Origin of the sequence: Pseudomonas sp. LAIL14HWK12:I10, assembly GCF_900184205.1 — a bacterium.
GTDB lineage: Bacteria > Pseudomonadota > Gammaproteobacteria > Pseudomonadales > Pseudomonadaceae > Aquipseudomonas > Aquipseudomonas kermanshahensis.
Genome location: NZ_FXWU01000006.1, coordinates 344,432 through 432,430, shown reverse-complemented (window position 1 = coordinate 432,430; position 87,999 = coordinate 344,432). Strand labels below are relative to the sequence as shown.

The window sequence follows — 87,999 nt, the reverse complement described above, 5'->3', positions numbered from 1 at the left end:
AACCGAAAGTTCGTAACCACAAAATCGCATATCCGAATTCGCTGGGCTGTCCATCTGGGCATTCTGGCTACAGAATTTCTTGACGACCATAGAGCATTGGAACCACCTGATCCCATCCCGAACTCAGTAGTGAAACGATGCATCGCCGATGGTAGTGTGGGGTTTCCCCATGTGAGAGTAGGTCATCGTCAAGATTCATTTCGCAAAACCCCTATCTGCGCGAGCAGGTAGGGGTTTTGTCTTTTCCGGCCGTCAACACTGGCCGTGATGATGAAACATGCGTCATCCATGCCTGATAAAACCAGAGGTAATGCTACCCTCGCGGAAATACTCAGCATGGATACCCATCATGGAAATGAACTGGCACCAGGCCTTGCAAGAGAGCCTGAGCTGGCTGGCAATCGCCTCGTTCATCACCCTGGTCTGCTTCATTGCAGCGGCGACACTGGCAGTGCGTTTTACACGCTGGGGCAGCCAATTCTGGCAGCTCGCCGGGTCGTATTTCAGCTTCAGGCGCAGCTGGCGGCCGCTGTTGGTGTTTGCCCTGTTATTGGTGATGACGCTGTTCTCGGTGCGCCTGAACGTGCTGTTTTCGTTCTGGTACAACGGTTTCTACAGCGCCCTGCAAGGCCTGGATCAGAGCGCCTTCTGGTACCTGCTAGGCGTATTTGCGGTGCTTGCCACCATCCACGTGCTGCGCTCGCTGTTCACGTTCTACGTGACCCAGGCCTTCAGCATTCACTGGCGCGTCTGGCTCACCAAGCGCCTGACGCGCGACTGGATGCACGGCGATGCTTACTACCGCGGCCAGTTCCTCGCCGAGCCCGTAGACAACCCCGACCAGCGTATCGAGCTGGACGTCAATGCTTTCGTCACCAACTCCGTGTCGCTTGCCCTCGGCGCAGTCAGTGCGCTGGTGTCGTTGGTGGCATTCACGGGCATCCTCTGGGGTTTGTCGGCACCGCTGGCAGTGGCGGGGGTCGAGATCCCACGGGCGATGGTCTTTGCCGTGTACCTGTACGTGATCGTTGCCACTTGGATTGCCTTTCGCCTTGGGCGCCCGTTGATTCGTCTGAACTTCCTCAACGAGAAACTCACCGCTAACTTCCGTTACGCGCTGATGCGCCTGCGTGAAAATGCTGAGAACATCGCCTTCTATCAAGGTGCACAGGTAGAGCGGGGCACACTGTTGGGCCGCTTTGGCGCATTGATTGTCAACGCTTGGGCATTGGTCTTCCGAAACTTGAAGTTCAGCGGCTTCAACCTGGGTATCAGCCAGGTTGCCGTGGTGTTCCCCTTCATCCTTCAGGCGCCGCGTTTCTTCAGTGGCGCTATCAAGCTTGGCGACGTAATGCAGACCTCCCAGGCCTTTGGCCAGGTGCAGGATTCGTTGTCGTTCTTCCGCGAATCCTACGACGCATTCGCCCAGTACCGCGCCACCCTCGATCGTTTGACGGGCTTTCTCGATGCCAATGAACAGGCCAGTTCGCTGCCGCGCGTCACTACCGAGGAACAGGCGCATGCCCTGGATATTGCCGGTTTGCAGGTATTGCGCCCCGATGGCCATGCCCTTATTGCCGACCTCAATCTGAGTCTGCGCGCTGGCCAGGCGCTGTTGATCAAAGGGCCTTCAGGGAGTGGTAAAACCACCTTGTTGCGTGCACTGGCTGGGCTCTGGCCTTACGCTGAGGGTGAGGTCAGGCGCCCCTTGGGGCACCAGGCGCTGTTCCTGTCTCAGCGCCCGTACCTGCCGTTAGGCGACCTGCGCACCGTTATCGCCTACCCATCGGCCAGCGCAGCCGAGCATGAAGTGCGCATGCAGCAAGCCCTGCGCCAGGTCAACCTGGCCCACCTTGTCGAACGCCTGGACGTCAGTTGCGACTGGTCGCACATCCTCTCGGTGGGTGAGCAACAGCGCTTGGCGTTTGCCCGGGTGCTGTTCAACCAGCCCCAAGTAGTGTTTCTCGACGAGTCCACCTCGGCCATGGACGAAGGGCTGGAGCATACGTTGTATGGGCTACTGCGCAGCGAGATGCCGCAGGCCCTGTTGGTGAGTGTTGGCCACCGCAGTACGTTGGCGGCGTTTCACACGCATCGGCTCGAGGTGGATGGGCATGGGGGCTGGTCGGTCATGGAGCAACAACCGGCGCACGTTCCAGTTTAGTGAGTGGGGTGGGAGGGTAATGACAGCGCAGCGTCAGGGTTGATGCTCGGCATCCTGCATCACGATCAACTCGGCCCCGTCGTTGCGCACATTTCCGACAGCCTTGCTCACCGGGAACCACTCGAACGCCTCGACCGGCAGGCACCGCTCTCGTGCCAGGCGCTCGGCTTCCTCGGCGGGTACGTCAGCGTCAATCCATATGCGCGCATCCGCCGGCTCAAGCACCAGAGGCCGGCGGTCATGGATGTCGACCATGCCCTCGTCACTGGCGGCGGTGATGATCACGAAGCCATCGCCTTCGTTAGGCGTCATCCCCGTGTGCACTTCGGCCAACGCGGCCATGAACATCGGTGCCTGGGTTTTCAGGCGGATGTAGTACGGCTGCTTGCGTTTGGCGTCATGCGGGTCGGCCACCCATTCGTACCAACCATCCGCCATCACCAACGCCCGCCCCTGCGGCCACAGGGCTTTGAAAAACTTGCCGGTGGTAACCGTCTCTACCCGGGCGTTGATTGGGGCGGGGCGTTTGCCGGTGGCCCAGAACGGTGCCCAGCCCCAGTGGCAGGGGTCGACGCGCAGCCCGTCATCGACACGGTGCAGGATCAGCACCCGGCTGCCGGGGGCGACGTTGTAGCGACCGATCGGCAGGTTGTCATAGCCGCTGATCACGTCCTGTTCGGCGTTCAGTTCACGCAGGTAATCGGCCAAGCCTTGATACTGGGCGAAGCGTCCACACATGGCATGTACCCCCACTTGTCGAAATGTCCTACGCCGAAATTGACCTGATGCTCGGTAGATCGATACTGTATCTATATACAGTTAAATTCAAGGCCGTGCCATGACTTCCATCCTGGGTCCCATCACCTGCGGTAGCGGTGCTGTTTCGCGTTATCTGTTCCGCATCCCCGCTGGCTTTCCGTCGCCGGCGGCGGACCACATGGAGCAGCCCATCTCGCTCGATGAACTGTTCAACCTGCGTGCCCCGCATATGTATCTGGTCAGGATAGACGGCGACAGCATGCAGGGCGCCGGGATCTTCGACGGCGACCTGGTGCTGGTCGACCGCTCTCTCGAAGCGCGGCATGGCCAGATCGTGATCGCAGCGGTCAATGGCGAACCGCTGTGCAAGCGGCTGCATAAGGTGGGTGGGCAGGTGGTGCTGCGCTCGGAGAATCCACGTTACCCCCCACGTTACATCCTTGAAGGCGATGAGTTGACGATCTGGGGTGTAGTGACCTTCAGCGTGCGCAGCCACGATCCGAAATAGCGGCCGTTCAGCGCAGCAAGCCAACCCCAGTCAGGGTAATCCCAGCGAACACTGCGCCCAGCAGAAAGGTGGCCTGGAACCCGACCCCATCCCACATCAGCCCGGCCACCACGCTGGCGACCAGCAACGCAACGCCGGTCAGCAGGTGGAACAGGCCGAACGCGGTACCGCGCAGGTTGGCCGGGGCGCTGTCGGCGATCAGCGCAGCAAAGACGCCTTGGGTGAAACCCAGGTGCAGCCCCCAGGCCACCACCCCCAGCGCCAGCCCGGCCCAGCCGGGCCACAACGCCAGCATCACGTCAGCCAGCAGCAGCAGCCCCAGCCCTGCCATCAGTACACCACGGCGGCCAAGCCTGTCCGACAGCACTCCGGCGGGGTAGGCCGACAGCGAATAGGCCAAGGCCATTACCACCAGAACCGCCGGTGCCCATAACGCGGCCAGGCCCATGTCCTGGGCGCGCAGCAACAAAAAGGCCTCACTGAAGCGTGCCAAGGTAAACACCATGGCCAATGCGATCAGTCGCCAGTAGCCGGCGCCAAGCCGCCTCAGTTGGTGCAGGGCCAGTGGCGAACGCACCGGTCGCGACGTGGCCGTGGCCTCGGGCTCGTGCACGAACGCCACAAGCGTGCCGACCGCCACAAGCGCAGGGATCACCGCCACCCAGAACACCGTCTGGAAATGACTGGCCGTGAGCCACATCAGCAAGATCGCCAGCAACGGCCCAAGGAAGGCGCCGACAGTGTCCAGTGCCTGGCGCAGGCCGAAGGCGGCGCCGCGCAATTCGGGCGGCGTTACGTCGGCCACCAATGCATCCCGCGGCGCCCCGCGGATGCCCTTGCCGATACGGTCGACAAAGCGTGCCGCGATCAACCAGTCCAGGCCCGAGGCCAAGGGGAACACGGGCTTGGTCAGCGCGCCCAGGCTGTAGCCCACGACCGTGAGTAGCTTGCGCTTGCCCAGCCGGTCGCTCAGTGCGCCGGAAAACACCTTGGTGATCGATGCGGTCGCCTCGGCGATGCCTTCGATGAAGCCGACCGCCACCACCGAGGTGCCGAGCACGGTCACCATGTAAAGCGGCAGCAGGGCGTGGATCATCTCCGAGGAAATGTCCATGAACATCGACACGAAGCCCAGCGCCCAAACACTGCGCGGGATCTTTGGCAGGCCATTGGCGGCAATCGTATGGCCGGTTTTTTCGGTGGTGCGCATTGGCCGTCTCGCGGGGGTTGCTACGTTCAGAACTGTAGGAGCCAGCGCGCAGGATGCAAATCGGATGAATGGAGGAGGCGATAGCGCGCTTATAAGGTGTACTGTATAAATACACAGCAAGTGTAAGCCTTCGAAATGAACCCACAGCCCGTTTATGCCCTGATCGACTGCAACAGTTTCTACGCCAGCTGCGAGCGCGTGTTCCGCCCCGATCTGCTGCGCACGCCCATCGTCGTGCTCAGCAACAACGATGGGTGCATCATCGCCCGCAGTGCTGAGGCCAAGCAGTGGGTGAAGATGGGCCAGCCGTATTACCAGGTGAAGGACCTGTTGCGCCGCCATGGCGTGGTGGCGTTTTCATCCAACTATGCGTTGTACGGTGACATGAGCCAGCGGGTGATGGCGGTAATCGAAGGCATGGTCCCGGCACTGGAGGTGTATTCCATCGACGAAGCCTTCGCCGACCTGACCGGCGTACCCGGAGACCTCGACTACCTGGGCCGCTGCATACGCGAGCGGGTGCTCAAGCACACCGGCATCCCCGTCGGCGTCGGCATCGCGGGTACCAAGACCCTGGCCAAGCTGGCCAACCACGCGGCCAAACGCTGGGCCGTTCACAGCGGTGGGGTGGTCGACCTGCGCATCGCGTCGCAGTGTGAGTGGGTGTTGAAGAAGTGCGACGTGTCCGAGGTCTGGGGCATCGGCAAACGCCTCACCGCGCACCTGCAGGGCATGGGAATCCGCTCCGCCTGGGACTTATCACGCGCCGATCCAGGCCTGCTGCGCAAGACCTTCAGCGTGGTGGTGGAAAAGACCGCCCGCGAATTGGCGGGCACGCCGTGCCTGCAACTGCAGGACATCGACCCGCCACGCCAGGAAATCTGTTGCAGCCGCATGTTCGGCAAGCGCCTGACCGAGCTGGCACCCATCAAGGAAGCCGTGGCCACCTACGTGATGCGCGCCTCGGAGAAGTTGCGTAGCCAGCGCTCCCTGGCGAGCAAGATGCGCGTCAGCATCCGTACCGGTATGTTCAACCCGGACGAGGCCAAGTACGCCAACGGCGTGGTGGTGCAGTTGCCGTATCCGACAGATGACGTGCGGCTGCTCACACGCATGGCCCTGGAGGCGGTGGGGCGTATCTATCGGCAGGGCTTTCGCTACAGCAAGGCAGAAGTGTTGTTGCTGGAGCTGTGCCAGCGTGGGCAATTCACCGGCGACTTGTTTGCCCCGTCGCAGACGGTACAGGCGGAGCGGGTAATGGGTGTGATTGACGGTGTCAACGCACGTTGGGGCAGGGGCACGCTACGCAGTGCAGCGGTGCCGGCGGCAGCGGAATGGGCAATGCGGCGCGAGTTGATGAGCGCAGGCTTCACGACGCAGATGGCCGGGTTATGGCGGGTTAATCGCTGAGCACGGATTACAACGTACCTCCTGTAGGAGCGGGTTCACCCGCGAACCAGGGCGTAGCCCTGGCCAGGCACCCTGTCCAAATTATCGCAGGTCAACCCCACAGGCCTGGGCGCCTAGATACTCAACCGCACCGCCAAAGCCGCCAATGTCACCAGCAACACCGGCACCGTCAGCAACACCCCGACCTTGAAGTAATACCCCCAACCGATGCTGACCCCTTTGCGCGCCAGCACATGCAGCCACAGCAGCGTGGCCAGGCTGCCAATCGGGGTGATCTTCGGCCCCAGGTCACAGCCAATGACGTTGGCGTAGATCATCGCTTCGCGCACCACGCCTTGGGCCTCGCTGGCATGGATCGACAGCGCACCGATCAGCACGCTGGGCAGGTTGTTCATCACCGACGACAACAGCGCGGCAATCAGCCCGGTACCGAGCGAAGCCGCCCATACCCCATGGCCGGCCAGCCAGTTCAGCACGCTGCCCAGCGAGTCGGTCAGGCCGGCATTGCGCAACCCGTAGACCACCAGGTACATCCCCAGCGAAAACACCACGATCTGCCACGGTGCTTCGCGCAGTACGCGGCGTGTGGAAATCACGTGACCACGGGCAGCGACGGCGAACAGTACGGCCGCGCAGGCCGCGGCCACGGCACTGACCGGAATGCCCAACGGCTCAAGCACGAACAGGCTGGCCAGCAGCGCCAGCAGCACCACCCAACCGACACGAAACGTCGCGCGGTCGCGGATGGCCATGGCTGGCAGCTTGAGCTCATCGGTGGCATAGCGCAGCGGGATATCGCGGCCGAAGTACACCCTTAGCACCAACAAGGTGGCTGCCACGGCCACCAGGTTCACCGGCACCATGACCGAGGCATAGGCGTTGAAACCCAGGCCGAAGTAGTCCGCCGAGACAATGTTCACCAGGTTCGACACCACCAGTGGCAGGCTCGCAGTGTCGGCGATAAAGCCCGCACCCATGACGAAGGCCAGGGTGGCGGCTGGCGAGAAGCGCAGCGCCAGCAGCATCGACATGACGATGGGGGTAAGGATCAACGCCGCGCCGTCATTGGCGAACAGCGCCGAAACAGCGGCGCCCAGCAGCACCATGAAGGCGAACAGGCGGCGCCCGTCACCTCCCGCCCAGCGCGCCACGTGCAGCGCCGCCCATTCGAAGAAGCCAGCTTCGTCCAGCAGCAAGCTGATGATGATGAGGGCGATGAACGTCGCCGTGGCGTTCCAGATGATGGCCCAGACCGTGGGGATGTCGTGCAGCGACACCACCCCGCACACCAGCGCGAGCACGGCGCCCAAGGTGGCGCTCCAGCCGACGCCCAGGCCTTTGGGCTGCCAGATGACCAGGGTCAGGGTGAACAGGAAAATCAATGCGGCTGGGAGCATGAACACAAGGTCTCGAAGGGCCAAAGAAGCCGCCACAGAGTAGGGCAAGCACGGGCGTTTCAGCAAAGTTCCGTTACAAACATGTAAGTTTCGTAAATAAGATTTAAACTCATTTGAGAATCACTATATTTACCACCCCTGTTGGCCTCCACTTTGTCGTTGCGAGGCCGGTGGGCGAGGGCTCGCCGGCTTCCTGGTAGGGATGTGCCTTTTCGCTCATGAATCGCAGGAGATGTACCGATGCAATCCAGACCTTCACCCAACAGCCTGGCCTTGGCGTTCGTTGCGTTGGCCTCGCCGGCCATGGTCGCGACTGCCGCCCAGGCCGACGAGCAGCGCGCCGGTGAAGTGCTGGAGGTGCCTGCTGCGCAAAGCGCGCTGGTCATTCAGGACACCCTGGTCACCGCCGAACGCGAAGCGCGGCAGGCACTGGGTTCGTCGATCATCACCGAAGAGGACATCAAGCGTCATCCCCCGGCCAATGACCTGTCCGAACTGATCCGCCGCGAACCGGGGGTCAACCTGACCGGCAACAGTGCCAGCGGTGCGCGCGGCAACAACCGGCAGATCGACCTGCGCGGCATGGGGCCGGAAAACACCTTGATCCTCATCGACGGCAAGCCTTCGAGCGCTCGCAATGCAGTGCGCTATGGCTGGAACGGCGACCGCGATACCCGTGGCGAAACCAACTGGGTGCCGGCCGAAGCGGTCGAGCGCATCGAGATCCTGCGCGGCCCGGCGGCGGCGCGTTACGGCTCTGGCGCCATGGGCGGGGTGGTCAACATCATCACCAAACGCCCGACCGATGAGCTCAAAGGCAGCGTCAGCCTGTACACGCAGATGCCCGAAGACAGCGCCGAGGGGGCCAGCCGCCGTACCAACTTCAACCTGGGGGGCGGCCTCACCGAAAACTTGGGTTTCCGCCTGTACGGTGGCCTGGCCAAGACCGACGCCGACGACCTGGACATCAACGCCAGCCATGCCAACAGTGCGCTGTCGGCCGGCCGCGAAGGCGTGCGCAACAAAGACATCAACGGGATGCTGAGCTGGAAACTCAACGACGAGCACCGCTTTGAAACCAGCGCCGGCTACAGCCGGCAAGGCAACATTTATGCTGGCGACACCATGAACAGCAACGGCGGCAGCAATGTCGATCTGATCTCCAGCCTGTATGGCCACGAGACCAACGTGATGCAGCGCAACACCTACGACCTGACCCACCTGGGCGATTTCGCCTGGGGCACCAGCAAGACCACGCTGGCCTACGAGTACGTGCGCAACTGGCGCCTCAACGAAGGCTTGGCCGGGGGCCCGGAAGGCGCGATCAACGACAGCGGCGCCGCCATGTCGCGGCTGCGCAATACGCGTCTGAGCAGCGAAGTTAACCTGCCATTCGCCATGGGCAGCACCGAGCATGTACTGACCCTGGGTGGCGAATACCTGTACGAGTCGCTCAACGATCAGGGCTCGTTCCGCCCGCAGAGTTTTGACCCCAGTGGCGGTGGCAACGACGCGATCAGCGGCTTCGACCGCAGCAACTCGAAGATGACCGCCAAGAGCTACGCGCTGTTCGTCGAAGACAACATCATTGTCGGCGACACCACCGTCACCCCAGGCCTGCGCTTTGACCACCACGAGACCTTCGGCGACAACTTCAGCCCCAGCCTTAACCTGTCGCACAAGCTGACCGAGGCGCTGTCGGTCAAGGGCGGAATCGCCCGCGCCTACAAGGTGCCGAACCTGTATCAGTCCAACCCCAACTACCTGCTCTACAGCCGTGGTAACGGTTGCAGCGTGCAGCAGACCAACTCGGGTGGTTGCTACCTACAGGGCAACGCCGACCTCAAGCCAGAAATCAGCGTCAACAAAGAGATCGGCCTGCTGTACGACCGTGGCACCTGGCGCACCAGCGCGACCTACTTCCGCAACGATTACAAGAACAAGATCATCGGCGACACCGATGTGCTCTACACCATCAACAGCGGCCGCCGCGTGACGCAGTGGGAGAACGCCGGCGAAGCACGCGTGGAAGGGATCGAGGGCAACTTCTTCATCGCGCTGAGCCCGACCCTGGACTGGAACACCAACCTGACCTGGATGCTCGACAATGACAACCGCGAGACGGGCGAGCCGCTGTCGGTGATCCCAGAGTACACGGTCAATACCACCCTCGACTGGCGCGCCACCGACAAACTGTCGTTCCAGGTGGCAGGCACTTACTTCGGCAAGCAGAAGTCGCCGACCTACAACTACCGCACCCAGGAAAGCTACGACCAGGAGGCGCAGCAGGATGTCGAAGCCTACGGCCTGGTGGACGTGAGCACAGGGTACAAGTTCAACGCCAACTATGACGTGCGGGTGGGGGTGAACAACGTGTTCGATAAGCAGATCCTGCGCGGTGGCAATGCCAGCAGCTCGGGTGCCAACACTTACAACCAGCCGGGTCGGGCGGTGTTTGCTTCGTTGAATATCACCTTCTGATCCCGGGGCCGCAGTGCGGCCCAATCCCCCTGTAGGAGCAGCCTTGTGCTGCGAAGCGGTCGATGAAAGCCTCGCGAATCTTCGCAGCTATCACCGGCCTCTTCGCAGCACAAGGCTGCTCCTACAAGGCGATCGGCATGCGCAGCAGCCCACCCAAGACCCTCGAGGAGCTTCCGATGATCCAAGCCCCCGCCTGGCTGCAGATCTTCTCCCGCAGCACCGCGGCGTTGCTGGGCGGTTACGCGTTCAGCTACGCCGCCAGTGCCTGCCTGGCCCGGTTGCTGCCGCTGTCGTCCGCCGACGCGGTCATTGTCGCGACCCTGCCAGCCTTCATCTTCTACACCGGCGCAATCCTCTGGGCCTTTGCCAGCCGTGATGCCGTGCGTGCCTGGGCGCCGCTGGTGCTTGCTGCACCGCTGGCACTGATCGGCTTCTGGCCGCAGGCACTGAGGTGGCTGGCATGAAGAATACCTTCACCCAATCGATGGCCTGGTTGCACACCTGGGCCGGGCTGATTTTCGGCTGGCTGCTGTTTGCCATCTTCGTCACCGGCACCCTGGCGGTGTTCGACAAGGAGCTCAATCACTGGATGAAGCCGGAGGTCCCGGCAACCGAGGTGTCCCAGGCCGACGCCGCGCGGCGGGCCGTTGCCTATCTGCAAGCCCACGAACCGAAGGCCGGCAACTGGGGCATCAGCCTGCCCACCGAGCGTTCGCCCGGGTTGCGGGTGTCCACCGGCGAACGTCGCCATGGCGGTGGCGTGCAGCTCGACCCGCGTACCGGCGAGGCCATCGAGGTGCGTGACAGTGTCGGCGGCAACTTCTTTTTCCGCTTCCATTTCACCCTCGACTTGCCGCGCAACTGGGGCATCTTCGTGGTCGGTGTGCTGGCGTTGGTGATGCTGGCGGCACTGGTCACGGGCATCGTGATCCACAAAAAGATCTTCAAGGAGTTCTTCACCTTCCGGCCCAACAAGGGCCAGCGCTCATGGCTGGACTTTCACAATGCCAGCGCCGTGTTGTTGCTGCCGTTCCACCTGATGATCACCTACACCGGGTTGGTGATCTTCATGCTCATCTACATCCCGGCAGGGGTCGATGCATTGTTCGAAGGCGACAGCCGCGCGTACTTCCAGGCGCAGGGCAATGCCCGCCTGGAGCAGCCACGGCAACTGGCCAGGCAGCCGGGCGAACTGGTTGATGTGGCGCCGTTGCTGGCTCAGGCCGAGGCGCGGCTGGGGCCGATTGGCGGCTTGAACATCCGCAACCCCAACACCGCAGGCGCGCGTATTGAAATCCGCCCCGAGCTGGGCAACCGGATCGCCCTCGCCAAAGGCCAGGCGATGGTCTTCGATGGCGTCAGCGGCGAGCTGCTTAGCGATGTGCCTGAGTGGCGTGCGGCCCCGCTGACCCAGCGGGTGATGGTCGGTTTGCACTTTGCCCAGTTCGGCGGCTACCCGATGCGTTGGCTGTACTTCATTTGCGGGGTGGTCAGTTGCGTGATGATCGCCAGTGGGCTGGTGCTGTTTTGCGTCAAGCGTGGGCGCAAATATGCCAGCGCCACGGCGCAGCCTTCGGCGCGGCGCTGGTACCGGGTAGCCGAAGTGTGCAATGTCGGCTTCGTCAGCGGGTTGTTACTGGCCTGCGTGGCCCTGCTGTGGGCCAGCCGCTTGTTGCCGGTTGAACTCGTGCAACGGGAAAACTGGGAGGTGCGCGTGTTCTTTGGCACGTGGCTGCTGGCGCTGCTGCACGCGGGGGTGCGGCCGGCACGGCGCGCCTGGGTCGAGCAATTGCTGTTGGTGGCGCTGCTGTGCATCGGCTTGGCCGCGTTGGGTAGCATGGCTGACGCGATGCGCCAGGGTGTGGTGGCGTGTGCGATGGTGTTGGGCGTGTTGCTGGGGCTGGTGGCTTGGCGGGTACGTCAGGCTGCGTCGGCGCCGCAGAAGACCAGGGCAGGGCGAAGCGTGGAGGCGGGCGCATGATGATGTGGGTTACAGGCGGTATGTTGTTCGCCTACGTCGGGATGCTCGCGTTGTGCCAGGGCTTGGAGCGGCATTACAAGCATGTCTGGAATCGGCCCTGCCCACGTGGCCTACGCCTGGGGTTGCGAGGGGCAGGGTGGCTGGCGCTGCTGGTCAGCCTGCTGCTGTGCGCCCAGGCCTGGGGTTGGGCCATGGGGCCGGTGGCGTGGTTCGGGGCGCTGTCGCTGGCAGGGATGCTGCTGGTGATGCTATTGCCCTACTGGCCGCGGCTGGCCGTCGGCTTGTCGGCGGCAGTGCCGGTGTGGGGTGTGATGTTGCTGCTGGCTTGATCCGCACAGGCCAGGCGCATTTCGTCGCGCAAAAAAAGTGGCGGCATGCTAAACCATCCGCTCCCGCCTGCCATGAAGAGAGCACCGGTGAAAGCCGTTCGCCTGACCCTCGTTTGCCATGCCCTGACCCACGCGCAGAAGACCGGCTGCCTGCCCCGGCCGGAGGACGGCATCCTGGCGCTTGAGCAACCGCCCGTGTCAGCTGGACCTGCCGTGCAGGTGCTGAGTGCGCCGGAGCGGCGGGCCTGCGAGACGGCGGCATTTTTATCGGCGCAAGCACGGGTCGAACCGGCATTGGCGGATTGCGACCTGGGGTGTTGGCAAGGCTTGTCGCTCAAGCAGTTGCAGGCAGCTCATCCACAGGCGTTGTCCGAATGGCTGGAAAACCCCGACAGCACACCACATGGCGGCGAATCGTTCGCCCAGCTGTGCCAGCGCGTGGCGGTTTGGCTGGCGGCGTTCGACACGCCGGGTGAATGGCTGGCAGTGACTCACCCCATGGTCATCCGCGCCGTACTGGTCCAGCTATTGGGGTGTCCGATGAGCGCCCATCAGCGCATTGATGTGCTACCGCTATCGCGCCTTGAACTCAGCTTCGCCGGGCAGTGGCGTCTGCGTCTGGGTTGATAGCGGTGGCGGTCAGAAGGCCAGTTTGTAGCCGATCAGCAACAGCATCGCGGCCAGGCACGGGCGCAGCACGCGGTCGGAAATCCGCCCGGTAAGGTGGCTGCCCATGTAGATACCCGGCAGCGAACCGAGCAGCAGGTAGCCCAACAGCGACCAGTCCATGTTGCCCATGCCGGCGTGGCCCAGGCCCGCGACCAACGTCAGCGGTACCGCGTGGGCGATTTCGGTGCCGACCAGGCGGCGGGTCACCAGGAAGGGATAAAGCAGGAACAAGGCCACGGTGCCCAATGCGCCAGCGCCGATGGAGGTCAGGGTGACCATGACCCCCAGCACGACGCCGGTGAGCACGGTCAGCGTGTTCAGGCTGCGGTCGCTGAGGTGATAGTGGTCACCGGCATGACGGCTGGCGAATGCCTGCAGGCGCGATTTGAACAGAATGGCCAGTGCGGTGAGGATCAACACCACGGCCAGGCCTTGTTTGATGATGGCGTTGAGCGCCGAGGTGTCGGTATGCAGGGTGCTGAGGAACCACAGGGTGAGTGCGGCGGCGGGCACGCTGCCCAGGCTCAGCAGGCCGGTGATTTTCCAGTCGATGTTCTTGTTGCGGGCATGCACCCAGACGCCACTGGCCTTGGTGATGGCGGCATAGAGCAGGTCGGTGCCGACAGCAGTGGCCGGGTTGATGCCAAACCACAAAAGAATAGGGGTCATCAGCGAGCCGCCACCTACGCCGGTCATACCGACGATGAAACCCACGACCAGCCCGGCAAGGGTGAAACCGAAAGAACCTACATCCATACGCTACTCGACTGCCCAACTTTGCCCGTTATCGGATGGAAGCCAGCATATAGAATTTTTAATAGCCAAATAGACTAGTTCGTTATTAGGTTATAACTGCGTGTTGCCTGTACGGCACCGCTCAGCGGTCCGTCATGACCACCATCACCTGCGCATCAGCGCCGTCTTCGCTTTCCGACAGGTAGATATGCCCCACCTGGCTATTGAAGTAGGCCGTCTCTTGCGGGCCGATGCTGACGGCTTCACCCGTCTCGAACTCGATGCGCACACGCCCGCTGAGCACCAGTGCGAACTCTTGGCCTGGGTGGCGGATAAAGTCGTCGAACTGCCCGCGCTCGCGGGCGATGATGCGGGCATAGGCGGGTGTCATGCGCCGCTCGGGGAATGCACCGGCGATCGGGTGGTAGTCGTAGGTACCCGTCGCGTAGCCTGCCACCGCGGCCAGTGAGTCCACCACCACGGTGACCGGCACCGGCGTATCGGCCGTGCCGCTGGCACGGAACAGCTGCGCGATATCGACATTCAGCGCGCGGGCAGCGGCGGCCAGTTTTTCGTAACTCACCGAGACCTGGGCAAGCTCCATTTTCGACAAGGTCGACACCGGCACGCCGCTGGCTTCGGACAATTGCTTGAGGGTCAATTGGCGCGCCTTGCGCACTTGGCGCAGGCGCCTGCCGACGGCGGCGCGGTCTAGCAAGGGCAGTGCATCGGGACGGTCATCGGGCATTCGGGGCACTCGGCATACGGCGTTGGTCGGGCATATTACCTTGGACACTTGCGCAGTTCTAAATTCTCATATATTAGAATTCTCATAAATGATAATTATCGAAGCAGGAGCGTGCATGACCCCGATCTACGACACCCTGATCATCGGCGCAGGCATTGCCGGCGCCTCCTTGGGTTATCGCCTGGCTGGCCAGCAACGGGTGCTGCTGCTCGAGCGCGAGTCACAGCCGGGCTATCACTCGACCGGGCGCTCGGCGGCCATGTTCATGGAGGCCTACGGCACGCCGCAGATTCAGGCGCTGACCCGTGCCAGCCGAGCGTTTTACGAAGCGCCGCCCGCAGGCTTCTGCGAACACCCTTTGCTTGAGCCGCGCGGCTGCCTCTATGTCGCCAGCCATGAACAACAGCAACTGCTCGAACAGACCCATGCGCAGAACCTGGCCAATGGCACCGAAGTCAGCCTGCTCGACCGCGACGCGGCGCTGGCGCTGGTGCCGAGCCTGCGGCCCGAGGTCGTGGCCGGCGCGGTGCTGGAGCCAGGCGCCATGGACTTGGACGTACACGCGCTGCACCAAGGGTTTTTGCGCGGCTATCGGGCTGCCGGGGGTGAACTGCGCTGCAACGCGGAATTGGCCAAGGCCCGCTTGCTCGATGGCGTGTGGCAGGTGGAATTGAGCGATGGCAGCTGTGTCCAGGCTCATCAACTGGTCAATGCGGCAGGTGCCTGGGCCGACCGCGTCGCCGAGCAATGCGGCGTGGCCCCCATCGGCCTGCAGCCGTGCCGCCGCAGCGCGTTTACTTTCCCCGGCCCCGCCGAGCAGGACTTCGCCCGCTGGCCAGCGGTGATTGGCGTCGACGAGAGCTTCTATTTCAAGCCCGACGCCGGGCAACTGCTCGGCTCGCCCGCCAACGCCGACCCGGTCGAACCTCAGGATGCCGCGCCCGAAGAGCTCGATGTGGCGTTGGGTATCTACAACATCGAAGCCATGACCACGCTGACTATCCGCCGCCCAAGCCACAGTTGGGCCGGTTTGCGTTCGTTTGTTGCCGATGGCGACCTGGTGATTGGTTTTGATGCACGCATGCCTGCGTTTTTCTGGCTGGCGGCGCAAGGTGGCTATGGCATCCAGTCGGCAGCAGGTGCTTCGCGCCTGGCAGCTGACCTGCTGCTTGGCCAGCCGCTGTGCCCTAGCCTTGTCAGCCAGGGGGTGGCGCCTGAACGCCTGTCCCCGGCACGTTTCCAGCAACCGTGAAAGGAGCTTTTTATGAGCAATGATATCCAGCGTTTTCCCAGCAGCCTGCCATTTCCGTTTTCCCGTGGCGTAAAAGCCGGCGGCTTCCTGTTTCTGTCTGGCCAAGTACCGATGAGTGCCGGCGGCGAAGTGGTGCGGGGTGATATCCAGACCCAGACCCGCGCGGCCTGCGAACGCATCGCCGAGAGCCTGGAGGCGTGCGGGGCACGCTTCGATCAAGTGGTGAAAGCCACGGTGTGGCTGTCGGACATGAACCACTTCGCCGGCTTCAACGAGGTTTACAAGGAATTCTTCGGCGCCGCCTTGCCGGTTCGTTCGACGGTGGCCTCGGCGTTGGCGCTGGGGGTGGATGTGGAGATCGAGGTGCAGGCGTTTATCGGCCAAGCGTAACCGTTCACTGATCCAGCAGGAAATTGTAGGCGCAGCCTTGTGCTGCGTAAGAGGATTGCCCATGGCATTGCTGTGGTGCTGCTGGCCTCTTCGCAGCACAAGGCTGCTCCTACAGGGGTTCTTTGCCGCAGTGACACACAACAACAATAAAACCAGAGGTTCACATGCAAGAGCAGCTGAAAATCGCCGGGGCCTTCGTTGGCGTGATCGTGGGGGCGGGCTTTGCTTCGGGGCGGGAACTGTTGTTGTTCTTTGTCGATTTCGGGGTGTGGGGGCTGGTCGGCGCGCTGGTCAGCGCCGCCTTGTTCACCTTCCTCGGCATGGCCCTGGCGGGCTTGGGCAACCGGCTGCGGGCCACATCGCACAAGGATGTGATACAGGCCATCTGTGGCCGTCACCTGGGCCTGTTCGTCGACTGGCTGATCACCTTCTTCATGTTCGCCGTCACCGTGGTCATGCTGGCCGGTGGGGGTGCACTGCTGGAGCAGCAGTTCGGCATCCCGGCGTTGACCGGCAGCGTGCTGATGACGGTCGTGGTGGTGGGCATCGTGTGCCTGGACGTGCGCAAGGTGATCCTGGCCATCGGCGCGATCACCCCGTTGTTGATCCTGGTGGCGTCGGCGATTGCACTGTACGCAGTGCTTACCCGCGAGCAGAGCTTTGCCGATCTCGATCACCTGGCGAGCCAGCAGCAGGCCGGCACCCGTCATTGGCTGTTGGGCGCGTTCTTGTATGTGTCCTACAACATCGTTGCCGGTGCGCCGATCCTGGCCATTCTGGGGGGCTCGGCCAAGGGCGAGAAGACTGCGGTGTGGGGCGGGTTGCTGGGCGGTGCAGCGCTCGGTGGCTTGATGTTGGTGATGAGCGCCGGGCTGTTGTCGCGCCTGGACAGTGTTGCCGATCTGCCGATGCCGATGCTGTCGATTGCCAATGAGGTGTCGCCGCTGTTGGGGCTGGTGATGTGCCTGATCATTTTCGGCATGATCGTGAACACGGCGGTGGGCACTATGTTCTCGTTCCTTTCGCGGCTGTTGCCGGCGGGCACGGCGACGTTTCGCTGGGGCTCGGTGGTGACCGGGGTGGTGGCGTTTGGCTGTAGCCTGGTGGGGTTCATCAGCCTGGTGGGCGAGGTATATCCGCTGTTTGGCTACCTGGGTTTTGTGCTGATGGCAGCGGTGTTGCTGGCCTGGGTGCGGCGGGGTAAGGCGGTAAAAGCGGTGGTGGTGTAGCGGGGTTGCTGCGCAGCTCATTCGCGGGCAAGCCCGCTCCCACAGGGGTGTGGAGAGGGCTTGCTGGCGAACGTGACACTTAGATTCTGAAGCTGCCCACCAGCTGCTTCAATCGGCCAGCCTGTTGGGCCAGCTGATCGCAGTGCAGCAGTGTCTCGTTCAGGTTCTCGACGCCTTGCTGGTTGAGGGCGTTGATCTGGGTGATGTCCAGGTTGAGGCTCTCGACCACGGCAGTCTGCTCTTCAGTGGCAGTGGCCACCGACTGGTTCATGCCATCGATCTCGCCAATGCGCTGGGTCACGCTGGCCAGGCGCACACCGGCCTGGTTGGCCACTTGCACGGTCTGTTCGCTGGAGACCTGGCTGGTGTTCATGGTGTGCACCGCCTCGCGCGAGCCCACTTGCAGGCTGGTGATCATGCGATGGATCTCTTCGGCCGACTCCTGGGTGCGGTGCGCCAGGTTGCGCACCTCGTCGGCGACCACGGCGAAGCCACGGCCGGCTTCACCGGCACGCGCGGCTTCGATGGCGGCGTTGAGCGCCAGCAGGTTGGTCTGCTGGGAAATGCCTTTGATCACATCGAGAATCTTGCCGATTTCGTCGGTGCTGGCGTTGAGCGTTTCAATCTGCGCGCACGATTCGCTGATGCGCTGCGACAGGGCGGTCATGGCACTGATCGCTTCCTCGACCACTTCGCGGCCACCGTGGGCCTGCTCGCTGGCGCCGCTGGCATGCTGCGAGGCGTCGGCGGCGTTGCGCGCGATCTCTTGGGTAGCAGCGCCCAGCTCGTTGATGGCTGCCGCCACACTGTTGGTGCGCATGCTCTGTTCTTCGGAGCCGGTGATCGAAGCGTTGGAGGCGTTGACCACCTTTTCCGACAGGTCATGCACCAGTCGCGTGGCCGACGACACTTCACTGATCGAGGCATGGATGCGTTCAACGAACCGGTTGAACGACATCGCCAGTTCGCCGAACTCGTCCTTGTTCTGCACAGCCAGGCGGCGGGTGAGGTCACCTTCACCTTCAGCGATGTCGCGCATGGCACGGCCCATGGTGGTCAGCGGTTGCATCAGCACCGGGATCAACAATCCCAGCAGGCCGGCGATGGCGGCCACGGCGATGAGCATGGCGATGATCGCCGAGGTGCGGAATTGGCTAAGGGCGGCGTAGGCCTTGTCCTTGTCGATCGACAGGCCGATGTACCACTGGGCCGACGGCAGGCCGTTGACCGGGGCAAAGGAGATCAGGCGGTCCTGGCCATTGAGGGTGACATCCTGCATGCCCGAGGCGACGCGCAGGCCACTGCCGGGGTAGATGTCCTTGAGGTTTTTCATCACCTGGTCTTTGTCCGGGCTGACAATGACCTGGCCATTGCTGTCAGCAAGGAAGGCATGGCCGATACCGCCGAAATCGACCGAGTTGATGATCTCGACCAAGGTGTCGAGGGTCACGTCGCCGCCGACCACACCGATCAGTTCACCGTTGCCTTTGCCCTTCACGGGGGTGGCAATGGTGACCATCAAGCCGCCGACGGCGCCTTGGTAAGGTGCGGTCAAAACGGTCTGCCCGGCGCTTGCCGCGGTGCTGTACCACGGGCGTTGGCGGGGGTCGTAACCGGCGGGCATCTGCGCGTCTGGGCGCTGGGTGAATGCACCGTTGGCCTGGCCCAGGTAGGTGAACAGGAAATTGCGCGTATAGGACGGCTGCTCGACCAGGCCGTTCAGGGTGTCACCGGCGCCTTGCTGGCCGATGTCCTGGGCCAGGTTTTCCAGCACCAGGATGCGCCCGCTCATCCAGTTCTGCACGCTGCTGGCGGTCAGTGCGCCGGATTGCTGCACCGAAGACTCGATATTCTGGCGAATGGTGTTGCGTTGCAGGTAGTCGTTGTAGAGGGTGAACAGGGCAAAAGCCAGGACCACGACGCCGCACGCGCTGAGCAGGATCTTGTGGCGAAATTTCAGGTTCATGTTTCGAGACCTTGAGCCAATCAGGGGGGAGGGCACAGCGCACTCATGACGCGCTGCGCCCTGTCGTCTGGCTATCGGCTTGAGGGGTAAAAAATTGAAACACTTAGCGAAATTTCTTCAGGCCGTTTCGACGAACGGCATTCAGCGTTTACACAGCTGCTCGATCAACAGCCGCGCTGCCTGGCGCAGCGGGTGCTGCTTGCGCCACAGGATGTGCACGGGCAACTGCAGTTCATTACGGGTATTGCGAAACTCTAGCTGCACCAGCCGCCCGGCCGCCAACAGCGGTGCGATGCGCGAAAGCGGCAGGTCACCCCAGCCCAGGCCGGCCTCGACCATCTGCAGGGCGACGTCGAAGCTGTCGGTGGACCAGTGCGTGGCCCCGATCAGGGCGCGCGGGTCGGTCAGCGGCAGGTCGCGGCTGCGCACCAGGATCTGGCGCACATTGATCAGGTCTTCAAGGTAGTGAATGCATGCGTCGAGCAGCGCCGGATGGGTGGGTGACAGGGTAGCCACCAGCGACTCCATGCCGATGTACTGGAAGCCGCGACGGGCATCGACCTGCAGGCCGGCGAAGGCCACGCAGAGGTCGGCGCGGCCACTGTCGAGCAAGTGCAGGGCTTCTTCCTGGGGGGCGCTGAGCAGCGCGATGTCCAGCAGCGGGTAGCGCTCACCGAGCTGGGCGATGGCGCCTAACAGCGGGCGATGGTCGACGTCGGGGACCACCGCGATGGTCAGGCTGCTCTCAAGCCCCTGGGACAACTCCAGGGCATGCACCTGCAGCAGCCCGAGTTGTTCGGCGATCAACCTGGCGTGGGGTTCCAGGGCCAAGGCCTGGGCCGTCGCCCGCACTTCGCGCGGGCCACGTTCGAACAGGCTGTACCCAAGCTCTGCCTCAAGGTTGCCGATGGCCATGCTCACGGCCGACGGCACCCGGTGCAGGGCGCGTGCGGCAGCGGAGAACGAACCGCGGTCGAGCACGGCGAGAAACAGCTGAATATTGTCGCTGGAAAAGTTCATGGCAGCCTCCTGTCAGTTGATCTGACAGCTGCTGACTTTTACTGTCAAGAAGATTGAAGCATTCTCCCCCCATCGTTTTTTTGACTTTGGAGGTAAACCCAGGTGCAGGGGCTCAAACGCAAACTGGTCTATGTGACTTTCTATGAACTGATCGGGTTGTGCATGTCCACCCTCGGGCTGGCGTATCTGTCAGACACCCAGGCTTCCCACACCGGGCCATTGGCCGTGATGATCACCACCATCGCGATGCTCTGGAACTTGATTTACAACACCCTGTTCGAGCGCTGGGAGGCCCGCCAGGCCAAACGCGGGCGCAGCGTGGCCCGGCGCGTGGCGCATGCCATCGGTTTTCAACTGACGTTGGTGGTGTACCTGATTCCGCTGATTGCCTGGTGGCTGGACATGAGCCTGGTCGAGGCGTTTCTGGTGGACCTGGCGTTCATCATCCTGGTGCCGTGCTACACCTTTGCCTACAACTGGGCATTCGACAGGCTCTTCGGCTTGCCCACCTCGGCGCTGGCCACTGCCTGACAGGTTGCTGAAACGCCCCTTGTGAGCAGCCTTGTGCTGCGAAGAGGCCCGCACAAGCAACCCCTAAGGCGGCAGGCGTATCAACAAAGGCGCCTGCCGCTGTTCCGCCTGCGGCGCTATCGGCTGCTCCACCGGCCGCGGCGCACTGGCCAGCAAACTGTCCTCGACCTGCCCCGACAGGTAATACACCCCCGCCATCGCCCCGCTCTGGCGGTTCTCCATCAACTCCTGCCATTCCTGGTTCAGCGCCACGTTGAGGATCACCCGCAACTGTTCGACCATCTGCGGTTGTTCACGGCCGTGGGTGATCATGCCGTACCCGGTTGCCGCCACCGAGATCATCGCCCCAGCCACCTTGCCCACCGCAGAGGCCACGGCACTGGCGATGCCGCGTGGGGCCAGGGTGGCGCCGAGCTTCTCGCTGGCGCGGGTGGCCACCGACGACAGGCCCACGTCGGTCTGCCCCGGGCCTTTGCTGGCTTGTTGGTGCAAATGCTCACGCATGGCTTGCCAGGCCGGTTGTTGGTCCAGCGACTTGGCCCGCAGCAGTTGGTAGAGGCTGGCGTTGCGTGCAGCGGGCGGGCCCAGAGCGATGGCAGGTATCCGGTTGAGGCGCTGGCTGAATTGCTCAGCCGGTGCGTTGTAGCGGGCGATGATGCCAGGCAGTTGCTGGCCGAACAGTTGCACGTACAATTCACAGGCCCGGTCGCGAATGCCCTCGGGGTTGATCTGCTCGGCCACGGGCTCGATCACCCGTTCGTGGTACTGCTCCTGCAGGTATAGCGCCAGGCGTTTTTCTGCAGGCTCACGGCCCTCGCCACTGTCGATCTTGTACCAGGCGACCTTGAGGGTCAGCCATTGTTGGGTCCAGTAGCCGGTGAACCAGGGGATGAAGTCGCTCTCGGTGCGTTGCTGCACCTGCTCCTTCCACACCCGCATCGAGCGGCGGGCGTAGTCGTTGGCCGACCCGGCGGCACCGACCGAGGCCTCGATCAGGTCCAGGTCGATGCGCTGCCAGGCAGCGGGGGTGAGCACGGCGGGCGGTGGCGGGGCGGGCGGGCGCTTGCTCGCACAGCCGCCGAGGGCCAGCAACAGGCACAGTAGCAGTAAGGGGATACGCGAGCTCACGCGGCCGCCTCCCTGGGTAGAGGCTGGGGTGGTTTCTCGAGTATAGAGAGAAGGCTGCCAGTAGGAGCGGCCTTGCGTCGCGAAAGGGCTGCGAAGCAGCCCCAGGATTTCAGCCTCACCGAAACATTGCAGGGGGCCGCTTTGCAGCCCATTCGCGACGCAAGGCCGCTCCTACAACGACAAAAAACTCAGCCCAGGTCGAGCTTGTCTTGCAGCCGGTCCAGGTGCTCGTGCATCAACGCCAGCGCTGCGGGGGCATCACCTGCCTCGACCGCATCGATGATCGCCGCATGTTCTTCCCAGGCACAGTGGTCGCAGCAGGGCGACTCATAGCGGGCGATGATCAGCGAGGTCATCGGCACCAGGCCGTTGAGAAACCGCGCCAGCGGCGCGTTGGCGGCGACCTGCGCGAGCTTCAGGTGAAACTCGCCGCCCAGGCGGATGGCCGCGCAGCGCTCACCGTTTTCGTGGTGTTGGCGCTCCCGCTCGACCAGCAGGCGCAGCTGGCGGATCTGCGCCGGCCGGGCGCGTTGCGCGGCGAGGGTGATCAAGGTGGTTTCGGCCAGGCGCCTGGCACTGAGCACCTGGCGCGCCTGGTCTGGGTCGGGTGCGGCCAGGTGCGCGGTGTGGCTGGGGCGCTGAACCACCACCTGTTGGTCCGACAGGCGGCCAAGCACCCGGCGTATCACCGTGCGGCTGACACCAAAGGCATGGCCTAAGGCCTGCTCGGGCAGCAGCGCACCTGGCGGCAAGCGCTGTTCAAGGATTGCGTCGAACAGCCGTGGGTAGATCTGGTCGGCCGACAGGCGAGTTTCGCCGGCGGCGAGCAAGGCAGGCAGGCGGGGGGCGGCGTGGGCGCAGGCGGTCATGGTCGCTCTCCTGGGTCAAGGGCGGGGGTGTTCGTCCGGGATGTTCAGTTGGATGCCCATGCGCTGGCCTTCGGCAAGGATGTGCTGGCGCATCTGGGCGCTGGCCTCGGCGCTGTTGCGTTCGCGGATGGCGCGCACCACGGCATCGTTTTCCTTCAGCCGTGCGGCCAGGTGTTCGGGCGAGTTGCGCAGCATGTCGGCGCTCTGCTTGAGGGCGTTGCTGGTCTGCTGCACCACGCTCTGGAAGATCGGATTGGTGGTCAGGGCGAACAGCGCCTCATGCAAGGCGATGTAGGCTTTGACCCCGGCTTCGCTGTCATCGGCCTCCAGCGCTTCGCGCATGTCCATCAGCGTCAGGCGCAATTGGCCGATGTCGTGGCTGTTGGCCGATTGCGCGACCAGGCCGACGATGAAGGGCTCGAGGGTGTAGCGCAGCTCCAGTACATCGGCCAGGCTGGCCGACGCGCTGGTGTCGATGCTCGGCTCCTGCAGGGCAGCATCGGCATCCAGCACCAGCACGCCTTTACCGGGCAGCGCGCGCACCAGGCCCAGGGTTTCCAGCACGGTGACGGCTTCGCGCAGGCTGGGGCGGCTGATGCCCAGTTGTTCGGCCAGTTCGCGCTGGCCAGGCAGCATGTCGCCGGAGCGCCACTGGCCTCGGGCCAGGGCTTGGCGGAGTTTTTCCACCACTGAGTTGACGACGGTCGATGAGCTGATCACGGTTCGCTCCTGGAAGGGCCGGCGTCATCGCCGGCCGCGTTCGATCAGAATTCCTGTTGATGAATGTTGGGCTGCTTGCGGGGCGTGTGGGCAAAACCTGGTTTGCCAGCGAGTACGTTCTGCGCACGCTCCAGGTCGATGTCCTTCTCCCAGCGCGCGATGGCCACGGTGGCTACGCAGTTGCCGATCAGGTTGGTCAGTGCCCGGCCGATACCCATGAACCAGTCCACTGCCAGCACCAGCACCAGGCCCACCACCGGGATGGCCGGCACGGCGGTCAGGGTGGCGGCGAGGATCACCAGCGCCGAGCCTGGGATGCCATGAGCGCCCTTGGAAGTCACCAGCGAGACCAGCAGGATGGTCAGCAGGTCGGTCATCTCCAGTGGCGTGCCGGTGGCGTTGGCGATGAACACGATGGCCAGCGTCAGGTAGATGGAGAAACCGTCGAGGTTGAACGAGTAGCCAGTCGGGATCACCAGGCCGACGGTAGAGGTACCGATGCCCAGGTGTTCGAGCTTGCGCATGATCTGCGGCAGCACGGCGTCGGAAGAGGCGGTGCCGAGGACGATGGTCAGCTCCTCACGCAGGTATTTGATCAGGGGCAGCAGTTTCAGGCCCGACAGGCGCATGACGGTACCCAGGACAATCAGCACGAAGCCGGCGCAGGTCAGGTAGAACAGCGCCACCAGGCCACCCAGGTGCTGCAGCGACTCGAGGCCATATTTGCTGGTGGTGAAGGCGATTGCGCCGAACACACCAATGGGCGCCAGGCGCACGATCATGCCCATGATGCGGAAGATCACGTGGCTAAGCTCGTTGATCAGCCGCGAAATACCTGCCGCCGAGTCACCCACCAGGTTCAGTGCACTGCCGAACAGCACCGAGAACAGCAGCACCTGCAGGATGTTGTTGTCAGCAAAGGCGCCGATCACCGACGTCGGGATCAGGTCCATGAAGAAGGCGGTGGCACCATGGATGTGCTGGCCGCGCTCGGCCAGGCTGCTGGCGTCGGCGCTGGACAACTGGTCCAGGTGGATGTTGGCACCGCTGCCAATGCCGCTGGTGAAGGCGAACACCAGGCCGATCACCAAGGCGATGGTGGTCAGTACTTCGAAGTAGATGACTGATTTCAGGCCGATCCGCCCAACCTTTTTCAAGTCGCCAGCACCGGAGATACCGCTGACCACCACACAGAAGACGATCAAGCCGATGAGCATCTTGATCAGCTTGATAAAGCCGTCACCGAGGGGTTTGAGTTGCAGGGAGACTTCGGGGAAGCTGAGGCCGCAGGCAATGCCGAGGGCAAGGCCCAGCACGACTTGCAGGAAGATCGAACGCGAGCACCATTTGAGCATGGGAGTGATCTCTGGTCGGTGTCCTTGCTTCGATGCCGCGAGGGTCAAAGAGCGCAGGACTTAATTATTGTGGTCTTACCGGTTTGTTCAGCGCGAGGCCATAAAAGCGCGAAAAATCCTACATTGCAAGTGATTTTGGCCTTACCGGTCTGACCAGTTGTGGGGCAATTGGCCCTGCCAGGCTCTAATTCGGTGCATGCCATTTATCGGGGCTGAACAGCGCCCCCAGGTAAACCGATGAATCAGGTCAGGGCTTGGCCAACGCCTGGTCAACTGCTGCAATCAGCTTGCCAAGATCTTTGGGCGGGGCGTTGTGGATGACACCGAACAGGTAGGCGCGCTGCTCCTCTTCGTCGTCCGGTTCGGCGAAGAAGTCCTTAGGTTTGACACCCAGTACGCCTGCGAACGCCATGAGCGCGTCGACGCTGGGGGTATAGGCGCCGGTCTCGAAACGGCTGATGGTCTTAGGGTCGAAGCCGGTTCGCTCGGCGAATTGTGCCTGGGTCAGACCCGCCAGCTTGCGGTAGCGGCGCAGGGCAAAACCCAGAGCTGATCTCGTCATCACTTAATTCCCATTTAGAATCAAGAACTTAACGATATCTATCCGCATGGCGCAACGCCATGATCGATCACCTTTATTTGATTTATGTGATGAATTTCGTAGAATTCGCGGCTTGACCGGACAGTCATCGTCGAGTTTCCAGTGTCATTCGGCCTCATGCCGGTATGGCTGGAAGCGCATGTGCACATTGGAGCGGATCGCTGCGTATCGGTTCCGATGGTCGTCGATGGGCAGGGTGCCGGTTCGTCAGTGAATGGAGTCTCATCGTGCGTCTCAATCTCCCGGTAACCCCGGTCGAGCAACGTTTCCCCTCGGGTCAGCGGCTGATTTCCGCCACCGACACCGCCAGCCACATTACCTACTGCAACCCCGAATTTGCCGCCATCAGCGGTTACAGCGAGGCCGAGTTGATCGGCAGCCCGCACAACCTGGTGCGCCACCCCGACATGCCGCCAGCGGTGTACGCATTGATGTGGCGCTACCTCAAAGCCGGCAAAAGCTGGATGGGCATCGTCAAGAACCGCTGCCGCAATGGCGACTTCTACTGGGTCAATGCCTACGTCACGCCGATCCTTGAAGACGGCCGGGTGATCGGCTACGAATCGGTACGGGTCTGCCCGACTCGCGAACAAGTCAGCCGTGCCGAGGCCCTGTATGCGCGACTGCGTCAGGGCCAGGCGCCGCTGTCGTACGGCCGCCGCCTGGCGTTGCTGGGCCAGGCCATAGCCTTGCCGCTGCTGGGTGGGGTGTTGGCGGTGAGCGCCAACCAGTTCTGGCCAGGCTGGCCCGGGCAGGGCCTAACCCTTGCGTTGTTCGCGGCCTATGGCCTGTGGATGCGCAACGACTTGGGCCGCCAGTTGCGGCGGGTCATCCAGGGCGCCGAAGGCACCTTCGCCGACCCCACCGCGGCGTTGACCTACAGCGACCTGCCGGGCGCCGCCGGGCAACTGCAGCTGATTTTGATCGGTGAAGAGGCGCGCCTGAAAACCGCGTTGACCCGGCTCAGCGACCTGGCCACGCAGATGGCAGTAGCCGCGCACGATGCCGGGCGTCTGTCGCGCGGTACCGAAACGGCCCTGCTGGAGCAGCGCGCTGAAACCGACCTGAGCGCAACCGCGATGGCCGAGATGACCGCCTCGATCGGCGAGGTGGTCAACCATGTGCAACTCACCGCCGCCGAGGCGCATACCGCGCACCTGCTGGCCGAGCAGGGCAGCCGCGTGGCCGATGCCAGCGGCACGGCGATCCGCGCCCTGGCCGGCACCGTGGACCAGATCAACCAGGCGGTCACCCACCTGGCTGGTCAGACCGGCGCCATCGCCGAGGCGACGGGGATGATCCGGGGCATTGCCGAGCAAACCAACCTGCTGGCGCTCAATGCCGCTATCGAGGCCGCCCGTGCCGGTGAGCAGGGCCGTGGCTTTGCCGTGGTGGCCGACGAGGTGCGGGCGTTGGCCGACAAGACCCGGCAGTCGACGTTGCATATCCAGGCCATTATCGATGGCCTGCGCAGCGGTGCCGAAGAAGCCGTGGCCATTGCCAGCCAAGGCATTCAGGGCGCCGAGCAGGGCGTTGCCCAGGTGCAGGAGGCCCAACAGGCACTGCACGGTATTCGTGAAGCGGTGCAACGCATCAGCGGCATGAGCCAGCAGATGGCCACAGCCTCGCAGCAGCAGTCTGCCGTGGCTGAAGAGGTGTCGCGGCAGATCAACGGTGTGGCGGGCATTGCCCAGCACAGCGCCCATAGCGCCAACGCTGCCGCCTCGCGCGGTGCCGAGCTGGAAGAGGTGTGCGCCGGATTGCGCGCCCTCGTGGAGCGCTTCAACCGTTAGGGCAGGATGCTTATGGACGATAACTATCGCGCGGCCGTGGACGCGGCCGCGATCTTTTCCGAAACCGACCTGCGTGGCTGCATCACTTACGTCAACCAGCAGTTTTGCAGCATCTCCGGTTACAGCCGCGACGAACTGCTGGGCGCCAACCACCGCATTCTGAATTCCGGCCTGCACGAGCCGGAATTCTTCCTCGGCATGTGGCGGGCGCTGACGGCGGGCAAGGTGTGGAAGGGCGAGATCTGCAACCGCGCCAAGGACGGTTCGCTGTACTGGGTCGACAGCACCATGGTGCCACTGGTCGACCCGCTGACCGGCAAGGTGCGCAAGTATGTGTCGATCCGCTTCGACGTCACCGAGAAGCGCCAATTGCTGCACACCTTGCAATGGCGGGTGGGGCACGATGTGCTGACCGGGCTGCCCAACCGCGCCTACCTGTCCGACCTGCTCAACCAGGCACTGGCGTTCTCGCGCCGTGAAGACATCCCGCTGGCGGTGTGCATGCTCGACCTTGATGGCTTCAAGGCGGTCAACGATGGCTACGGGCATGCCACTGGCGACCTGTTGCTGGTCGAAGTGGCGCAGCGCCTGAAGGGCATCTTGCGCGGGGGGGATGCCGTGGCCCGGTTGTCGGGTGACGAGTTTGTGCTGATCCTGCGCAATGTCAGCGACGACCGCCAGTTGCATGCGGCCCTGTGCCGGGTGCTGCGGGCGCTGGCGGCCACTTATGTGGTGCGCGAGCACACCCTCTCGTTGAGCGCCAGTATTGGCGTCACGCTGTACCCGCTCGACGATGAGGACGCCGATACCCTGGTGCGTCACGCCGACCAGGCCATGTATGTGGCCAAGCAGCGTGGGCGCAACCGTTACCACGTGTTCGATGTGTCCCAGGAGCAGGAACTCAAGGCCACCCACCAGACCGTGACACGGGTGCGTCGGGCACTGCGCAATCGCGAGCTGTGCCTGTACTACCAGCCCAAGGTCAACCTGCGCAGCGGCGAGGTGCTGGGTTTCGAGGCGTTGCTGCGCTGGCAACGGCCGGGCCGTGGCCTGGTGCCGCCGGGCGAGTTCCTGCCGTTGGTGGAACAGACCGACCTGATCATCGAAATTGGCGAATGGGTGATCCACCAGGCGCTGAGCCAGTTGCAGACCTGGCAAGGGCAGGGGCAGCCGTGGTCGGTGAGTGTCAACATTGCTGCGCGGCATTTGCAGCGCAGTGATTTCGTCGAACGCCTGGAACAGTTGCTGGCGGAGCACCCCGGGGTTGACCCGGCCCGGCTGGACTTGGAAATCGTCGAGTCGGTGGCCATCGACAACCTGCAGCATGTCAGTCGGTGCCTGGATGCCTGCCGGGCCTTGGGCGTGCGCTTTTCGCTGGACGATTTCGGCACCGGCTATTCGTCGCTGAGCTACCTCAAGCGCTTGCCGACCCAGACCATCAAGATCGACAAGTCGTTCGTGCGTGACATCCTCCATGACCAGGATGACCTGGCCCTGACCGGGGCGGTGATCGGGCTGGCGCGTGCGTTTGGCCGCGAGGTGGTTGCCGAAGGCCTGGAGAGTGTCGAGCATGGGCGGGTGCTGATGGCACTGGGTTGCGAGCTGGCGCAGGGGTATTTCATCGCCAGGCCGATGCCGGCGAGTGAAGTGCTGGCTTGGGCGCAAGGGTATCGGCAGCCTGAGCAATGGCGCAGCGGTAAAGGCTGAAGTCGAAGCGCTTGCAGCCGAATCGGCTGCGGGCGACACGCCCTGCAGGGGGCCTGCCACCCGCTGTACGTCAGCCGGCCTGGAACAGAGCCTGGGTCAACTGCCGGTAGAGCTGGTCTCGCGCCTGCTGGCGGGTGCTGAGCAGCAGGCGGCCAGCCAGCGCGTAAAGCTCGTCTTCGCCTCTGTAGCGCCCCGACACCAGGTCGATGCGCTGCAAGGTGCCCTCCACCCGCCATGCCAGCCCCGGTACGGTGTGGGTCTCGCGCTCCAGCGCGGTGATGAACGCCAACGGAACAGCGGGCCCGCGGTAGGCACCGGGCGCGGTGGTGGGTTCACTCAACTCGGTGTAGTACTCCGAGGCGGCCTCCCAGTCACGTGCGAGCGTTTCGAATGGCTCAGGCCGTAGCCGCCGAACCCAGGCGCGCCAGAAGCGTTGCTCGCTCGCCCAGCGTGCCAGGAAGGCAGCATCCGCCTCAGTTTCGACTGCCAGGGCCAGGCGTTGCAGGGTGGCCTCGCTCAGTTGCGCCAGGTAGCCGAAGGCGATCTGCCCAGGTTGTTCGGGCAGGCCCAGGCGTTCGCGCAGGGCGATGCGTGCGACCAGGGCGATTTCAATTTCGTCGGGCGGGGTTTGCGGGTCGCTCAGGTGCGCATCGCTCAAGTCGTCTTCCGCCACCAGGGCTGGTGCGGCCTGGCGTTCGCTGTCGTTTTGCGCATCGCTCAAGGCCTGCCGGCGTGCCCGGCGAGCGTTGTACAGGGCGCCTATGCGTTCATCCAGGCGGCCCTGGCGGGCCAGGCCAGTGGCGACGGACACAGCGACCGCTTCGTCGGTGGCGCCGGGGTGCGCGGCAGCCACGCTACGCCATACCGACACCTGCGTTTCGACCCGCTGGAACAGCAGGCTGGCCTGGTCCACGCAGGCCTCGGCTGCGTCGTTGATCTCGATGAGTACTTGCTCACGCAGCTCGGCGAGGCCCCAGCCCGCGTCACCGACGTCTTCGCGGGTGAGCGTGCGCAGTACATGCACGATGCGCTCACGCGTGCGCACCGGGTTAGCCAGGTACTCCGGCGTTTGCGCCATGCGTTCGGTCAGGCGGTACACGGGCGCCCACTCAGCGTCTTCGGCATTGGCCTCGCGGTGTGACTCAAGCGCGGGGGGCAATTCGATCACCCAGGCTTCGCCCTCCAGGGCTTCCATGTCTGGGATGGCCGTCAGCCCTGCGCCGAACAGGCTGCGTTGGGCCTGCTCACTGAAAGGGTTGTCGTCGAAGTCGTAATAGGTGCCTTCATCCCCGTTGCGTATCGCTTCAGCGAACGCCGTGTCGTGCAATTCGGGTGCATCGACCAACCGGTTGCCACTGAGGTCGAGCGAGCGCAGCACGAGTGGGCGTTGGTTCATCAAGCCTGGCAGGCCTTCGGGCCATTGGGTGATACCGACGCGGTCGAGGTCGAGGGTATGCAAGTGCTGCCAGCCGGTCACGTCGGGTGTCAATTGCAGTGGGTTATCCCCTAAGCGCAGCGAGTGCAGCTGGTTGAGGCGGCCCAGCGCCGCGCGGCTTTCTGCGGTGAGGGTGATCTCGCACGAGCCCAGGCTCAATTCGGTCAGCGCGGGCCAGCCTTGCAACGCTTCGAAGTGTTCGGCTTGCAGCGCGAGCCTGTTCAAGTCGGCCCTCAGCGCGTACAGGTGCTGCAACTGGCCGAGCCGCTGCAGAGCGGCGACAGGCAGGCTCTCCAGGCCGCCAGAGAGGTTGAGCCGCTGCAGGCGGGGCAGGCGCGTCAGTAGATCGATATTGCGTGCCTCCTGCAAAGCCACGATGTTGCACTGCAGGTCCAGGGTTTCCAGTTCGGTCATCTGGGCCAGGGCGCCAGGCAGTAACCGCAGCCTGTTGTTGGCCAGGTCCAAGTTGCGCACGCCAGGGAAGGCCTGCAGGAAGCCATCGAGGTTGATCGCTTCGCCATGGGGTGAGTCGACGACCGTCAGCCACCGGACGTGCTCCAGGCGCGTAGGTAAGGTCGGCAATGCGCCCAGGTCCTGGGCTTCCAGTACCAAGTCCAGCTGATCGGCCTCCACGCCCTCCCTGCGCCAGGCCTGGCGTATGCGCCGTGCGGCCTCCGTCCGCGCAGCGGTGCGCTGTTCGAGGGTGTCCACCGCCAGGCCTTCTGTGTCATTTACCCAGCCATCCAGCGTGGTGTTCAGGCGCTGGTACGCTTCGCGCAACTGTTCGAGCAACCGGGTAAAGGCGCCTGGGCTATCACCGGCCTCTTGGCGCAAGCGCTGGCGCAGCCACTCGCGGTCACCGGAGTGGCGGCTGGGGTACAGCGTGTCGAACAGCTCGTCGTCATTCAGCCAGCCCCGGCCACGGCCGCTGAGGGGGTAACCGACACGGCCGCCCGGCGCGAGCCGTGTGGGCCGCCGATACAGGGTGCGCACAGGCGCCATACCTAATTGCTTGGCGGCGTACGTGCGGTTGCCGGCGGCCTGTTCGAACAGGGCGTCACGCAAGGGCAGAGGGTCATGTATCTGCAAGCCAAGGGCGATGCGCTCGCTGTCAGGCAGGGCGTTGAGAATGGCCTGGTAGAGCGTCGTGTGGCCGGCCAGCGGTTGGCCGTGTTCGTCGTAGGGTTGGTAGCCCCGATCATCGCGCACCACGGTTTTGCCGGCTCGTCCCCGGGCGTTAGTGCCCTGCAGTCGTGGGCCTTGCAGGTTGCCCTCTCGCAATTCGAGGTGCACCTCGCCCGTCCAACCCGGTAGCCGTCGCAGAAAACCCACGGCCAGGGCATCACGGTCCTGCACCGGGCCGCTGTGCTGATAAAAGCGCAGCAGCGCGCGGTCCAGACGGGCTTCGTGCTGGTAGGCGCGGGCTGTTTCGGCTACCGAGAGCGGCAATCGGCCCTTTCGTTGGCCAAGGGCCAGGTCCTTGGTACGGGTATTGGCAAGGATCTCGGCCTTGGCTCTGCGGCTAAGGGACGGGAAGTCCCGGCCAAGCAGCAGCGTGATGGCGTCGGTGCTGGCCGCTGTGGGGGTATCGGTGGCGCCCAGTGCTTGCAAACAGTCGACAAGCAGGGCGGGGGTGGCTTCCTGATCGACCACCACGCGGCGCACGGCTGCTTCGCTGAAACCACTGCAGCGCAGTGCGCGCAGCAGGGTTTCATCACTCACCGCCGGGCCGCTGTTGGCGATGCGCCGCAGCAGTTTGGCCGCGTCCCACGCCAAGGGCTGTTTCGTGCTCCAGCAACCACGGCACCTGGCCATTGCCGAGCAGGCGAGGGGCGCGTTGATGGCCTTTCGCGTGTGCCAGCTGCCAGCGACTGTCGGGGGCTTTTTCCAGCGGCATGGCCTTGCCCTCCAAGTTGATCCACGGTTGGCCCTGCCAGTGGTGCAAGCCATCCGCTCCAGGGGTGCCTGGCGGCCAGGGCGCCTCGCGGGTGAAGGGGCGCAGGTCGCCGTGCCACAGGCGCTGGCCTGTTCTGCCGGGGAGGCGTGTCCAGTTTTCAAGGGGGCCTGCCAGCTGGACCGCGCTGTGCACGGCACCCAGTGCCGCAACCTGCAGCAGGCTGTTGAGCACACCGAACAGATGGCTGATGGCGGCCTCGGTTTCGCCTTCGTTCAGCGCATGGACGCCTTCGAGGAACTCGCCCACGATTTGCGCCCCGCCGACCACCAGCATCACCTCGCCCAAGGCGGGCACGAAAAAGCTGGCCACATTCAGTACAGTCAGCCCCACACCCAGCCAACCGAGCAGCCGGGCAGTTTGCGCCGCCGCGTCGAACTGCGCCGTGGGCACAGCCAGTGTCACGGCATCTGCCAAGGTGGTTTGCACCTGGTTGCTGGCCCTGGCGGTGAAGCATTCGCTGGGCCACGGCGTGAAGTCCAGTGGCAGGCGGGCGTTCTTGTCCAGGGTTTCTTGCCACAGGTCGTGGGGCGAGGGGAACAGCCGGTTGATCCAGTTGAATGACTCACCTTTCTCCAGTGTAGGCGGGGTCGGGTACAGCGCTGCGTAGGGGTAGCGCGGGTAGAGTGTGTGCCGCAAACGCGCAGCGAAGGCGGGTTGCTGCGCGTGGCTGACAAAGCGTTTGAAATACACACGAAAAGGCTCCTCCCATAGCCGCTTCGTGAGTGCTATGCCGACGGCCTGCAAGGACGAGTACTGGTGCAGGGCGCCTTGGGTGTCCCCAGGCAGGTAAAGCAGGCACGGCTCGGTCTGCCCGTGTGGCTCGAGTCGCAGCAGCAGGGCGCCACTCAGCGGGAAACCGAGCAGGCTCAGGTAGCCACATTGCAGGCGCATCGCCCCACTGAGCGTCTGTACCTCGCGCGCGCCGGCAAGCGCGGCCTCGCCCAAGGCTTCGCCGCGGCTGTCGATGTGCCCTTGCAGCCGCGCTGATAACAATTCGGCCGCGAAGGCGGCACGGTCCTGCTCACCCAGCAACGCGCGAAAATCAGCAGTGTCGACGTGCTCGCGCAGGTGGTCCAGGTAGCGCTGGCCGAGGTCGAGGCGCCGTACGCCTTTCACGAATCGCACGGTGTCGAGCTGTTCCAGTTCAGGCGCATCCTGGTTGGCATAGAGGCGTACCGGCGTGTCCGCTTGCAGATTCTGCAGGGCAGCTTCCAGCCAGGACCGACTGCGCAGGTGGCCCGTGGTGCGCTCGGTCAACACGGTGGTATCGAGTGGGGGCAGCGACACGCCGGGGTACCAGTGAGCGAGTGCGTCCTTCAACAACGGTCGGCAGAACGCCTCTACCGATTGCAGCGGGGCAAGGGCCTTCTGCAGTGCGCGTGTGGCGCGGTGGCTGTGCAGCAAGTGGGTTTTCAGGGCCTCGCGCTGATGCGGGGAAGTCTGGCGAAGCCAGCCGGGCAGGCGCTGTTGAATCAGGGCTACGTGATGGGGGTGCAAATGGCTCATGGGCTGCTCCTGACAGGTTGGAGCAGCGAGGGTAATGACCCGCATTAGCCCGGCTTCAGTATGCTGATAGCACCTTCAACGCCCACCCTGCAGGTGGGCGGGTTCGAGCCCCTGTTCACGCAAGCGTTTGTACAGGGTGGTGCGGCTGATGCCGAGCAGGCGTGCCAGCGATGAGATGTTGCCGCCGCAGCTGTGTAGCAGGTTGGCCAGGTCCGTGGCAGGGGCGGGTGGCGAGCATGCGCGAGGTGTGCCGGCCTGGGCAAGGAAACACGCTGAAAAGTGTTCGGTGCCGATGGGCTGGCTGCCAGCGAGGGCCAGCGCCACCTGCACTACGCTGTTGAGCTGGCGCAGGTTACCTGGCCAGGGGTGGTGCAACAGCAGGTCGAGTATGTGCGGGAGCAGTTGCCGGGGTTGCCCGGGGGCGAGGTGCCGGGCGTGCACCTGCTCAATCAGCGCGCGTCGATCACTGCGTTCGCGCAAGGCGGGCAACACCAGGGTCAACCCGGCCACGCGGTAGTAGAGGTCCTCGCGAAACTGCCCGTTGCGCACGGCTTCGGCCAGGTCGCGGTTGCTGGCCGAAACCACGCGGATGTCCACGGTCACCGGCTCGCCGCTGCCCAATGGCTGGATGCTGCGCGATTGCAACACGCGCAGCAGCCGGGCTTGGGTCGGCAGCGGCATGTCGCCGATTTCGTCGAGAAACAAGATGCCGTGGTCGGCCTTGCGGATCAGCCCGGGGTTGCCCTTGTGGTGGGCGCCGGTAAAGGCCCCTTTGTCATAGCCGAACAGCTCCGACTCGACCAGCTCGGCGGGGATCGCCGCGCAGTTGACTGCAATCAGCGGCTGCCCGGCGCGGCGGCTGGCGCGGTGCAGGGCCTCGACGAAGACTTCCTTGCCAACCCCGGTTTCGCCTTGGATCAACACCGGGATGTCTTTTTCCAGTAACAGGCTGGCCTGGGCCAAGGCGTTGTCCAGGCGTGGGTCGACAGGGCCAGGGGCCGGGCGTTTGGGGCCGTGGCGCGGCGCTTGCCACTGGCAGTGGAAGCGGTGGCGCCCGGCGGCCTGCAAGGCGAAGGGCTGTTGCGGCGGGAGGGCTAGCAACTGCTGCAACGGGACTTGAAACAGTTGCTCGAGGTTTTGCCGCAGCGGGTTGTCACCGAGCAGGCTGTCGGCTCGGTGATTGGCCGCAATGACCTGGCCGCGCTCATCGAACACCAGCAAGCCCGCCCAGGGGCTGTCGAGGTTGTCGGAGGCGCTGTTGAACAGCAGTTGGGCGTGGTGGTCGGCATGCTGCGCCAGTATCAAACGGTTCTCCAGGCTCTGGCCCATCATCCGTACCAGGCCGAGCGTCTGGCTGGCAGGCAAGTACCCGTCGCTGGCCACATCGAGCGCGCCGACCAGCTGCCGTTCGCCATCGAACACCGGCGCCGCAGCGCTGCACAGGTAGCGGTTCTGGCGCAGGAAGTGTTCATCCTGGCCCACATGAATTGCCTCGGCGCAGACCAGCGCCGTGCCGAGTGCGTTGGTGCCGACGCCGCGCTCGTGCCAGTGTGCGCCGGCACTGAAGCCGTGGCGCTGGCGCGGGTCGACGAAGCGCCGCGAACCCCAGCTGTCGAGCAGGCAGCCACCGGCGTCGGCCAGCATCACCAGGTAGCTGGCGTTGCCCAGCAGGTGTGCGTATTGCGGCAGCACCTCATCGCGTGTCAGGCGCAGCAGGGCCTGGCGGCGCTCCAGCAGGGCGCTCAGTTCGGCCGGCGGCAGGCAATCGAAATCGGGTGGGCTTTGCGGTTGCAGGCCGTGGTCGCGACAACGCGCCCAGGATGCCTGGATCAGTTGGGCATGCGGCGAAGCGGATGCGGCCATGGGCCTGTCCTGTGTGATTGTTGTTATCAGCCGACCGCTGTTCAGTGTCGTCCACCGTTGTTCATTGTCAAACCTTGGCGTGTTCAGTTGTCCAGCGAATGTGTTCAGCTGTGAACAGGCCATGGCTGACCTTGCGCGGTGAGGGCGTGCGGCAGAGCGTTCAGGCCGGGCTGGCACGAAACTCGCTCTGCCCAGCGGACAACAATCCTAAAAAGGCCACGCCATGTCCTTGGTGCTGGAGCAGGTCAGCCGCAGTGTCGATAACCAGGCCTGCATCGTCGATGCGTCCCTGCGTTTCGAGCCGGGTTCGTTCAACGTTTTGCTCGGCCGCACCCTGGCCGGCAAGACCAGCCTGATGCGCTTAATGGCCGGGCTCGACCGCCCGGACTTGGGCCGTGTGCTGCTGGACGGCAACGATGTCACCGGGGTGCCGGTGCGCCTGCGTAACGTATCGATGGTGTATCAGCAGTTCATCAACTACCCGACCTTGAGCGTGTACGAAAACATCGCCTCGCCCCTGCGCCAGGCGCGCCTGGCCGAATCGGAAATTCGCCGGCGGGTGCAGGAAACCGCCGAGATGCTGCGCATCGAAGCCTACCTGCAGCGGTTGCCGCTGGAGCTGTCCGGCGGCCAGCAGCAACGCACGGCGATGGCCCGGGCGCTGGTCAAGGACGCCTCGCTGATCCTCTTCGATGAGCCCTTGGTCAACCTCGATTACAAGCTGCGTGAAGGCCTGCGCCAGGAGCTACGGGCGTTGTTTGCGGCGCGTAATTGCATTGCCGTGTACGCCACCACCGAACCCAACGAAGCGCTGGCGCTGGGCGGCACCACGACGATCCTGCATGAGGGGCGCATCGTGCAGAGCGGCCCGACCGCTGCGGTCTATCAGCAGCCCAGCAGCGTGCTGGCCGCCGAGCTGTTTTCCGAGCCGCCAATCAACCTGGTGCCTGGGCGCATCGCCGGCAACGAGGTGAGCCTGGCGCAGGCGGTGCACTTTGCCCGCAATGCCGACCTGCAGCGCCTGGGCGAGGGGGACTACCGCTTTGGCGTGCGCCCCAGCCACATCACCCTGGTGCCGACCCATGATGATGACCTGGAGCTGGCGGTGCTGGTGGAGCTGGCCGAGATCAGTGGCTCGGAAACCTTCCTTCACGTGCGCAATGAACACTGGCGGATGACCCTGCACCTGCCGGGTGTGCACGAGTACCAGGTGGACACCCCGATCCGCGTGTTCATCCCCACGCACAAGCTGTTTGTCTTCGACGCTGCCGGGGCCTTGGTGCAGGCTCCAGGCGTGCGTCAGGCGAGGAGTCGCTGATGGCCGAGATCCGCCTGCGCCAGCTGGCGCACAGTTACAGCCGTCAACCGACCTCGGAGGCGGACTACGCCCTACACGCGCTGGAGCATGTGTGGGAGCAAGGCGGCGCCTATGCCTTACTCGGGCCTTCGGGGTGCGGTAAGTCGACCTTGCTCAATATCATTTCGGGGCTGCTTACGCCCTCCCATGGCGACGTGCTGTTCGACGGCAAGCCCGTGAACGCGCTGTCGCCGCAGGCGCGCAACATCGCCCAGGTGTTTCAGTTTCCGGTGGTGTACGACACCATGACGGTGTTCGACAACCTGGCCTTCCCCCTGCGAAACCAGGGCGTGGACGAGGGCAGGGTACGTGCCCGGGTCGAAGAGATCGCCGAGGTACTCGACCTGTCCGCTGTGCTGAAAAAGAAGGCGCGAAACCTCAGCGCCGACGAGAAGCAGAAGGTTTCGATGGGCCGTGGCCTGGTGCGCGATGACGTCTCGGCGATCCTCTTCGACGAGCCGTTGACGGTGATCGACCCGCACCTGAAGTGGAAGCTGCGGCGCAAGCTCAAGCAGATCCATGAGCAGTTCAACATCACCATGATCTACGTCACCCACGACCAGTTGGAAGCTTCGACCTTCGCTGACAAGATCGCGGTGATGCACGGCGGGCGCATCGTCCAGTTCGGCACCCCGCGCGAGTTGTTCGAGCGCCCGCGGCACACCTTTGTCGGCTACTTCATTGGCAGCCCCGGCATGAACTTCATCGACGTGCGTGCCGAAGCCGATGGCGTCAGCTTTGACGGCTTGCACTTGACGCTGCCCGAAGGCCTGCGCGAACGCTTGGCAGCAACCACCGGCGGGCGCCTGCAAGTGGGCATCCGGCCGGAGTTCGTGCAGCTTTGGGACAGCCCGCTCGACAACGCGTTTGCCGTGCAGGTGCTGGATATCGAAGACCTGGGCACCTACCGCATCGTCACCTTCCAGCTCGGCAGCGCCACGCTCAAGGCGCGCCTGGGCGAGGATCGCCCGCTGCCGGCGGGGCAGGCCTGGGTCACCCTGCCGAGCCAGTGGCTGATGCTGTATGTCGACGATGTACTGCTGGAGGCCGGACCATGAACAAGGTGCGCAACAACAAGGCGTGGTGGTTGGTACTGCCGGTGTTCGTGCTGGTGGCGTTCAGCGCCGTGGTGCCGATGATGACCGTGGTCAACTATTCGGTGCAGGACATCTTCGACCAGTCCAACCGCTATTTCGTCGGTGCCGACTGGTACCGCCAGGTGTTGCGCGACCCGGCCTTGCACGATGCCTTGCTGCGCCAGTTCATCTATTCCGGCTGCGTGCTGCTGATCGAAATTCCATTGGGCATCGCCATCGCCTTGACGATGCCGACCAAGGGGCGCATGGCCTCGATCTGCCTGATCGTGATGGCTATTCCACTGCTCATTCCCTGGAACGTGGTCGGCACCATCTGGCAGATCTTCGGCCGCGCCGACATCGGCCTGCTCGGTGCCACGCTGGCCAAGCTTGGGGTCAACTACAACTATGCCGGCGACCCGTTCGATGCTTGGCTCACGGTGCTGGTGATGGACGTCTGGCACTGGACGTCGCTGGTGGCGCTGCTGTGTTATTCGGGCCTGCGCGCCATCCCGGATGTCTATTACCAGGCTGCCCGCATCGACCGGGCTTCGGCCTGGGCAGTGTTCCGTCATATTCAGCTGCCAAAGCTGAAGAACGTGCTGCTGATTGCGGTGATGTTGCGTTTCATGGACAGCTTCATGATCTACACCGAGCCGTTCGTGCTGACCGGTGGTGGGCCCGGCAACGCCACCACCTTCCTCAGCCAGACCCTCACGCGCATGGCGGTAGGGCAGTTCGACCTGGGGCCGGCCGCGGCGTTTTCGCTGGTGTACTTCCTGATCATCCTGCTGGTGTCGTGGCTGTTCTATACCGCCATGACGCACGCCGACAAGGACTAGGCCATGAGCGCGCGCAAAGCAGTGCCCCTGTTGCTGTACTTCTTCTTCCTGCTGGTGCCGATCTACTGGCTGCTGAACATGTCGTTCAAGAGCAACACCGAAATCCTTGGCGGCCTGACCCTGTGGCCGCAGGCATTCACGCTGGACAACTACCGGGTGATCTTTACCGATGCGAGCTGGTACAGCGGCTATATCAACTCGCTGTACTACGTGTGCCTGAACACAGTCATTTCGTTGGCGGTGGCGTTGCCGGCGGCCTATGCCTTCTCGCGCTATCGCTTCCTCGGCGACCGTCATCTGTTTTTCTGGTTGTTGACCAACCGCATGGCACCGCCGGCGGTGTTCTTGCTGCCGTTTTTCCAGCTGTATTCCTCGATTGGCCTGTTCGACACGCACATTGCCGTGGCGCTGGCCCACTGCCTGTTCAACGTGCCGCTGGCGGTGTGGATTCTTGAAGGCTTCATGTCGGGGGTGCCGAAAGAGATCGACGAAACGGCCTACATCGACGGGTACAGCTTCCCGCGCTTCTTCGTGAAGATCTTCATTCCGCTGATCGGCTCCGGCATCGGTGTGACGGCGTTTTTCTGCTTCATGTTTTCCTGGGTCGAACTGCTGCTGGCGCGCACCCTGACTTCGGTGAACGCCAAACCTATCGCAGCGGTGATGACCCGAACCGTGTCCGCTTCGGGGATTGACTGGGGCGTGCTGGCGGCGGCCGGGGTGTTGACCATCCTGCCCGGCATGCTGGTGATCTGGTTTGTCCGCAACCATGTCGCCAAGGGCTTTGCCCTCGGCCGAGTGTGAGGAGGGGAGCACATGGAATGGATGGCCTGGACCTTGCCCACGGCGCTGTTCTTCGCGGCCGTCGGCATGCTGCTGTTGTGCATGACCCTGCTTGAACTGCGCCGCCCCTGCGTGGAGCGGCGCGGCTTCCTGCCGATCGTCACCAGCCGTGGCGACCGGTTGTTCATCGGCCTGCTGGCCAGCGCCTACCTGCACTTGCTGGTAGTCGGGGTCAGCGACTGGCCTTTGTGGGTGGCCTCGCTGCTGTCGCTGGGCTGGCTCGTGGTGGTGTTGCGCTGGGGCTGAGCGACGGCTCCGGGAATAACTCAATCGGGAGATCACAATGTTCCACAACAATCATAAACGGCGACATTTGACCCTGGCCGCGTTGCTGGTGCTGGCCAGCGTGCACGGGATGGCGTGGGCCGACCAGTACGAAGACGCGGCGAACAAGTGGATCGGCAGTGAGTTCAAACCGTCGACCCTGACCCCAGAGCAGCAGTTGGCCGAACTCAAGTGGTTCATCAAGGCCGCCGAACCGTTTCGTGGGATGAAGATCAACGTGGTGTCGGAAACCATCACCACCCATGAATACGAGTCCAAGGTGCTGGCCAAGGCATTCAGCGAGATCACCGGCATCCAGCTGACCCACGACCTGCTGCAGGAAGGCGACGTGGTGGAGAAGCTGCAGACACAGATGCAGTCGGACAAGAACATCTATGACGGCTGGGTCAACGATTCGGACCTGATCGGCACGCACTTTCGTTACGGCAAGGTCGAGTCGATCACTGACCTGATGGCCAACGAGGGCAAGGCCTACACCTCGCCGACGCTGGACTTGAAAGATTTCATCGGCATCTCCTTTACCACCGCGCCGGATGGCAAGGTCTACCAACTGCCTGACCAGCAGTTCGCCAACCTTTACTGGTTCCGTGCCGACTGGTTCGAGCGGCCTGAGCTGAAAGCCAAGTTCAAGGAGAAGTACGGCTATGAACTGGGCGTGCCGGTGAACTGGTCGGCCTACGAGGACATCGCCCAATTCTTCACCGAAGACGTCAAGGAAATCGACGGTAAGCGCGTGTACGGCCACATGGACTACGGCAAGAAAGACCCCTCGCTGGGCTGGCGCTTCACCGATGCCTGGTTCTCGATGGCCGGTGGTGGCGACAAAGGCCTGCCCAATGGTTTGCCAGTGGACGAGTGGGGGATTCGCGTCGAGGACTGCCACCCGGTGGGCTCGAGCGTTACCCGAGGCGGTGACACAAACGGCCCCGCGGCGGTCTATGCGACACAGAAGTACGTGGACTGGATGCGTGCCTACGCGCCCAAGGAAGCCCAGGGCATGACTTTCTCTGAAGCGGGCCCGGTGCCGGCCCAAGGCAACATTGCCCAGCAGATCTTCTGGTACACGGCTTTTACCGCCGACATGACAAAACCCGGCTTGCCGGTGGTCAATGCCGATGGCACGCCGAAGTGGCGCATGGCGCCGTCGCCCAAGGGGCCGTATTGGGAGGAGGGGATGAAGCTGGGCTATCAGGACACGGGGTCGTGGACCTTCTTCAAATCCACCCCGGAGAAGCAACGCCTGGCCGCCTGGTTGTATGCGCAGTTCGTAACCTCCAAGACCGTGTCGCTGAAAAAGACCATCGTCGGCCTGACGCCGATTCGTGAGTCGGACATCAACTCCCAGGCCATGACGGACCTTGCGCCCAAGCTGGGTGGGTTGGTGGAGTTCTACCGCAGCCCGGCGCGGGTGCAATGGACGCCCACCGGCACCAACGTGCCTGACTACCCGCGGCTAGCGCAGTTGTGGTGGAGCCATATCGCCGAAGTGGCCAGTGGCGAAAAGACCCCGCAGGAGGCGCTGGATGGCCTGGCCCGCGATCAGGACCGCATGATGGAACGGCTGCAGCGTTCCAACGCACAGGCGACCTGTGCACCGAAGCTCAATCCGGAAAAGGATGCCCAGTATTGGTATGACCAGCCGGGTGCGCCAAAGCCGAAGCTGGCTAACGAGAAGCCCAAGGGCGAGACGGTGAGCTACACCGAGTTGCTGAAGTCGTGGGAGGCAGCGCGCAAGTAATCGGCTGATGACCGCGTTGGCCTCTTCACGGGGCAAGCCCGCTCCCACAGGTTCATCGCTGTCTTGAAGACAGGTGCCGAACTTGTGGGAGCGGGTTTACCCGCGAAGAGGCCGGTGCAGCGAGCCTAAAACCTTCAGGCAAAAAAAACGGCACCTGCAGCAGGTGCCGTTTTCATGTCACGCCTTGTTACTTATGCAGCTCTTCCGCTGCATACAGCGTGTTTTCCAGCAAGCACGCCCGGGTCATCGGCCCGACACCACCCGGCACCGGGGTGATCCAGCCCGCGCGCGGCAAGGCGGTCTCGTAGACCACATCGCCGACCAGCTTGCCGTCTTCCTGGCGGTTGATGCCCACGTCGATGACGATGGCGCCTTCCTTGACCCACTCACCCTTGACCAGCCCCGGCTTGCCGGCGGCCACGACCACCAGGTCGGCACGGCCGACGTGGCCGGCCAGGTCCTTGGTGAAGCGGTGGCAGACAGTGACGGTGCAGCCGGCCAGCAGCAGTTCCATGGCCATGGGGCGGCCGACGATGTTGGACGCGCCGACGATCACTGCGTTCATGCCGTACAGGTCCTGACCGGTGCTTTCGAGCAGGGTCATGATGCCTTTGGGCGTGCACGGGCGCAGCAGCGGGATGCGTTGGGCCAGGCGACCGATGTTGTAAGGGTGGAAGCCATCGACATCCTTGTCCGGACGAATACGCTCGAGCAACAGCGAGGCGTCCAGGTGCGCGGGCAGCGGCAGCTGCAGCAGGATACCGTCGACAGCCGGGTCATCATTGAGGCGGTCGATCAGGTCGGTCAGGGTTTGCTGCGTGGTTTCGCTGGGCAGGTCGAACGCCTGGGAAATGAAGCCGACCTCTTCACAGTCCTTGCGCTTGTGCGAGACATAGACTTGGGAGGCGGGGTCGGTGCCGACCAGGATCACAGCCAGGCCTGGGGTGCGCAGGCCTTGCTGGCGACGCTCCACGACACGTTGAGCGATCTGCTGGCGCAGGCTGGCGGCGATCGCCTTGCCATCGATTAGGTGTGCAGTCATAGACGCGTGATTAACCATCGAGAAGGAAACAATAAAGAGGGCGCATTCTCGCACGACACGGCCCGAGGGCAAAGGCGGGTGGTCGGGCAAATCCCCTAACCCCTTAAATAATTTAAATTTTTTTGAGAAAGATGTTGACGACCCTGCGCCTCGACTATAACATTCGCCGCACTTGTCGGGCACTGCCTAGCACTGGTTGGCAAAGTCGGGCAGAATGAATGGTTTAGCGGTTCTCTGCTAAAGCATCGTTCGGTTAGGCTGATCGCTTATGCGCCCGTAGCTCAGCTGGATAGAGCATCCGCCTTCTAAGCGGATGGTCGCAGGTTCGAGTCCTGCCGGGTGCGCCATCAGGCAGCTTAGGCAAGCAAGTAGATGTACCGCAATATGGTGGGCGTAGCTCAGTTGGTAGAGCGCCGGATTGTGATTCCGGTTGTCGTGGGTTCGATTCCCATCGTCCACCCCATATTTTACAGAGGCGCCTTGATAGTATCTGGCGCCTTTGTTTTAAGCGTTACGCGGACGTGGTGAAATTGGTAGACACACTGGATTTAGGTTCCAGCGGCGCAAGCTGTAAGAGTTCGAGTCTCTTCGTCCGCACCATGCTTCTGTAAGGTTGTACCGCAACACCGCAATATGGTGGGCGTAGCTCAGTTGGTAGAGCGCCGGATTGTGATTCCGGTTGTCGTGGGTTCGATTCCCATCGTCCACCCCATATTTTTCGAAGGCGCCTTGATCGTAAGATCGGGCGCCTTTGTTTTTTGCGTTTCATGTTGGCGGGTGGGGCGTCTTTTTGTGAAGGGGCTGCCTGCAGCGGCCTCTTCGTGTTTTTTGCCTGGCAGGTCAGGGGCAGGTCGTGCTCATGCCGGGGTGTGTTCCTTGTCTGGCACCAGTCGCACCTCCACACGCTGCCCAAGTGCTCTGGCTGCACTGGCCAGGGTGGCCAGTGTCATACCTGGGTCGTTCTGGTCCAATGCTCTGTCAATCGCTGTTCTGCTGGTGTGCATGCGTTCAGCCAGCGCCTTCTTGCTCATCTTTTTGGCTTTCATGGCCTCGGCTATCTGCCAGGCAATGACGCGTTTGAGTGCGGTTGCGGAAACCTCTTCTGCGAGGTCCTGCTCTGCCAGGAAGTCTTCGAAGTTGGAGCCGATGTGTGGGTTCATCTGTTATCCCTCTTTAGTGCAGCTATACGCTGCCTGGCAGTTTCCAGGTCGATCGTGGGTATTTTTCGGCTTTTTTTGATGAAGCCGTGAGCAGGATCATCGTCTTTCCTGTTGTGGTGAAAAGCACGCGGGCAATGGTGTCGACGAGATTCACCCTGATCTCCCAGAGGTCTTTCTCAAGCTTTCTTACGAGTGGCATGCCGATTGGCCATCCGATTTGGACTGTTTTGATCTCGGTGCCGATCAAGTGCTTGTAAGTGCGGGGCAATGAGGTCAGCCAATCGCGTACCGGCTCGTTACCTGCTTCGGTGCGATAGAAGTGAGCCTCCAGTGGCATGATTTTCTTGTTCATGGAATAGTACCAAAAAAGGTACTCCATTCAACCTGCAGGAGCCCTCTCGCGGTATAGGCGTATTCCTACGGCCTGGTAGGCGCAGTCTCTGACGTGGGGGTTTTTGGGTGGGATCTACATGCACCCCCTTGTAATCCTCTGGTGACACCCCAATAAAAGCTGATAGATTTCAGCCGGTTGAAACACCGGCCCCGCGGTCGGCAGAGGATAACCCCATGATTGCAAAAGAAGCCCGTCAGGCCCTGGCGCTGCAGCGCTTCGCCGAAGCCAATCCGCAACTGCTCGAAGAAATCCGCGAGTTGGATGCGCGTGAGCAAGCTCAGCAGCTCGAGTGGGCGTTCGAAGATGCGGCGCAGGAGCAGGGCATCGAGCCTTGGGAGCTGGCGCTGCAACTGATCGCCGAAAGCCCCGAGCAACTGCAGGCCATGCGCCTGGAGACCCATCGCGAGGTCGCTGAGGCGTTGGGCATGGCGTGGGAAGAGTACTGCCAGTTCAACGAGATCGACCCTCAATAAAGGAAGCGATTTCGTAGGCAGCAGTTGTTTGACAAGTTATTACGGCTGCGCGTCGCCAAAGGCGTTGCGCAGCCTCAATTGAAAGGGGCTCGGCGGTAAGCCGTGCGGGCCTTGCAAGTTAATCGACCGGCGTGGTTTCCCGTCGTCCCGAGTGGGGTGACTTCTGCTGCGCGACTCACTAGAATGCTTGCCCTTGATTCTGGAGTCGGGCTAACGCCGGCTAACGTCTGTGCAACGAGGAATATCCATGCAAGTTTCTGTTGAAAACACTTCCGCTCTCGAGCGCCGCATGACCATCGCCGTCCCGGCCGAGCGCGTCGAGACCGAAGTCAACAAGCGTCTGCAACAGACTGCCCGTCGTGCCAAGGTTGCAGGCTTCCGTCCTGGCAAGGTACCGATGAGCGTGATCCGTCAGCGTTTCGAAGCTGACGCCCGTCAGGAAGTGTTCGGTGATCTGGTCCAGTCTTCGTTCTACGAAGCCGTGGTCGAGCAGAAGCTGAACCCGGCCGGCGCTCCAGCCGTCGAGCCGAAGTCCTTCGAAAAGGGCAAGGACCTGGAATTCGTCGCAATCTTCGAAGTGTTCCCAGAGTTCACCGTTGCTGGCCTGGAGTCGATCAACGTCGAGCGCCTGAGCGCCGAAGTGGCTGATGCCGACCTGGACAACATGCTGGAAGTCCTGCGCAAGCAGAACACCCGCTTCGAAGAAGTTGATCGCGCCGCGCAGAACGACGACCAGGTCAACATCGACTTCGTCGGCAAGGTCGACGGTGAAGTGTTCGCTGGCGGTTCGGCCAAGGGCACCCAACTGGTTCTGGGCTCCGGCCGCATGATCCCAGGCTTCGAAGAAGGCCTGGTTGGCGCCAAGGCTGGCGAAGAGCGCGTTGTCAACGTGACCTTCCCAGAGGACTATCAGAACCTGGACCTGGCCGGCAAGGCCGCCGAGTTCACCATCACCGTCAACAGCGTTTCGGCCCCTGCGCTGCCTGAGCTGAACGAAGCCTTCTTCGCTCAGTTCGGCATCAAGGAATCGACCCTGGAAGGCTTCCGCGCCGAAGTTCGCAAGAACATGGAGCGTGAACTGCGTCAGGCAATCAAGGCCAAGGTCAAGAACCAGGTCATGGACGGTCTGCTGGCCGCCAACCCGATCGAAGTGCCAAAAGCCCTGCTGGAAAACGAAGTCAACCGTCTGCGCGTGCAGGCTGTTCAGCAGTTCGGTGGCAACATCAAGCCTGAGCAACTGCCAGCTGAGCTGTTCGAAGAGCAAGCCAAGCGCCGTGTGGTCCTGGGCCTGATCGTCGCTGAAGTGGTCAAGCAGTTCGAACTGAAGCCAGACGAAGGCAAGGTTCGCGAAATGATCGAAGAAATGGCTTCGGCTTACCAAGAGCCTGAGCAGGTCATCTCCTGGTACTACAAGAACGACCAGCAACTGAACGAAGTCCGTTCGGTTGTGCTGGAAGAACAAGTTGTAGATACTGTTCTGCAGAAAGCGACTGTGACCGACAAGTCGGTCTCGTACGAAGAAGCCGTAAAACCAGCCCAGGCACCTGCCGAAGCCGAGTAATACGCTACTCTCGTAGGAAACCCCCACAAGCCAGCCTTCGCGCTGGCTTGTGCGTATTCAAGCCATGACTATTTGGGAGTGAGCGCAGGACATGTCCCGCAATTCTTATATTCAGCAGAGCTCTGACATCCAGGCCGCAGGCGGCCTGGTCCCGATGGTTATCGAGCAGTCCGCCCGTGGCGAACGCGCTTACGACATCTACTCGCGCCTGTTGAAGGAGCGTGTGATTTTCCTGGTTGGCCCGGTAGAGGATTACATGGCCAACCTCGTCGTTGCGCAGATGCTGTTCCTCGAAGCGGAAAACCCGGACAAGGATATCCATCTGTACATCAACTCGCCGGGTGGCTCGGTCACCGCTGGCATGTCGATCTACGACACCATGCAGTTCATCAAGCCGGATGTTTCGACCATCTGCATCGGCCAGGCCTGCAGCATGGGCGCGTTCCTGCTGACTGCCGGTGCCAAAGGCAAGCGTCACTGCCTGCCGAACTCGCGCGTGATGATTCACCAGCCGCTGGGCGGCTTCCAGGGCCAGGCTACCGATATCGAGATCCATGCCCAGGAAATCCTCAATATCAAGGCGCGTCTGAACGAGCTGCTGGCCTACCACACTGGCCAGGATCTGGAGACCATCAAGCGCGACACCGAGCGTGACAACTTCATGAGCGCCTCGCGCGCGGCCGAGTACGGCCTGATCGACTCGGTATACGACAAGCGGCAACTGGCCTCCTGATCCCAGGGGCCAGAGCAGGTGGGTGCCGAAAGCGCCTACCTGCGGACTTGAAAAAGCCCGCAATTGCCTTCATCTTGTGTTGCAAGCCTACCGGATTGGATCGATCGAATGACTGACACCCGTAACGGCGAGGACAGCGGCAAATTGCTCTATTGCTCCTTCTGCGGCAAAAGCCAGCACGAAGTGCGCAAATTGATTGCCGGGCCCTCGGTATTTATCTGCGACGAGTGCGTCGACCTGTGCAACGACATCATCCGTGAGGAGGTGCAGGAAGCCCAGGCCGAGAGCAGCGCGCACAAATTGCCTTCGCCGAAAGAAATCAGCGGCATCCTGGACCAGTACGTGATTGGTCAGGAGCGCGCCAAGAAGGTGCTGGCCGTAGCGGTATACAACCACTACAAGCGCCTTAACCAGCGTGACAAGAAGGGCGACGAAGTCGAACTCGGCAAGAGTAACATCCTGCTCATCGGGCCTACTGGCTCGGGCAAGACCCTGCTCGCCGAAACCCTTGCACGCCTGTTGAACGTACCGTTCACCATTGCCGATGCCACCACCCTGACCGAAGCCGGTTATGTGGGTGAGGACGTCGAGAACATCATTCAGAAACTGCTGCAGAAGTGCGACTACGACGTGGAAAAGGCCCAGATGGGCATTGTCTACATCGACGAAATCGACAAGATTTCGCGCAAGTCGGACAACCCGTCCATCACCCGTGACGTCTCGGGCGAAGGCGTGCAGCAGGCGCTGTTGAAGCTGATCGAAGGCACCGTTGCTTCGGTTCCACCGCAAGGTGGGCGCAAGCACCCGCAACAGGAATTCCTGCAGGTTGATACCCGCAACATCCTGTTCATTTGCGGTGGCGCGTTCTCTGGCCTGGAAAAGGTCATCCAGAACCGCTCCACCAAGGGTGGCATCGGCTTCAGTGCAGAAGTACGTAGCAAGGAAGAAGGCAAGAAAGTTGGCGAGTCCTTGCGTGAAGTCGAGCCGGACGATCTGGTCAAGTTTGGCCTGATCCCAGAGTTCGTCGGCCGTTTGCCAGTACTGGCGACGCTCGATGAGCTGGACGAGGCTGCGTTGATGCAGATCCTCACCGAGCCGAAAAACGCACTGACCAAGCAGTATGCCAAGCTGTTCGAGATGGAAAGCGTCGACCTCGAGTTCCGCAGCGATGCGCTCAAGGCCGTTGCTCGCAAGGCTCTGGAGCGCAAGACTGGCGCCCGTGGCCTGCGTTCCATCCTCGAAGGCGTGCTGCTCGACACCATGTACGAGATTCCTTCGCAGAAGGATGTCAGCAAGGTGGTGATCGATGAGAGCGTCATCGAAGGGACTTCGCAGCCGCTGATGATCTACGAGAACAGCGAGCCGCAAGCCAAGGCCGCACCCGACGCCTGATTCAGGTGATGCTTGGGTGATGGTTGCAAGCAAGAAAGGGGCCTACGGGCCCCTTTCTGCTTTTCCTGCGCAAGCGCTTGTAATTTCCCAAGCGTGCCCCCACATTAGGTCCAAGCATCATTTCCACCGGTTTCCGGCCATCAAGGCCGCTGTTAGAGGCGAAATCATGAAGACCACCCTCGACTTGCCTCTTTTGCCATTGCGCGATGTCGTTGTTTACCCGCACATGGTCATCCCGCTGTTTGTGGGGCGCGAAAAATCCATTGAAGCCCTAGAGGCCGCGATGACGGGCGAGAAGCAGATTCTGCTGCTGGCCCAGAAAAACCCAGCCGATGACGATCCAGGCGAAGATGCCTTGTACCGCGTCGGCACCGTTGCCACCGTACTGCAATTGCTGAAGCTGCCTGATGGCACCGTCAAGGTGCTGGTAGAGGGCGAGCAGCGTGGCGCGGTAGAGCGCTTCACGGAAGTGGAAGGGCACATCCGTGCCGAAGTCTCCCTGATCGATGAAGTCGACGCCGCCGAGCGCGAGTCGGAGGTCTTCGTGCGCACGTTGCTGTCGCAGTTCGAACAGTACGTGCAGTTGGGCAAAAAAGTCCCTGCCGAAGTACTGTCCTCGTTGAACAGCATCGAAGAGCCTGGGCGCCTGGTCGATACCATGGCCGCGCACATGGCGCTGAAAATCGAGCAGAAGCAGGAAATCCTCGAGATTGTCGACCTGGCGACCCGCGTCGAGCACGTGTTGGCGTTGCTGGATGCCGAAATCGACCTGTTGCAGGTCGAGAAGCGCATCCGTGGTCGGGTCAAGAAGCAGATGGAGCGCAGCCAGCGCGAGTACTACCTGAATGAGCAGATGAAGGCCATTCAGAAAGAGCTCGGCGATGGCGACGAAGGCCACAACGAAGTCGAAGAGCTGAAAAAGCGCATCGAAGCCGCTGGCCTGCCCAAAGATGCCCTGACCAAGGCCCAGGCCGAGCTGAACAAGCTCAAGCAGATGTCGCCGATGTCGGCCGAGGCTACGGTGGTTCGCTCCTACCTCGACTGGCTCGTGCAGGTGCCGTGGAAGGCCCAGAGCAAGGTGCGCCTGGACCTGACCAAGGCCGAGGAAATCCTCGATGCCGACCACTATGGCCTGGAAGAGGTCAAGGAACGCATTCTCGAATACCTTGCCGTGCAAAAGCGCGTCAAGAAAATCCGTGGCCCAGTGTTGTGCCTGGTCGGCCCGCCTGGCGTCGGTAAAACCTCGCTGGCCGAGTCGATTGCCGCTGCCACCAACCGCAAGTTCGTGCGCATGGCCCTCGGCGGTGTGCGTGACGAGGCCGAGATTCGTGGCCACCGCCGCACCTACATTGGCTCCATGCCAGGCCGTCTGATCCAGAAGATGACCAAGGTCGGCGTGCGTAACCCGCTGTTCCTGCTCGATGAAATCGACAAGATGGGCAGTGACATGCGTGGCGACCCTGCCTCGGCACTGCTCGAAGTGCTCGACCCTGAGCAGAACCACAACTTCAACGACCACTACCTGGAAGTCGACTACGACCTCTCGGACGTGATGTTCCTGTGCACCTCCAACTCGATGAACATCCCGCCAGCGCTGCTGGACCGGATGGAGGTCATCCGTCTGCCGGGCTACACCGAAGACGAGAAGATCAACATCGCAGTCAAGTACCTGGTGCCCAAGCAGGTCAAAGCCAACGGCTTGAAGAAGGAAGAGCTCGAGGTCGATATCTCGGCGATCCGCGACATTATCCGCTACTACACCCGCGAAGCCGGTGTGCGGGGCCTGGAGCGGCAAATTGCCAAGGTCTGCCGCAAGGTGGTCAAGGAACATACCGGCCAGAAGCAGGTCAAGGTCAAGGTGTCCAGCGAGCAGCTCGAGCACCTGCTGGGCGTGCGCAAGTTCCGCTACGGCCTCGCCGAGCAGCAGGACCAGATCGGCCAGGTGACCGGCCTGGCATGGACCCAAGTGGGCGGCGAGTTGCTGACCATCGAGGCCGTGGTCATTCCTGGCAAGGGCCAGCTGATCAAGACCGGTTCCCTGGGCGATGTCATGGTCGAGTCGATCACTGCCGCGCAGACCGTGGTACGCAGCCGCGCCCGCAGCCTGGGCATCGCAGCCGACTTCCACGAGAAGCACGATGTGCACATCCACATGCCTGAAGGCGCTACGCCGAAGGATGGCCCGAGTGCCGGTGTTGGCATGTGCACCGCGCTGGTGTCGGCACTGACGCAGATTCCGGTGCGTGCCGATGTGGCCATGACCGGCGAGATCACCCTGCGTGGCCAGGTGCTGGCCATTGGCGGGTTGAAGGAAAAACTGCTGGCGGCACACCGTGGTGGCATCAAGACGGTGATCATTCCCGAGGAGAATGTTCGCGATCTGAAGGAGATTCCGGAAAATATCAAACAGGATCTTCAGATCAAACCGGTCAAATGGATTGACGAAGTCCTGCAAATTGCGCTGCAATACGCCCCGGAGCCCTTGCCAGATGTGGCTCCGGAGATTGTCGCGAAGGAAGAGAAGCGCGACAGCGACGCGAAGGAAAGAATCAGCACGCATTAGTAGTTTTTGGCTGGGGGGCTTTCCTTGACAGTTTTTTCGGGGCCTTGCTATAAAGCGGCACGCTATTGTTATCAGGCCACCCAGCACTCGTTTGATACGCTTTTCATTACATACTTAGAAACAAACTCAATAGAGAAATAAGGGGACTTAGAGTGAACAAGTCGGAACTGATTGACGCTATCGCTGCATCGGCTGACATTTCCAAAGCTACCGCAGGTAAGGCTCTGGACGCTGTGATCGACTCCGTAACGGGTGCCCTGAAAGCAGGCGACGACGTCGTTCTGGTTGGCTTCGGCACCTTCTCGGTCAAGGAGCGCGCCGAGCGCACCGGCCGCAACCCGCAAACCGGCAACGCCATCAAAATCGCTGCTGCCAAGGTTCCAGGTTTCAAGGCTGGCAAAGGCCTGAAAGACGCCGTCAACTAAGTCGTCTCTTTCAGCCGGGCCCGGCTTCGCCAGGTCCGAGCACGTTAAGGCGGGTCGCAAACGTTCCCGCCTGACACGTTTGCTAAGAAAAGGCGCATCCTCGGATGCGCCTTTCTTTTATCAGGATTCTACCCACGCTCCGCGGTTGTCGACGCAGTGGTACAGCCGTTTCTGGGGGACGCATGCTGCAAAATATCAGGGACAATTCACAAGGTTGGATTGCCAAGACCATCATCGGCCTAATCGTCGTGTTGATGGCGTTGACCGGCTTCGAGGCCATTTTCCAGGCTGCCAGCCATAGCCAGGACGCCGCCAAGGTGAACGGCCAGACCATCAGCCAGAACGAGCTGAGCCAAGCGGCCGACATGCAGCGCCGCCAGCTGATGCAACAGCTGGGCAAGGATTTCGACCCTGCACTGCTGGATGACAAGCTGCTGCGTGATGAGGCGCTCAAAGGCCTGATCACCCGCAAGCTGTTGTTGCAAGGTGCTGAAGATGCCAAGTTCGCCTTCTCCGAGGCCGCGCTGGATCAAGTGATCCTGCAAACCCCGGAATTCCAGGTTGACGGCAAGTTCAACGCCGATCGTTTCGACCAGGTCATTCGCCAGATGGGCTACGGCCGCCTGCAATTCCGCGACATGCTCGCCGAAGAAATGCTCATTGGCCAATTGCGTACCGGCCTTGCCGGCAGCAGCTTCGTCACTGACAAGCAGGTCGAGGCGTTTGCACGCCTTGAGAAGCAGACCCGTGATTTCGCCTCCCTGACCTTCAAGGCCGATCCGGCCGCGGTCAAGGTCAGTGAAGAAGAGGTCAAGGCGCACTACGAGAAGCACGCCAAGGAATTCATGTCGCCCGACCAGGTGGTCATCGATTACATCGAGCTGAAAAAGTCGGTGTTCTTCGACCAGGTCAAGGTCAGCGACGACGAACTCAAGGCCCAGTACGAGAAAGAAATCGCCAACCTCGCCGAGCAGCGCCATGCGGCGCACATTCTCATCGAGGTCAACGACAAGGTCACCGACGCCCAGGCCAAGGCCCGTGCCGAAGAGATCGAGCAGCGCCTGGCCAAGGGTGAAAACTTCGCCGCACTGGCCAAGGAGTTCTCCCAGGACCCAGGTTCGGCCAACAGCGGTGGTGACCTTGGCTTCGCCGGCCCGGGCGTGTACGACCCAGCCTTCGAAGATGCCTTGTACAAGCTGAAGGATGGCCAGGTGTCGGCCCCGGTTCGCACCGAGTTCGGTTACCACCTGATCAAGCTGCTGGGTGTCGAGGCGCCGGAAGTACCGAGCTTTGCCAGCCTGAAAGACAAGCTCACCCGTGACCTGAAGATCCCGCTGGTGGAACAGCGCTACGTCGACGCCAGCAAGCAGTTGCAGGATGCCGCGTACGAGGCGTCTGACCTGGCTCAGCCGGCACAGGACCTGAACCTGAAGGTGCACACCTCCGCAGCCTTCGGCCGTGAGGGTGGCGAAGGTATCACCGCCAACCGTGCGGTAGTCCAGGCGGCGTTCTCGGAAGAAGTGCTGGAAGAGGGTGCCAACAGCACCGCCATCGAGCTCGATCCGGAAACCACCGTGGTGCTGCGCGTCAAGGAGCACCGCAAGCCAGAACAACTGCCGCTGGAAGCCGTGGCCAAGAACATCAGCGAACACCTGGCCAAGGAGAAGGCGACTGCCGAGCTCAAGACCAAGGCGGACAAGCTGATTGCCGGCCTGCGTGATGGTTCTGTTGCCGCTGGCAGCGTCCATGAAGGGCAGGGCTGGAAAGCCTACGAGGCGGTGACCCGCGGTGAGGAGGGTATCGACCCGGCCGAACTGCAGGCCGTGTTCCGCCTGGGCAAGCCGCAAGCCAAGGACAAGCCGGTATACGGCAGCGTGGTCCTGGGCGATGGCAGCCTGGTTGTCTTGCAGCTCAAAGGTGTCAACGAAGGCGCCGCCGCCACCGACGAAGAGAAGCAGCAGATTCGCCGCTACCTCGCGTCGCGTGCCGGCCAGCAAGACTTTGCGGCTTACCGCAAGCAGCTCGAAGCCAATGCTGATATCACCCGTTACTGAGTGATCACTGCATGACAAGACAGGCCGCATAATGCGGCCTGTCTTGTTTCCGGCCTTTTGTAGGAGCGGCCTCCTAGCGCTTCACCCCTTCGTAGTTGTCCAGCGTGTCCCGCGCAATCTCCCGCCCCAGGGCGATCAGCTCGGGGGCCTTGTAGAACTCGAAGAACCGGCACACCCGCTTCGGTACGTTGATCAACACATCTGGCGGGTAACCGGCGATCTTGTACTGCGCCAACGACGTCTGCATCACCTCGAAGCTCTGGTTGATCAGGTCCAGCAGCGAAGCCGGCCCCACGTTGTCGATGATGAACGAGCCGGTGGCCGACTTGGGTGCGCCTTCGCGCTCGGGCGCGGCTGCGGGCTGCTGGCCTTCCGGGTCGGCGACATCCGCCAACCATGGGCTGGGTGGGGCCAGGCCTTCGGCAACGATTTCCTGTTCGATACGTATCAGTTCTTCCGCCGGCTTGCGCCGGAACGGCAGGCGCGAACCCAGTGAGCTAAGCAGCGAATCGAAGCGCATCTTGAAGGCTGCCGGGCGTTCGATCACCGGCAACTGGTACTGCTTCTGGTTGGTGGCGTTGAGGTTGACTGCGATGATCAGGTCGCAGTGGCTGGACACCACCGGCACGATCGGCAGCGGGTTGAGAATGCCGCCATCGACCAGCATGCGGTTGCCCTGCATCACTGGGGTGAACAGGCTAGGGATCGCCGCCGAAGCGCGCATGGCCTGGTGCAGGCAACCTTCCTGAAACCAGATTTCCTGCTGGTGGGTGAGGTCGGTGGCTACGGCGGTGTAAGGAATGCGCAACTGTTCGATGTTGATGTCGCCGACGATTTTGCGGATTTGTCCGAAAACCTTGTCACCGCGGATCGCGCCGAGGCGAAAGCTGACGTCGACCAGGCGCAGTACATCCAGATAGTCGAGGCTTTCGATCCAGTTGCGATACTCGTCGAGTTTGCCGGCGGCGTAGATGCCGCCAATCACTGCCCCCATGGAGCAGCCGGCAATGCAGGCAATGTCGTAGCCGCGCCGCTCTATTTCTTCGATCACCCCGATATGTGCATACCCTCGTGCACCCCCCGACCCCAACACCAGCGCCACGCGTTTACTCATGATTTTCCCTCAGCCTGTGCAACCATGGTTTAACAATGCACCCATTGCTGCCTGTGCTTCAATGTAGACCGCGCTGATCTACGCTAAGCAAAGCCCACACGCGGGCACTTTTTGCTTGCCCATGCGTCGAACAGCCACTCTTTTGACTTTGAGGAATTACCGATGAAAGCCTGGATCTGCCTTCCACTGATTGCCCTGGCCCTTGCTGGCTGTGCGGGCAAGACGGCCTACCGTGACAGCTGCGCGACCCAGCTGGATGCCGCCTGGAAGGAGCTCGACCTGGCCAAGGCCGAAGGGTTTGCCGGTACTGTCAGTTATTCGAAGGCGTTGTCGCTGCTGACGGGGGCCAAGACCCAGCAGCAGTTCGAAGGTTTTGAAGGGTGCACCAAGAAGGCCGAGAAGGCGCGTTTCTACATTCGTGAGTCGCGCGCTGGCCGCTGACCGAGGAGCGTCCCATGTCTGCCATGCTCGATCATGTCGTTTCACAAATCCTGGCCTTGCAAGTGCGCCTGCTGGCCTGCCGCGAGCGGCTTGCCGCGGATACCGACAGCGAGGCACTGCACGACCTGCGCATCGCTGTACGGCGCTTGCGCAGCCTGCTGCGGCCGCTGCGGGGGTTGCCGGGTGTCGAACAGCTGGAGGCCGCTGCCAAGTCCCTGGGCACATTGACGACGCCGTTGCGTGACCGTGAGGTGCTGGCGGCCGAGCTGGTCGGGCGAGGCTTGGTCGAGGTCGGGCAGCGGCGGCTGGCAGGGCGGGGCAAGGCCTTTGCCAGTGTCGCTGGCAGCCCGCAACTGACCCGTCTGCTGGCGATCGTGGATGCGTTTCCGTTGTTCCTGCGTGCGGCGGATCGCGAGGGCCTGGCGGATGCGCTGGAAAAACGCGTCGACAAACGCTTGGTTCAGCAATGGCGCAAGCTGCGCAAGGCACTGGCAGACCCGGCCCACGATCGGCATCGGCTGCGGCTGTTGATCAAGCGTGCACGCTACGGTGATGAGGCCTATCCGCAACTCGAGCATGCCGGAAAAAAACTGCAGCGCCTGCTGAAAAAGGCCCAGGGTGACCTGGGCACTTGGCATGACCGCCTGCAATGGTTGCTGCAAGCGCGCGAGCACGCCGACCTGGCGCCGTGCAAGATCGACTGGGAGCAAGAGCTGCATGAGGCGGAGCGTCAATCCGACCTCACGATGGAGGCTTTGCAGGTGGCGTTGAAGCAGCGATAGCCCGGCATATGACCGATTTAGGGCCTGATCGGTGCAGGCGGGCTGGTTAGTATGTTTCGATGCAGGGCGCGTGCACTACGTGCCCCCAGATCGATACGCTGCAGGAGCCTACGTGCGATGAACTTCACTGAACTGCTCGACGCCGTGCGAGCGAATGCTGAATCGGTAACCGTCCCCCCGACCTGGGCCCAGGGCCGCGCGGCCTTCGGCGGGTTGATGGCCGCCATGGTCTATGAAGCAATGCGCCTGAAGCTGACCGATGACCGCCCTGTGCGCTCCTTGGCCATCAGCTTCGTGGCGCCCGCGGCGGCGGATGTACCGATTCGTTTCGAGGTCGACGTGCTGCGTGAAGGCAAGGCTGTCACTACCTTGCTTGGCCGAGCGGTGCAGGAAGGGCAGGTGGTGACGCTGGTACAGGGTAATTTCGGTGCAGGCCGCCCCTCGGTGGTCGACATCCCGGCGCAACCGGCGTTTGCCATGAAACCGCTGGAGCAAGCCGCCCCAGAACCCCCTTACATCAAAGGCGTGACCCCGGAATTCATGCGCCATGTAGCCCTTCGCTGGGCGGTGGGCGGGCTGCCATTCAGTGGCAACGATTCGCGGCAGATGGGCGGCTGGGTACGCTTGCGCGACATCGCCGACGAAGCGTTGAACGTGTCTCACCTGCTGGCTTTGGTAGATGCTTGGCCACCGAGCCTGTTGCCGCACCTGAAACAGCCGGCAGCCGGCAGTACGCTGACCTGGACCATCGAATTCATCCAGCCCACGCCGACGCTGTCGACACTGGACTGGTGCCGCTATTGCGTCGAGACCGAATACGCGCGTGATGGTTATGGGCATGCCGCCGCCGCGCTCTGGTCGGCTGAGGGCGAGTTACTGGCGCTAAGCCGTCAAACGGTTACGGTTTTCGCCTAGAGGTCCGCTTCAGCCTTTAGTGGCGATGCTTGTGCCGTTCGCGCCAAGCCCGCCACCAGGCCCCGCTCAATACAAAGCGCGGAAAAGTGATGAACTGTTCGGTCAGCAGGCGCTGTACGGCGTCCTTGCGGTTGGCGAACGGCTCGGGTTGTTGGGCTTCCAGTCGATGCCCGTGACGTTGCAGGCCCAGGCCAGCGATCAGAGAAATGATGCCAACGGCAAGCTGACCCAAGTCCAGGGCAAAAAGGCCGGACAACACCAGCAGCACGCCGAGAATGAACAGAGGTACGGCAATCAGGTGCAGCGCCAGGTTGGTCGGGTGGCGATGATTGTGGTGATAGCCACGCCATTGCCAGGCGGGCAGATTGGGCAGGCGTTTGCTCATGGGTATTTCCTCTCGGTCATGCCCAAAGCTTAGTGCGGCCCCCGGGAGGGGGCCAATCGAGCCTGGCTATCGTGACACGCTAAGGTGACTATAGCTTGAGCTGGCCTATGGCCTTGTTCAGCTCGCCAGCAAGGGTCGCTAATTCGTTGCTGGTGGTGGCCGAGCCGACGGTCTGTTGCACGGTGTGTTCAGTGACATCACGGATGCTCACCACCGCCCGGTTCATTTCTTCGGCCACCTGGCTTTGCTCTTCGGCAGCTACGGCGATTTGCGTATTGCTTTCGCGCATCTGCGCCACTGCACCGGTAATCTCGGCCAGCGCCTCACCGGCTGCCTGGGCCTGTTTAACGCAATCGTCGGCCTTGTACGAGCTTTCCTGCATGAACTCCACTGCATCGCGGGTGCCGGACTGAAGCGCGGAGACCATGGTGGTGATCTCGTCGGTCGAGGTCTGCACGCGTTTGGCCAGGTTGCGTACTTCATCGGCGACCACCGCGAAGCCGCGGCCCAAGTCACCCGCGCGTGCTGCTTCGATGGCGGCGTTCAGTGCCAGCAGGTTGGTTTGCTCGGCAATGCTGTGGATCACCCCCACCACGCCGTTGATCTTCTGGCTGTCCTCGGCCAGTTGGCGGATCATCTCGGCGGTCTGCTGCACGCCGCTGGACAACCCTGCGATCGAATCCTGTACGCGGCTAACCACTTCCTGGCCGCTGCCGGCGAGCGTATCGGCCGTCTGCGACAGGTCGCGGGTAGCGCCGGCATGCTGGGCAATGTGGTGCACCGTGGCCGACATCTCGTTGATGGCCGTGGCGGCCTGGTCGGTTTCACTTTGCTGGCCGAGCATGCCGTGGCGCACGTCGTTCATGCTAGACGCCAGGCGCGCTGCACCGGCGTCGAGTTGCGCGGCGGTGAGGGCCACGGTGCTGACCACACGGTGGTAGGTCGACTGCATGGCATTGAAGGCCCCGGCCATCTGGCCGACTTCGTCGCCACATGCCAACGGCACCCGCGCCGACAGGTCGCCGGTCTTCTCCACGTGCAGCATGACGTCCTTGAGGGTGTTGAGCTGGCTGAGCAGGAAGCGGATCAGCAACTGCGAAGCTCCGAGCATGGCCAGCATCAGGATCAGTACGCACACGGCGTAGTTGGTGAAGCGTTCGAAGAACACCTGGCGCACGCTTGGCGACTGGGCCAGTACGGCAACCTGCTGGTCGCCGTGTTGCAGCACCTGGGCGCCGCGCAGCGGGTTGTCGCCCAGCAGCCACGCGGCGGGCAGGTCGACCCAGCCCTGGGCGTTGCGCAGAACTTCGATCGGTTCGCCAGCAAAACGTGGCGTCTGGCCCGGCAACCAGCTGATGACATTGGCTTGCCGGGGCAGCGCTTGCCCGGCAGGCCAGGCGGACAGCAGCTGAGCTTGTGCCGCAGCTTGCGCCTGGGCCGCGTCGGCGCGGGCGCGTTGCTCCAGGTGCACGGCGTAGAGCACCAGCAGCAAGGTCGTGACAAAGGCCACCGCGTTGACGGCCCAGAACTTGTACTTCAGGGAAACATTGCTAAGCCAGGCACCCATGGGCAGGTCTTCTCTGAGTTGAGCGGAAACAATATTGGCAAGGTGCCATCATTGTGCCTGCACCCGACAGAGGCATTCTTGATATGTATCAAGAAAAAACAGGGCAGGGGCCAGCTCAGACTAGTCGAAAGAATGCCCGTGCCGCCGCCGTCGTATGGGCTGCCGTGTGCTCCACGGGCTCGCCCCGGTGCAACGCCACTTCCCTCAGCACCTCCGGCAGAAACGCCGGTTCGTTACGGCCGTTTTTAGGCTTGGGCCTCAGGCTGCGCGGCAGCAGGTAGGGCGCATCGCTCTCGAGCATCAGGCGGCCTTCCGGGATGTTGCCGACCAGGGGATGCAGGTGCGTTCCGCGGCGTTCATCGCAGATCCAGCCGGTTATGCCGATGTGCAGGTCCATGTCCAGATAGGCGAACAATGCTTCACGCTCGCCGGTAAAACAGTGCACCACGGCACCGTTCAGCTGGTCGCGGTAGCCCTTGAGGATGGCCAGTAAGCGCTCGCTGGCATCACGTTCGTGCAGAAACACCGGCAAGCCCAGTTCGGCAGCCAGCGCCAGTTGAGCTTCCAAGGCCTTTTCCTGCAGCGGGCGAGGGGAGAAGTCGCGGTTGAAGTCCAAGCCGCATTCGCCCACTGCCCGTACCCGTTGCTCATTCAGCAATTGGCGCAGCTGACGCTCGCTGTTGGCATCCCAGGATTTGGCATCGTGAGGGTGCACGCCAGCGGTGGCGAACAGGTGTTCAGCGCTTGCATCCAGCTGCTGGCACAGCTCCAGCGCCTGCTCGCTGACCGCCAGGCTGGTGCCCGTCAGGACCATTTGCGCCACACCTGCCTCGATGGCGCGCTCGACGATGGCCGCCTGTTGGTCGTGGAAACTGCTGTTGGTCAGGTTGACGCCGATATCGATCAGTTGCATGGTGCTATCTCGTGCCGCGGGGCGGCCAGCATAGCAAAATCCGCGTTTTTCGGAAAAAACCAAGAACTTCATGCTGTTGCCGTGGTCTTCTGCCGTCATTTATCACGAAGCGGCGATGCCACATGAACGCCGCCCACCGACCTCGGACACGCTTCGCATGCTGCGATACCTGCTGACCTTCTTGCTGATGCTTGGGCTGACCACTGCCGGTGCTGCCCACGCACGCCTGCCAGGGCCGCAGCAAAATATCCCGCCCAGCAAGCTGCGTGACCTCCAGCAGATCCGTAGCAGCAAGGTGCTGCGGGTGTTGGTCAATCAAAGCCGCAACAGCTCTGGCGAGGTCAAGGGCGAGCCGGTCGGCATCGAATACTATCGCCTGCGCGCGCTTGAGCATTACCTGAATGCTCGGGCTGGCGATGGGCAGCAGATTCAGCTGAAACTCATCCCCCGCGCCAAAGAGCAGTTGCTGGGTGCCCTGCAGCGCGGCGAAGGGGACTTGGCTGCCCCGGGTGAACTGCTCGACCCGGTGGTGGTGCGGGGCGTCAGCAGTAGCGCGCCGGTGCTCGACCAGGTGCCGCTGATGCTGGTCGGGCGCAAAGGCGAGCGCAGCTTCAGCCATGTCGAGCAGTTGTCGGGGCGTACGGTCGCCTTGACCAGTGCCAGTGCCGCCGGGCCTTTGATCCAGCAGGTGAACCAGCAATTGGCCTTGCGCAAGCGTGCGCCGATCAAGGTGGAGTGGGTCGACTCGACCCTGGCGGTGGAAGACGTGCTGGAAATGGTCCAGGCCGGTATCTATCACCTGACAGTGGTCGAGCGCCCGATTGCCCTGCGTTGGGCCAGGGTGATGCCGCGTCTGCGCCTGGACAGCCGTGTGCACCTGGGGGCGCCGCAAGCCATGCGCTGGTACGTGGGGCGCGACGCCCCGCAACTGCTGGCCAGCGTCGATCGCTTTCTGCAGGGTTACCGCGCACCGGATAACCAGGATGCCGCGTTCGAGCGCATCTACCGTCGCCAGTACCGCGTACACAACCCCTTGGCGAGCAAGGATCGGCAGCGGCTGAGCGCAGTGCGTGCGGTGCTGCAGAAGCATGGCGAGGCGCAGCAGATCGACTGGCTCAACCTGGCCGCGCTCGCCTTCAAGGAATCGACGCTCAACCCCTCGGCCCGCGGCACGGGCGGCGCCCATGGCCTGATGCAGATTACCCCGTCGGCCGCGCAACGGGTCGGGGTGAGCAATACCGCCACGGTCGATGGCAACGTCCAAGCCAGTGCCCGCTACCTGGCGCTGATCCGGCGAAAGTTCTTTGCCAGTGCCCAGATCAACGAGCGAGAGCGCATGGCGTTTGTGCTGGCGGCCTATAACCTGGGGCCTGAACGGGTCCAGGCGATGCGTGCTGAAGCCCGCCGACGGGGGCTCAACGGCAACCAGTGGTTCTTCCAGACCGAGCGCATTGCGATGGAGCAGGTGGGCATGGGGCCAGTCAACTTCGTCAACAGTGTCAACAAGTACTTCCTGGCGTTCAACCGTGAGCGTGCCGTTCTGGAACGAGTAGCCAAGCGCTGACAAATCGATTTTGTCGATTGTTATGTTGGGGTTTTTGCGATTTTCATATTCATTGAATTGATTATGATGGCGCCATTCCAACACAACTTCCCGGATTCAAGGACGCCACAACATGAACACCACCTCCCTCAACGCAGTGATCGCAACCCGTGCAGGCGCTGGCCTCAGCGTGATCCGTATCCTGGTCGGCATCATCTTCATGGCGCATGGCGCGCAGAAGCTGTTCGGCCTGTTTGGCGGCTATGGCCTGGAGGGCACCGGCCAGTGGATGGAAAGCATCGGGCTGGCACCGGGTTACCTGATGGCCTTGCTGTCTGGCAGCGCCGAGTTCTTCGGCGGCCTGGCCCTGGTGATCGGCCTGCTGGCACGCCCAGCGGCCCTGGCGCTGACGGTCACCCTGGTGGTGGCGATCTTTTCGGTGCACATCGGCAACGGCCTGTTCATGGCCAACAACGGTTATGAATTCGCCCTGGCGCTGCTGGCCGGCACCCTGGCGGTGATGATCGAAGGTGCAGGTCGCTTCTCCCTCGACCGCCTGATCGCCCGCTGACAGGCCCCGGGCCTCAAGCTGCATCGTGCAGCTTGAGGCTTGAATCTTTGCGCTTGTAGCTCTAGCATACCGCCTGCGCCGATTTAAACAGCTACTTGCGGGGCGCAGGAGAGGCCCCTCCGGGTCATCCGAAATACCGCTAAAGCGCTGGTTCGGTGACGCCTCCCACCGCTGCCCAGCGGGATTCGCGAGGCGGAGAGAAGCACCATGAGTTGCCCACGTAGCCCACGTACTAGCGTCTGTTTGAGCCCGTTGCCTGCAAACGAGGCCTCCCGCACACCGCGCATCCTGCTCGGTGGCCAGCATCAGCCTACCCTTTTGCGTCATCTCGAAGGCCTTTCACGTCGCAAGGGCCAGGCGCGTGCCTTTCTTATCCAGTTCACCGAAACCTGCTGCCATCTCGCGCAGTATGGCAACGACCGTTTCGACTTGGCAGTCATTCAGGCCCCGGCCTCTGCCGAGGCCGCCGAAGTCATTGGCCATCTCACCCGCATCGCTCGTCAAGGCCTGATCACCCGCCGTTGAGGAGAACGCTGTTGAGCACCAACATCATCACCACCGAAGGCCATGAGGCCCTGAAAAAAGAGCTGGATCACCTGTGGCGTGTCTACCGCCCCGAGATCACCCAGAAGGTGACCTGGGCGGCATCGCTGGGTGATCGCAGCGAGAATGCCGATTACCAATACAACAAGAAGCTGTTGCGCGAGATCGACCGCCGGGTCCGGTACCTGCGCAAGCGCCTTGAGGATGTAAAGGTCGTGGCGTATTCGCCAGAGCAGGAAGGGAAGGTGTTTTTCGGTGCCTGGGTCGAGATCGAGAACGACGAGGGCGAGACCAAGAAGTTTCGTATTGTCGGGTATGACGAGATCTATGGGCGTAACGACTACATCTCGATCGACTCACCCATGGCCCGTGCCTTGCTCAAAAAGGAGGAGGGCGACGAGGTGGTGGTGCAGACCCCGACCGGCGACGCGGCCTGGTACGTCAACAGCATCAGCTACACGTAGGAGCGGCCTTGTGTCGCGATGGGCCGCAAAGCGGCCCCAGTACAGGCGATGGCTAATTAAGTGAACAGTATTACGCTCCTGTAGAGGTTTTTCACCCCTCCCGCAACACGGTCAATGGGCTGGCATTGAGCGCCCGCCGCGTGCCGAGCACCCCAGCACCCCCCACCAGCACTGCCCCCGCCAGCGGTAGCACGAGCAGCCACGGGTGCGGGTTCCATTGCAGGTCGAAGGCATAGCGGTACAGCACCAGCGTGATCAGCTCGCAACCCAGTGCAGCCAGCAACCCGCTGGCTGCGCCCAGCAGGCCAAACTCGATACGTCTTGCCTTGACCAGCAATGGCCGTGCCGCGCCCAGTGCCCGCAGCAGGGCGCCTTGGCGAATGCGTTCGTCCAGTGTTGCCTGCAAGCCGGCGAACAGCACCGCCAAGCCTGCCGCCAAGACGAACAGTAGTACGTACTCGACCGCCAGGGTGACCTGAGCAAGGATGCTGCGCAGCTGATCCAGCAACGCGTCAACCTGCAGGATGGTCACCGCCGGGAAAGCCCGTGACAGCGCGACCACATCCAGGTCATGGCCTGGGGCCAGATAGAAGCTGGTGAGGTAAGTCGTGGGCAACCCCTGCAGCGTGCCAGGCTGGAAGATCATGTAGAAGTTCGGCTGGAAGCTGTCCCAGTGCACACTGCGCAGGCTGCTGACCCGGGCCTGGCGTTGCTGGCCACCGATGTCGAAGGTCAGCAGGTCACCCAGTTGCAGCTTCAGGCTCGTGGCCAGTTCGGCCTCCACCGAAACGCCCGGTATCTCGTCGCCCGACGGCAGTGCCTGCCACCATTCGCCTGCCGTCAGTGCATTGCCATTGGGCAATTCGGCGGCCCAGGTCAGGCTGAGGTCGCGTTGCACGGCGCGTTCGCCTGCGGAGTCCTTGCTGACGATCTGCTGCACCGGTTGCTGGTTGATCTGGATCAGGCGGCCGGGCGTTACCGGGTACAGCGGCGCCGAGGCTGCATTGACCTGCTGCAGGTGTTGAGCGAAGGGCTCACGATCATCCGGCAGGATGTTCAGGGCGAAGTGGTTGGGTGCATCCTTGGGCAATTGTGCCTGCCAGGTGTCGAGCAGCTCGGCACGCAGCAATGCGACCAGCGCCATGGCCAGCAGAATCAGGCCAAAAGCCAGGGCCTGGCCAGCGGCAGCCAACGGATGGCGCAACAATTGCCCGAGCCCAAGGCGCCAGGCCAGCGGGGCACCGACCAACAGTTGGCGCAAGCTGCGCAGGCCCAGTAGCAGCAGGCCGCCGAGCACCACCGCCGCGACCAGGCCACCGCCCAGCAGTGCGAAGGTCAGCAGCAAGTCTAGGCTCAGGCGCCACATGATCAGGCCCAGGGCCAACAAGGCGGCGCCATACACCAGCCAACTGCTGGGTGGCACCGGCAGCAGGTCACGGCGCAGCACGCGCAGCGGGGGTACCTGGCCGAGGGCGGCAATGGGCGGCAGGGCGAAGCCGGCCAGGGCGACCAGCCCGGTGCCGATGCCGGCCAGCGCGGGTACGACACCACCAGGCGGAACCACGCTCGGCAGCAGGCCGTGCAGCAGCCGGAACAGGCCCAGTTGCGCCAACCATCCAAGCAGGGCGCCTGCCACGGCAGCCACCAGGCCAAGCATGGCCAGCTGCACGCAGTACAGGCCCAGGGCCTGCCGACGGGAAAGGCCCAGGCAGCGAAGCAGCGCACTGGCATCCAGGCGCCGGGCGGCGTAGCGGCTGGCCGACATGGCCACGGCGACGCCGGCCAGCAATACCGCCACCAGGCTTGCCATGTTCAGGTAGCGCTCGGCTTTGCTCAGGGCGCCCCCAATCTGGCGGTTGCCATCGCGGGTGTCGAGCAGGCGCTGGTTGGCCGCGAGGTTTTTCTCCACGGCCTGGCGATACTGGGCCAGCGCTTCGACGTCGCCGCGCCACAGGTCGCGGTAGGACACCCGGCTGCCCGGCTGGATCACCCCGGTCGCGGCCAGGTCCGCCAGGTTCATCATTACCCGCGGGGTCAGGCTATAGAAGTTGTTGGCGCGGTCCGGCTCGTAGGTCAGTACGCGGCTCATGCCCAGGTTTTTCATGCCCACGTCGATGCTGTCACCGATCGCTAGCCCCAGCGCGGCCAGCAGCCTTGGTTCGACCCAGGCCTCCCCGGGCGCCGGGCCACCCCCGGGGGTTTCCTCGGCATAGGGGGCGGCGGCACTGCGAACTTGCCCGCGCAGGGGGTAGGCGCCGTCGGCGGCCTTGACGCTGGACAGTTGGATGCCGCTGTCACCGCCCACCACACTGGTGAATTCGACCACTTGGGCGTGGCGCAAGCCGAGGGCCTTGCCTGCGCTGATCTGTTCGTCCCGGGCAGGTGCGCTGCCTTGCAGCACCAGGTCGGCACCGAGGAATTCGCTGGCACGTAATTGCATGGCGCCGTTGAGGCGGGCACCGAAGTAACCAATCGCCGTACTGGCCGCAACGGCCACCAGCAGGGCAAAGAACAGCACGCGCACTTCGCTGGCGCGGATGTCGCGTAGCAACTGGCGCAACGCCAGGCCGCACAATCGGGAGAAGGGCATGCTGGTCATGAGCTCAGACCTCCACCGGGGCCACCAGGCGGCCGGCGTCCAGGCGGATAAGGCGCCGGCAGCGTCTGGCCAGGCGTTCGTCATGGGTGACCAGTACCAAGGTGGTGCCGCGCTCCTTGTTCAATTCGAACAGCAGGTCGCTGATGCGCTCGCCGGTGTGGCTGTCGAGGTTGCCGGTGGGCTCGTCGGCGAACAGCACGGCAGGTTGTGCCGCGAAGGCGCGGGCAATCGCCACCCGTTGTTGCTCGCCACCGGACAGCTGGCGCGGGGTGTGGCTCAGGCGCTTGCCCAGGCCAACCCGTTCGAGCAGGGTGCGCGCGTGTTCGCGGGCATCACGGCGGCCGTCCAACTCCAGGGGTAGCATGACGTTCTCCAAGGCGTTGAGGCTGTCTAGCAACTGGAATGACTGGAATACGAAGCCGACATGCTCGGCGCGCACGCGGGCGCGCTGGTCTTCGTCCAGTGGGCCCAGGTCATGCCCGGCGAGGATGACCTTGCCGGCGCTGGGCTGGTCGAGGCCGGCGAGCAAGCCGAGCAACGTCGACTTGCCAGAGCCCGAAGCACCGACGATGGCCAGGCTGTCGCCTTGGGCGAGATCGAGGGAGAGGGCGTGGAGGATGGTCAGATCGCCTTCCGCGCTGGGGACCACTTTGCTAAGGTTCTGCGCAACGAGAATGCTGGGGCCCATGGAGAATCCAATGCGAATGTGGTGGTTGAGTGCCGGTCTGGCCTTGTGTTGCCTGGCCCAGAGCGCCACGGCGGGAACGGTGCTAGTGGTTGGTGATAGTATCAGCGCCGGTTTTGGCCTGGATAGCCGCCAGGGGTGGGTCTCTTTGTTGCAGACCCGGCTCAAGGACGAAGGTTTCGATGATCAGGTGGTCAACGCGTCGATCAGCGGCGACACCAGTGCAGGAGGCCAGGCGCGGCTGCCGGCGCTGCTTGCAGCGCACAAGCCGGCGGTGGTGGTGCTGGAGTTGGGCGGCAATGACGGGCTGCGCGGGCAGCCGCCGCAGCAATTGCAACAAAATCTTGCTTCGATGATCGAGAGCGCTCGGCAAGCGGGTGCCAAGGTGCTGCTGCTGGGGATGCGCCTGCCGCCCAACTATGGTGTGCGTTACACCACGGCGTTTGCCCAGGTGTATGAACAGTTGGCTGCGGAAAAACAGGTGCCGTTGGTGCCGTTTTTCCTGGAGGGTGTGGGCGGTGTGCCGGCGCTGATGCAAGCTGATGGCATCCATCCTGCGCAAGGTGCCCAGCAGCGCCTGCTGGAAAATGCCTGGCCGGCGATAAAACCCTTGCTGTGACGCTTTAAACGGGGCCGGCTTTCGGCTAAGGTTGCGCCCCCCGTTTCGAGAGCCCCCGATGCCGCGCCCCGCCTGGTCCCTTTATGCCTACCAACTGATCGAGCCTGACGAACAGCTCGACCTGTTTGCCTGCCAGGAAGTTCGCGTCCACCTGGCGGCCCGCCAGCTTGAGCTGGGCGTGCCGGTCGACCGTACCTTGTGCGGCGGTTTGCTGCCCGCGCAGCCGCGCTGGTCCGGGGTGCAACGGTCGATCTACCGCGACGACCGCCTGTGCGCGCTCTGCCGCGCCATTCTCGACGCCCAGCGGCGCGGCATGCGCCCGGTGTGGCCGCAGCTTTGATGCCAAACCTGACACACCTTTCATCATCTGAAACGCTTGCGTGACGCCAATGCCTCCCGCTTGCATCGGTGCGGGTGTACAATCGATTCTCTTGACCCACCTTTCGAAGGATTTACCGGATGTTGCCGCGCTTTCCTGCCGTCACCCGTAGCCTGTCCCTGGCCGCCCTGCTGGTAGCGGGCCCCGCTGCTGCGCTGGAGCTGCCATTGCCACCCCCCGGTGAAGACATTGTCGGCCAGGTGCAGGTGATCAAGGCAAAGTACGAAGACACCTTCGCCGACATCGGCACTGCCAACGACCTTGGCTACCTGGAAATGATCGCCGCCAACCCGGGCGTCGACCCTTGGTTGCCGGGTGCCGGTACCGAAATTATCCTGCCGACCCGCTATGTGCTGCCGCCGGGGCCGCGCGAAGGCGTCGTCATCAACCTGGCCGAGTACCGTCTGTACTACTACCCGAAAGGGCAGAGCGTGGTGTACACCTTCCCGCTGGGCATTGGTCGTGAAGGTTGGGGGTCGCCGATCGCCAACACCAAGATCACGGCCAAGACCCCGAACCCGACCTGGACCCCGCCCGCTTCGATTCGCGCCGAGCACGCCGCCGACGGCGACATCCTGCCGACCGTGGTGCCTGCCGGGCCGGACAATCCGCTGGGCCCGTTCAAGTTCACCCTGGGTGTACCGGGTTACCTGATTCATGGTTCGAACAAGAAGTTTGGCATCGGCATGCGCACCAGCCACGGTTGCTTCCGCATGCTCAACAACAACGTAGTCGAGCTGTCGAAGATGGTGCCGGTAGGTACCCCAGTGCGCATCATCAACGAGCCTTACAAGTTCGGTATCAGTGCTGGCAAGGTCTACCTCGAAGCACACACGCCGTTGGACGATCAAGGTAATCCGTCGGTGGTGGATAAGCACACTGCGGTTATCAATGCATTGCTCAAGCGTGAAGACCTTGCGAACAACCTGCGCATGAACTGGGACATGGTGCGTGACGTGGTCGCCGCTGAAGATGGCATGCCCGTCGAAATTGCCGTCCCAGTCGATAATCAGGGTACGGCGCCGATGGTTTCGAGCATCCCGCCTGAACTGCAGTAAGCGTTCGCGAGCTGCCCAGGGCCTGCCTTAGTGCAGGCCTTTTCGTTTGTGCACTGCGTGTTGCGCGGCAATAAAAAAGCCGACCCACAAGTGGGTCGGCTTCATAACAATCCGTGAGGACTATTACTTGCGGCTGGCTTTGTCCAGCATACGCAGAGCGCGCTCATTGGCTTCGTCAGCGGTTTGCTGAGCCTTCTGAGCGGCTGCCAGTGCGTCGTCAGCCTTACGGTAGGCTTCGTCTGCACGAGCTTGAGCGCGAGCTGCTGCGTCTTCAGTCGCAGTCAGACGAGCTTCGGTTTCTTTGGATACGCTGCTGCAACCGGTAGCCAGAACTGCGGCCAGAGCCAGAGCAGAGAATTTCAGAACGTTGTTCATCGTGTTCCCCTTCAAGGACTTTCTATTAAAGAGCCATCTCTCGGAAAAGAGAAACTGGCCGGCGTACATAGTACCCATTACTTGTAGTAAGTAAACTGACTGAGCGCAAGAACTGCAAAAAAAATGTTGCTCCAGGTCACGCCGACAAGATTTGCGACGCGTTTGTGAAAAAAACGTACAGGGGCCGCAACCGTCTGTACTACGGGAACTTTTTTGTTGAACTAACGGTGACTTTGTCTGTCGTTCAGCGTCTTAAGCCCTACAACATCCGGCTGCTGTTGGCGTAACGGGAAGAGTCCATTAGCGACGTTTTTTGCCGTTTTTAACCATTGCCACCTTGAGCAATCCTGCTTGCCGCGCCTACTATCTTGTGAATGCCCGAGGGTAGAACGATTGCAATCGTCCTGTGGTCCAAGGGGCAACAGGTGGCGTAGAGGATTCTGTGCCGGATAAACCACCATCGGTTAAGGTATGGGTCTGCCGAGAAGACCTGCGAGGAGTAGTGATGAGCGAAGCGCTGACCATCCACCATGACCAGGCCGGTCATCAGTTCGAGACCAACGTGGACGGTCATCGTGCCTATCTGACGTACATGGATCTGGGCAAGCAGACGCTGGACATCTATCGCACCTTCGTGCCTAACGCCCTGCGCGGGCGTGGCATTGCCGCAGCGCTGACCGAGCGGGCCCTGGAGTATGCCGAGCAGATGGGGTACACGGTGATTCCGTCGTGCTCTTATGTAGAACGCTACATGGAACGCCAGCAGCGTCACTCGAGCAAAGTCTGAACCTATAAAAAAAGGGCCGCTTAGCGGCCCTTTTTTTGTCAGCCGCGCTGGCGCTGCGGCAGTACATCCTTGAGCTTGGCGTGCATGCTGCGCAAGGTCTTCTCAGTCGCAGCCCAGTCAATGCAGGCGTCGGTCACCGAAACACCGTATTGCAGTTCGTTCAGGTCTTTCGGAATCGACTGGCAGCCCCAGTTCAGGTGGCTCTCGACCATCAGGCCGATGATCGACTGGTTACCTTCGAGGATTTGGTTGGCGACGTTTTCCATCACCAGTGGCTGCAGGGCCGGGTCCTTGTTGGAGTTGGCGTGGCTGCAGTCGACCATGATGTTGGCCTTGATCTTGGCCTTGGCCAGGTCCTGTTCGCACAAGGCGACGCTGACCGAGTCATAATTGGGCTTGCCATTGCCGCCGCGCAGCACCACGTGACCGTAAGGGTTGCCCTTGGTGGTGACGATGGAGACGCCGCCTTCCTGGTTGATGCCAAGGAAGCGGTGCGGTTTGGACACTGACTGCAGGGCGTTGATCGCAACGGTCAGGCCGCCATCGGTGCCGTTCTTGAAGCCGACCGCCGAAGACAGGCCCGAGGCCATTTCGCGGTGGGTCTGGGATTCGGTGGTGCGGGCGCCGATGGCCGACCAGCTGATCAGGTCCTGCAGGTACTGCGGGGAGATCGGGTCGAGCGCTTCGGTAGCGGTCGGCAGGCCCATTTCAGCCAGGTCCAGCAGCAGTTGGCGGCCGATGTGCAGGCCGTCCTGGATCTTGAACGAGTCATCCAGGTACGGATCGTTGATCAGGCCTTTCCAGCCTACGGTGGTGCGCGGCTTCTCGAAGTACACGCGCATGACCAGATAGAGGGTGTCGGACACTTCCGCAGCCAATACCTTCAGGCGTTCGGCGTACTCGTGGGCAGCCTTGATGTCGTGGATGGAGCAGGGGCCGACCACGACGAACAGGCGATGGTCCTTGCCGTCGAGAATATCGCGCACCACTTGGCGGCCGGCAGTCACGGTCTGCAGGGCCGTGGCGCTGAGGGGGATTTCCTTCTTGAGCTGATCGGGCGTGATCAGGGTCTCGTTGGAGGCAACGTTTAAGTCGTCGATCGGTAAATCAGCCATCGTGTTACTCGTCAGGTCACGGGTGCCGGCCGCCAGCAATCCCCGTGCGGCCCAGCAGCAAGAATGTTCGCAGCGGGGAGCCGAACCTTAGCGCGTTACAGGTGGCGCGACAATGGGCTTTGGCCTGTCAGGGCAGGGATTTTCCCGTGCTGGCGGCGCCGTTGCGCGATTGGGGTGCCCAGCGGGCCGCAACCGGTGTAAAAAAGCGCTCTGACATTTACCTGGAGATCGGCATGCATCCGCGCAAACCACGTATCGGGATCATCGGCAGTGGTGCCATCGGCGGCTTTTATGGGTTGATGCTGGCGCGGGCCGGTTTCGACGTGCACTTCCTGCTGCGCAGCGAATACGAGGTGGTGCGCGACCAGGGGCTGGTGCTTGAAAGTGCCGTGCATGGCGCGTTGCAGATGCAGATTCAGGCGTATGCCAATGTTGCCGACATGCCGCAATGCGACTGGCTGCTGGTGGGCGCCAAGGCCACCAGCAACGACCAGCTGGCGCCGCTGATCGTGCAGGCCGCTACACCTGACGCACGCGTGGTGCTGCTGCAGAATGGCCTGGGCGTGGAGGAGCAACTGCGCCCGGCATTGCGCGACGACATGCACCTGCTCGGCGGCCTGTGCTTCATTTGCGTCAATCGCCAGGCCCCGGGGGTGATCCGCCATCAGGCACTGGGTGCGGTCAACCTGGGCTATCACAGTGGGCCGGCAAGCGAGGGTGGTGCTGCGCTGGTCAAGGAGGGCGCTGGGCTGTTCCAGGCGGCGGGTATCGATTCGCAGGCCATGGACAACCTGAGCCAGGCCCGTTGGCAGAAGCTGGTGTGGAACGTGCCGTATAACGGGCTTTCGGTGTTGCTCGGCGCCAGCACCACGCCGCTGATGGCCGACCCGCATAGCCGGGCGCTGATCCAGGCGTTGATGGACGAGGTGGTGCAAGGCGCTGCAGCGTGTGGCCATGTGCTGCCCGAGGGGTATGCCGAGCATCTGTTCCAGGTCACCGAACGGATGCCCGACTACTGGCCAAGCATGTACCACGACCATGCCCAGCAGCGCCCGCTGGAGCTTCAGGCCATTTATGGCGAGCCGCTGGCGCGCGCACGGGCGGCGGGCTGCAGCTTGCCGCGCATGGAGATGCTGTACCAGGCGCTGTCGTTCATCAGCCGCGATACACGCCCCATCTGACGCCTCCTGCGGCCCGCGCCAGCAGCACGCCGGACGGCAAAGCGTGCGTGCGGCGCGCTGCTAAGCTGAAGCTTGCTCTGCCGCAGCGGCAGTCGAGGAGGTCGAATGATCCGCTCCATGCTGTACGCCACCGACCTCGGTGTCTACGCCCCTTTTGTCATGCAGCACGCCCTGGCATTGGCGCGCACGTTCAATGCCGAGTTGTATGTGATTCACGCCGTGGAGCCCATGGGCCAGTTCGCCGAGTCGCTGCTGCAAAGCTATCTCGATGAGCAGACGCTCGACCAGTTGCACAGCCAGGGCGTCAACACGGTCATGGCCAATATCGAACAGCGCGTGCTGGAAAATTTTCGCGATGAACTGGGCGAGGAGGCGGACCTTGCGGTCATCAAGGCGGTGCGTGTGCGCCAGGGTGACCCTGCCCAGGTCATACTCGACCAGGCGCAGCGCTTGAGCGTCGATTTGCTGATTTTCGGAAGCCACAGTGCCGGTGCGGGCGTTGATGTGCCGCTGGGGCGAACGGCGGTGCGGTTGCTGCAGTTGTCGCCTGTGCCGGTGTATATGGTGCCGCTTGCACAGCACCTGGGACGTAGGAAAACGTGAAGCTGGCCGTAGGCTATTACTGGGGCGCGTGTAACAAAATAGTTCTAGATTTATTTCCAGAACCACTAATATAGTTATATATCGTCGCTGCCTGCTGCCGCTGACTCACCGCTGAACCGAGGGAAACCTATGAAGCTTCAACAACTGCGCTACATCTGGGAAGTGGCGCACCACGACCTCAACGTCTCCGCGACGGCGCAGAGCCTGTATACCTCCCAGCCAGGTATCAGCAAGCAGATCCGTTTGCTCGAAGATGAGCTGGGCGTTGAAGTCTTTGCCCGCAGCGGCAAGCACCTGACCCGCGTCACGCCGGCAGGTGAGCGCATCATCAATACCGCTGGCGAAATCCTGCGCAAGGTCGAGAGCATCAAGCAGATCGCCCAGGAATTCTCCAACGAGAAGAAGGGTACCTTGTCCATCGCCACCACCCACACCCAGGCCCGCTACGCGCTGCCGCCGGTGATCAGCAGCTTCATCAAGCAGTACCCGGAAGTGGCCCTGCACATGCACCAGGGCTCGCCGATGCAAATTGCCGAGATGGCCGCTGATGGCACTGTCGACTTCGCCATCGCCACCGAGGCGCTGGAGTTGTTCGGCGACCTGATCATGATGCCGTGCTACAAGTGGAACCGCTGCGTGGTGGTTCCGCAGGGGCACCCGCTGACCAAGCTGCCGAAGCTGACCCTGGAAGCCGTTGCCGAATACCCGATCGTCACTTACGTGTTCGGTTTTACCGGCCGTTCCAAGCTGGACGAAGCTTTCAACCATCGCGGCCTGACGCCGAAAGTGGTGTTCACCGCCGCCGACGCCGACGTGATCAAGACTTACGTGCGCCTGGGTCTGGGTGTGGGCATTGTGGCCAAGATGGCCGTTGACACCAAGCTCGACAGCGACCTGGTGGCCCTGGATGCCAGCGAACTGTTCGAGGCCAGCATCACCAAGATCGGCTTCCGCCGTGGCACTTTCCTGCGCGGCTTCATGTGCGACTTCATCGAGAAGTTCGCCCCGCACCTGACCCGCGAAGTGATGGCCAAAGCCATCCAGTGCCATAACAAGCAAGAGCTTGAAGAGCTGTTCGAAGGCGTCGAGCTGCCGGTGCACTAAGCCGTTCGAGCATGAAAAAACCGGCCCTTGGGCTAATGGTCAGTTAAGCTTCATCCGCCTTAATTGGGGCTGCTGCGCAGCCCATCGCAGGCAAGCCAGCTCCTACAGGTGAGCGAGATTCTCAATAAATACGCTACACCTGTAGGAGCTGGCTTGCCTGCGATGGGCCGCGCAGCGGCCCCATTGGCCGGTTTTTCTTTACCTGTCGATCAGCCCTTGCTGATCAGGTTGCCGGCGTGCAGGCCGCATTCCTTCTGGGTCGACTCTTCCCACCACCAGCGGCCTTCACGCTCGTGCTGGTTCGGCAGCACCGGGCGTGTGCACGGTTCGCAGCCAATGCTGATGAAGCCGCGCTCGTGCAGGCTGTTATAGGGCAGCTCGAGCATACGGATGTAGCCCCACACTTCTTCGCTGCTCATCTGTGCCAGCGGGTTGAACTTGTACAGGGGGCGCTCGGGGGTAGAGAAGGCGCTGTCGATTTCCAGTGCCGCCACCTGGCTACGCGTGCCTGGGCTCTGGTCGCGACGCTGGCCGGTGGCCCAGGCGCTTACCGTGGCCAGTTTGCGGCGCAGGGGTTCGATCTTGCGGATGCCGCAGCACTCGCCGTGGCCGTCCTTGTAGAAGCTGAACAGGCCCTTTTCCTTGACGAACGGGTCGAGCTTGCTGCGATCCGGGCTGAGGATTTCGATCGGCATGTCATAGTGCTCACGGACCTGGTCGATGAAGCGGTAGGTCTCTGGGTGCAGGCGGCCGGTGTCGAGGCTGAAGACCTTGACCTGTTTGTTCAGCTTCCAGGCCATGTCGACCAGCACCACATCCTCGGCGCCGCTGAAGGAGATCCACAAGTCGTCGCCGAAATGCTCGAAGGCGAGTTTCAGGATGTCTTGCGGTGACTTGTTGGCATAGGTCGCGGCGAGGGCGGCGACGTCGAAGGGTTGGCTCATCAGGCGGTTTCCATCTTGGCTGTGGCGCTGTGCGCTCGTAATGAGGTGATGGTAACAAAAAATGCTGGGTTAGACGCCTGGCATAAAGGCCTTGTGGCGCCGAATCAGAGCTGTTGCAAGGTCTCCATCAGCACCCGCACCTTGGCAATCGATTCTTCGTATTCCGACGCCCAGTCGGAGTCCGCCACCACTGCGCCGCCGCCCCAGCAGCTGACCTGGCCATCCTTCACCAGCAAGCTGCGAATGGCGATGGAGCTGTCCATCTCGCCGCGCACATCCACGTACAGCAACGAGCCGCAATACAGTGCACGGCGGCTGGGCTCCAGTTCGTCGATGATCTGCATGGCGCGGATCTTCGGCGCCCCGGTGATCGAGCCGCCGGGGAAGCTGTCGCCAATCAGGTCCAGTGGGTCCTTGTCGGTGGCCAATTGCCCGGTGATGCTGCTGACCAGGTGGTGAACGTTGGGGTAGCTTTCCAGGCTGAACAACTCGGGCACCTTGACCGAGCCGATCTGGCAGGTACGGCCCAGGTCGTTGCGCAGCAGGTCGACGATCATCAGGTTTTCCGAGCGGTCCTTGGGGCTGTGCAGCAGCTCTTCGGCGTTGCGGGCGTCCTGGTCGGGGTTGCTTGAGCGTGGTCGGGTGCCCTTGATCGGGCGAGTCTCGACCAGCCCTTGGCTAACCCGAATGAACCGCTCCGGCGAGAAACTCAGCAGTGCGCTGCCATCGGCCAGTTGCTGGTAGCCGGAGAATGGCGTCGGGCACGCTTTGCGCAGCGCCTGATAGGCGCGCCACGGGTCGCCCTGGCACGGTGCGCGGAAGCGTTGCGTCAGGTTGATCTGGTAGCAATCGCCGGCCTGAATGTAGCGTTGCACCTGGTCGAACGCTGCTTGGTAGTGCTCGGGCTTCAAGTCGCCGGTCATGTTGGCCAGCAGGTGGAAATCGCCAGTTGCAGCACAATCGGGGGCTTCGAACAGGGCAATCAGGCGCTCGCGCTCAGCGCTTGCCAGGCTTGGGTGGAACACCAGCTGGCTGGTTGCCAGCGTGTGGTCGGTCACCAATGCCCAGCGGTACAGGCCAAGTTGCGCATCGGGCAGGCCGAGGTCATCGACGGCCAGGCTGGGCAGGTTTTCCAGGCGCCGGCCGAAGTCGTAGCTGAGGTAGCCGATCAGGCCGCCGGCAAACGGCAGTTCCACCCCAACCGGCAAGTCGGCGTGGCCCAGTTGTGCCAGCCCTGCGCGCAGCCGTTGCAGGAAGGCGCGGCCGTCCTCGTCTGCGTGGGCTTGCAGGTGTTGCATGGGCCAGGCGCTGAGCAGGTCGAAGCGGCCGCGTTCGGCACCGGGGCGGGCACTGTCGAGCAGAATCGCGCCGGGCGCCTGGCGCAGGCGGGCGAAATAGGCGGCAGGGTCAGGCTGGTAGGGCAGGGGGTGGAGCGTACAGGTCGGCATCAGTGTGGACGGCGATGTAAAAGCGAGGAGGGCGATTGTAGACCTGTGTAGGAAATGCGCCTAGCGTTAGCGCGACATTCAACATTGTGTTTTGCCCATTCGCAGCACAAGGCTGCTCCTACAGGGAAGGGCTGCGCGGTACCTGTAGGAGCAGCCTTGCGCTGCGAATGGCTGCAAAGCAGCCCCGGCAATCTCAGCGCGGATGCACGTGCCCGAACAGCCCTTGCGAGACACGAACGCGCTGTTCGGCATCCTCGGTCACGCCGTCCTTGGCCAGCGCCTCGATGTGCGCCTCGATGGCGTGGGTGCGCTGGGTCAGCCCGCAGTCGTTGGCAATCTGGATGTTCAGGCCTGGGCGGGCGTTGAGTTCCAGAATCAGTGGGCCCTTTTCCTGGTCCAGCACCATGTCCACACCGATGTAGCCCAGGCCGCACAGCTCGTAGCAGCCAGCCGCAAGCTTCATGAAGCCGTCCCAGTTCGGCAGTTGCACGCCGTCCACGGCGTTGGTGGTGTCCGGGTGCTTGCTGATGATGTTGTTCAGCCAGGTGCCGCGCAGGGTCACCCCCGTGGCCAGGTCGACACCTACGCCGATGGCGCCCTGGTGCAGGTTGGCCTTGCCGCCGGACTGGCGGGTCGGCAGGCGCAGCATGGCCATGACCGGGTAGCCCATCAGCACGATGATGCGGATGTCCGGCACGCCTTCGTAGCTGATGCTCTTGAAGATCTGGTCCGGCGTGACCCGGTACTCGATCAGCGCCCGGTCGCGGTGACCGCCCAGCGAGTACAGGCCGGTAAGGATGCTCGAGATCTGGTGCTCGATTTCCTCGTGGCTGATGATCTTGCCCGACACCGTGCGGTAGCGGTCCTCGAAGCGGTCGGCGATCACCAGGATGCCGTCACCGCCGGCGCCTTGCGCCGGTTTGATGACGAAGTCGCTGCGCCCGCCGATGATTTCATCGAGCTTCTCGATCTCTTTCTCGGTCTCGATGACGCCGTACATTTCCGGCACATGAATGCCGGCCGCGAGCGCACGCTCTTTGGTGATGATCTTGTCGTCGACGATCGGGTACAGGTGGCGCTTGTTGTACTTCAGGACATAGTCCGCATTGCGCCGGTTGATACCCATGATGCCCCGGGCCTCCAGGGCTTTCCAGGTCTTGATCAGTCCGAACATCAGGCATCAGCCTTCTTCAGGAACGCCTTGAAGCGAACGAGCTCGGTCAGGCGGTAGCCGCGGTAGCGACCCATCGCCAGCATGAAGCCCACCAGAATCAGCAGCACCGCCGGGAAGGTGAAGACGAAGTACACCAGCTCCGGCACCATCATCAGCAGGTGCGCGACGGACGCTGCGAACAGGGTGCCGATGGCCACTTTCATGGCATGGCCACCGCCGCGCTCTTCCCAGGTGATCGACAGGCGTTCGATGGTCATGGTCAGGATCACCATCGGGAACAGCGCCACCGACAACCCGCGCTCCAGGCCCAGCTTGTGGCTGAACAGGCTGATGGCGGCGATCAGCACCACCACGAAGGTCAGCACCACCGACAGGCGTGGCAGCATCTGCAGCTTGAGGTGTTCGAGGTACGAGCGCAGTGACAGGCCCAGCGCCGTGATTACCGTGAACAACACGATCCCAAAGCCCAGTTGAGTCTCGCGGAAGGCCAGGGCGATCAGTACCGGGGTGAAGGTACCTAGGGTCTGCAGGCCGATCAGGTTGCGCAGCACCAGGATCACCAGCACGCCGATCGGGATCATCACCATGATCATGAAGGTCTGCTGGGTCTGCAGCGGCAGGCCGTACAGCGAGTACTCGAGGAAGTCGGCGTCGGTGTTCTCGTCGGTCAGCTTGGCCAGGCGGATGGCGTTCATCTCGCTGTTGTTCATGCTGAAGGTGACGTTGGCTTTCTTGCCGCCATCGACGGTGATCAGGTTGTCATCACCGGTCCACCACAGCAAGCGGTCGTTGGGCAGGCCCTGCTCGCCGGTGTCCGGGTTGAAGTACAGCCAGTCGTTGCCGTTGAAGCTGCGCAGCCACAGCTCTGGGGTCTGCGGGGTGTCGGCGACCAGGCGGATGGTGTGGACCTTTTCCATCGGCACGTGGGCGATGGACAACAGCAGGTCGATGACCTGGGCCTTCTTCATGGCCGAGGTGTCGCCGGCCAGCAGCAGCTTGACGTTGTCGTCGTTGAGGTTGTTGACCCGCTTGATGGTCTCGCTGACGAAGGTCTCAACGTCGGCCGAATGCTGGCGGATAGGCGCCATCAGGGCTTCGGCGGCGATCTTCTCGGGGCCGTCGACTGCCAGGCTGTCACGGAAGGTCGGGCCCTTGATGGTGGTCTTTTCGTTGCTGTAGCGCTTGGTCAGCACCAGGCGGTAATAAAGCGTCTGGTTGCCGCTGGCGCGGCGTGCCGACCAGGTCACCTTGCGGTTGCCGTCGGCACGGTTGACGCTTACCCCATAGTTGTTGGAGATGAAGCTCTCGTTGAGGCTGACGTAGTCGCGGTTCAGTGGCGGCACGAACATCTGCACCTTGACCGGGTCCTTGGTGCTGGCCACGAACTCGACCTTGGCGTCGATATTCCACAGGTCGTCGGTTTCGTCTTCGGTCACCGGGATGCCGAGGAAGAAGATCTGATAAGCGGTGACCGCCACGCCCAGCAGCACCAGGACGGTGATCAGGACTTTCAGATGGAGGGTAAGAGAGCGCATCGGGATTACTCTGCTTTAGGAGCGTCGGTGGCACAGGCAGGTTTGCCGGCCGCGTATTTAAGGCTTGGGTCGACCAGCGCGTCGAAGTGCTTGAGCGCCTCGGAGCCGATCAGCAGCGGGAACTGGAACGCGCTACGGTCGGTGAGGTTGACTTCGATGGTGCGCAGGGCCTGGCCCATGCAGATTTCGAGTTCGATGACCGGGCGCGCGGTGTAGGCCTTGCCCGATTCGGCATCGTAGTCGCCTGCCCGTCGCTTGATCTTGCTGACGCGCGCGAGGGGGCGTTCGATCGGGTGCGAATGGGCGGCATCGATGGCCAGGTAGAAACGCACCCAGCTCTCGCCGTTACGCTTGAAGCGCTTGATGTCGCGGGCGCTGAGCGAGGCGGTCTTGGCACCGGTGTCGAGCTTGGCGGCCACTTCCAGGTCCAGGTCGCCCAGCTTTGCGTATTCGTTGAGACCGTACACGGTCTTGCCCGCCGCTTGGCCGATGGCCGGCAGCAGGGTGAGGCATAGCAGCAATAAAACGGGTGTAAGTCTCATAATCCTGGCGCGGTACTGTGCAGGGTTCGGGGCAAGGCGACTGGCAACGACTGCGCAAGCTTCCTCGTTCATCTGTCAACAACATGAATAGATGACAGACACGCTATCCATACTCCGTCGGAGGCGCGGCATTCTATCACGCCGACGTCTTGACGCCAGCGCGTCGCGATCTGACAGCGGCGGGGCAGGGTTAGTTCGTTATTAGACGATTGTCGACAATGTTCATTTTGTCTTTGACTGATCGCGCTTAATTAGCTAATTTCTGGCCATGTGATTATCAGGGTGTCGACAATATGCTGGACCTATCCACTCCCAGCCCAGCGTTGGCGGACGAAACGGAAACCTTGTCCGAAAACGTCTTTCGGCGCATCCAAGCGGCCATCGTCAAGGGCGACATCGCCCCGGGCAGCAAGATCTCCGAGCCGGAGCTGGCGCGCACCTACGGCATCAGCCGCGGGCCGCTGCGCGAGGCCATCCACCGTCTCGAAGGCCAGCGCCTACTGGTGCGCGTGCCGCATGTCGGGGCGCGGGTGGTGTCGCTCAACCATGCCGAGCTGATCGAGCTGTACGAAATCCGCGAGTCGCTCGAAGGCATGGCCTGCCGCCTGGCCGCCGAGCGCATGAGCCAGGCCGATATCGACGAACTGCGCCGGGTGCTCGACACCCATGAGCGCGATGCGGCGTTCCAGGCGGGTGTCGGCTACTACCAGCAGGAAGGTGACTACGACTTCCACTACCGGATCATCCAGGGCAGCGGCAACCAGACCCTGGTCAAGATGCTGTGTGGCGAGCTGTACCAGCTCGTGCGCATGTACCGCATCCAGTTCTCCGCCACGCCCAATCGGCCACGCCAGGCGTTTGCCGAACACCACCGGATTCTCGATGCCATCGCCGACCGTGACGGTGAACTGGCCGAACTCCTGATGCGCCGCCACATCGGCGCGTCCAAACGCAACATCGAGCGTCACTACCTGGACGCCAACGACAATAGCCCACGAGGTGATTCATGACTGTGAAGAGCACGCCCGGCCAACGTTTCCGCGACGCGGTTGCCGCCGAACATCCCTTGCAGGTAGTCGGCGCCATCAACGCCAACCATGCCCTGCTGGCCAAGCGCGCCGGCTTCAAGGCCATCTACCTGTCCGGTGGCGGCGTGGCCGCAGGCTCCCTGGGCCTGCCGGACCTGGGCATCAGCGGCCTGGACGATGTGCTCACCGATGTGCGCCGCATCACCGACGTCTGCGACGTGCCGCTGCTGGTGGATGTCGACACCGGCTTCGGTGCCTCGGCGTTCAACGTGGCGCGTACCGTGCGCTCGATGAGCAAGTTCGGCGCAGCTGCGATCCACATCGAAGACCAGGTTGGCGCCAAGCGTTGTGGCCACCGCCCGAACAAGGAAATCGTCACCCAGCAGGAAATGGTCGACCGTATCAAGGCCGCCGTCGATGCCCGTACCGATGACAGCTTCGTGATCATGGCGCGCACCGATGCCCTGGCCGTCGAAGGCCTGAATGCTGCGCTGGACCGTGCCGCAGCGTGCGTCGAGGCCGGCGCCGACATGATCTTCCCGGAGGCCATTACCGAGCTTTCGATGTACAAGACCTTCGCTGACCGCGTGCAAGCGCCGATTCTGGCCAACATCACTGAATTCGGCGCCACCCCGCTGTACACCACCGAAGAGTTGGCGTCGGTCGACGTGTCGCTGGTGCTGTACCCGCTGTCGGCGTTCCGGGCCATGAACAAGGCGGCCGAGAATGTCTACACGGCGCTGCGTCGTGACGGCACCCAGAAGAACGTGGTCGACACCATGCAGACCCGCATGGAGCTCTACGATGCCATTGGTTACCACGCCTTCGAGCAGAGCCTCGATGCGTTGTTTGCCCAGAAGAAAGGATAAGTGACTTCCTGTGCTGGCCCCTTCGCGGGACAAGCCCGCTCCCACAGGGGTGGCACAGGTCCAAGGCATGGCGCTGTACCTGTAGGAGCGGGCTTGCCCGCGAAGAGGCCGGTACAGGCAAACCGAATTAGCCAGCAAGAAATCCATAACAAATTCAAGAAAGGAGAAACACCATGGCCGAAGCAAAAGTACTCAGTGGCGCAGGCCTGCGTGGCCAGGTGGCCGGCCAGACCGCACTGTCGACCGTTGGCCAGGCCGGTGCTGGCCTGACCTACCGTGGCTACGACGTCCGTGACCTGGCGGCCGGTGCTGAATTCGAAGAAGTGGCCTACCTGCTGCTGTACGGCGAGCTGCCGACCCAGGCCGAGCTGGCTGACTACAAGCGCAAGCTGAAGGGCCTGCGTGACCTGCCGCAAGCCCTCAAGGAAGTGCTCGAGCGCATTCCACGTGACGCCCACCCGATGGACGTGATGCGCACCGGCTGCTCGGTGCTGGGCACCCTAGAGCCCGAATTGACCTTCGAAGCCCAGCACGACAAGACCGACCGCCTGCTGGCGCTGTTCCCGGCCGTGATGTGCTACTGGTACCGCTTCTCCCACCATGGCGTGCGCATCGACTGCACCAGCGATGAAGACACCCTCGGCGGGCATTTCCTGCACCTGCTGCACGGCAAGAAGCCAAGCGAGTTGCATGTCAAGGTGATGAACGTGTCGCTGATCCTCTACGCGGAGCACGAATTCAACGCCTCGACCTTCACCGCACGCGTCTGCGCTTCGACCCTGTCCGACCTGTACTCCTGCGTCACCGCCGCCATCGGCTCGCTGCGTGGCCCGCTGCACGGCGGTGCCAACGAAGCGGCGATGGAGCTGATCGAACGCTTCCAGAGCCCGCAGGACGCCACGGCCGAGCTGCTTAAGATGCTGGAGCGCAAGGACAAGATCATGGGCTTTGGCCATGCCATCTACAAAGAGTCCGACCCGCGCAACGAGGTGATCAAGGGCTGGTCGAAGCAACTGGCTGACGAGGTCGGTGACAAGGTCCTGTACCCAGTGTCCGAAGCCATCGACAAGACCATGTGGGAGCAGAAACGCCTGTTCCCTAACGCCGACTTCTACCATGCATCGGCGTACCACTTCATGGGCATTCCGACCAAGCTGTTCACCCCGATCTTCGTCTGCTCGCGCCTGACCGGCTGGGCGGCGCACGTGTTCGAACAGCGTGCCAACAACCGCATCATCCGCCCGAGCGCCGAGTATGTCGGCGTCGAACAGCGCCAGTTCGTGCCGATCGAGCAGCGTTGAATAGATCTAGAGAGGCAACCCGTTCCCTTGTGGGAGCGGGCTTGCCCGCGAAGGCGTCAGACCGGGCAACCGATGTGCACCTGCTGACGCCTTCGCGGGCAAGCCCGCTCCCACAGGGACGGAGCAACCTTCCGAATCCTGTGACCGAGCCTGATTCCATGATGAACACCGCATTCCGCAAGCACCTGCCAGGCACCGACCTGGACTACTTCGATGCCCGCGCGGCAGTCGAGGCTATCAAGCCCGGCGCCTACGACGGGTTGCCCTACACCTCGCGCGTGCTCGCCGAAAACCTGGTGCGCCGCTGCGACCCCGCCACCCTCGACGCCTCGCTCAGCCAACTGATCGAGCGCAAGCGCGACCTCGACTTCCCGTGGTTCCCAGCGCGCGTGGTGTGCCACGACATCCTCGGCCAAACCGCCCTGGTCGACCTGGCCGGCCTGCGTGACGCTATTGCCGACAAGGGCGGCGACCCGGCCCAGGTCAACCCGGTGGTGCCGGTGCAGTTGATCGTCGACCACTCCCTGGCGGTCGAGTGCGGTGGTTTCGACCCGCAGGCGTTCGAGAAAAACCGTGCCATCGAAGACCGCCGTAACGAAGACCGTTTCCACTTCATCAACTGGACCAAGAAGGCGTTCAAGAACGTCGACGTGATCCAGCCGGGCAACGGCATCATGCACCAGATCAACCTGGAGAAGATGTCGCCGGTGATCCACAGCGACCGCGGCGTGGCCTACCCGGACACCTGCGTTGGCACCGACAGCCACACCCCGCATGTCGACGCCCTGGGCGTGATCGCCATTGGTGTCGGCGGCCTGGAAGCCGAGAACGTGATGCTTGGCCGTGCCTCGTGGATGCGCCTGCCGGAAATCGTCGGCGTCGAGCTGACCGGCAAGCTGGCGCCGAACATCACCGCCACCGACCTGGTGCTGGCCCTGACCGAGTTCCTGCGTAAACAGAAAGTCGTCGGCGCCTACCTGGAGTTCCATGGCGAGGGTGCCCGTGCCCTGACCCTGGGCGACCGCGCGACCATCTCCAACATGGCCCCTGAATACGGCGCCACTGCAGCGATGTTCGCCATCGACCAGCAGACCATCGACTACCTCAAGCTGACCGGTCGCGAAGAGCAGCAGGTCAAGCTGGTGGAAACCTACGCCAAGGCCACCGGCCTGTGGGCCGACAGCCTGGCCGGCGCCGTCTACGAGCGTACCCTGAGCTTCGACCTGTCGAGCGTGGTGCGCAACATGGCCGGCCCGTCCAACCCGCATGCCCGCGTGGCCACCAGCGACCTGGCGGCCAAGGGCATCGCCGGGGCCTGGGAAGATGTCCCGGGGCAAATGCCGGACGGCGCGGTCATCATCGCCGCCATCACCAGCTGCACCAACACCAGCAACCCACGCAACGTGATCGCAGCGGGCCTTTTGGCACGCAATGCCAACAAACTGGGCCTGGCGCGCAAACCCTGGGTCAAATCTTCGCTGGCGCCAGGCTCAAAGGCTGTGCAGCTGTACCTGGAGGAAGCAGGGCTTGAGAAAGAGCTGGAGCACCTGGGCTTTGGCATCGTCGCTTTCGCCTGCACCACCTGCAACGGCATGTCCGGTGCGTTGGACCCGGTGATCCAGCAAGAGATCGTCGAGCGTGACCTGTATGCCACTGCGGTGTTGTCGGGTAACCGCAACTTCGACGGGCGCATCCACCCTTACGCCAAGCAGGCGTTCCTGGCCTCGCCGCCGCTGGTGGTGGCCTACGCCATCGCCGGGACTATCCGGTTCGACATCGAGAAGGACGTGCTGGGCGTGGTCGACGGCAAGGAAATCCGCCTCAAGGATATCTGGCCGAGCGATGAAGAAATCGACGCCGTGGTGCGTGCCTCGGTCAAGCCTGAGCAGTTCCGCAAGGTCTACATCCCGATGTTTGCCATCGAGGAAGACCGTGGGCCGAAGGTGGCGCCGCTGTACGCGTGGCGCCCGATGAGCACCTATATCCGCCGTCCGCCGTACTGGGAAGGTGCCTTGGCCGGTGAGCGCACCCTGCGTGGCATGCGCCCGCTGGCGGTGCTGCCGGACAACATCACCACCGATCACCTGTCACCGTCCAACGCCATCATGATGGACAGCGCGGCGGGTGAGTACTTGGCGAAAATGGGCCTGCCGGAGGAGGACTTCAACTCCTACGCCACCCACCGTGGCGACCACCTGACCGCCCAGCGCGCCACGTTCGCCAACCCCAAGCTGTTCAACGAAATGGTGCGTAAGGACGACGGCAGCGTGAAGCAGGGCTCGTTGGCGCGCATCGAGCCGGAAGGCAAGGTGACCCGCATGTGGGAAGCGATCGAGACCTACATGGAGCGCAAGCAGCCGCTGATCATCGTCGCCGGTGCCGACTATGGCCAGGGCTCGTCCCGTGACTGGGCGGCCAAGGGGGTGCGCCTGGCGGGTGTCGAGGCGATCGTGGCCGAAGGCTTTGAGCGCATTCACCGCACCAACCTGGTGGGCATGGGCGTGCTGCCGCTGGAGTTCAAGCCGGGTACGGACCGCAACACCCTGGGTCTGGATGGCAGTGAGACCTATGATGTGCTCGGTGAGCGCAAGCCGCGTGCAACGCTGACGCTGGTGGTTACCCGCCGCAATGGCGAGCGGGTCGAGGTGCCGGTGACCTGCCGCCTGGATACCGCCGAGGAAGTGTCGATCTACGAGGCGGGCGGGGTGCTGCAGCGCTTTGCCCAAGACTTCCTCGAAGCTTCTGCTTGAGTGTTTGGGGCTGCTTTGCAGCCCATCGCCGGCAAGCCGGCTCCTACAGGGATAGCGCTGTATTCGAAGCCTGCGCCGTAGCTGTAGGCGCTGGCTTACCGGCGATGGGCCGCGCAGCGGACCTAAGGGTTATTGCATTTTCAGACAGGACAGCACAGCAATGGCACACGCACCACAAATCAAGATCCCCGCCACCTACATCCGTGGCGGTACCAGCAAAGGCGTATTCTTCCGCCTGGACGACCTCCCCGAGCAGGCGCAGATCCCAGGCCCAGCCCGCGATGCGCTGCTGTTGCGGGTCATCGGCAGCCCCGACCCCTACGGCAAGCAGATCGATGGCATGGGCGGCGCCACCTCGAGCACCAGTAAAACGGTGATCCTCTCGCGCAGCATCAAGCCCGAACACGACGTCGACTATCTGTTTGGCCAGGTCAGCATCGACAAGGCCTTCGTCGACTGGAGCGGTAACTGCGGCAACCTGTCTGCCGCAGTCGGTTCGTTTGCCATCAGCAGCGGCCTGGTCGACCCGGCGCGGGTGCCGCGTGACGGCATCGCGACCGTGCGCATCTGGCAGGCCAATATCGGCAAGACCATCATCGCCCACGTGCCGATCACCGAAGGTGAAGTGCAGGAAACCGGGGATTTCGAACTCGATGGCGTGACCTTCCCGGCGGCCGAGGTTCAGCTGGAGTTCCTGGACCCAGCTGCCGACGAAGAGGGCGCAGGTGGGTCGATGTTCCCAACCGGCAACCTGGTAGATGACCTGGAAGTGCCAGGGGTGGGCACGTTCAAGGCAACCCTGATCAATGCGGGTATCCCGACCATCTTCGTCAATGCCAGCGATATCGGCTACACCGGCGCCGAGCTGCAAGACGCGATCAACGGTGACCCGCAAGCGCTGCTGCGCTTCGAGACAATCCGTGCCTATGGCGCCGTGCGCATGGGGCTGATCGAGCATGTCGACCAGGCGGCCGGGCGTCAGCACACGCCGAAAGTGGCCTTCGTCGCGCCACCGAGCACCTACACTGCGTCCAGTGGCAAGGTGGTTGCGGCGGCTGACATCGACCTGCTGGTGCGTGCGTTGTCCATGGGCAAGCTGCACCACGCGATGATGGGCACTGCTGCGGTCGCCATCGGTACCGCTGCCGCCATCCCAGGCACGCTGGTCAACCTCGCCGCCGGCGGGCGCGAGCGCAGTGCCGTACGGTTCGGTCACCCTTCCGGCACCCTGCGGGTTGGCGCCGAAGCGCGTCAGGTGAAGGGCGAATGGACGGTGACCAAGGCAATCATGAGCCGCAGTGCTCGCGTGCTGATGGAAGGCTGGGTGAGGGTGCCTGGCGATAGCTTCTGACGCACCACTGGCGCTCGGCGTTCGATGACTGGGGCCGCTTAGCGGCCCATCGCCGGCAAGCCGGCTCCCACTCCGAACCTGTGGGAGCCGGCTTGCCGGCGATGGGCTGCCAGGCAGCCCCACAATCACAGGAGCTGCAAATGAGCGCCAACGTGGACCTTAACCAGCGCCCGGACTACGACCGGGTGCTGCAAACCCTCGCCGACTACGTCCTCACCTACCGGGTCGAATCCCCAGAGGCACTGGACACCGCGCGCAACTGCCTGATGGACACCCTGGGCTGCGGCCTGCTGGCCCTGCGCTTCCCCGAATGCACCAAACACCTCGGCCCGTTGGTGGAAGGCACGGTGGTGCCGAATGGCGCCCGCGTGCCCGGCACCGCCTACCGCCTCGATCCGGTCAAAGCCGCCTGGGACATCGGCTGCATCGTGCGCTGGCTGGACTACAACGACACCTGGCTGGCCGCCGAGTGGGCGCACCCTTCAGACAACCTCGGTGGCATTCTGGCCGTGGCCGATCACCTGTCGCAAAAACACGTAGCAAAGGGTGAAAGCCCACTGCTGATGCGCGAAGTGCTCGAAGCCATGGTCATGGCGCACGAGATCCAGGGCGTGTTGGCGCTGGAGAATTCGTTCAATCGCGTGGGCCTGGACCACGTGATCCTGGTCAAGGTGGCCTCCACGGCCGTGTGCGCCAAGCTGATGGGGGCCAGCCGCGAGCAACTGCTGTCGGCGTTGTCGCATGCCTTTGTCGATGGCCAGGCGCTGCGCACCTACCGCCATGCACCCAACGCAGGCTCGCGCAAGTCCTGGGCTGCTGGCGATGCGTCCAGTCGGGGTGTGCGCCTGGCCGATATCGCGCTGCGTGGCGAGATGGGGGTGCCTGGCGTGCTCACGGCGCCGCAATGGGGCTTCTATGATGTGTCATTCAGTCATACCAACAAGGACCTGGCGCTCAAACCCTCTGCCCAGCAAGAGTTGCGCCTGCCGCAGCCCTTGGCCAGCTATGTGATGGAGAACGTGCTGTTCAAAGTCAGTTTCCCGGCCGAGTTCCACGCCCAGACGGCCTGTGAAGCCGCCGTGCTGCTGCACCCGCAGGTGCGCAATCGCCTGCATGAGGTGGACCGTATTGTCATTACCACGCAGGAGTCGGCAATTCGCATCATCTCCAAGGTCGGCCCACTGGCCAATGCCGCTGACCGTGATCACTGCCTGCAGTACATGGTGGCGGTGCCGCTGATTTTTGGCCATCTGGTGGCCGAGCATTACGAGGATGTCTTCCACGCTGCCCACCCGAGTATCGACCGCTTGCGCGACAAGATGGAGGTGGTCGAGGACCCACGCTTCACCCGTGAATACTTGGAGGCTGACAAGCGCTCGATCGCCAACGGCTTGCAGGTGTTTTTCAAGGATGGCAACAGCACCGAGCAGGTGGTGGTGGAGTACCCGGTCGGTCACAGGCGTCGGCGCGGGGAGGGCATACCGTTGCTGGAGGCGAAGTTCAGGGAGAACCTGGCGACGCGGTTTGCGCGGCAGCGGTGTGAGGCGATTTTCGAGATGTGCGAGGATCAGCAAAAGCTGGAGTCGACTGCGGTGCACAGGTTTGTGGATTTGTTCGTGATGTGAGGTTGTCAGTGCGCCCCGCGAAGAGGCCCAAGAGGGCA

The 87,999-nt window shown here is 62.8% G+C and carries 77 protein-coding genes, 4 tRNA genes, 1 rRNA gene and 2 pseudogenes; 53 read left to right on the top strand and 31 right to left on the bottom strand.

The window, feature by feature from the left end; translation table 11 throughout:
* Positions 1 to 78: 78 nt before the first annotated feature.
* Positions 79 to 194, top strand: a 5S ribosomal RNA gene (gene rrf, locus QOS90_RS16535).
* Between the two features lie 155 nt (positions 195 to 349).
* The gene (locus QOS90_RS16530; protein WP_085273217.1) at positions 350 to 2,164 is read left to right on the top strand and encodes an ABC transporter ATP-binding protein/permease; all 1,815 of its coding nucleotides are present in this window, start codon (positions 350 to 352) and stop codon (positions 2,162 to 2,164) included.
* A gap of 33 nt (positions 2,165 to 2,197) precedes the next feature.
* Here QOS90_RS16530 and QOS90_RS16525 read toward each other — a convergent pair whose 3' ends face one another.
* On the bottom strand, positions 2,198 to 2,902 hold the full coding sequence (locus QOS90_RS16525; protein WP_027593989.1) for an SOS response-associated peptidase family protein: 705 nt from the start codon (positions 2,900 to 2,902) through the stop codon (positions 2,198 to 2,200).
* A gap of 100 nt (positions 2,903 to 3,002) precedes the next feature.
* Between QOS90_RS16525 and QOS90_RS16520 the strand changes: the two genes are divergently transcribed.
* Entirely contained in the window at positions 3,003 to 3,431 is a 429-nt protein-coding gene (locus QOS90_RS16520; protein ID WP_027593988.1) for a LexA family protein, read from the top strand.
* Between the two features lie 7 nt (positions 3,432 to 3,438).
* Here the strand turns inward: QOS90_RS16520 and QOS90_RS16515 are convergent, their stop codons facing one another.
* Positions 3,439 to 4,641: an MFS transporter gene (locus QOS90_RS16515; RefSeq protein ID WP_027593987.1), complete on the bottom strand. Its 1,203-nt coding sequence runs from the start codon at positions 4,639 to 4,641 to the stop codon at positions 3,439 to 3,441.
* A gap of 135 nt (positions 4,642 to 4,776) precedes the next feature.
* Between QOS90_RS16515 and QOS90_RS16510 the strand changes: the two genes are divergently transcribed.
* Positions 4,777 to 6,051, top strand: coding sequence for a Y-family DNA polymerase (locus tag QOS90_RS16510; protein ID WP_085273218.1), 1,275 nt, complete (start codon positions 4,777 to 4,779; stop codon positions 6,049 to 6,051).
* A 113-nt stretch (positions 6,052 to 6,164) separates the two neighbouring features.
* Here the strand turns inward: QOS90_RS16510 and QOS90_RS16505 are convergent, their stop codons facing one another.
* On the bottom strand, positions 6,165 to 7,448 hold the full coding sequence (locus QOS90_RS16505; RefSeq protein WP_027593985.1) for an arsenic transporter: 1,284 nt from the start codon (positions 7,446 to 7,448) through the stop codon (positions 6,165 to 6,167).
* Between the two features lie 240 nt (positions 7,449 to 7,688).
* Between QOS90_RS16505 and QOS90_RS16500 the strand changes: the two genes are divergently transcribed.
* The 5 genes from QOS90_RS16500 to QOS90_RS16480 all read left to right on the top strand — a co-directional run bounded on the left by QOS90_RS16500 (position 7,689) and on the right by QOS90_RS16480 (position 12,866).
* Positions 7,689 to 9,929, top strand: coding sequence for a TonB-dependent siderophore receptor (locus QOS90_RS16500; RefSeq protein ID WP_085273219.1), 2,241 nt, complete (start codon positions 7,689 to 7,691; stop codon positions 9,927 to 9,929).
* 176 nt (positions 9,930 to 10,105) lie between these two features.
* A complete protein-coding gene (locus QOS90_RS16495) occupies positions 10,106 to 10,393 on the top strand; it encodes a hypothetical protein (RefSeq protein ID WP_027593983.1) in 288 nt (95 codons plus the stop codon).
* The gene (locus QOS90_RS16490) at positions 10,390 to 11,910 is read left to right on the top strand and encodes a PepSY-associated TM helix domain-containing protein (RefSeq protein ID WP_085273220.1); all 1,521 of its coding nucleotides are present in this window, start codon (positions 10,390 to 10,392) and stop codon (positions 11,908 to 11,910) included. Before QOS90_RS16495 ends, QOS90_RS16490 begins: the two co-directional genes overlap by 4 nt.
* Positions 11,907 to 12,239 carry a DUF3325 domain-containing protein gene (locus tag QOS90_RS16485; protein ID WP_027593981.1) on the top strand — a complete coding sequence of 111 codons (333 nt, stop codon included), beginning with the start codon at positions 11,907 to 11,909 and terminating at the stop codon, positions 12,237 to 12,239. The genes QOS90_RS16490 and QOS90_RS16485 overlap by 4 nt, the downstream gene beginning before the upstream one ends.
* Before the next feature lie 87 nt (positions 12,240 to 12,326).
* Positions 12,327 to 12,866: a histidine phosphatase family protein gene (locus tag QOS90_RS16480; protein ID WP_085273221.1), complete on the top strand. Its 540-nt coding sequence runs from the start codon at positions 12,327 to 12,329 to the stop codon at positions 12,864 to 12,866.
* A 12-nt stretch (positions 12,867 to 12,878) separates the two neighbouring features.
* On the opposite strand, the gene QOS90_RS16475 is transcribed toward QOS90_RS16480, so the two are convergent.
* Positions 12,879 to 13,664, bottom strand: coding sequence for a sulfite exporter TauE/SafE family protein (locus tag QOS90_RS16475; protein WP_027593979.1), 786 nt, complete (start codon positions 13,662 to 13,664; stop codon positions 12,879 to 12,881).
* A 121-nt stretch (positions 13,665 to 13,785) separates the two neighbouring features.
* The gene (locus tag QOS90_RS16470) at positions 13,786 to 14,391 is read right to left on the bottom strand and encodes a helix-turn-helix domain-containing protein (protein ID WP_085273222.1); all 606 of its coding nucleotides are present in this window, start codon (positions 14,389 to 14,391) and stop codon (positions 13,786 to 13,788) included.
* Between the two features lie 115 nt (positions 14,392 to 14,506).
* Between QOS90_RS16470 and QOS90_RS16465 the strand changes: the two genes are divergently transcribed.
* The 3 genes from QOS90_RS16465 to QOS90_RS16455 all read left to right on the top strand — a co-directional run bounded on the left by QOS90_RS16465 (position 14,507) and on the right by QOS90_RS16455 (position 17,262).
* Positions 14,507 to 15,643: an NAD(P)/FAD-dependent oxidoreductase gene (locus QOS90_RS16465; RefSeq protein ID WP_085273223.1), complete on the top strand. Its 1,137-nt coding sequence runs from the start codon at positions 14,507 to 14,509 to the stop codon at positions 15,641 to 15,643.
* A gap of 12 nt (positions 15,644 to 15,655) precedes the next feature.
* Positions 15,656 to 16,033 carry a RidA family protein gene (locus QOS90_RS16460; protein ID WP_085273224.1) on the top strand — a complete coding sequence of 126 codons (378 nt, stop codon included), beginning with the start codon at positions 15,656 to 15,658 and terminating at the stop codon, positions 16,031 to 16,033.
* Positions 16,034 to 16,197: 164 nt separating this feature from the next.
* Positions 16,198 to 17,262: a YkvI family membrane protein gene (locus QOS90_RS16455; protein ID WP_027593975.1), complete on the top strand. Its 1,065-nt coding sequence runs from the start codon at positions 16,198 to 16,200 to the stop codon at positions 17,260 to 17,262.
* Positions 17,263 to 17,341: 79 nt separating this feature from the next.
* Here QOS90_RS16455 and mcpA read toward each other — a convergent pair whose 3' ends face one another.
* Complete coding sequence (gene mcpA, locus QOS90_RS16450; RefSeq protein WP_027593974.1) at positions 17,342 to 19,228, bottom strand: methyl-accepting chemotaxis protein McpA; 1,887 nt, start codon at positions 19,226 to 19,228, stop codon at positions 17,342 to 17,344.
* 141 nt (positions 19,229 to 19,369) lie between these two features.
* The gene (locus tag QOS90_RS16445) at positions 19,370 to 20,248 is read right to left on the bottom strand and encodes a LysR family transcriptional regulator (RefSeq protein ID WP_085273225.1); all 879 of its coding nucleotides are present in this window, start codon (positions 20,246 to 20,248) and stop codon (positions 19,370 to 19,372) included.
* A 102-nt stretch (positions 20,249 to 20,350) separates the two neighbouring features.
* Between QOS90_RS16445 and QOS90_RS16440 the strand changes: the two genes are divergently transcribed.
* On the top strand, positions 20,351 to 20,779 hold the full coding sequence (locus QOS90_RS16440) for a PACE efflux transporter (protein WP_027593972.1): 429 nt from the start codon (positions 20,351 to 20,353) through the stop codon (positions 20,777 to 20,779).
* 63 nt (positions 20,780 to 20,842) lie between these two features.
* Here the strand turns inward: QOS90_RS16440 and QOS90_RS16435 are convergent, their stop codons facing one another.
* From QOS90_RS16435 to QOS90_RS16415, 5 genes are all read right to left on the bottom strand, one after another.
* Positions 20,843 to 21,907, bottom strand: coding sequence for a hypothetical protein (locus QOS90_RS16435; RefSeq protein WP_085273226.1), 1,065 nt, complete (start codon positions 21,905 to 21,907; stop codon positions 20,843 to 20,845).
* A 188-nt stretch (positions 21,908 to 22,095) separates the two neighbouring features.
* Positions 22,096 to 22,776, bottom strand: coding sequence for a GntR family transcriptional regulator (locus tag QOS90_RS16430; protein WP_027593970.1), 681 nt, complete (start codon positions 22,774 to 22,776; stop codon positions 22,096 to 22,098).
* A 15-nt stretch (positions 22,777 to 22,791) separates the two neighbouring features.
* Entirely contained in the window at positions 22,792 to 23,496 is a 705-nt protein-coding gene (locus QOS90_RS16425) for a FadR/GntR family transcriptional regulator (protein WP_027593969.1), read from the bottom strand.
* A 44-nt stretch (positions 23,497 to 23,540) separates the two neighbouring features.
* Positions 23,541 to 24,851 carry a C4-dicarboxylate transporter DctA gene (locus QOS90_RS16420; RefSeq protein ID WP_027593968.1) on the bottom strand — a complete coding sequence of 437 codons (1,311 nt, stop codon included), beginning with the start codon at positions 24,849 to 24,851 and terminating at the stop codon, positions 23,541 to 23,543.
* Positions 24,852 to 25,098: 247 nt separating this feature from the next.
* Complete coding sequence (locus QOS90_RS16415; RefSeq protein WP_027593967.1) at positions 25,099 to 25,413, bottom strand: helix-turn-helix domain-containing protein; 315 nt, start codon at positions 25,411 to 25,413, stop codon at positions 25,099 to 25,101.
* 164 nt (positions 25,414 to 25,577) lie between these two features.
* Here QOS90_RS16415 and QOS90_RS27660 point away from each other — a divergent pair.
* From QOS90_RS27660 to QOS90_RS16405, 3 genes and pseudogenes are all read left to right on the top strand, one after another.
* Positions 25,578 to 26,009: pseudogene (locus QOS90_RS27660) on the top strand (PAS domain-containing protein); the annotation flags it as partial.
* 237 nt (positions 26,010 to 26,246) lie between these two features.
* The gene (locus QOS90_RS27655) at positions 26,247 to 27,245 is read left to right on the top strand and encodes a methyl-accepting chemotaxis protein (RefSeq protein ID WP_371918143.1); all 999 of its coding nucleotides are present in this window, start codon (positions 26,247 to 26,249) and stop codon (positions 27,243 to 27,245) included.
* Between the two features lie 12 nt (positions 27,246 to 27,257).
* Positions 27,258 to 28,952 (top strand): putative bifunctional diguanylate cyclase/phosphodiesterase, encoded by a 1,695-nt coding sequence (locus tag QOS90_RS16405; protein ID WP_027593965.1) that lies wholly within the window; start codon positions 27,258 to 27,260, stop codon positions 28,950 to 28,952.
* A 70-nt stretch (positions 28,953 to 29,022) separates the two neighbouring features.
* Here the strand turns inward: QOS90_RS16405 and QOS90_RS16400 are convergent, their stop codons facing one another.
* The 3 genes from QOS90_RS16400 to QOS90_RS16390 all read right to left on the bottom strand — a co-directional run bounded on the left by QOS90_RS16400 (position 29,023) and on the right by QOS90_RS16390 (position 35,713).
* Entirely contained in the window at positions 29,023 to 32,163 is a 3,141-nt protein-coding gene (locus QOS90_RS16400) for an NEL-type E3 ubiquitin ligase domain-containing protein (protein ID WP_256577390.1), read from the bottom strand.
* Positions 32,102 to 33,850: a dermonecrotic toxin domain-containing protein gene (locus tag QOS90_RS16395; protein ID WP_256577391.1), complete on the bottom strand. Its 1,749-nt coding sequence runs from the start codon at positions 33,848 to 33,850 to the stop codon at positions 32,102 to 32,104. Before QOS90_RS16395 ends, QOS90_RS16400 begins: the two co-directional genes overlap by 62 nt.
* A gap of 75 nt (positions 33,851 to 33,925) precedes the next feature.
* On the bottom strand, positions 33,926 to 35,713 hold the full coding sequence (locus tag QOS90_RS16390) for a sigma-54-dependent Fis family transcriptional regulator (protein WP_097151339.1): 1,788 nt from the start codon (positions 35,711 to 35,713) through the stop codon (positions 33,926 to 33,928).
* A 223-nt stretch (positions 35,714 to 35,936) separates the two neighbouring features.
* On the opposite strand from QOS90_RS16390, the gene QOS90_RS16385 reads away from it, so the two are divergent.
* From QOS90_RS16385 to QOS90_RS16360, 6 genes are read left to right on the top strand one after another with little or no spacing between them, the layout of a single operon-like run.
* Positions 35,937 to 37,031 carry an ABC transporter ATP-binding protein gene (locus QOS90_RS16385; protein WP_027593963.1) on the top strand — a complete coding sequence of 365 codons (1,095 nt, stop codon included), beginning with the start codon at positions 35,937 to 35,939 and terminating at the stop codon, positions 37,029 to 37,031.
* Entirely contained in the window at positions 37,031 to 38,128 is a 1,098-nt protein-coding gene (locus tag QOS90_RS16380) for an ABC transporter ATP-binding protein (RefSeq protein WP_027593962.1), read from the top strand. Before QOS90_RS16385 ends, QOS90_RS16380 begins: the two co-directional genes overlap by 1 nt.
* A complete protein-coding gene (locus QOS90_RS16375; protein WP_027593961.1) occupies positions 38,125 to 38,988 on the top strand; it encodes a carbohydrate ABC transporter permease in 864 nt (287 codons plus the stop codon). Before QOS90_RS16380 ends, QOS90_RS16375 begins: the two co-directional genes overlap by 4 nt.
* 3 nt (positions 38,989 to 38,991) lie before the next feature.
* On the top strand, positions 38,992 to 39,792 hold the full coding sequence (locus QOS90_RS16370; RefSeq protein WP_027593960.1) for a carbohydrate ABC transporter permease: 801 nt from the start codon (positions 38,992 to 38,994) through the stop codon (positions 39,790 to 39,792).
* Positions 39,793 to 39,804: 12 nt separating this feature from the next.
* Entirely contained in the window at positions 39,805 to 40,077 is a 273-nt protein-coding gene (locus QOS90_RS16365; RefSeq protein WP_027593959.1) for a DUF2160 domain-containing protein, read from the top strand.
* 37 nt (positions 40,078 to 40,114) lie between these two features.
* Positions 40,115 to 41,854: an ABC transporter substrate-binding protein gene (locus QOS90_RS16360; RefSeq protein WP_027593958.1), complete on the top strand. Its 1,740-nt coding sequence runs from the start codon at positions 40,115 to 40,117 to the stop codon at positions 41,852 to 41,854.
* A gap of 187 nt (positions 41,855 to 42,041) precedes the next feature.
* On the opposite strand, the gene folD is transcribed toward QOS90_RS16360, so the two are convergent.
* The gene (folD, locus tag QOS90_RS16355) at positions 42,042 to 42,896 is read right to left on the bottom strand and encodes a bifunctional methylenetetrahydrofolate dehydrogenase/methenyltetrahydrofolate cyclohydrolase FolD (RefSeq protein ID WP_027593957.1); all 855 of its coding nucleotides are present in this window, start codon (positions 42,894 to 42,896) and stop codon (positions 42,042 to 42,044) included.
* A gap of 270 nt (positions 42,897 to 43,166) precedes the next feature.
* On the opposite strand from folD, the gene QOS90_RS16350 reads away from it, so the two are divergent.
* The 4 genes from QOS90_RS16350 to QOS90_RS16335 all read left to right on the top strand — a co-directional run bounded on the left by QOS90_RS16350 (position 43,167) and on the right by QOS90_RS16335 (position 43,608).
* A tRNA-Arg gene (locus tag QOS90_RS16350) sits at positions 43,167 to 43,243 on the top strand.
* A gap of 40 nt (positions 43,244 to 43,283) precedes the next feature.
* Positions 43,284 to 43,359, top strand: a tRNA-His gene (locus QOS90_RS16345).
* A 52-nt stretch (positions 43,360 to 43,411) separates the two neighbouring features.
* Positions 43,412 to 43,496, top strand: a tRNA-Leu gene (locus QOS90_RS16340).
* 36 nt (positions 43,497 to 43,532) lie between these two features.
* Positions 43,533 to 43,608, top strand: a tRNA-His gene (locus QOS90_RS16335).
* A 145-nt stretch (positions 43,609 to 43,753) separates the two neighbouring features.
* Here QOS90_RS16335 and QOS90_RS16330 read toward each other — a convergent pair.
* Positions 43,754 to 44,056 (bottom strand): helix-turn-helix domain-containing protein, encoded by a 303-nt coding sequence (locus tag QOS90_RS16330; protein WP_027593956.1) that lies wholly within the window; start codon positions 44,054 to 44,056, stop codon positions 43,754 to 43,756.
* Positions 44,053 to 44,408: pseudogene (locus tag QOS90_RS16325) on the bottom strand (type II toxin-antitoxin system RelE/ParE family toxin). Before QOS90_RS16325 ends, QOS90_RS16330 begins: the two are co-directional and overlap by 4 nt.
* 215 nt (positions 44,409 to 44,623) lie before the next feature.
* On the opposite strand from QOS90_RS16325, the gene QOS90_RS16320 reads away from it, so the two are divergent.
* From QOS90_RS16320 to QOS90_RS16290, 7 genes are all read left to right on the top strand, one after another.
* The gene (locus tag QOS90_RS16320; protein ID WP_027593954.1) at positions 44,624 to 44,923 is read left to right on the top strand and encodes a DUF6388 family protein; all 300 of its coding nucleotides are present in this window, start codon (positions 44,624 to 44,626) and stop codon (positions 44,921 to 44,923) included.
* Between the two features lie 247 nt (positions 44,924 to 45,170).
* Positions 45,171 to 46,484 carry a trigger factor gene (gene tig / locus QOS90_RS16315; RefSeq protein ID WP_085273229.1) on the top strand — a complete coding sequence of 438 codons (1,314 nt, stop codon included), beginning with the start codon at positions 45,171 to 45,173 and terminating at the stop codon, positions 46,482 to 46,484.
* Between the two features lie 91 nt (positions 46,485 to 46,575).
* Complete coding sequence (clpP, locus tag QOS90_RS16310; protein ID WP_027593952.1) at positions 46,576 to 47,217, top strand: ATP-dependent Clp endopeptidase proteolytic subunit ClpP; 642 nt, start codon at positions 46,576 to 46,578, stop codon at positions 47,215 to 47,217.
* Between the two features lie 108 nt (positions 47,218 to 47,325).
* A complete protein-coding gene (gene clpX / locus QOS90_RS16305; protein ID WP_033699106.1) occupies positions 47,326 to 48,609 on the top strand; it encodes an ATP-dependent Clp protease ATP-binding subunit ClpX in 1,284 nt (427 codons plus the stop codon).
* Between the two features lie 166 nt (positions 48,610 to 48,775).
* The gene (lon, locus tag QOS90_RS16300; RefSeq protein WP_027593950.1) at positions 48,776 to 51,172 is read left to right on the top strand and encodes an endopeptidase La; all 2,397 of its coding nucleotides are present in this window, start codon (positions 48,776 to 48,778) and stop codon (positions 51,170 to 51,172) included.
* Between the two features lie 152 nt (positions 51,173 to 51,324).
* On the top strand, positions 51,325 to 51,597 hold the full coding sequence (gene hbs, locus QOS90_RS16295) for a non-specific DNA-binding protein Hbs (protein WP_027593949.1): 273 nt from the start codon (positions 51,325 to 51,327) through the stop codon (positions 51,595 to 51,597).
* A 182-nt stretch (positions 51,598 to 51,779) separates the two neighbouring features.
* The gene (locus QOS90_RS16290; protein WP_027593948.1) at positions 51,780 to 53,651 is read left to right on the top strand and encodes a SurA N-terminal domain-containing protein; all 1,872 of its coding nucleotides are present in this window, start codon (positions 51,780 to 51,782) and stop codon (positions 53,649 to 53,651) included.
* Positions 53,652 to 53,724: 73 nt separating this feature from the next.
* Here QOS90_RS16290 and QOS90_RS16285 read toward each other — a convergent pair whose 3' ends face one another.
* Positions 53,725 to 54,765 carry a patatin-like phospholipase family protein gene (locus QOS90_RS16285; protein ID WP_027593947.1) on the bottom strand — a complete coding sequence of 347 codons (1,041 nt, stop codon included), beginning with the start codon at positions 54,763 to 54,765 and terminating at the stop codon, positions 53,725 to 53,727.
* Between the two features lie 162 nt (positions 54,766 to 54,927).
* Here QOS90_RS16285 and QOS90_RS16280 point away from each other — a divergent pair, with 162 nt between their 5' ends.
* From QOS90_RS16280 to QOS90_RS16270, 3 genes are all read left to right on the top strand, one after another.
* Entirely contained in the window at positions 54,928 to 55,206 is a 279-nt protein-coding gene (locus QOS90_RS16280; RefSeq protein ID WP_027593946.1) for a hypothetical protein, read from the top strand.
* Between the two features lie 14 nt (positions 55,207 to 55,220).
* Positions 55,221 to 55,988, top strand: coding sequence for a CHAD domain-containing protein (locus QOS90_RS16275; protein ID WP_027593945.1), 768 nt, complete (start codon positions 55,221 to 55,223; stop codon positions 55,986 to 55,988).
* A 117-nt stretch (positions 55,989 to 56,105) separates the two neighbouring features.
* Entirely contained in the window at positions 56,106 to 56,903 is a 798-nt protein-coding gene (locus tag QOS90_RS16270; RefSeq protein ID WP_085273230.1) for an acyl-CoA thioesterase, read from the top strand.
* 16 nt (positions 56,904 to 56,919) lie between these two features.
* On the opposite strand, the gene QOS90_RS16265 is transcribed toward QOS90_RS16270, so the two are convergent.
* From QOS90_RS16265 to QOS90_RS16255, 3 genes are all read right to left on the bottom strand, one after another.
* Positions 56,920 to 57,288 carry an Mpo1-like protein gene (locus QOS90_RS16265; protein ID WP_027593943.1) on the bottom strand — a complete coding sequence of 123 codons (369 nt, stop codon included), beginning with the start codon at positions 57,286 to 57,288 and terminating at the stop codon, positions 56,920 to 56,922.
* 88 nt (positions 57,289 to 57,376) lie between these two features.
* Positions 57,377 to 58,855, bottom strand: a complete 1,479-nt coding sequence (locus QOS90_RS16260) for a methyl-accepting chemotaxis protein (protein WP_027593942.1) — start codon at positions 58,853 to 58,855, stop codon at positions 57,377 to 57,379.
* Between the two features lie 115 nt (positions 58,856 to 58,970).
* Positions 58,971 to 59,768 (bottom strand): TatD family hydrolase, encoded by a 798-nt coding sequence (locus QOS90_RS16255; protein WP_027593941.1) that lies wholly within the window; start codon positions 59,766 to 59,768, stop codon positions 58,971 to 58,973.
* A gap of 157 nt (positions 59,769 to 59,925) precedes the next feature.
* Between QOS90_RS16255 and QOS90_RS16250 the strand changes: the two genes are divergently transcribed.
* From QOS90_RS16250 to greB, 4 genes are all read left to right on the top strand, one after another.
* The gene (locus QOS90_RS16250) at positions 59,926 to 61,332 is read left to right on the top strand and encodes an MltF family protein (RefSeq protein ID WP_027593940.1); all 1,407 of its coding nucleotides are present in this window, start codon (positions 59,926 to 59,928) and stop codon (positions 61,330 to 61,332) included.
* Between the two features lie 112 nt (positions 61,333 to 61,444).
* Positions 61,445 to 61,882, top strand: a complete 438-nt coding sequence (locus QOS90_RS16245; protein WP_085273231.1) for a DoxX family protein — start codon at positions 61,445 to 61,447, stop codon at positions 61,880 to 61,882.
* A 207-nt stretch (positions 61,883 to 62,089) separates the two neighbouring features.
* Complete coding sequence (locus tag QOS90_RS16240; RefSeq protein WP_027593938.1) at positions 62,090 to 62,407, top strand: hypothetical protein; 318 nt, start codon at positions 62,090 to 62,092, stop codon at positions 62,405 to 62,407.
* Positions 62,408 to 62,418: 11 nt separating this feature from the next.
* Entirely contained in the window at positions 62,419 to 62,889 is a 471-nt protein-coding gene (gene greB / locus QOS90_RS16235; RefSeq protein WP_027593937.1) for a transcription elongation factor GreB, read from the top strand.
* 91 nt (positions 62,890 to 62,980) lie between these two features.
* On the opposite strand, the gene QOS90_RS16230 is transcribed toward greB, so the two are convergent.
* Complete coding sequence (locus tag QOS90_RS16230) at positions 62,981 to 65,488, bottom strand: ABC transporter permease (protein WP_085273232.1); 2,508 nt, start codon at positions 65,486 to 65,488, stop codon at positions 62,981 to 62,983.
* Positions 65,489 to 65,492: 4 nt separating this feature from the next.
* Positions 65,493 to 66,176: an ABC transporter ATP-binding protein gene (locus tag QOS90_RS16225; protein WP_027593935.1), complete on the bottom strand. Its 684-nt coding sequence runs from the start codon at positions 66,174 to 66,176 to the stop codon at positions 65,493 to 65,495.
* 10 nt (positions 66,177 to 66,186) lie between these two features.
* On the opposite strand from QOS90_RS16225, the gene QOS90_RS16220 reads away from it, so the two are divergent.
* From QOS90_RS16220 to QOS90_RS16210, 3 genes are all read left to right on the top strand, one after another.
* Positions 66,187 to 66,792 carry an arylesterase gene (locus QOS90_RS16220; protein ID WP_027593934.1) on the top strand — a complete coding sequence of 202 codons (606 nt, stop codon included), beginning with the start codon at positions 66,187 to 66,189 and terminating at the stop codon, positions 66,790 to 66,792.
* Between the two features lie 58 nt (positions 66,793 to 66,850).
* Complete coding sequence (locus QOS90_RS16215) at positions 66,851 to 67,132, top strand: hypothetical protein (protein WP_027593933.1); 282 nt, start codon at positions 66,851 to 66,853, stop codon at positions 67,130 to 67,132.
* A 119-nt stretch (positions 67,133 to 67,251) separates the two neighbouring features.
* On the top strand, positions 67,252 to 68,229 hold the full coding sequence (locus tag QOS90_RS16210) for a L,D-transpeptidase family protein (protein ID WP_085273233.1): 978 nt from the start codon (positions 67,252 to 67,254) through the stop codon (positions 68,227 to 68,229).
* Between the two features lie 123 nt (positions 68,230 to 68,352).
* On the opposite strand, the gene oprI is transcribed toward QOS90_RS16210, so the two are convergent.
* On the bottom strand, positions 68,353 to 68,604 hold the full coding sequence (gene oprI / locus QOS90_RS16205; RefSeq protein ID WP_003259780.1) for an outer membrane lipoprotei OprI: 252 nt from the start codon (positions 68,602 to 68,604) through the stop codon (positions 68,353 to 68,355).
* Positions 68,605 to 69,109: 505 nt separating this feature from the next.
* On the opposite strand from oprI, the gene QOS90_RS16200 reads away from it, so the two are divergent.
* On the top strand, positions 69,110 to 69,391 hold the full coding sequence (locus QOS90_RS16200) for a GNAT family N-acetyltransferase (protein ID WP_025338432.1): 282 nt from the start codon (positions 69,110 to 69,112) through the stop codon (positions 69,389 to 69,391).
* A gap of 38 nt (positions 69,392 to 69,429) precedes the next feature.
* On the opposite strand, the gene QOS90_RS16195 is transcribed toward QOS90_RS16200, so the two are convergent.
* The gene (locus QOS90_RS16195; protein WP_027593931.1) at positions 69,430 to 70,506 is read right to left on the bottom strand and encodes a 3-deoxy-7-phosphoheptulonate synthase; all 1,077 of its coding nucleotides are present in this window, start codon (positions 70,504 to 70,506) and stop codon (positions 69,430 to 69,432) included.
* A gap of 233 nt (positions 70,507 to 70,739) precedes the next feature.
* On the opposite strand from QOS90_RS16195, the gene QOS90_RS16190 reads away from it, so the two are divergent.
* The 3 genes from QOS90_RS16190 to cysB all read left to right on the top strand — a co-directional run bounded on the left by QOS90_RS16190 (position 70,740) and on the right by cysB (position 73,394).
* The gene (locus QOS90_RS16190; RefSeq protein ID WP_027593930.1) at positions 70,740 to 71,687 is read left to right on the top strand and encodes a putative 2-dehydropantoate 2-reductase; all 948 of its coding nucleotides are present in this window, start codon (positions 70,740 to 70,742) and stop codon (positions 71,685 to 71,687) included.
* Between the two features lie 105 nt (positions 71,688 to 71,792).
* On the top strand, positions 71,793 to 72,290 hold the full coding sequence (locus QOS90_RS16185) for a universal stress protein (protein WP_027593929.1): 498 nt from the start codon (positions 71,793 to 71,795) through the stop codon (positions 72,288 to 72,290).
* Between the two features lie 129 nt (positions 72,291 to 72,419).
* Entirely contained in the window at positions 72,420 to 73,394 is a 975-nt protein-coding gene (cysB, locus tag QOS90_RS16180; protein ID WP_027593928.1) for an HTH-type transcriptional regulator CysB, read from the top strand.
* A gap of 209 nt (positions 73,395 to 73,603) precedes the next feature.
* Here the strand turns inward: cysB and QOS90_RS16175 are convergent, their stop codons facing one another.
* The 5 genes from QOS90_RS16175 to rloA all read right to left on the bottom strand — a co-directional run bounded on the left by QOS90_RS16175 (position 73,604) and on the right by rloA (position 79,037).
* Positions 73,604 to 74,338 (bottom strand): phosphoadenylyl-sulfate reductase, encoded by a 735-nt coding sequence (locus QOS90_RS16175; RefSeq protein ID WP_027593927.1) that lies wholly within the window; start codon positions 74,336 to 74,338, stop codon positions 73,604 to 73,606.
* Positions 74,339 to 74,442: 104 nt separating this feature from the next.
* Positions 74,443 to 75,786, bottom strand: a complete 1,344-nt coding sequence (gene pabB, locus QOS90_RS16170) for an aminodeoxychorismate synthase component I (RefSeq protein WP_027593926.1) — start codon at positions 75,784 to 75,786, stop codon at positions 74,443 to 74,445.
* 193 nt (positions 75,787 to 75,979) lie between these two features.
* Positions 75,980 to 76,960, bottom strand: a complete 981-nt coding sequence (locus QOS90_RS16165; RefSeq protein ID WP_027593925.1) for an alpha-L-glutamate ligase-like protein — start codon at positions 76,958 to 76,960, stop codon at positions 75,980 to 75,982.
* Positions 76,960 to 78,495 (bottom strand): osmotic stress tolerance membrane protein RloB, encoded by a 1,536-nt coding sequence (rloB, locus tag QOS90_RS16160; protein ID WP_027593924.1) that lies wholly within the window; start codon positions 78,493 to 78,495, stop codon positions 76,960 to 76,962. The genes QOS90_RS16165 and rloB overlap by 1 nt, the downstream gene beginning before the upstream one ends.
* Before the next feature lie 5 nt (positions 78,496 to 78,500).
* Positions 78,501 to 79,037, bottom strand: coding sequence for a retropepsin-like aspartic peptidase RloA (gene rloA, locus QOS90_RS16155; RefSeq protein WP_027593923.1), 537 nt, complete (start codon positions 79,035 to 79,037; stop codon positions 78,501 to 78,503).
* A gap of 293 nt (positions 79,038 to 79,330) precedes the next feature.
* On the opposite strand from rloA, the gene QOS90_RS16150 reads away from it, so the two are divergent.
* From QOS90_RS16150 to prpD, 6 genes are all read left to right on the top strand, one after another.
* Positions 79,331 to 80,047: a GntR family transcriptional regulator gene (locus tag QOS90_RS16150; RefSeq protein ID WP_027593922.1), complete on the top strand. Its 717-nt coding sequence runs from the start codon at positions 79,331 to 79,333 to the stop codon at positions 80,045 to 80,047.
* On the top strand, positions 80,044 to 80,934 hold the full coding sequence (gene prpB, locus QOS90_RS16145; RefSeq protein ID WP_027593921.1) for a methylisocitrate lyase: 891 nt from the start codon (positions 80,044 to 80,046) through the stop codon (positions 80,932 to 80,934). The genes QOS90_RS16150 and prpB overlap by 4 nt, the downstream gene beginning before the upstream one ends.
* 173 nt (positions 80,935 to 81,107) lie before the next feature.
* Positions 81,108 to 82,235, top strand: coding sequence for a bifunctional 2-methylcitrate synthase/citrate synthase (gene prpC, locus QOS90_RS16140; protein ID WP_027593920.1), 1,128 nt, complete (start codon positions 81,108 to 81,110; stop codon positions 82,233 to 82,235).
* Between the two features lie 161 nt (positions 82,236 to 82,396).
* Positions 82,397 to 84,985: a Fe/S-dependent 2-methylisocitrate dehydratase AcnD gene (acnD, locus tag QOS90_RS16135; protein ID WP_085273352.1), complete on the top strand. Its 2,589-nt coding sequence runs from the start codon at positions 82,397 to 82,399 to the stop codon at positions 84,983 to 84,985.
* A gap of 160 nt (positions 84,986 to 85,145) precedes the next feature.
* Positions 85,146 to 86,336 carry a 2-methylaconitate cis-trans isomerase PrpF gene (prpF, locus tag QOS90_RS16130; protein WP_027593918.1) on the top strand — a complete coding sequence of 397 codons (1,191 nt, stop codon included), beginning with the start codon at positions 85,146 to 85,148 and terminating at the stop codon, positions 86,334 to 86,336.
* 140 nt (positions 86,337 to 86,476) lie between these two features.
* Entirely contained in the window at positions 86,477 to 87,961 is a 1,485-nt protein-coding gene (prpD, locus tag QOS90_RS16125) for a 2-methylcitrate dehydratase (RefSeq protein ID WP_027593917.1), read from the top strand.
* Positions 87,962 to 87,999: the final 38 nt, after the last annotated feature.

What these genes read in the sequence shown, in the direction of transcription:
- QOS90_RS16230 (WP_085273232.1), bottom strand. Translation starts at nt 65,488, where the DNA reads ATGACCAGCATGCCCTTCTCCCGATTGTGCGGCCTGGCGTTGCGCCAG.
- QOS90_RS16475 (WP_027593979.1), bottom strand. Translation starts at nt 13,664, where the DNA reads ATGGATGTAGGTTCTTTCGGTTTCACCCTTGCCGGGCTGGTCGTGGGT.
- QOS90_RS16320 (WP_027593954.1), top strand. Translation starts at nt 44,624, where the DNA reads ATGATTGCAAAAGAAGCCCGTCAGGCCCTGGCGCTGCAGCGCTTCGCC.
- QOS90_RS16250 (WP_027593940.1), top strand. Translation starts at nt 59,926, where the DNA reads ATGCTGCGATACCTGCTGACCTTCTTGCTGATGCTTGGGCTGACCACT.
- QOS90_RS16150 (WP_027593922.1), top strand. Translation starts at nt 79,331, where the DNA reads ATGCTGGACCTATCCACTCCCAGCCCAGCGTTGGCGGACGAAACGGAA.
- QOS90_RS16530 (WP_085273217.1), top strand. Translation starts at nt 350, where the DNA reads ATGGAAATGAACTGGCACCAGGCCTTGCAAGAGAGCCTGAGCTGGCTG.
- QOS90_RS16290 (WP_027593948.1), top strand. Translation starts at nt 51,780, where the DNA reads ATGCTGCAAAATATCAGGGACAATTCACAAGGTTGGATTGCCAAGACC.
- prpC (WP_027593920.1), top strand. Translation starts at nt 81,108, where the DNA reads ATGGCCGAAGCAAAAGTACTCAGTGGCGCAGGCCTGCGTGGCCAGGTG.
- QOS90_RS16395 (WP_256577391.1), bottom strand. Translation starts at nt 33,850, where the DNA reads ATGAGCCATTTGCACCCCCATCACGTAGCCCTGATTCAACAGCGCCTG.
- QOS90_RS27655 (WP_371918143.1), top strand. Translation starts at nt 26,247, where the DNA reads ATGCGCAACGACTTGGGCCGCCAGTTGCGGCGGGTCATCCAGGGCGCC.
- QOS90_RS16270 (WP_085273230.1), top strand. Translation starts at nt 56,106, where the DNA reads ATGAACTTCACTGAACTGCTCGACGCCGTGCGAGCGAATGCTGAATCG.
- QOS90_RS16215 (WP_027593933.1), top strand. Translation starts at nt 66,851, where the DNA reads ATGCCGCGCCCCGCCTGGTCCCTTTATGCCTACCAACTGATCGAGCCT.
- clpX (WP_033699106.1), top strand. Translation starts at nt 47,326, where the DNA reads ATGACTGACACCCGTAACGGCGAGGACAGCGGCAAATTGCTCTATTGC.
- QOS90_RS16445 (WP_085273225.1), bottom strand. Translation starts at nt 20,248, where the DNA reads ATGAACTTTTCCAGCGACAATATTCAGCTGTTTCTCGCCGTGCTCGAC.
- QOS90_RS16165 (WP_027593925.1), bottom strand. Translation starts at nt 76,960, where the DNA reads ATGTTCGGACTGATCAAGACCTGGAAAGCCCTGGAGGCCCGGGGCATC.
- QOS90_RS16195 (WP_027593931.1), bottom strand. Translation starts at nt 70,506, where the DNA reads ATGGCTGATTTACCGATCGACGACTTAAACGTTGCCTCCAACGAGACC.
- QOS90_RS16430 (WP_027593970.1), bottom strand. Translation starts at nt 22,776, where the DNA reads ATGACCGCCTGCGCCCACGCCGCCCCCCGCCTGCCTGCCTTGCTCGCC.
- mcpA (WP_027593974.1), bottom strand. Translation starts at nt 19,228, where the DNA reads ATGAACCTGAAATTTCGCCACAAGATCCTGCTCAGCGCGTGCGGCGTC.
- QOS90_RS16420 (WP_027593968.1), bottom strand. Translation starts at nt 24,851, where the DNA reads ATGCTCAAATGGTGCTCGCGTTCGATCTTCCTGCAAGTCGTGCTGGGC.
- QOS90_RS16460 (WP_085273224.1), top strand. Translation starts at nt 15,656, where the DNA reads ATGAGCAATGATATCCAGCGTTTTCCCAGCAGCCTGCCATTTCCGTTT.
- rloB (WP_027593924.1), bottom strand. Translation starts at nt 78,495, where the DNA reads ATGCGCTCTCTTACCCTCCATCTGAAAGTCCTGATCACCGTCCTGGTG.
- folD (WP_027593957.1), bottom strand. Translation starts at nt 42,896, where the DNA reads ATGACTGCACACCTAATCGATGGCAAGGCGATCGCCGCCAGCCTGCGC.
- rloA (WP_027593923.1), bottom strand. Translation starts at nt 79,037, where the DNA reads ATGAGACTTACACCCGTTTTATTGCTGCTATGCCTCACCCTGCTGCCG.
- QOS90_RS16380 (WP_027593962.1), top strand. Translation starts at nt 37,031, where the DNA reads ATGGCCGAGATCCGCCTGCGCCAGCTGGCGCACAGTTACAGCCGTCAA.
- QOS90_RS16390 (WP_097151339.1), bottom strand. Translation starts at nt 35,713, where the DNA reads ATGGCCGCATCCGCTTCGCCGCATGCCCAACTGATCCAGGCATCCTGG.
- QOS90_RS16245 (WP_085273231.1), top strand. Translation starts at nt 61,445, where the DNA reads ATGAACACCACCTCCCTCAACGCAGTGATCGCAACCCGTGCAGGCGCT.
- pabB (WP_027593926.1), bottom strand. Translation starts at nt 75,786, where the DNA reads ATGCCGACCTGTACGCTCCACCCCCTGCCCTACCAGCCTGACCCTGCC.
- prpD (WP_027593917.1), top strand. Translation starts at nt 86,477, where the DNA reads ATGAGCGCCAACGTGGACCTTAACCAGCGCCCGGACTACGACCGGGTG.
- QOS90_RS16455 (WP_027593975.1), top strand. Translation starts at nt 16,198, where the DNA reads ATGCAAGAGCAGCTGAAAATCGCCGGGGCCTTCGTTGGCGTGATCGTG.
- QOS90_RS16275 (WP_027593945.1), top strand. Translation starts at nt 55,221, where the DNA reads ATGTCTGCCATGCTCGATCATGTCGTTTCACAAATCCTGGCCTTGCAA.
- QOS90_RS16405 (WP_027593965.1), top strand. Translation starts at nt 27,258, where the DNA reads ATGGACGATAACTATCGCGCGGCCGTGGACGCGGCCGCGATCTTTTCC.
- acnD (WP_085273352.1), top strand. Translation starts at nt 82,397, where the DNA reads ATGAACACCGCATTCCGCAAGCACCTGCCAGGCACCGACCTGGACTAC.
- QOS90_RS16280 (WP_027593946.1), top strand. Translation starts at nt 54,928, where the DNA reads ATGAAAGCCTGGATCTGCCTTCCACTGATTGCCCTGGCCCTTGCTGGC.
- prpB (WP_027593921.1), top strand. Translation starts at nt 80,044, where the DNA reads ATGACTGTGAAGAGCACGCCCGGCCAACGTTTCCGCGACGCGGTTGCC.
- QOS90_RS16375 (WP_027593961.1), top strand. Translation starts at nt 38,125, where the DNA reads ATGAACAAGGTGCGCAACAACAAGGCGTGGTGGTTGGTACTGCCGGTG.
- QOS90_RS16265 (WP_027593943.1), bottom strand. Translation starts at nt 57,288, where the DNA reads ATGAGCAAACGCCTGCCCAATCTGCCCGCCTGGCAATGGCGTGGCTAT.
- QOS90_RS16185 (WP_027593929.1), top strand. Translation starts at nt 71,793, where the DNA reads ATGATCCGCTCCATGCTGTACGCCACCGACCTCGGTGTCTACGCCCCT.
- QOS90_RS16200 (WP_025338432.1), top strand. Translation starts at nt 69,110, where the DNA reads ATGAGCGAAGCGCTGACCATCCACCATGACCAGGCCGGTCATCAGTTC.
- QOS90_RS16515 (WP_027593987.1), bottom strand. Translation starts at nt 4,641, where the DNA reads ATGCGCACCACCGAAAAAACCGGCCATACGATTGCCGCCAATGGCCTG.
- QOS90_RS16330 (WP_027593956.1), bottom strand. Translation starts at nt 44,056, where the DNA reads ATGAACCCACACATCGGCTCCAACTTCGAAGACTTCCTGGCAGAGCAG.
- QOS90_RS16255 (WP_027593941.1), bottom strand. Translation starts at nt 59,768, where the DNA reads ATGCAACTGATCGATATCGGCGTCAACCTGACCAACAGCAGTTTCCAC.
- QOS90_RS16520 (WP_027593988.1), top strand. Translation starts at nt 3,003, where the DNA reads ATGACTTCCATCCTGGGTCCCATCACCTGCGGTAGCGGTGCTGTTTCG.
- prpF (WP_027593918.1), top strand. Translation starts at nt 85,146, where the DNA reads ATGGCACACGCACCACAAATCAAGATCCCCGCCACCTACATCCGTGGC.
- QOS90_RS16385 (WP_027593963.1), top strand. Translation starts at nt 35,937, where the DNA reads ATGTCCTTGGTGCTGGAGCAGGTCAGCCGCAGTGTCGATAACCAGGCC.
- QOS90_RS16465 (WP_085273223.1), top strand. Translation starts at nt 14,507, where the DNA reads ATGACCCCGATCTACGACACCCTGATCATCGGCGCAGGCATTGCCGGC.
- QOS90_RS16525 (WP_027593989.1), bottom strand. Translation starts at nt 2,902, where the DNA reads ATGTGTGGACGCTTCGCCCAGTATCAAGGCTTGGCCGATTACCTGCGT.
- QOS90_RS16220 (WP_027593934.1), top strand. Translation starts at nt 66,187, where the DNA reads ATGCGAATGTGGTGGTTGAGTGCCGGTCTGGCCTTGTGTTGCCTGGCC.
- QOS90_RS16505 (WP_027593985.1), bottom strand. Translation starts at nt 7,448, where the DNA reads ATGCTCCCAGCCGCATTGATTTTCCTGTTCACCCTGACCCTGGTCATC.
- QOS90_RS16495 (WP_027593983.1), top strand. Translation starts at nt 10,106, where the DNA reads ATGATCCAAGCCCCCGCCTGGCTGCAGATCTTCTCCCGCAGCACCGCG.
- QOS90_RS16490 (WP_085273220.1), top strand. Translation starts at nt 10,390, where the DNA reads ATGAAGAATACCTTCACCCAATCGATGGCCTGGTTGCACACCTGGGCC.
- tig (WP_085273229.1), top strand. Translation starts at nt 45,171, where the DNA reads ATGCAAGTTTCTGTTGAAAACACTTCCGCTCTCGAGCGCCGCATGACC.
- QOS90_RS16470 (WP_085273222.1), bottom strand. Translation starts at nt 14,391, where the DNA reads ATGCCCGATGACCGTCCCGATGCACTGCCCTTGCTAGACCGCGCCGCC.
- QOS90_RS16370 (WP_027593960.1), top strand. Translation starts at nt 38,992, where the DNA reads ATGAGCGCGCGCAAAGCAGTGCCCCTGTTGCTGTACTTCTTCTTCCTG.
- QOS90_RS16285 (WP_027593947.1), bottom strand. Translation starts at nt 54,765, where the DNA reads ATGAGTAAACGCGTGGCGCTGGTGTTGGGGTCGGGGGGTGCACGAGGG.
- QOS90_RS16260 (WP_027593942.1), bottom strand. Translation starts at nt 58,855, where the DNA reads ATGGGTGCCTGGCTTAGCAATGTTTCCCTGAAGTACAAGTTCTGGGCC.
- QOS90_RS16510 (WP_085273218.1), top strand. Translation starts at nt 4,777, where the DNA reads ATGAACCCACAGCCCGTTTATGCCCTGATCGACTGCAACAGTTTCTAC.
- QOS90_RS16190 (WP_027593930.1), top strand. Translation starts at nt 70,740, where the DNA reads ATGCATCCGCGCAAACCACGTATCGGGATCATCGGCAGTGGTGCCATC.
- QOS90_RS16225 (WP_027593935.1), bottom strand. Translation starts at nt 66,176, where the DNA reads ATGGGCCCCAGCATTCTCGTTGCGCAGAACCTTAGCAAAGTGGTCCCC.
- QOS90_RS16210 (WP_085273233.1), top strand. Translation starts at nt 67,252, where the DNA reads ATGTTGCCGCGCTTTCCTGCCGTCACCCGTAGCCTGTCCCTGGCCGCC.
- clpP (WP_027593952.1), top strand. Translation starts at nt 46,576, where the DNA reads ATGTCCCGCAATTCTTATATTCAGCAGAGCTCTGACATCCAGGCCGCA.
- QOS90_RS16365 (WP_027593959.1), top strand. Translation starts at nt 39,805, where the DNA reads ATGGAATGGATGGCCTGGACCTTGCCCACGGCGCTGTTCTTCGCGGCC.
- QOS90_RS16415 (WP_027593967.1), bottom strand. Translation starts at nt 25,413, where the DNA reads ATGACGAGATCAGCTCTGGGTTTTGCCCTGCGCCGCTACCGCAAGCTG.
- QOS90_RS16240 (WP_027593938.1), top strand. Translation starts at nt 62,090, where the DNA reads ATGAGTTGCCCACGTAGCCCACGTACTAGCGTCTGTTTGAGCCCGTTG.
- QOS90_RS16500 (WP_085273219.1), top strand. Translation starts at nt 7,689, where the DNA reads ATGCAATCCAGACCTTCACCCAACAGCCTGGCCTTGGCGTTCGTTGCG.
- QOS90_RS16485 (WP_027593981.1), top strand. Translation starts at nt 11,907, where the DNA reads ATGATGATGTGGGTTACAGGCGGTATGTTGTTCGCCTACGTCGGGATG.
- lon (WP_027593950.1), top strand. Translation starts at nt 48,776, where the DNA reads ATGAAGACCACCCTCGACTTGCCTCTTTTGCCATTGCGCGATGTCGTT.
- cysB (WP_027593928.1), top strand. Translation starts at nt 72,420, where the DNA reads ATGAAGCTTCAACAACTGCGCTACATCTGGGAAGTGGCGCACCACGAC.
- QOS90_RS16360 (WP_027593958.1), top strand. Translation starts at nt 40,115, where the DNA reads ATGTTCCACAACAATCATAAACGGCGACATTTGACCCTGGCCGCGTTG.
- oprI (WP_003259780.1), bottom strand. Translation starts at nt 68,604, where the DNA reads ATGAACAACGTTCTGAAATTCTCTGCTCTGGCTCTGGCCGCAGTTCTG.
- QOS90_RS16175 (WP_027593927.1), bottom strand. Translation starts at nt 74,338, where the DNA reads ATGAGCCAACCCTTCGACGTCGCCGCCCTCGCCGCGACCTATGCCAAC.